At 53.1% G+C, this 115,343-nt stretch carries 75 protein-coding genes (2 of these 75 cut by a window edge); 31 read left to right on the top strand and 44 right to left on the bottom strand.

Features of this window, described 5'->3' with window-relative positions; translation table 11 throughout:
- The 9 genes from K7P01_RS30405 to K7P01_RS30445 form a co-directional block, all read right to left on the bottom strand.
- A protein-coding gene (locus K7P01_RS30405; RefSeq protein ID WP_267298373.1) for a LamG-like jellyroll fold domain-containing protein crosses the window boundary here: on the bottom strand, positions 1-6,032 show its 5' portion. Its footprint begins 2,716 nt before the window's first position; the window shows 6,032 of its 8,748 coding nt (coding positions 1-6,032); the start codon lies at positions 6,030-6,032; the stop codon falls past the left edge of the window.
- Between the two features lie 430 nt (positions 6,033-6,462).
- On the bottom strand, positions 6,463-8,367 hold the full coding sequence (locus tag K7P01_RS30410; protein WP_267298374.1) for a cytochrome-c peroxidase: 1,905 nt from the start codon (positions 8,365-8,367) through the stop codon (positions 6,463-6,465).
- Positions 8,354-10,198: a cytochrome-c peroxidase gene (locus K7P01_RS30415; RefSeq protein ID WP_267298375.1), complete on the bottom strand. Its 1,845-nt coding sequence runs from the start codon at positions 10,196-10,198 to the stop codon at positions 8,354-8,356. The genes K7P01_RS30410 and K7P01_RS30415 overlap by 14 nt, the downstream gene beginning before the upstream one ends.
- A 145-nt stretch (positions 10,199-10,343) precedes the next feature.
- Positions 10,344-10,742, bottom strand: a complete 399-nt coding sequence (locus tag K7P01_RS30420) for a response regulator (RefSeq protein ID WP_267298376.1) — start codon at positions 10,740-10,742, stop codon at positions 10,344-10,346.
- A gap of 1,082 nt (positions 10,743-11,824) precedes the next feature.
- The gene (locus K7P01_RS30425) at positions 11,825-12,610 is read right to left on the bottom strand and encodes a queuosine precursor transporter (RefSeq protein ID WP_267298377.1); all 786 of its coding nucleotides are present in this window, start codon (positions 12,608-12,610) and stop codon (positions 11,825-11,827) included.
- A 5-nt stretch (positions 12,611-12,615) separates the two neighbouring features.
- Positions 12,616-13,533 carry a ribonuclease Z gene (locus K7P01_RS30430; RefSeq protein ID WP_267298378.1) on the bottom strand — a complete coding sequence of 306 codons (918 nt, stop codon included), beginning with the start codon at positions 13,531-13,533 and terminating at the stop codon, positions 12,616-12,618.
- Positions 13,534-13,618: 85 nt separating this feature from the next.
- A complete protein-coding gene (locus tag K7P01_RS30435) occupies positions 13,619-13,999 on the bottom strand; it encodes an STAS domain-containing protein (RefSeq protein ID WP_254092993.1) in 381 nt (126 codons plus the stop codon).
- Between the two features lie 54 nt (positions 14,000-14,053).
- Positions 14,054-15,016, bottom strand: coding sequence for a phosphoribosylaminoimidazolesuccinocarboxamide synthase (locus tag K7P01_RS30440; RefSeq protein ID WP_267298379.1), 963 nt, complete (start codon positions 15,014-15,016; stop codon positions 14,054-14,056).
- A 32-nt stretch (positions 15,017-15,048) separates the two neighbouring features.
- Positions 15,049-16,383, bottom strand: coding sequence for a toxin-antitoxin system YwqK family antitoxin (locus K7P01_RS30445; protein ID WP_267298380.1), 1,335 nt, complete (start codon positions 16,381-16,383; stop codon positions 15,049-15,051).
- A 69-nt stretch (positions 16,384-16,452) separates the two neighbouring features.
- Between K7P01_RS30445 and mtgA the strand changes: the two genes are divergently transcribed.
- Positions 16,453-17,178 carry a monofunctional biosynthetic peptidoglycan transglycosylase gene (mtgA, locus tag K7P01_RS30450; RefSeq protein WP_267298381.1) on the top strand — a complete coding sequence of 242 codons (726 nt, stop codon included), beginning with the start codon at positions 16,453-16,455 and terminating at the stop codon, positions 17,176-17,178.
- Positions 17,179-17,203: 25 nt separating this feature from the next.
- On the opposite strand, the gene K7P01_RS30455 is transcribed toward mtgA, so the two are convergent.
- The 4 genes from K7P01_RS30455 to K7P01_RS30470 all read right to left on the bottom strand — a co-directional run bounded on the left by K7P01_RS30455 (position 17,204) and on the right by K7P01_RS30470 (position 23,317).
- On the bottom strand, positions 17,204-18,598 hold the full coding sequence (locus tag K7P01_RS30455) for a T9SS type A sorting domain-containing protein (protein WP_267298382.1): 1,395 nt from the start codon (positions 18,596-18,598) through the stop codon (positions 17,204-17,206).
- A 144-nt stretch (positions 18,599-18,742) separates the two neighbouring features.
- On the bottom strand, positions 18,743-20,158 hold the full coding sequence (locus tag K7P01_RS30460) for a T9SS type A sorting domain-containing protein (RefSeq protein WP_267298383.1): 1,416 nt from the start codon (positions 20,156-20,158) through the stop codon (positions 18,743-18,745).
- A 157-nt stretch (positions 20,159-20,315) separates the two neighbouring features.
- Entirely contained in the window at positions 20,316-21,716 is a 1,401-nt protein-coding gene (locus K7P01_RS30465; RefSeq protein WP_267298384.1) for a hypothetical protein, read from the bottom strand.
- Positions 21,717-21,937: 221 nt separating this feature from the next.
- On the bottom strand, positions 21,938-23,317 hold the full coding sequence (locus tag K7P01_RS30470; protein WP_267298385.1) for a carboxylesterase family protein: 1,380 nt from the start codon (positions 23,315-23,317) through the stop codon (positions 21,938-21,940).
- A gap of 979 nt (positions 23,318-24,296) precedes the next feature.
- Here K7P01_RS30470 and K7P01_RS30475 point away from each other — a divergent pair.
- Entirely contained in the window at positions 24,297-25,916 is a 1,620-nt protein-coding gene (locus K7P01_RS30475) for an ABC-F family ATP-binding cassette domain-containing protein (protein WP_267298386.1), read from the top strand.
- A gap of 73 nt (positions 25,917-25,989) precedes the next feature.
- Here the strand turns inward: K7P01_RS30475 and K7P01_RS30480 are convergent, their stop codons facing one another.
- A complete protein-coding gene (locus K7P01_RS30480; RefSeq protein ID WP_267298387.1) occupies positions 25,990-30,282 on the bottom strand; it encodes a hybrid sensor histidine kinase/response regulator transcription factor in 4,293 nt (1,430 codons plus the stop codon).
- A gap of 192 nt (positions 30,283-30,474) precedes the next feature.
- On the opposite strand from K7P01_RS30480, the gene K7P01_RS30485 reads away from it, so the two are divergent.
- Positions 30,475-32,388 (top strand): beta-N-acetylhexosaminidase, encoded by a 1,914-nt coding sequence (locus K7P01_RS30485; RefSeq protein WP_267298388.1) that lies wholly within the window; start codon positions 30,475-30,477, stop codon positions 32,386-32,388.
- Between the two features lie 112 nt (positions 32,389-32,500).
- Here the strand turns inward: K7P01_RS30485 and K7P01_RS30490 are convergent, their stop codons facing one another.
- The 5 genes from K7P01_RS30490 to K7P01_RS30510 form a co-directional block, all read right to left on the bottom strand.
- Entirely contained in the window at positions 32,501-33,271 is a 771-nt protein-coding gene (locus tag K7P01_RS30490; RefSeq protein ID WP_267298389.1) for a DUF6882 domain-containing protein, read from the bottom strand.
- Between the two features lie 476 nt (positions 33,272-33,747).
- Positions 33,748-34,167: a DoxX family protein gene (locus K7P01_RS30495; RefSeq protein WP_267298390.1), complete on the bottom strand. Its 420-nt coding sequence runs from the start codon at positions 34,165-34,167 to the stop codon at positions 33,748-33,750.
- 201 nt (positions 34,168-34,368) lie between these two features.
- Positions 34,369-35,487, bottom strand: a complete 1,119-nt coding sequence (locus K7P01_RS30500; RefSeq protein ID WP_267298391.1) for an acyltransferase family protein — start codon at positions 35,485-35,487, stop codon at positions 34,369-34,371.
- A gap of 62 nt (positions 35,488-35,549) precedes the next feature.
- Positions 35,550-37,343, bottom strand: a complete 1,794-nt coding sequence (locus K7P01_RS30505; protein WP_267298392.1) for a RagB/SusD family nutrient uptake outer membrane protein — start codon at positions 37,341-37,343, stop codon at positions 35,550-35,552.
- A gap of 27 nt (positions 37,344-37,370) precedes the next feature.
- Positions 37,371-40,601, bottom strand: coding sequence for a SusC/RagA family TonB-linked outer membrane protein (locus tag K7P01_RS30510; protein WP_267298393.1), 3,231 nt, complete (start codon positions 40,599-40,601; stop codon positions 37,371-37,373).
- 275 nt (positions 40,602-40,876) lie between these two features.
- Here K7P01_RS30510 and mgrA point away from each other — a divergent pair, with 275 nt between their 5' ends.
- A complete protein-coding gene (gene mgrA, locus K7P01_RS30515) occupies positions 40,877-41,866 on the top strand; it encodes an L-glyceraldehyde 3-phosphate reductase (protein WP_267298394.1) in 990 nt (329 codons plus the stop codon).
- Between the two features lie 533 nt (positions 41,867-42,399).
- A complete protein-coding gene (locus tag K7P01_RS30520) occupies positions 42,400-44,199 on the top strand; it encodes a L,D-transpeptidase family protein (protein WP_267298395.1) in 1,800 nt (599 codons plus the stop codon).
- On the opposite strand, the gene K7P01_RS30525 is transcribed toward K7P01_RS30520, so the two are convergent.
- The gene (locus tag K7P01_RS30525) at positions 44,111-45,004 is read right to left on the bottom strand and encodes a murein L,D-transpeptidase catalytic domain family protein (protein WP_267298396.1); all 894 of its coding nucleotides are present in this window, start codon (positions 45,002-45,004) and stop codon (positions 44,111-44,113) included. The two genes, K7P01_RS30520 and K7P01_RS30525, sit on opposite strands and share 89 nt — an antisense overlap.
- A gap of 309 nt (positions 45,005-45,313) precedes the next feature.
- Between K7P01_RS30525 and K7P01_RS30530 the strand changes: the two genes are divergently transcribed.
- Positions 45,314-47,941, top strand: a complete 2,628-nt coding sequence (locus tag K7P01_RS30530) for an ABC transporter permease (RefSeq protein ID WP_267298397.1) — start codon at positions 45,314-45,316, stop codon at positions 47,939-47,941.
- Positions 47,942-47,998: 57 nt separating this feature from the next.
- Positions 47,999-48,739, top strand: coding sequence for a hypothetical protein (locus K7P01_RS30535; RefSeq protein WP_267298398.1), 741 nt, complete (start codon positions 47,999-48,001; stop codon positions 48,737-48,739).
- Positions 48,740-48,830: 91 nt separating this feature from the next.
- Here K7P01_RS30535 and K7P01_RS30540 read toward each other — a convergent pair whose 3' ends face one another.
- On the bottom strand, positions 48,831-49,823 hold the full coding sequence (locus K7P01_RS30540; protein WP_267298399.1) for an ATP-grasp domain-containing protein: 993 nt from the start codon (positions 49,821-49,823) through the stop codon (positions 48,831-48,833).
- Positions 49,824-50,116: 293 nt separating this feature from the next.
- Here K7P01_RS30540 and K7P01_RS30545 point away from each other — a divergent pair, with 293 nt between their 5' ends.
- On the top strand, positions 50,117-50,554 hold the full coding sequence (locus tag K7P01_RS30545; protein WP_267298400.1) for an RrF2 family transcriptional regulator: 438 nt from the start codon (positions 50,117-50,119) through the stop codon (positions 50,552-50,554).
- Positions 50,555-50,744: 190 nt separating this feature from the next.
- Here the strand turns inward: K7P01_RS30545 and K7P01_RS30550 are convergent, their stop codons facing one another.
- From K7P01_RS30550 to K7P01_RS30575, 6 genes are all read right to left on the bottom strand, one after another.
- On the bottom strand, positions 50,745-51,959 hold the full coding sequence (locus tag K7P01_RS30550) for an MFS transporter (RefSeq protein WP_267298401.1): 1,215 nt from the start codon (positions 51,957-51,959) through the stop codon (positions 50,745-50,747).
- 69 nt (positions 51,960-52,028) lie between these two features.
- On the bottom strand, positions 52,029-53,888 hold the full coding sequence (locus K7P01_RS30555) for an FAD-dependent oxidoreductase (RefSeq protein WP_267298402.1): 1,860 nt from the start codon (positions 53,886-53,888) through the stop codon (positions 52,029-52,031).
- A gap of 34 nt (positions 53,889-53,922) precedes the next feature.
- Positions 53,923-55,935, bottom strand: a complete 2,013-nt coding sequence (locus K7P01_RS30560; protein WP_450091445.1) for an FAD-dependent oxidoreductase — start codon at positions 55,933-55,935, stop codon at positions 53,923-53,925.
- Positions 55,936-56,022: 87 nt separating this feature from the next.
- Entirely contained in the window at positions 56,023-57,516 is a 1,494-nt protein-coding gene (locus K7P01_RS30565; protein ID WP_267298403.1) for a RagB/SusD family nutrient uptake outer membrane protein, read from the bottom strand.
- 28 nt (positions 57,517-57,544) lie between these two features.
- Positions 57,545-60,865, bottom strand: a complete 3,321-nt coding sequence (locus tag K7P01_RS30570) for a TonB-dependent receptor (RefSeq protein WP_267298404.1) — start codon at positions 60,863-60,865, stop codon at positions 57,545-57,547.
- Positions 60,866-61,087: 222 nt separating this feature from the next.
- Positions 61,088-62,158, bottom strand: coding sequence for a FecR family protein (locus tag K7P01_RS30575; RefSeq protein ID WP_267298405.1), 1,071 nt, complete (start codon positions 62,156-62,158; stop codon positions 61,088-61,090).
- Between the two features lie 304 nt (positions 62,159-62,462).
- On the opposite strand from K7P01_RS30575, the gene K7P01_RS30580 reads away from it, so the two are divergent.
- The gene (locus tag K7P01_RS30580; protein WP_267298406.1) at positions 62,463-62,897 is read left to right on the top strand and encodes a nuclear transport factor 2 family protein; all 435 of its coding nucleotides are present in this window, start codon (positions 62,463-62,465) and stop codon (positions 62,895-62,897) included.
- A gap of 124 nt (positions 62,898-63,021) precedes the next feature.
- Positions 63,022-63,705: a hypothetical protein gene (locus K7P01_RS30585; RefSeq protein WP_267298407.1), complete on the top strand. Its 684-nt coding sequence runs from the start codon at positions 63,022-63,024 to the stop codon at positions 63,703-63,705.
- 13 nt (positions 63,706-63,718) lie between these two features.
- Here K7P01_RS30585 and K7P01_RS30590 read toward each other — a convergent pair whose 3' ends face one another.
- Positions 63,719-64,312, bottom strand: coding sequence for an RNA polymerase sigma factor (locus K7P01_RS30590; RefSeq protein ID WP_267298408.1), 594 nt, complete (start codon positions 64,310-64,312; stop codon positions 63,719-63,721).
- A 383-nt stretch (positions 64,313-64,695) separates the two neighbouring features.
- The gene (locus K7P01_RS30595; RefSeq protein WP_267298409.1) at positions 64,696-65,322 is read right to left on the bottom strand and encodes a 4'-phosphopantetheinyl transferase family protein; all 627 of its coding nucleotides are present in this window, start codon (positions 65,320-65,322) and stop codon (positions 64,696-64,698) included.
- Between the two features lie 142 nt (positions 65,323-65,464).
- On the opposite strand from K7P01_RS30595, the gene K7P01_RS30600 reads away from it, so the two are divergent.
- From K7P01_RS30600 to K7P01_RS30615, 4 genes are all read left to right on the top strand, one after another.
- A complete protein-coding gene (locus K7P01_RS30600) occupies positions 65,465-71,620 on the top strand; it encodes a type I polyketide synthase (protein WP_267298410.1) in 6,156 nt (2,051 codons plus the stop codon).
- A 5-nt stretch (positions 71,621-71,625) separates the two neighbouring features.
- Positions 71,626-72,069 carry a lipocalin-like domain-containing protein gene (locus tag K7P01_RS30605; protein ID WP_267298411.1) on the top strand — a complete coding sequence of 148 codons (444 nt, stop codon included), beginning with the start codon at positions 71,626-71,628 and terminating at the stop codon, positions 72,067-72,069.
- A 177-nt stretch (positions 72,070-72,246) separates the two neighbouring features.
- The gene (locus tag K7P01_RS30610; RefSeq protein WP_267298412.1) at positions 72,247-72,645 is read left to right on the top strand and encodes a hypothetical protein; all 399 of its coding nucleotides are present in this window, start codon (positions 72,247-72,249) and stop codon (positions 72,643-72,645) included.
- Positions 72,646-73,103: 458 nt separating this feature from the next.
- Positions 73,104-74,093, top strand: a complete 990-nt coding sequence (locus K7P01_RS30615; protein ID WP_267298413.1) for a helix-turn-helix transcriptional regulator — start codon at positions 73,104-73,106, stop codon at positions 74,091-74,093.
- Between the two features lie 102 nt (positions 74,094-74,195).
- Here the strand turns inward: K7P01_RS30615 and K7P01_RS30620 are convergent, their stop codons facing one another.
- Positions 74,196-75,596, bottom strand: a complete 1,401-nt coding sequence (locus K7P01_RS30620; RefSeq protein ID WP_267298414.1) for a TPR end-of-group domain-containing protein — start codon at positions 75,594-75,596, stop codon at positions 74,196-74,198.
- Between the two features lie 704 nt (positions 75,597-76,300).
- The gene (locus K7P01_RS30625; protein ID WP_267298415.1) at positions 76,301-78,466 is read right to left on the bottom strand and encodes a protein-disulfide reductase DsbD family protein; all 2,166 of its coding nucleotides are present in this window, start codon (positions 78,464-78,466) and stop codon (positions 76,301-76,303) included.
- Between the two features lie 275 nt (positions 78,467-78,741).
- Here K7P01_RS30625 and K7P01_RS30630 point away from each other — a divergent pair, with 275 nt between their 5' ends.
- The 5 genes from K7P01_RS30630 (at position 78,742) to K7P01_RS30650 (ending at position 86,003) form a co-directional block, all read left to right on the top strand.
- Entirely contained in the window at positions 78,742-79,755 is a 1,014-nt protein-coding gene (locus tag K7P01_RS30630) for a helix-turn-helix domain-containing protein (protein ID WP_267298416.1), read from the top strand.
- A gap of 38 nt (positions 79,756-79,793) precedes the next feature.
- Complete coding sequence (locus K7P01_RS30635) at positions 79,794-80,846, top strand: glycoside hydrolase family 43 protein (protein WP_267298417.1); 1,053 nt, start codon at positions 79,794-79,796, stop codon at positions 80,844-80,846.
- 209 nt (positions 80,847-81,055) lie between these two features.
- Entirely contained in the window at positions 81,056-81,427 is a 372-nt protein-coding gene (locus K7P01_RS30640) for a BlaI/MecI/CopY family transcriptional regulator (protein WP_267298446.1), read from the top strand.
- Positions 81,424-82,656, top strand: coding sequence for a M56 family metallopeptidase (locus tag K7P01_RS30645; protein ID WP_267298418.1), 1,233 nt, complete (start codon positions 81,424-81,426; stop codon positions 82,654-82,656). Before K7P01_RS30640 ends, K7P01_RS30645 begins: the two co-directional genes overlap by 4 nt.
- A 188-nt stretch (positions 82,657-82,844) precedes the next feature.
- Positions 82,845-86,003: an FG-GAP-like repeat-containing protein gene (locus tag K7P01_RS30650; RefSeq protein WP_267298419.1), complete on the top strand. Its 3,159-nt coding sequence runs from the start codon at positions 82,845-82,847 to the stop codon at positions 86,001-86,003.
- Positions 86,004-86,030: 27 nt separating this feature from the next.
- Here K7P01_RS30650 and K7P01_RS30655 read toward each other — a convergent pair whose 3' ends face one another.
- The gene (locus K7P01_RS30655; RefSeq protein WP_267298420.1) at positions 86,031-86,705 is read right to left on the bottom strand and encodes an SRPBCC family protein; all 675 of its coding nucleotides are present in this window, start codon (positions 86,703-86,705) and stop codon (positions 86,031-86,033) included.
- Between the two features lie 199 nt (positions 86,706-86,904).
- On the opposite strand from K7P01_RS30655, the gene K7P01_RS30660 reads away from it, so the two are divergent.
- Together K7P01_RS30660 and K7P01_RS30665 are read left to right on the top strand one after the other, a co-directional pair.
- Positions 86,905-87,534, top strand: coding sequence for an endonuclease III domain-containing protein (locus tag K7P01_RS30660; RefSeq protein WP_267298421.1), 630 nt, complete (start codon positions 86,905-86,907; stop codon positions 87,532-87,534).
- 59 nt (positions 87,535-87,593) lie between these two features.
- Positions 87,594-87,995, top strand: coding sequence for a DoxX family protein (locus K7P01_RS30665; RefSeq protein WP_267298422.1), 402 nt, complete (start codon positions 87,594-87,596; stop codon positions 87,993-87,995).
- A gap of 78 nt (positions 87,996-88,073) precedes the next feature.
- On the opposite strand, the gene K7P01_RS30670 is transcribed toward K7P01_RS30665, so the two are convergent.
- Positions 88,074-89,381 (bottom strand): hypothetical protein, encoded by a 1,308-nt coding sequence (locus K7P01_RS30670; protein ID WP_267298423.1) that lies wholly within the window; start codon positions 89,379-89,381, stop codon positions 88,074-88,076.
- Positions 89,382-89,684: 303 nt separating this feature from the next.
- Between K7P01_RS30670 and K7P01_RS30675 the strand changes: the two genes are divergently transcribed.
- A complete protein-coding gene (locus K7P01_RS30675; protein WP_267298424.1) occupies positions 89,685-90,245 on the top strand; it encodes an AraC family transcriptional regulator in 561 nt (186 codons plus the stop codon).
- A 44-nt stretch (positions 90,246-90,289) separates the two neighbouring features.
- On the opposite strand, the gene K7P01_RS30680 is transcribed toward K7P01_RS30675, so the two are convergent.
- From K7P01_RS30680 to K7P01_RS30695, 4 genes are all read right to left on the bottom strand, one after another.
- Positions 90,290-90,724, bottom strand: a complete 435-nt coding sequence (locus tag K7P01_RS30680) for a VOC family protein (RefSeq protein WP_267298425.1) — start codon at positions 90,722-90,724, stop codon at positions 90,290-90,292.
- Between the two features lie 50 nt (positions 90,725-90,774).
- A complete protein-coding gene (locus K7P01_RS30685) occupies positions 90,775-91,269 on the bottom strand; it encodes a chemotaxis protein CheW (RefSeq protein WP_267298426.1) in 495 nt (164 codons plus the stop codon).
- A 245-nt stretch (positions 91,270-91,514) separates the two neighbouring features.
- Positions 91,515-92,141 (bottom strand): NAD(P)-dependent oxidoreductase, encoded by a 627-nt coding sequence (locus K7P01_RS30690; protein ID WP_267298427.1) that lies wholly within the window; start codon positions 92,139-92,141, stop codon positions 91,515-91,517.
- A 39-nt stretch (positions 92,142-92,180) separates the two neighbouring features.
- The gene (locus K7P01_RS30695) at positions 92,181-92,654 is read right to left on the bottom strand and encodes a hypothetical protein (protein ID WP_267298428.1); all 474 of its coding nucleotides are present in this window, start codon (positions 92,652-92,654) and stop codon (positions 92,181-92,183) included.
- A 100-nt stretch (positions 92,655-92,754) separates the two neighbouring features.
- Here K7P01_RS30695 and K7P01_RS30700 point away from each other — a divergent pair, with 100 nt between their 5' ends.
- Complete coding sequence (locus K7P01_RS30700) at positions 92,755-93,411, top strand: MarR family winged helix-turn-helix transcriptional regulator (protein ID WP_267298429.1); 657 nt, start codon at positions 92,755-92,757, stop codon at positions 93,409-93,411.
- On the opposite strand, the gene K7P01_RS30705 is transcribed toward K7P01_RS30700, so the two are convergent.
- Positions 93,380-95,773, bottom strand: coding sequence for an ABC transporter permease (locus K7P01_RS30705; RefSeq protein ID WP_267298430.1), 2,394 nt, complete (start codon positions 95,771-95,773; stop codon positions 93,380-93,382). The two genes, K7P01_RS30700 and K7P01_RS30705, sit on opposite strands and share 32 nt — an antisense overlap.
- Positions 95,774-96,037: 264 nt before the next feature.
- On the opposite strand from K7P01_RS30705, the gene K7P01_RS30710 reads away from it, so the two are divergent.
- The gene (locus tag K7P01_RS30710) at positions 96,038-96,802 is read left to right on the top strand and encodes a hypothetical protein (RefSeq protein ID WP_267298431.1); all 765 of its coding nucleotides are present in this window, start codon (positions 96,038-96,040) and stop codon (positions 96,800-96,802) included.
- 84 nt (positions 96,803-96,886) lie between these two features.
- On the opposite strand, the gene K7P01_RS30715 is transcribed toward K7P01_RS30710, so the two are convergent.
- The 3 genes from K7P01_RS30715 to K7P01_RS30725 form a co-directional block, all read right to left on the bottom strand.
- On the bottom strand, positions 96,887-97,081 hold the full coding sequence (locus K7P01_RS30715; RefSeq protein WP_254088088.1) for a cold-shock protein: 195 nt from the start codon (positions 97,079-97,081) through the stop codon (positions 96,887-96,889).
- 365 nt (positions 97,082-97,446) lie between these two features.
- The gene (locus K7P01_RS30720; RefSeq protein ID WP_267298432.1) at positions 97,447-99,408 is read right to left on the bottom strand and encodes a T9SS type A sorting domain-containing protein; all 1,962 of its coding nucleotides are present in this window, start codon (positions 99,406-99,408) and stop codon (positions 97,447-97,449) included.
- Positions 99,409-99,946: 538 nt separating this feature from the next.
- On the bottom strand, positions 99,947-100,219 hold the full coding sequence (locus tag K7P01_RS30725; RefSeq protein ID WP_267298433.1) for a hypothetical protein: 273 nt from the start codon (positions 100,217-100,219) through the stop codon (positions 99,947-99,949).
- Between the two features lie 392 nt (positions 100,220-100,611).
- Between K7P01_RS30725 and K7P01_RS30730 the strand changes: the two genes are divergently transcribed.
- The 3 genes from K7P01_RS30730 (at position 100,612) to K7P01_RS30740 (ending at position 106,074) form a co-directional block, all read left to right on the top strand.
- Positions 100,612-101,805 carry a M57 family metalloprotease gene (locus tag K7P01_RS30730; protein ID WP_267298434.1) on the top strand — a complete coding sequence of 398 codons (1,194 nt, stop codon included), beginning with the start codon at positions 100,612-100,614 and terminating at the stop codon, positions 101,803-101,805.
- A gap of 184 nt (positions 101,806-101,989) precedes the next feature.
- A complete protein-coding gene (locus tag K7P01_RS30735; RefSeq protein WP_267298435.1) occupies positions 101,990-103,924 on the top strand; it encodes a transglutaminase-like domain-containing protein in 1,935 nt (644 codons plus the stop codon).
- 8 nt (positions 103,925-103,932) lie between these two features.
- Entirely contained in the window at positions 103,933-106,074 is a 2,142-nt protein-coding gene (locus K7P01_RS30740; protein ID WP_267298436.1) for a DUF3857 domain-containing protein, read from the top strand.
- Positions 106,075-106,997: 923 nt separating this feature from the next.
- Here K7P01_RS30740 and K7P01_RS30745 read toward each other — a convergent pair.
- A complete protein-coding gene (locus tag K7P01_RS30745; protein ID WP_267298437.1) occupies positions 106,998-108,011 on the bottom strand; it encodes a serine/threonine-protein kinase in 1,014 nt (337 codons plus the stop codon).
- Between the two features lies 1 nt (position 108,012).
- Positions 108,013-108,468: a hypothetical protein gene (locus K7P01_RS30750; RefSeq protein ID WP_267298438.1), complete on the bottom strand. Its 456-nt coding sequence runs from the start codon at positions 108,466-108,468 to the stop codon at positions 108,013-108,015.
- A 743-nt stretch (positions 108,469-109,211) separates the two neighbouring features.
- Between K7P01_RS30750 and K7P01_RS30755 the strand changes: the two genes are divergently transcribed.
- A complete protein-coding gene (locus tag K7P01_RS30755; protein ID WP_267298439.1) occupies positions 109,212-110,186 on the top strand; it encodes a DUF4917 family protein in 975 nt (324 codons plus the stop codon).
- 160 nt (positions 110,187-110,346) lie between these two features.
- A complete protein-coding gene (locus K7P01_RS30760) occupies positions 110,347-110,619 on the top strand; it encodes a hypothetical protein (protein ID WP_267298440.1) in 273 nt (90 codons plus the stop codon).
- Between the two features lie 91 nt (positions 110,620-110,710).
- Here the strand turns inward: K7P01_RS30760 and K7P01_RS30765 are convergent, their stop codons facing one another.
- A complete protein-coding gene (locus K7P01_RS30765) occupies positions 110,711-112,039 on the bottom strand; it encodes a TlpA family protein disulfide reductase (RefSeq protein ID WP_267298441.1) in 1,329 nt (442 codons plus the stop codon).
- Positions 112,040-112,340: 301 nt separating this feature from the next.
- Here K7P01_RS30765 and K7P01_RS30770 point away from each other — a divergent pair, with 301 nt between their 5' ends.
- Positions 112,341-114,992 carry a lanthionine synthetase LanC family protein gene (locus tag K7P01_RS30770; RefSeq protein WP_267298442.1) on the top strand — a complete coding sequence of 884 codons (2,652 nt, stop codon included), beginning with the start codon at positions 112,341-112,343 and terminating at the stop codon, positions 114,990-114,992.
- 16 nt (positions 114,993-115,008) lie between these two features.
- Positions 115,009-115,343, top strand: partial view of a MauE/DoxX family redox-associated membrane protein gene (locus K7P01_RS32240; RefSeq protein WP_397311154.1) — the 5' portion only. The gene runs 97 nt beyond the window's last position; only the first 335 of its 432 coding nucleotides appear in the window; the start codon lies at positions 115,009-115,011; its stop codon lies off the right edge, out of view.

Consider the following 115,343-nt stretch of genomic DNA (forward strand, 5'->3'; position numbering starts at 1 on the left):
TTCTGCGCATCGCTGCCAAAGTTCAGTGTGGTGCTTTCGTTGCCGTCGCCGTAGCCGAGGATGGCATTGCCATACCGCCAGGCAGCGTCGTTGTAGTCCAGTGACTTCCAGTCGGCGCTTGTCAGGTCGGCACCGCTGTCGTCATATTTCCACGAGGCGCTTCTGGCCACGGGGAATGTACCGTTGTAATAACGATCCGGAATGACGTAAGTCACGATCAGGCGCGGCGCGTTGGCCGGGTTGTTCTCATACGCCTGCGCTACACGCTTGTCGGTATTTGCCGTATAGCCTTTGATCGCGCGGGCAGCCGGGTCGATCAGGGTAAACAGTACCGAGTTACCTTCTTTCCAGTTCGGGCGGCTTACGATCTCGTTCAGCAGCTCCGCCAGGTCGGGGGTGCGCTGGTCTGCACCGGCATCGCCAACCTTGGCAAATGGACCGGGCCGCCAGACGATCGTGTCACCCAGGAATTGGATGCGGTGGTAGATGTCGAAGTCGAAACTGCTCATCTCGTTCGGGCTGTCGGTATCTTCGATGCCAATCAGGATATTCGGCTGACCGGTAGTATTTACCTCGTCTACCACAAACTGCAGATAGGCGTGCTCGATCACCGACCCTTGCGGAATGTTGATGCCGTTGAAGCGCACGCCGATCAGCTGATCGCTCGCGCCATCTTTCGTAAATTCAATGTCGCTGCTGGTGAGGTACATTTTACCCGAAGCAATGTCTTGCTCCGCATCGTCGTTGCCGGTATTTACCTGGTATTCTGCAGACACCGGTGCCGCCGTTCCCACTTTCCAGGCCAGGTGGTAGATTTCTTCCTGTAATGTCACGGATGCAAACTCTACTTCCTTGCCGTTGAAGGTGCCCTCGGCAGCGATGGTTGGTTTCGCGGCCATGTCACCCTGCAGGAGCAGAAACTTTGTCGCTTTCGCGGCGATCGTGTTGGGATTCGCAACCAGTTTGCTCAGGTCGATCTTTACCGTAGCGCGCGTCAGGTTCAGCGGCTTTACTTTCCAGCCGCCTTTCATGTATACTGTATCCGTTGTATTGGGCACCGGAATGATCTGGTTGTTGGCTTCGCGGCCCGCCACCAGGTTGCTATAGTAGTCGGTCACACGGTCTTTCAGTAAAAGGCCATTGGTGCCGGCATTCTTCAGGCTCCAGCTTGCGGACACTGCTTCGTTATAGGGAGCTGTGAACGTTCCTACCGGGGTCGTGGCCGGAACCAGGGAAGCCTTCGTATACGGAATGGAACCGCCTTGCGAACCGGTGTTGATGATGTTCTGACCGGTTGCCTGATCGAAGCTGAAGTGGTACACCAGGTTCTTCTCACCTGACGGCAAGGTCTGGTGCATTTGCTGGCGGATCTCCGCTTGTGTCTTCGCTTTGTTCCAGATGCGGAACTCGTCAATCGTTACCAGGCTCTCGTTGTTGTTGAACAGGTTTGTCGCAAACGCCATGTTGTAGGCATTGGGTTGGAACGTACCCGTGGCAACGCTGTCGATCAGCTCGCCGTTGATATAGAAACGGAAGTATTTGTTCGGTGTTACGGTCACCGCTGCGTGGTTCCACTCGCCAATATTCCAGGGAGTGGTCGAGCTGATGGTATTCCAGCCGCCGCTCTGACCTTTTCCGAGGATCGTCTGCAGCGCATTGTTGCCGCGGAACTCGAACTCAAACCCGGCAAAGTAGCCGTCGCGACTGCTGCTGAAGCCGATCAGTTTGCCGTACTCGGCAGGATCAGCGTTCAGCTTCGCCCATACCTCGATCGTGAACTCACCCGACAGGGCATTGTTGACATCTGCATAGGGAATCGAAACATTGTGACCGGCGGCCAGGTCCAGGGCACCACCCTGCTTGCCAATGATGCCGTCCATGTCGGTTTCATACCCCAGGTAGTACACGCCAAAGTCCAGCGCCAGGTCTGTAAACTCGACCAGGTTGCCCGTGCGTTTACCGGTCGCGACAATCTCGTGCTTGCCTTCGGGATCACCTTGTAACAAGTAGAACGATTTCGCCAGCGCCGTCACCGAGTCGGGACGGTGAAAGACAGACGCCAGGTCGATCAATGTCGTCGCACGCTCGATGTTCTGCGCGTTGAGCAACCAACCGCCTTTCACATAGTAGTGGTTCGCGTCGCTACCGATGGTGGCCAGGCCGTTGTTACGGTCTCTGCCGACGATCACGTTATTTGCCGGGCCTTTGATGGCTTCCTTCAGGTAAAGGCCGTTCGTGACGGTATTCTGACGGCTCCAGTTGCCCGTGATGTATTTGCTGTATAGCGGCGCCATGTCGTTAACGACCGGGCTGGTCGCATCGACGATGTTTGCTTTCGCATAGGCAATGCTGTCTTTCTTTACACCGCGGTTGATCAGGTAACCTTTGTCGGCCTGATCGGCCGTATAATTATAGATCAGTGTAGGATCTTCATCGGTCACGCTCAGGTGCATTTGGGCACGGATCTCGGCTTCGGTCTTCACCTTGTTCCATACCCGGACTTCGTCCATCATCGACACGGCTTCGCTCTTATAGTTGACGCTGTGCGAGATGCCGAAGTTCCAGTTTGTGTTGGTTGCAAATGTGTTGAACGCTTTCGTACCGACCAGCACGCCGTTGACGTACATCCTGGCGGTCTTGCCGGCCGGCGACACCGTCACAGCGAGGTGGTTCCACTCGTCGAGGTTCAGGGGTGTACCGGTATCGATCTTGTTCCAGTCGGCGGTATTCGTACCAAAGGAAGCCGAAACAATTTTATTGCTGTTGTACTCGATCACCATGCCGGAGGTATTGTTGTTGATCCGGCCGTGGTTGGAGACCAGCGGCACGTTGCCCCCGGCGGCAGGTGCCTTCATGACACGCGCCCACAGCTCGAGTGTAAACTCGCCTGCAAACACCGGGTTGATGTCCGCGAACGGAATCTGGGCCGAATGCCCCCCAAGGAACGACACGTTCCCCCCGCGGTCGAACAGCGCCGTGGTGTCGGCCTTCCAACCCAGGTAATACACGCCTTCTTCCAGCACGGTGTTACGGAATGTTACCGTGCGGCCGTCAAAGCTGCCTTCGTTCACAACGGAGAACGCTCCCGCTTCATCTTGCTGCATCCAGAAATATTCGCGGGCAATACGACGGATCGAGTCCGCCTTCGGCAAGCTCTCGTCCAGGTCGATTGTAAAATTGCCAAACGGATAGTTCTGCGGTTCGAGCTGCCAGCCACCGGCCAGGTAGTACGTCTGACTTTCTTTCGCCGTCGGCAGCATGCCCAGGTCAACTTGTTTCCCCACTACCAGGTTGCTGGTGTAGGACGTGATCGGCTCGGTCAGCGCAAAGCCTACGTTGGATTTAAGCGCGCCTTTGCTCCAATAGCCCGTAACAGACTGCCGGTAGGCCGGTGTCAACTCGGCGACAGGCGATGTGCCCGCCGTCAACGATGCGCCTGCGAGCGGAAGTGTGTACGCAATTTTTCCTTTGCTGGCAACGGTGGTACCGGTTGCCTCCGAGAAGTCATAGTAGATTTCAAGTCCTTGTTCTTTTCCGGTCAGGGTGTGGAACATGTATTTGCGAATGCTGTCTTGCGGCAGGGCGCGGCTCCAGATGCGGAACTCGTCCAGCTCGGACTGCGTACCGCCGCCGGTATACGACGGGCTGTGGCCAATGCCCATACCCTTGGGGTTGGGTGTATACGGCGAGATTACTTCGCCGGCCATTTCACCGTTGATATAGTAGGTCCATTTGCCACCGGCATACGACAGCGCGATGTGGTTCCATTCGCCGATGTTCCAGGCGGAACCTTTGTTTTGCAGGCCTGTCTGCCAGCTGCCGGTGTTGTTTCCCAGCGTCACGCTGAGCTTGTTCGAGCTGGGGTATTCAAAGCCGATGCCGGTTGTATTGTTGTTGGGCAGACGGCCGTTGCTGGCCACGATCTTTGTGTTGTCGCCCGGGTCGGCATTCAGCTTGCCCCAGAACTCCAGCGTGAAGTCGCCCTTCATGGCGGCGCCGATAACTTCTTCCGGTAATGTCGTGGTGGAAGAACCTCCGAGCTTCAAGACGTTCCCCCGGGTGCTGACAAAATCCGCCAGGTCTTTTACCGTGTTGTCGGAAACCAACTTGCCGTACACGCTCACTTCATCCAGTAAACCGATAAAGTGACGGTTGTTTGCATCGTTGCCCAGCATCCACGCTGTGGCCGATGCTACAGAAGGATCGACGTTAGACCATTGCTGTACCAACTGACCATTGTAATAAAGCGACAACTGGTGCCTTACGTTATCGTATTGCCACAGCATGTGTGCCCAGCGATTGACCAGCACTTTTTGCGTGCCGGTATATTGTTTCTTTGATGACAGGTCGGTGTACTGCGGGTAACCATCTTTGTCAAAGCCCAACGTCACACCGGTGTTGCCGCCGGTGGAGATCAGGGCCGATCCATTCGCACCAAACTGCGACGGGTTCACCCAATATCCTACGGTAAACGGACGATCGTGCAGATCGAGTACGCCCGTGTGCGTCAGTTGTAACGACGAACCACCGCTGAATTGCAGCGCGTGGCCGGCTACTCCATTTTTATCCGTGCCGTAAGAAACGCCTGTGCCCTGTACGTTGTGGTCATAGGTCGAAGAGTCTTTCAGCGCGCCGGCAAAGCTCAGGAACAGCTTACGGGTGTCGGCGTCCACACTCTTTAACATGTCGGCGTGAATGACGCTGGTGAAATACGGCTGCCCTTGCACGTTCACATACTCGATCTTCATGCGACGGTCGTTTGCTTCGCCATACACATTGACACGCAGGTAGGTTTGTTTCACGCCGCGCAGGATGCGGTCGCTCGTGTAATCAACCGTATGTTGACCGTTGCCGATGTCGGAGTTCAGGTTGCCGGAGATCATGTCGAACAGCGGATATTTTACATCGCCGTAGCGGCCGTAAAATTCCTGTTCGTGAATGTCCGCGCTGAAACACAACACACCGTCGATATTCTTCTCTTGAATATACGCGATGAGCTCGGTGGCTTGCCGGGTGACGGAGAAGTTACGACCGCCCCAATGCTTTGCAAAAGACGGGGTGCCGTTGATCAGCACCTTGAACGTTGCTTTCGAGTTCAACAGCGCTTGCTTCAGCCATGCCAGCTGTTCGGGGCCGAGGTGCTGCTCGACGCCGTCGCGGTAGCTGCGGTTGTCGAGCAGGAAATACTCGACGTCTTTATATACATACGACGAAAAAAGCCCCTGCCCTTCTTTGGTGCGTCCATAGTGCGGGTTGGGCCACCAGTCCATAAAGATCTCTTTCATCTCGCCCAGTGTGGGCAAGGTCTTGTTGAATTCGTTGGGGCCGGTATCGTGGTTGTCGGTAATGGCCAGCTGCGGCATGGCGCGCGTCAGCGAGTCGTGGTAGGTGCGGTAGAACGCATACCGTGCAAAGGCCATGTCTTTATTGGCCCAGTCGTCGATGCCGTCGGGGCATTGGCCCATGGCGTGTTGTAAGCCCAGCAGATACGTTGCGTCACCCGTCCAGATCATCAGGTCACTTCCTTCACCCGCCATTCGGTTATACATTCCCGGATCGCCGTTGACGTGGGTCTGTGCCTCCGGGCGGTCTATACAGCGGCGCAGGTCATAGATCCGTCCGCAGCCACCGGTCAGGAACTCGAAGTCGGAGAGCTGCTCGGCGGTGTTGCGAATAGTCGCGGTACGACCCTTCGCACGCGTACCGTTGCGCTTGATCACTGCGGTATACGTGGCGCCCGGCGTCAGCTTTGGATACACAAACGACCGGAGGTTATATCCCAACCGGTCATCACTGTTATATACTGTTCCTTCCAACGGGGCCCCCGGGGCCGTTCCGGTCACTTCCAGCGTGATCGCGTCGCCTAGACCCGTGTTCGACTTGGTGACCACCCAAACTCGTACAGAGTCGTGGTAGACCGGACTGAACATCGGGCCGAAGACGATGGAGTCGCCTGGCAGCACCTGACCCATTACCGTCATGGATGTCATCCAGGCAAACAGCAACAGCGTCCAGATCATCATTCTTTTCATACTTGGGGAGATGTGAGATGTGTGTAATTTTCGATGCGCAAAAATGAGATTCTCAGGGAGACGTAGTATAGGGAAGAGATTAAGGTATTTTTAACAATTCACTGAATTGACGGGAGAAACTTCATGTTGTGTTCATGCGGGGCGGAGCTGGTATAGATAAAGAGGGAAATTTGTTTATTGGGAGTAAACAGGGCGGTAATACGGATATATACTGCATCGTTTGCAGCAGGCGGTGAGTGGTAAAGATTTGTTGTAGGTGGGTTAGGGCGGATGCACCAGGTAATATTAAGTATAACGTTGTTTAAAACAACCTTGGCTTCGTCAGGGAAACGCCAGTCTGAGACTGGCTACAGTTTCAGGCACAAGTACCGCGCCTACGCTAACGCTCGGCGCTAATACTTGCGCCAGGTGCGCCTCGCATTTTAAGCTTTTATTCTTTACTCAAGCTCTCGTCCGAAAGCGATTGCAGAAACGCAATGATTTCGCTGATCTCGCCGCGTGATAGGTTCAAGGGTGTCGCGGGAAGCGTTTGATGTGGGACTTCGTCTGTCAGGCCTACGCCTTGCGCGCCGCCCAGATTATAGAATTCCAGTACTTCTTCGAGCGTTTTATAGCCGCCGTGATGGAAGTACGGGGCTGTGAGCGCTGCATTGCGAACCGATACTGTTTTAAACGAATGCTGGTATATATCGGCATCCTCGCTCGTGACGCCATTCGCGGCGCGTCCTGGGTCGCCATCCGGGATCTTCAGGCCTGGCTTTTCAAATACGCCCAGTACCTCGCTTTCGTTTTCGTGATAGAGCGGTGGCACCAGGCCTCCAAATGTAGGTGCAAAGTGACACGTGCCACAGGCTGCTTTGCCCATAAACAAATTGAATCCCGCCCGCACTTTGCGCGGCAACGCTGTCGCCTCACCACGCACAAACCGGTCAAAGGGACTGTTAAAAGATCTTAGCGACAACACGTACGACGCCAAGGCTGCCGAGAATTGGTACCGGGTGATCGGGCCTTCTGCGTTCTTCGGAAAGGCGCCGTGAAAGGCATCCCGGTATTCGGGCACTGCTTGCAGGCGGGCAAGCATGTCCGGGAACGTGGTGTTAAACTCCAGGTGATCTTCGATTACGTGCTCGGCCTGATCTTCCAGGTCAAATGCGCGCAGGTCATAAAAAAAACGGTCTGAGAAGACGGCGTTGATCAATGACGGCGCGTTGCGCCGCACTACGCGTCCCTCGGCGTTAGCATGCGAACGTACTTCGCCATCGGCAAAAGCCCGCTTCGGTTGATGGCAGCTGCCGCAGCTCATCGTGCCGCTGTCGCTCAGGCGGTTGTCGTAGAATAACTTCTTGCCGAGCACGCGCAGCGCTTCGCTGTCCTGCTCCTGTTTTAATAGCGTATAATAATAGGGATTGAGAAAGTCGGCCGAGAAGATATTGTCGCTGTAAAAATTCCAGGCGGACACTTCTTTCGTTACTTCCGCAGACGTACGGGCGCCGAGCTGACGGTGCAGCGCCAGCAGCTTTTTATAGAGTGGATTGATATAGTCGGTCAGGAATGTCAGCCGGTCAAATGTATCAAAGTTGTTATGGGTGTCCAGGTACGTGGCGGCGTTGCCAAAGAGCGTAACCACCCCGGCGCCATCGCCCGGCGCACTGGCGGCATAATAGCCGGTGGCTTGTTGCAACGCGCGACAGGTAACGGCGGTTTCGGATAATGCCTGCAGCGATCCCGGGGTATCAAACCCGGTGACACCCAACGCAAACATCCGGATCAGTTCCAGGCGCATGGCTTCAAATGCCTCGAAGCGCTGAATGTACCGTCGCTTTTCGAATTGCAGTAGCAGGATTTGATAGCGGGTTTTCAACTCGCTCACAAGGTTGGCGATCTCTTCGCGGTGCTCGTCTGCCTCCTCGGAGTATACTTGTTCGTCCAGTACTTGCAAACCCCGCGGTGTTACCACGGCCGGTAAGTCCCGGTGCGGGTACGGGTCGAGGTGATCCAGCGGTGGACCGTTGATATGTTCCTTTATATAGGTCGGATGATAATATTCGAGGATGTACTCGATCGTTTTATAGGCCTTGCGCGTAGCGGAGACTTGTGCCTGGAGGGACGTCAACGCACCTCTGCCCGCCCGGTAGTCCTGTGCCGCCTGGTATAACCGTTGGATCTCTGTTTCCAGCTGCTTCACACCCGCTTGTGTCTGCTTCAACATGCTCTCCTCCGGCGTTTCCGGGTGTAGAACAAAACGCAGGGACAGGAACAAAATTGCCACGCTCACGACAACCAGCGCCACGCGGCGCCCATAGCCCCCCGCTGCCAGAAGCTTACTGCGGACCATATACACCGGGGTCTGTGAGCGAACGGAGAAACACCACGAGCGCAGCTTTTTCGGATACCGACAGGTGCAGTGAATCCGGTGCCAACGTCTGATTCTTTACCTCCAGGCCATGGCCGGTTCCACCGCCGTTATTGTAAAAGTCGATTACTTCTTCTAAGGTCTTGTAGGCACCGTTGTGGAAGTACGGCGCGGTAAGCGCTACGTTCCGCACGGTAGTGGTCTTAAACGATTTCCCGAAGATCCACGATTCTTCACTGAACACCTGGTTGTCCAGGCGGCCGTTGTCAGGATCGAGCACCTTGCGACGCGCAGCGGGGTCTTGCAATACACCCAGGATCTCGCTTTCGTTCTTGCGATATTCGGGCGGAGACAACCCCGAGAACACGGGCGCAAAGTGACAGGTGCCACAATTGGCCTTTCCCATAAACAGGTTGAATCCTTTGCGTATAGCGGTGTCGGGCAGGGCCGCCTCGCCCCGTACATATCGATCGAAGATACTGTTAAAGGATTTCAGCGACAGCACGTACGACGTCAGTGCCTTTGCAAACCGCTCGCGCGTGACACCTGGCGAAGAAAATGTTTTTTGAAACTGCGCGCGATAGGCTTTGTCTTGCTCCAGCTTCCCGAGTATTTCTTCGTGGGCGGTATTAAACTCGCGCGGGTTGAAGATCACGTGCTCGGCTTGTTGCTCCAGCGTAAACGCGCGCAGGTCATAAAAGTAACGGTCGGCATAGACGGCGTTGAGCAACGTCGGCGCGTTGCGCTGTACGGTCATTCCCTGAACGTTGCTTTGCGAGCGCGGCTGGGCATCGGCGAACCCTTTTGCAGGATCGTGGCAGGACGCGCAGCTCATGGTGCCGGTGTGGCTGATGCAGGGATCGTAGAAGAGCTTCTTTCCCAGGGCGCGCAGCGCATCGCTGTCTTCCGCACGTTTTAATTCTGTATAGAAGTATGGATCGAGAAAGTCTGGAGCAAAGAGATCGTCACTGGATGGGTTCCAGGGCTGTGGATAGTTACTGCCATAGGTTTTTGCTGTTGCCTCCGGGTACAGGGCCTGTTGCAAGCGCAACGATGCTTTGTAAAGCGGATTGATATGATCTTTCAGGAACGTCAGCCGGTCGAAGTCGTCGAACGAGACCGGCTGCTGCAGGTTGTGAATCGCGCGGGCAAAGGCTTGTTGTAATGCGGCGCCCTGCTCGCCGGGAAATATCGCGGCGGCCATTTGCTGCAACGCTGTTAACGAGGTGGCGGCTTCGGGAAGCGCGTGTACCGAGCCGGGGGTGTCGAAGCCTGTTACGCCGAGCGTGAAGATGCGTACCAGTTGTAAGCGGAGCGCCCGTGCGGCGTCGGCTGCGGTTACCGGCTGATCGTGGAAGCCCGCGACAAGCGTCGTATAGCGTGTGTGGAAGCGTTGGGCCAACGTAGTGATGGCGAGGGTCTGCTCTTGTACATCGGGGGCATATACGAGCTCGTCCAGGGTCTGCAGTCCTTCGGGATTGCGTACCACCGGGCGGGTGTCGTAGCGCTCGAGGTGGAGTAGCGGCGCACCGTTGATATATTCTTCGACGTATTCGGGATAATAATAGGCAAGCAGGAATTCGACTTTTTTGTATTGCCGGCGGGTGCGCGCTACGGTGGATTGTAGAGAGTCGAGCTTGATTTTGCCGGTTTGGAATGCCCGCGCGGTTTGCTCGAGTGTCGATGCTGTCGTTTGCAAGGCTGCGATGTCCTTTCGTGCGATGGCATCGATAGGATCAGGGGCTTGCCTGAAGGCAAACATTACCAACGCTGCGATGGCGAGTAGTATCAGTGTTTTGTCGGCAGCATTCACGGGCGCCCAAATGTAGGATAGCTAACGCATCGAAATTTTATCTGCAGGTTAAGTTATTGTTACTGATGCAGCACAAAGAGCCACAAACGTGCATCTCGGGCAGTCCGCCCCGCTTCACGCTCTCGCTGTCACACGCACACTGCTCTTAGCTCCATCGCGTGGAGTTCATGATTTCCAGAAGATCTTTTTCCTGGATGGGCTTCGTCAAATAATGCGTGATACCGAGGCTTCGCGCGCGCGCGATGTCTTTTTCGTCCCGGGACGAACTCACGATGACGATCTTTACGCGTTCTTTATTTGGCATGCGGATGCGCTGGAACGCTTCGATGAACTCGAAGCCATCCATGACAGGCATGTTGAGATCGAGTAAGATGACGTCGGGTAGGCTCTGCGTTCCGGAGTAATAATCGTTGATTAACTTCAGCGCCTCGGCGCCGTTCATGGCCATGTGGATGCCTTCGTTAAAGCCGAGCTTTTCGAAGAGCCGGCTACTTAAAAAATTAAATATATGGTCGTCATCAACCAGCAACACATTTTTATTCATATCCCTCCCGGTTTAATCTTGCGTCTGTGAATAACAAAAATGCGGTATCCTAATTCCCCGAACGGACTGTTCGTTCGCAGCGTGGGTGTGAGTGTGAAGAAAAACAGCGTGAGTGTGAGAGTGAGAGTGAAGAAAAAACAAGTGAATGTGTTCGCTCTCGCTCCCACACTCACGCTGTTTTTAGCCGCCCCACCTGAAGAGACGACTCCACTGACCGAACATCCCTCACCGTATCTTTATGAGCATTAGCATGTGAGCATTGTGACATGTGCCCCGGATGGAAGGAGCCGCTCCCGACAAAGTCAGGAACGACTCCCCTACCGAACACCCATACCGAATTACCGATTCAGTATATCTTTTGCGGACGATGCCGCCGTTAGTCTGTTACATGGATGAGCGCATGCCGGATCTTGCTTCGCTTGCACGACAACATTGAGCAAGATGCTCAACAGCGCAACGATTGGAATTTTAACGCCCATATCCTTATCGTTTAATGATACTGTAATTGGTGATGTTTACGCCAATGTTTAGTTCGGCGGCATAGACAATAACCTTTCCGTTGTTCTTAACGATCCGCGTATTCACGCAGTCAAAAAATCATACCGCCGTTTTTTTTGTGTTAGTGAATATAACATGCAATGCCGGATTTAGAAAAATTTTACGATTTATTTTTTCTCACACAATACCATAACACGAACCTGCATCATACGTAGTAATACGTACGCTTTCACTCCATCAACAACCACTATGCACTTGTATAGATTCCAGTATAGACACACCACACGCCAACCCCTGGCTATATACACAGCATCAAAAAATTCCGGTACACTTTTCCGGGTTTCATACAAGATTTAATCAACCCATCTACACGAATTTATTCCTACTATCCGTCAAAATCTTTTAAACAAACCAGTGTTTTAAAAACACTTGATACAGCACGCCCCCTTACCGGCACGCTTTTTTACATACCCTGAAGGCCGGCGTAGAAAAAACACTTTCATCCCCGTATATATACGTAGACAGCACGAACCTTCGGCATGTGCCCGACGGTCCTACGTTCAAAAAAAATAATCGAGAATCGCCTAAAAGAATCCTTTGCTTTCGCCCGCAGCATTTTCAGACATTCGCTCGGCGTGCTCTTTGCCCAGGTAACGATCGATCATGCCATGCCCGATATATATCAACGGTGTGAGCAGTATGGCCACGCAGGCTTTATAAAGATAATTGGTGATGCCAATGGCGAGAATCTGCTTATTGGAGAAGATGCCGGAAAAAGCGATGTATAGCACCACAAAGCTATCGACAAACTGCGACACCAGCGTGGACCCGGTAGCCCGCAGCCACAGCATGCGGCTGCCCGTCATGTTGCGTAAGCGCTGAAACACAAACACATCGACCAACTGTCCCACGATGAACGCTACCAGCGAGGCGAAGATGATACGCTGCCCCTGGCCGAAGATCTTGCCAAAGGCAAAGTCGATGTTAAAGTTATTGCCTTCCGGGCCTTTGTTATTAGCCTCTATCCACCAGTCGGCCGGCGGCAGGTGAATCGCCACCAACAACATGACAAATGCATAGGCAATCAGGATCGCGGTGAGGTAGCTGATGCGTTTTACACCGGGCTTGCCGAAATATTCGTTGATCAGGTCGGTTGTGATAAAGACGACGGGCCAGATCACCACCCCGGCCGTTAGGTTAAAATCCATGGTGAACCCGAGGATATTCAGGTGCGCGGGTTGCGAGCCTACCGTCGCCTCGGCAGAAAAGATCTTTACGCCGATCATTTCGGCCAGCAAGGCGTTAGTGATAACAATTCCCGCCAGGACCATAAAGAGGCGGCTGTGTTTTTGTTCGACGGTGGGTTCCATGATGTTTATTCGGCAATACTAAATTCTACGCCTTCCAGCGCCAGGTATGATTCGGGAAAAATACGACGGGCTTCGTCCAGTATCGGTTCAAGCTCTTTGTAGCGCGCGGAGAAATGACCCAGCACCAGCTTGCCGGCGTCAGCCTTGAGGGCGATCGTGGCGGCCTGGGCGGCGGTGCTGTGCAACGTTTCGCGCGCGCGCGGCTCGTCATCCATTGTAAAGGTCGCCTCGTGGTAGAGAATGTCGACACCTTTTACCTGTTCTGCTATTCGCTCGACGTACGCTGTGTCGGAGCAGTACGCATAGCTGCGCGAACGACGCGGCGGCAGCGTCAGGTCGGCATTGCGATACAGGATATTGCCGGCGTCGTCCACGACATCATCGCCGCGCTTCAGCCCGGCCAATTGCCGGATCAGCAACCCTTGGGGCAGACGCGTTTTGTCGACGCGCCGGGGCTTGGGTTTCTCTTTGAACAGAAAACCCGAGCTGCGGATTTTGTGCACCAGTGGTATCGTCTCCACGGTGATCGCGTCGTCTTCATAGATTATGCCCTGCGCGTCTTTTTCCAACCGGTGAAAAACAATGCGGAAGGATGGCGCCGAGCGCGAATAGCGTAATTGCGTGGTGATGATCTCGTCCAGGCCGCGGTGACTATAGAGGTGCAGGTCCGCCGCCCGGCGCTGCAGGTGCATGGTAAAGATCAGGCCCATCAGGCCCAGGTAATGATCGCCGTGCAGGTGACTGATAAAGATGTGATTGATGCGGTGGTAGGATGCGCCAAAACGCATGAGCTGCATCTGCGCGGCTTCGCCACAGTCGACTAAAAAGAACCGGCTTTGGATCTCCACCAGCTGCGCGCTGGGGTGGCGCCCGTATACCGGCAAGGCGCCGCTCGATCCGAGAATAGTAATCTTAAAGCTCATAGTACCAGGCAGCGACAACAGGTAAAATAAAAAGACCAAAACTCCGCAGAGCTTTGGTCAGTATATCGGTCACCGGCATACTTCCTCAGTGGGTGTCGCCGGCTTTGAGGTCTTTTTCGATCTCGTGCATATAGACCGTATCGATGGCCTCTTCTACCGTCGGCAGAATGTTGAGCACGCTGTCAAGCTGTGAGATCTTGATCAGCTTCATCGAGTGGTCGGACAGGCTGGCCAGCACAAAAATGCCGCCGTCTTCCTGTACAATACGGTTTCCTACCAACAGGGCGCTCAGGCCGGAGGAGTCGGTATACTTCACATCGGAAAGGTCGAGAATGATGTTGCGCACACCTTCGGCGTGCAGCGTGATCAGCTCCGACTTAAGCCCCGGTGCCACACTGCTGTCCAGCTTTTCTTCGTGCAGCTTCAGCATGCAGTACTTCTCCTGCTTATCGATCGTATATTTCATCGGTTCGTATTTACAAAATGGTCTCTCTCTTGCCTGGCCGGTATCATACACCGGTTAGTGTTTCTGACCTTCTAAGGTAACGGATTTTATTGAATTGAGAATGCTTTGCTCGATTCTTTCCAGCATCTGCGTATACGCCACGGGTGCCAATGCCTCGCCGCGCACGGCCTCGTACAGCTCTTTGTAACGCGTAGAAATAGATTCCACCACGGCGTCCGTCATCTCCGGAACACGTTGGCCGTCCTTTCCCTGGAAGCCGTTCTCGATCAGCCACTGCCGCACAAATTCTTTTGAGAGCTGCTTCTGCGGCTCACCGGCCTGCTGCCGGGCAGCATATCCCTCGCGGTAAAAATACCGCGACGAGTCCGGTGTGTGTACTTCGTCAATGAGGTAGATGGTACCCTTGTGTTTACCAAACTCATATTTGGTATCTACCAGGATCAGGCCGCGGGCAGCCGCGAGCTCGGTACCTTTTTCAAACAAACGCAGGGTATAGTTTTCCAGCACGGCATAGTCTTCCGGACTCACCACGCCACGGGCCAGGATCTCCTCACGGGAAATGTCCTCATCGTGTCCGACGGCCGCTTTGGTCGTAGGTGTAATGATCGGATGGGGTAGCTTGTCGTTTTCGCGCAGGCCTTCCGGCAACGGCACACCGCACAATATGCGTTTGCCCGCGCGGTATTCGCGCCACGCGTGGCCGGCCAGGTAGCCGCGCACGACCATTTCCACCGCAAACGGCTGACAGCGGAAGCCCACGGTTACGTTCGGGTCGGGCGTCGCGATCACCCAGTTCGGCACCAGGCCTTTGGTGGCCTCCAGGTTAAACGCCGCAATCTGGTTTAGCACGCGGCCCTTGTCGGGAATGGCACGTGGCAAGATGACATCAAACGCGGAGATCCGGTCGGTGGCCACCATGGCCATATAATCGCCGAAATAGTAGACGTCGCGGACCTTGCCGCTGTAAAAACCTGTTTGGTTGGGAAATTTGAACTTGGTTTCGCTGATTGCCTGCATGAAAATGGTATTCCAGCCGGCAAGTTAATGGTTTACTTTAAAATAGTCACCACCGCACCGGCTTTGTAAGTGGTCGTGCGCGTCAGCTTGCCGTTTTCGTCGTACTCGCGCCAGTCGCGATTCTTTTTATCGCCTGCGTACTCGCCCTGCTCACGCACTTTTCGGGAAGGATAATACGCCGTGAACGGGCCATGACGGCGGTTGGAACGATACTCCCCTTGCGTGGCCAACGTACCCGTTTCGTAATATGTGCGCACCGGGCCTGTCAACAGATCGAATTTAAACGTTTCCTCCTGCTGCACTTTGCCCGACGGATAGTACGTGTACCGCACCCCCATACGCTTGCCGGCATCATATGTCTCTTTAATATGTGGCGTGCGCCCGCCGGGGTGGTAATATACCCACAGGCCCTGCGGCTTATCATTCCGGAATCGTTTTTCGTTTTGCAAGGCGCCGTTCTCATCCAGCGTCTCCTGGGTCATGTCGATGCCGTTTGCGGCGACCTGCTCCTTCACGTGGACGTTGCCCGACGGATAATATTCCACGTTGTGCCCCGTCTTCTTGCCATCTTTATAATTGAACCTGTGCTGCACCGAACCGTCCGCAAAGTAGGCCGTGTTGGGCCCCTGCAACTTGCCGTTTACAAAGCTGCCTTCCAACAACGGGCGGCCGGTGCTGTCATACCGTTTAAAGTCGCCATTGCGCGAGCCCTTCTTCATCTCCGAGATCGTCTCTACCTGGCCGTTGGGATAATAGCTTTTAAAGTAGCCAGTCAGAATGCCTTCTTTATAATTTCCCTCTGTCTCTACCTTGCCGTTCTCAAAGAACGTGCGCGTTATGCCGTTGGGCTTGCCACGATAATAGACGATCTCTTTGCGCACCGCGCCACTGGGGTAAAACTCTTTCACTTGCCCTTCCGGTTTGCCCCTGGCAAAATACGTCTGACTTTTAACGGCGCCGTTATCAAAAAACAGCTGGATGCTGTCGGCAAGCTTGTCGTTCTGATAATACGCGCGCTGCACCGGTTTTCCGTCGTCATTGTAAACGACCACCGGACCGTGGCGCAAGCCGTTGACAAACCCCAGCGTGCGTGCGGGGCGGCCGTTTGAATGGAACTCGCGAAACTCGCCGGACTTGACGCCATCGTCAAAATTGCCCTCCAACATCACCTGGCCGTTTTCGTAATAACGGCGATAAAGTCCCTCCATACTGCTGTTGTCGCTGGCCGACACGGTGTACACTTCCTGGAGATGTTTTCGGGCAGAGTCGTAGTAGGTGCGTACTTCCCGCTGTGCCCAGGCGACGCCGGGGAACATCGTCACTACCCATACAGCCACCGAAAACCAGGCTTTGATTTGATGTTTCATGCAAAAAGTGAATGCGTAAAGATAACGAAGAATGATAATGGTTATTTTTACCACCTGAAAAACCTGTCCATGAGTTTTAGTGCCAAGGCAAAGGAAGCGGGCGGCTGGCTCAAGAAGATCGTAGCCGTACTTTTTGTCGCCCAGTTAGTCTATATTTTTATCCTCAAATGGGTGGATCCGCCCATTACCGTCACGCAATTGGTGAGCTGGGCAACCGGCTACGGCCTGAAGCGCGACTATATATCCCTGCGCGACATGGGGCCGAACGCGCCGTTTGCGGTCCTCTGTTCCGAAGATCAGCTTTTTCCCGACCACAACGGCTTCGACATCAAGAGCATTCAAAAAGCGCTCGAGAACAACAGTAAAGCGAAGGCCCGCCTGCGCGGCGCTTCGACCCTCAGCCAGCAGGTGGCCAAGAATGTTTTTTTGTGGCAAGGCCGCAGCTGGGTCCGCAAAGGCCTGGAAGCGTACTTCACCTTTATGATCGAGCACGTGTGGGGCAAACAACGCATTCTGGAAGTATATATGAATGTGACGGAAATGGGCCGTGGGGTGTTCGGCATTGAAGCGGCGGCGCAGTATTATTTTAAGAAGCCTGCGAAGAAATTGCTGCCGGTGGAAGCAGCGCGCATTGCGGCGAATTTACCTAATCCGAAAAAGTATAAGGTTAATCCCGCTTCGGAGTATATCGCGAGAAGAGGGAATTGGGTGTTGCAGCAGATGGGGAATCTGCGGGGGGATGAGGATATACAGGCTATGCTTCGGGGAGAAAAGAAGAAGAAGTATGATAAGTAAGTAGATTGTCGACCTGCACGTAGATTCAATAACGAACCAGGCGATGTTGGAGTACTACCATGCCGCTCTTTAGGAGTCGTAGTATATAGGTGCCGGCGGGGATGTTGTCGAGGGCGATGGCTACTTCGTTTTTTGTGGGTGTGGATGTTATGGGCACGGTGCGACGTGCCCCGGTCATGCTAACCACTTCGGCGCCGTCGATGCGGAGTGGGTCTTGCGCGGTGGTGATATATAGTGTATTTCCCTGCAGTGGGTTGGGATGGACCCGGAGGCCTAAGCGCTCCCCTCCTTCTATGCCGACTACGCCGCCCGCGGCCAATACGATGGTAAATTCCTGGCGGAAATTGCCTACGCTATTCTTCGCTTCGATCGTAACGGTATAGGTGCCCGGCTCCAACGCCTGGCCTACAACCAGTTGATCGCCCTTAATGCTGAACTTCGCATTGTCGGATATACCCGCAGGCAAGCTAAACGTTGTAGGTCGTGCGCCATTGCTGACAATGCGACCAACCGCCGCGCCGACAGTGGATTTCGTAACGCCGGGCATAGCACTTAGACGGAGTACATTGGGCGCCGTGGCATTCAGTGGCTTCTTGCCACAGGCTTTCATCCATTCAAACCAGTCGCCATCCGGATCGTTTTTGGTCCATTGATAATAAGGAGCACCATTTATCGCGCCGGTTACTTGCGCCGTGTTCATGCCTTGCGCGTTATAGACGCATTCCCAGGCTTCGTGGCCCAGGTCCCGATAGACGGTCAGTCGCGTGCGGGTGGCATCCAGTTTGTAGAGGGCTGCGTGAAAATTGGCTACGTCTGTCACGAGATTGGGCATAACATCGTCCTCGCCCTGGTGGATCCAAACATATTGTTTGTTATCGACAATCTGCTGTACTTTCGGCACAGCGGCCGTGAGGTTAGTAGACATAAGGGTAAACGTCGAGAAGCCCTTGTATACATCGGAATTTGCCCAGATCATATCACGGATGGCATACCCGCCGGCGGAAAGCCCGGCCAGGTGTTGTTGTCCCGGTTCGATCACAGCTTTGTAGTGATCTGTCGCCCATGTGATAAAATTGGTAATGCTGGCATTGCCACTCCAATACCCGCTGGGATCTTGCGGCACCAGAACGATAAAATCGGTGTTGTGCGCCTTCAGCCACTGGCAGATCTGAACGTTCAGGATCTTGTCGAGTGAGCCCGATGTCCCCATGCCGGCATCGTTCAGCCCATGCAACCAATAGAGTACAGGATATTTTTTTGCGCCGCTGTCATCAAACCCCGGCGGCAGATATTCAATATACCCCTTCGGATTCGCGTCAACGGTCTTCTCGGGAACTTTCGAAAGCGTGCCTTTTTGTGCAAATCCCACCGTGACCAGCGACAACAGGCTGGCGGCAAGCATTAAATTACGTAACGTCAAGGGCGTAGGTCTTAAAGTTTTTTACTTATAACTGCGTGAGAAGGGTTCCGAAAAGTAACGAAAGCATGGAGACTTCTCTCCGCGCCTACCGGTATTTAATTTTTCAAACGTTTCCAAACTGCTATTCTGCGTGTCTATCGATCTTTAGTTGGTTTTTACAAGCCTGCTCTGTTGTACCGCGGCCTGCCGGTGAAACAAACGAACCACATAGATACCGGCCGGCAGATCGCCCAGGTCAACGGATACGATACCGTCCGACGACGATGACTGCTCCACTGTACGGTATAGCGTGACTCCCTGCGTGCTGACCAGCTCAATCGCATCGATTACGCTGCCTGTCCTGACCGAAAGCACCCGCCCTTGCAGGGGGTTGGGATATACCGCTACAGCACGCGCGCCTGCGCTGTGCTCATTACCGACAATCACTTCCTCTTTCTTGTTTACGGTAATTTCGAAGGTCTTCTCTGTCGCCCCAATGACGTTGGTTGCCTTCACCACCACCGTGTAGGTACCCGGCGGAAGGGACTCGCGCACGGTAAGAGCATTGCCCGCTAACGCAAAGGCATCATTGTCGCCTGTACCGGCCGGCAGCGCAAACGCCATTGGCTCAAGACCGTCGGCGGTAAGATCGCCTACCAACGTGTCGGCTTTAAAGCCTTCGTCCAGCACATGATTGCTCAGCGCCAACGCAAAAGGAGCCTTGGCATTTACCGGCGCCTTGCCGTGGCGGATCATCCAGGCATACCAGTCCGGATCAGGATCGGCTTCCGTCCAGGGATAGAATGTCGTACCGTCGATCGTACCCGTGAGCTGCTTTCTCTTTTTCCCCTCGTTGTTATACACGTAGATCCACGAGGCGTGCGCCACATCGACAAACGCCGTAAAGCGCGTACGTGTGGAGTCCAGCGCGTAGAGCTTATTGTGAAAACCTTCGGCTTCGCTCATTCTGTTTGGGTTAATATCCTTGTCGCCGTGGAAGATCCATACATACTGGTCGTTGTCCACGATGTTTTTCACATCGTTTACGGCCGCAGCCAGGTTCGTGGACATCAGTGTAAAAGTTGAGAAGGCCCGACACGCGGGTGTGTTGGCAATGATGTAATCTCTGATGCCGTAGCCGCCGGAAGAGAATCCGGCGAGGTGTTGTTGCGTCGGTTGAATGATGCCCTTATACTCCTGCGAGGCCCAGGCCACAAAAGCCTGCAGGTCATTGGTGCCATCGCCCGTCCAGTAACCGCTGTGGTCCTGTGGCGCCAATACCACAAAAGGCACGTCGTGGGTCTTAAGCCACTGGCAAAGATAGGTGTTCAGCACCTTGTCTATTTCTTCGTAAGAGCCCCACCCCTTCTCGCCAAGACCGTGTAGAAAGTATAATACGGGATATTGTGTTTTGCCACTATTGTCAAAGCCCGGCGGCAGGTATTCTACATACCCTTTGACATTGCCATTACGCGTGCGGATGGCATACTTGGTGAGCGTACCTTTTTGGGCCACGGCGGATTGCACTACCGTACAACAGAGCACGGCAGCCCAGAGCAGGAGTACTAGAGGTCTTAACATGTATGTACGAGCGGTTTGGGAGTATAAAAAAACAAAAAAACTGTGGGGGAACAGCTTTCTCTCCTGAAAAACACTAAAAGATTGTGCCCGGGGGGATGTGGGTAAAAAATACCGTGGTCACCCCGCTGGACTTGCGGGGTGATTCCGGTTCATATCGTTATTGCTTCGCGACCCGCATCGTTTCCATGGGGGCATTACGGCGCCAGATCTGCAGGGTATACATGCCCGGTGTCATGTCAAAGGGAAATGTTAGCGGTACCCCCTGCTGGCTCGGCACATTGATGTATCGCGCACGTACCACTCCGGCAGGATCAAGCACTAAAATGGCATTGAAGAATACATTGTCGACCTGGGGTGTGATATTCAGGCTGTTTCCGGCCACCGGATTAGGCGATACGGTATACGTCGTGCCGTTGCTTTGTCCAACGGTAATCGTAAAGGCCTGACGAATGCTGCCCGAGCTGTTAGCGGCCTGCAACTGAATTGTATAGGTTGTGCGCCCCGCCAGCGAGCTTGCTACGGTAAGCTGATTGTTCTGAAGAGAAAAGCGTGCATTGTCATACGCTCCCGACACCAACGTGGTCGTTACCGGCGCTGTGCCATTGGCAGCGGCGGTGCCCACGGCGGTGCCCGGGCCGGCACCACTGCCGACGCTCGTGTTGCTTAACGCAATTGCTGTGGGGGCAGTACCACTGGCCGGTGGCGGCGCGGCGCCCGTTTTGGGGTGCGACAGCAGCCAGCCAAACCAGGTGCCGTTCGGATCGCTGGTCGTCCAGTTGTAGTAGGTTGTCCCCGACACGGTGCCGGTCACTTGCGGCGACGTTCTGCCCGTGCCGTTATATACTTTGTCCCATGCGCTATGGCCCAGGTTCAGGTAGGCCGTGAGGCGCGAGCGACGCGAGTCAAGCTTGTATACGGCGTTGTGAAAGTTGGCCACCGATGCCAGTTGGTTAGGCGTAACATCGTCTTTTCCCTGATGGATCCATACATATTGGTTGTTCGAGACGATCTGCGAAGCACGGCTCACGGCGCCGTCCAGGTTGGTGGACATCGGCGTGAAGGTGGAGAACGCTTTATAAGTGGCCGAGTTGCCCACGATAAAATCACGAATACCATAACCGCCCGACGAAAGCCCTGCCATGTGTTGCTGGTTCAAGTCGATCGAGCTCTTGTAATATACCTTCGCCCACTCCACGAATCTGGCAATGCTATTGGAGCCGTTCCAATAACCGCTCGCATCCTGCGGCACTAGAATAATAAAATCTACATCGTTTGTTTTAAGCCAGTTCGATATCTGCTGGCTCATGAGCTTGTCGAGTGCAGCCGACGTACCACTGCCGACGCCTTCCAATCCATGCATCCAGTATAACACGGGATATTTCCGGGTGCTCACATAATTCGGTGGTAGATACTCGATATAACCTTTTGGGTTAGCGCTCCGGGTGTTGACGGGGATTTTGGTGAGCTTGCCCCGCTGCGCGTGGGCCTCGGTGTAGACGCCGGCGCTGATCGCGACAATCCACAAGAGCAGTAATAAGGGTCTTACCAATCGTTGCATATCTAATAAGGATAGTTGAAGTTGTATAGTGTCACCCGCGGGCGACACCTTACCCTGTACTTTTAAAAGATTATGCCGAGGGGATGCCTGACGACCAACCGCTTGCCAGCGCGACGAGCGGACATAGAATACAAAAAAAGCCGGCCCGTTGGGGCCGGCTTTTGTAGAAACCGTGGTCGGCGGGGGACATTGTTTGTATGCCGCAGTCCCGGAATATGTAGTTAGTTCTTTACGAGGCGTACAGTTTCCATGGACGCATAACGGCGCCAGATCTGCAAGGTATAGATGCCCGTGGGCAGATCGAAAGGAAACGTCAGTGCCTGGCCTTTCACACCCTGCACATTGACGAAACGGGTCCTTACGATACCGTTCCCATCGACCACCAGGATGGCGTTGAAGAATACGTTGTCTTGGTTCGGTGTAATTGTCAGCACGTTTCCGGTCATCGGGTTCGGGTATACCGAGTAGACGCCGCCCGCCGCAGTTGCCACTGTAATGGTGAACGACTGGCGGTAGGTGCCTGTACCGTTCGCCGCCTGCAGCTGTACGGTATAGGAGCTTTTTTCGGTCAGCGCGCTGGCCAGTACAAGCTGGTTGTTCACCACGCTGAACTTCGCGTTGTCGTAAGCGCCCGATACCAGGGTGATCGTTACCGGTGCTGTGCCGTTGGCCGCAACGTTGCCTACCAGCGTGCCGGCAGGAGCGCCCGAGGCTACACCTGTGCCGCTTAGGGTAATAGATGTAGGAGCGACGTTGTTATCAGGAGGAGGCACTGTGCCGTTCTTCGGGTGCGACTTCATCCAGCCGAACCAGTCTTTGTTCACATCGCTGTTCGTCCAGTTATAGTAGGTAGTACCGGATATGGTGCCCGTCCACTGTGCAAACGTTTTCCCCGTGCCGTTGTACACTTTGTCCCAGGCAGAGTGACCCAGATTTACGTAGGCCGTGAGGCGAGCGCGTTTCGAGTCAAGTTTATAGACCGCGTTGTGAAAGTTCTGAACAGCGGCGATCTGGTTAGGCGTATAGTCTGCCGTGCCCTGGTGAATCCATACATATTGATTGTTGGAAACAATCTGCGATGCCTTACTGATTGCACCGTCGAGGTTGGTCGACATGGGCGTGAAGGTCGAGAACCCTTGATACGTGCTGGTATTTCCGACGATAAAGTCACGGATACCGTAACCCCCCGAGGACAGACCCGCCATGTGTTGCTGGTTCAGGTCGATGGATGTCTTATAATAGGTCTTCGCCCATTCTACGAATTTAGCGATACCGTTCGTGCCATTCCAATATCCGCTGGCATCTTGCGGAACCAACACGATAAAGTCCACACTGTTTGTTTTCAGCCAGTTAGCGATCTGACGGTTCATCAGCGTCTCCAATGAGCTGCTGGTACCCGTACCGACTTCACCCAGGCCATGCAGCCAGAATAGCACCGGATACTTTTGGGTGGAAGAATAGTTGGGTGGCAGATACTCGATGTAACCCTTAGGGTTAGCGCTGCGAGTGTTGATGGGTACTTTGGTAAGTTTACCTTGCGCGAAAACGACAACTGCTGAGCAAAACAGCCAACAGATCAAAAACAAAGATCTGAGTTTCATTTTTTACCTTCTCCTCTTTTAACTTATGAGGGGGCCAGTGGCACAGTCTTTTACAGACCAAACTGTCACACTGTTCATAATGGTTGATATTTTTTTTGTGCACGAAAGCAACCCATCTGACATCCGAACCGTTATCCCTCTTACAGTTCGAGTATCCGACGAAAGGCTCTATTGCTTTCGCGATACAAACATACCACACGAAAGCCCTTGCTTCCTTCTCTTTATCGATGAGCTGAATAATTAGGCATGATACTATCAGAATAGCGCGATGAACTACATCACGCCTCACAACACCAACACCACTTGTGTAAAATGATTTTGTCGCTCACAACGCCGTCACAATACGACGGACATCAACACTTAACAATTTAATTACATCTGCTCAAACACCGCTATATTCATTGCTAAACAACTGACAGTACAGTGTTTACGAACGTGTTCTTAAAGCAATTTTCAACACCGTTTTTAGCGTTCTACAAATATACCTTGTGACGAGCGAGGGAAGCCAGACACAAGGTATAGATGTATGTTCACAAGCACTCCGTCGAGTATCTGATGAACATGTATACCTCCTCATCTTAAAACTCCATGCCAACCGGGGCAATCTGCACAGCAGCCGTCCCTTTTAACTGAGCAAGTGGTGAAATGGATGAATGTTGTGGAATTTTTCTACATGTATGGTGGAAAACCAGAATCAAAAAGTTAATAAATGACGCTTAAAAAATCAGGCCGAGCGTGTCTACTCCGAAATTTCCCGGAGGCCAGCCGTGGTAAGATCTAACCGCTGCTGGAAACGTGTGCGCTGCTTTTTGCGCCCGACGACACAAGAGCAAAAACATACAAAATCCGGTCATTCGTTTATAAAACAAAATTTACAACGGCAATTAACACTCGTTACAGAATTAATAAACACCGTTTGCCCCTCATTATCCGGTTGGCGACTTTTCTTTATCTTTGCAGCTTGATCTTCCCATAATACATGATCGCAGCAAACAACCTATCGCTCCAATTTGGAAAGCGCGTCCTTTTCGACGAAGTCAATATAAAATTTACGGCCGGCAACTGCTATGGCGTGATTGGCGCCAATGGCGCCGGCAAATCGACCTTCCTGAAGATTCTGGCAGGTGACATCGATCCTACTCGCGGCAAGGTGGTGATTGATCCGGGCAAGCGTATGGCGGTGCTCCGACAGGATCACCATGCCTACGACGAAGTGCCCGTGCTCGACGCCGTGATGATGGGGCACAGTCGCCTGTGGAAGATCATGCAGGAAAAAGACGCCATTTATGCCAAGCCTGACTTCTCTGAGGAAGACGGTGTACGTGCCTCGGAATTGGAAGCTGATTTCGCCGAGATGGATGGATGGAACGCGCAATCGGATGCAGCCTCTCTGCTCAGCGGTCTGGGCATTCCCGAAGAAGATCATTATAAGCTGCTGCAAGAGCTCAGCGGTAATCAAAAGGTACGAATCCTCCTGGCGCAGGCATTGTTTGGCAATCCCGACATCCTGATTCTCGATGAGCCTACCAACGACCTGGATATCAACACCATTACATGGCTGGAAGACTTCTTGCTGGAGTTTAAGAATACCGTGATCGTTGTATCGCACGACCGTCACTTCCTCGACACCGTCTGTACGCATATCGCCGACATCGACTTTAGCGCTATCAAGCTCTATACCGGCAGCTACACTTTCTGGTACCAGTCGAGCCAGCTGGCGTTGCAACAACGCTCGTCGGCCAACAAGAAAGCCGAAGAAAAGAAAAAGGAACTGCAGGAATTTATCCAGCGCTTTAGCGCCAACGCCTCCAAGTCACGCCAGGCAACCAGCCGCCGCAAGCTGTTGGATAAGATCAACGTGGACGATATCCAACCGTCCACCCGCCGCTACCCGGCCATCATCTTCCAGCAGAAGCGCACTGCCGGCGACCAGATACTTCAAATCGAGAACCTCAGCTATTCGCTCAACGGCTCCCCGCTCTTTAAGAACCTGGACGTGTACGTCAACAAAGGCGATAAGATCGCGTTCCTCAGCAAAGAAGGCCTGGCCATCACATCGCTGTTCCGCATTTTAGCCGGTGAGCTGAAGCCCGATACAGGCGAGTTTAAATTCGGCCAGACTATCACCCCGGCCTACCTGCCGGCGAACAACGAAGAATACTTTAACTCGAACGACAACCTCATCGACTGGCTGCGCCAATATGCCGAGGACGAAAACAAAGACGAGGTGTATGTCCGCGGCTTCCTGGGTAAAATGCTCTTCTCCGGGGAAGAGGTGTTCAAAAAATGCAACGTATTGTCTGGTGGTGAGAAAGTACGCTGCATGGTATCGCGGATGATGCTGGCCGGTGGCAACCTATTGATCCTGGACGAGCCCACCAACCACCTTGACCTGGAATCGATCACGGCGTTCAACAATGCGCTGAAAGACTTTCCCGGCGCCGTACTCTTCACGTCGCATGACCACGAGTTCACCAACACCGTGGCCAATCGGATCATCGAAATCTCGCCCAACGGCTTTATCGATAAGCTCATGTCGTACGACGAGTACATCGAGAACGACAAAGTAGCCGCGCAGAAACTAACACTCTACGCATAAAAACAGTGTGCGTGTGGCGTGTGAAAGCGTAGGAAAAATACAGAAAACTTGTATTCGCTCTCACACGCCACACTCACATTGTTTTTCCGGCACCTTTTTTCAGCGACGTCACATAGTCTTTTGGCGTCATGCCATAGTGTTTCACAAACGTCTTGGTGAAATACGACGGTGTGTTAAATCCTATCTCGTACGCGATCTGCGTGATATTAAGCTCCCCCCCCAACAACAAGGCCAGGCCTTTCTTCATGCGGATGGTGCGGATAAAGTCGTGTACTCCCTGACCGGTCAGTGCTTTGAACTTGGCGTACAATACCGTGCGGCTCATGTTCGTCAGCTCGCTGATGCGTGTGTGGTCGAGGGACTGATCCGACAGGTTGTCCTCCACAAAGGCTACCACTTTTTGCAAAAAGGCTTCGTCGAGGTGGTTTACCGTGTGGCCCTCGGGATATAACGACTCGCCTTGCTCGAACCACTGCCGGAGGTTCTCCTGGTGCAGCAGGAAATTGACGATGAGCTGAAACAATGCCTGCCGGCGTACGGGCTTGGTGAGATAGGCGTCGGCACCGGCCTCGTACCCCAGCAGCTCGCTCTGCTCGGTACCCTGGCTGGTCAGCATAATGACGGGTATATGACATGTGGCCAGGTTGTTTTTGATACGCGCGCAGAAGTCCGCGCCATTCATCACGGGCATGATCATGTCGCTGATGATGACAGCCGGTTGTTCTTCCATAGCTATTTTGATCGCGGCCGCGCCGTCTGCTGCCTCCACCACACCAAATGTATCGGACAACAACAACCGCAGGTAATTACGTACTTCAGCGTTGTCGTCTACGATCAGTACCCGTCGTCCCTGCAGGCGCCGGGTATTGACAGGCTTGTGCGGCGGCTGGGGTATTTCACGAAACGGCACCGCCGGTATGACAGCCGTTGCAACGGATGGCGCCAGACGTGCGGGCGGCAGGGTGATGGTAAAACATGTGCCTTGTGGGGCATTGTGCCGGGCGGCGACCGAGTGTACCGCCAACGTGCCCTGATTGGCGGCAATAAACTCGCGGCAGAGCAATAACCCTAATCCAGTACCCGTCTCGCCGTCCGTACCTGGTGTGCTTTGCTGTACGCCGCTGCACCATTGCTCTAATTGCTCCGGTAAAATACCCACCCCCGTATCGGTAATGCTGAGTGCTACCGCCTCTGCCTGTTGTGCTGCAGCGATGGCAATACATCCACCGGCTGGAGTGAACTTCACCGCGTTACTCAGCAGATTGCGCACCACGGTGTCGAGCATGCGGTAGTCTGCGTGCACGCCAAGTGAAGTATCAACGTCTACGGTAAGCGTCAGCGATTTCTGGCGCAGCTGTTCTTCCAACAGTGTGGTGTTGTCCAGTACGAGGTCGTGCAAACGTATATCCGACGGGGTGTGCGGCACATTACGGCTTTGCGTACGGCCCCAGTCCAGCAGGTCTACCAACAGCTGATGTACCGATGCCGCCGACCGGCTGATGTGCAAAATTTGCTCGTACAGCGCCGCCGGGCTCAGCGTCGTAAACCGCTCGCGCACCAACTCGGAAATACCCGCCAGCGCCTGCACCGGGTTCTTAAGATCGTGTGCCAGAATGGAAAAGAAACGATCCTTGGTACGGTTGGACTCTTCCAGCGCTTGCACGGTCTGTTCCAATGTATGATTCTGGTCGACGATCCGCTCCTGCTGCCGCAAGATCTTGTCTGACTGCCGCGTAATCTCACCGTTGAGCAGCTCGAGCGTTTCATTCTGTAAACGTACTTCTTCGTTTCGTTCCAATAGCGAGGCATTGCTTTCCGTCAGCTCTTGCGTACGACGTGCCACTTCCTCTTGCAGCAGGCGGTTGCGCGCGCGGATGCCGGCCAGGCGACGGTAAAAGATCCAGCAAACAACACTGCTCAGAAATACGAACAGCGCAACACGAAACCACCACGTTTTCCAGAAGGGTGGTGTCACGATGATCTCGAGCCGGGCCATTCGGGCCGACCACACGCCTTCGTTGTTTTGGCTGCGCACATAAAGGGTATACGTGCCCGGGTCCAGGTTTGTATAGGTAATGGTGTTGCGCGCGCCGATGTCGTTCCACCCGGCATCAAAGCCCTCCAGCCGGTAGGCATAACGTTTCTTTTCCGGGTGTGTATAATTCAATGACGCCACTTCAAACGACAACACCGATTGGTTGTAGGGCAAGCGAATGGTTTGGGTCTCGCCGATGGCCGCGTGGAGTATGCCTTCTTCGCCCGGCGCGGCGATCGCCGCAGACTGATTCATGACCCGGAAGGCTGTAAAAATGATCGGCGGATCGTAGGACACGTCTGCCATGGCGTCAGGATGAAATTCGTTGTAGCCATTCACGCCTCCAAAACACAACGTGCCGCTGCGCGTACGACAGGAGGCCCCCGGCCGGAACTCCGCCGATTGCAGGCCATCGGCCACCGTGTAATTCCGGAATACGCGGGTGGCCGGATCAAAGCGAGCAATGCCCTGATTGGTACTGATCCATAAATAACCTTTTGCATCTTCCTGGATGCCGGCTATACCTTCGTCGGGTAGACCTTGCGGAGTACTGTACTGCTGCCAGTGTGTGCGTGTAGCGTCCAGGCGATGCAAACCGTTCAGCGTACCGATCCACAGCGTGCAATCATCGCCCTCGTGTAAGCTCGTGATGTGATTGTTGGTAAGACCACTGCTTTCCCCGGCACGAAAGTGTTGTACGATCCGCCCCTGGCGACGGTCGAATTGCACCAGGCCCATGCCGTCAGAGCCCGCCCACAGGTAGCCCTGCCGGTCTTCTACTAAAACTGTAATATTAGGAATGTCGGCCACGCGCCGGAACGCTTGCTGCTGCGGCAAGTATAGGTCGAGACCACCCCAAAAAGATCCCACCCACATGTTGTCGTCCGAGTCGCGGCACAAGGCCCACGTGTTGTTGCTGCTGATCGTGTTGCTATCAGCCGCCTGGTGACGAAAATAGGTATAGCCGCCGGTGCGCGGATCAAGGCGCGTGATGCCCGCGCCCCACGTGCCCATCCACAAGGTGCCGTCGGGCGCCTCGCACAAGCTCAGGATGTAGTCGCTGCCAATGCTTCGCGTAGCCTCGGTGTGGCGAAAGTGCCGGAACGTGCCGCGCGCGCGGTCAAAGAGGTTCAGCCCGCCGCCATCGGTCCCCACCCACAAGTTGCTGCGGCTATCTTCATATACTACAGACACCGTGTTATGGCTGAGGCTGGACGCATCCGGATGATACTGATAATGGTTGAACTTGTGCGTAGCGTCGCTAAAGAAATTTACACCTCCCGCGTAGGTACCTACCCACATGTTACCCTTCGCATCGCGATACAGGCAGTCGATGGAGTTGTTACTCAGATTGGTATCGTGTCCTTCACCGCGCTTCACTTGCTGTACCGTGTTTGTCGCGCGGTCATAGATACAGATCCCCTCGTTCTCCGTGCCGATCCAGACATGACCGTCTGCATCTTCGGATATAGACAGTATATAGTCGTGTGCCAGCGCGGGCCCACGCCGTGTATTTTTGCGCAGCGCGCCCAGACGACGGGTAGTAAGATCCAGGTAGTTTACACCGCCTCCATAGGTACCGGCCCACAATACCTGACGGCTGTCTTCGAACAAGTACCACACCTCGTTGGACGTAAGCGTGCCGGGATCGTGAGGGTCATGCCGTAGTATTTCAAAGTCATCTGTTTCCGGTCGGTATAGATGCAGTCCGCCAATGACGGCAATCCACAGATTGCCCCGGCTGTCTTCCAGCACATGCCGGACCGAAATACCGGCGAGGCTATGCGTGTTGTTTGCGTCCGGCATATAGTGCCGGATCGCTCCGCTACGCGGATCAAGACGATCCAGGCCCTGATCTTCTGTGGCGATCCAAAGACGGCCGTGCACATCGAAGGTCAGCGCATTGATCACATTGCTCGCCAGGCTCTGCGGGTTGTTGACATCGTGCCCATACCGCGTAAAGGTTTCCCGCCGCCGGTCAAACCGGTTTACGCCGCCGCCTTCCGTGGCGATCCACAAATTGCCATCGGCATCTTCCACTATGTCACGGATAATATTATTGCTGATGCTCGCGGTGTCGGCGGGATCGTTTTTATAGATTGTAAAGGTATAGCCGTCGTAGCGGTTCAAGCCATTGCGTGTGCCAAACCACATCAGCCCGCGGCTGTCCTGGTAAATACGCGACACCGTACTTTGCGAGAGACCATCGGCCGTGCCCAACGGTCGAAATCGCCAGTCGGCCGGCTGTGCATATATACACACAGCCGTCATGCACAGTACTATACCTACCCGCAACGCGGTGAGCGCATATACAAGGAAGTTTCGGTTCACGTTGTTAAAGATAACCTGTATAGTGGCTCCTCAAAATCACACACGCGCACATGTTGCGATATTTACAGCAATGGTACTGGGAAACGATTGAGATTGCGGACGGATGTACCAAAAAATGGGACGCTCCTACACCGCTCGGGCCGTCGGAATGTGTAGCTTTGATCAAGATCATATCCTAACCCTTTTCGCAACATGACGCTCCACTTACACCGGCTGACGGCCATCATATTCTGGGCCTGCTGCAGCACGACTGCGCCGGCTCAACAACCACAGCTCCCCATTATTCCCACGCCGGTCGCGGTGAAAGCCGGCACCGGCACGCTGACGCTGACCGCACAAACAACGCTGTCGATACCCGCCTCACAACCCGCGGTAGCGGCTGTCGGCGCTTACCTCGCCAACGCCTTGCGTCCGGCCACAGGCATCGAAGTAAAGACAGTCACTACGGCGTCCGCCGCCGGCATCCAATTTCAGCTTCTGAATCCGCAAAATACCCAGCTCGGCAAAGAAGGCTACACCGTGGACATCACGACCACACAAGCCGTCATTCGCGCCAACACTGCCGCCGGGCTTTTCTACGGCGTGCAGACACTCCTCCAACTGCTACCCCCTGCTGTCGAAAGCAAGACGCGCGTCAACGGTGTCGCCTGGACGTTGCCCGTCGCAAGCATAACCGACTATCCACGCTTTGGCTGGCGCGGCATCATGCTCGACGTAAGCCGTCATTTCTTTACCAAAGAAGAAGTCAAAGCATTCATCGACCAGATCGCCCGCTATAAATACAACCGCCTGCACTGGCACCTTACCGACGACCAGGGCTGGCGCATGGAGATCAAAAGCCTGCCGCGCCTTACCAGCGTGGGCGCCTGGCGCGTGCCGCGCTACGGCCAGTGGGGCACGCACGAAGCGCCGAAGCCCGGCGAGGCGGCCACCGACGGCGGCTTTTATACCCAGGACGAAATACGCGAGGTGATCGCCTATGCACGCGAGCGTTTTATCGAGATCCTGCCCGAGATCGACGTGCCCGGCCATAGCATGGCTGCCCTGGCTGCATACCCGGAGCTGTCATGTACTCACGAGCCCGTGATGGTAAACCCCGGCAGCCACTTCTCGACCTGGCACGGCAACGGCAAGTTCACTATGCACATCGACAACACCCTGAACCCCTCCAACGAAAAGGTATACGAGTTTCTCGACAAGGTCTTTACCGAAGTCGCCGCGGTCTTTCCGTTCGAGTATATCCACATGGGGGGCGACGAATGTTATAAGGGCTATTGGGAAAAAGATCCCGGCTGCCAGGCGCTCATCAAAAAGCTTGGCATCAAAGACGCGCATGAGCTTCAATCCTACTTCAACAACCGCGTGAACAAGATCGTGACGGCGAAAAAGAAAAAGTTGATCGGCTGGGATGAGATCCTCGAAGGCGGGCTCGCACCCGGCGCCGCCGTCATGAGCTGGCGTGGCACAGCCGGTGGCGTTGCCGCCGCCAAACAAAAGCACCCGGTAGTCATGACCCCCAACGAAACGTGCTACCTCGACCTTTACCAGGGCGACCCCGCTATCGAGCCACCCACCTACAGCCACGTGCGCCTGCGCGACAGCTACCACTACAATCCCGTACCGGCGGGTATCGATTCAACATTGATCCTCGGTGGCCAGGGCAACTTGTGGACGGAGCAGATTCCCACAGTACCGCAGATCGAATACATGGTATATCCCCGCGCCTTTGCGCTGTCGGAAGTATTTTGGTCGCCACAACCGTCGCGCAACTGGACCGGGTTTGTTAGCCGGGTTGAGCAACACTTTGAGCGGTTTGATTTTGCGCGCCGTAATTATGCACGGAGTATGTACGACCCGATCATTGGCGTTACGAAGAATGCAGCGGGGCGTCTCGTGCTGAAGCTTGAAACGGAAGTTGCTGGATTGGATCTATATTATACCCTCGACAATACGTTGCCTAATCAATATTACCCGCTGTATAAAGGTCCGATTGAGTTGCCGGAGGGAACTGATCTATTTCGAGTGATTACGTATCGGAACGGGAAGCCCGTAGGGAAATTAATTTCGATTACTGCCGAGGTGTTGGAGAAGCGGGTTGGAAAATAACGGTGCTGAGACTGGCAGCATGCCAGTCTCAAGCCTCCGCCCCGACAAACCGGGAATAAACAGGCGGGTTTAAGGCTCGCACCAGTTACTTTACGCGCAACTGGTGCACGTCTTATTCTCTTGTGTTACTACGCTTTATTTCGAAAAAGCATTCGTCGCATACGATCCGTATTTGGGCGAACGCTTCGGACTTTTCATTCCACTCCCCTTCCTTGCGGCGCTCCAGCTCGCAGGCTTCGCACCACGCCTGGTAGTCGTCTTCCGGTTCTATCCCGGGATCAGATTCGAACGACTCATAAAATCCCACGTTCGTGTCCTTTCCTAAATGCTGGCAGACAAAGGCTACTCTCGTTCGCACACCGTGCTCATCGCATTTAACCTGTTGTTGCCGGCTCTTTTGTTCCACCAATGCAGTATGCTCTTCTTGTGTCAGCTCGTTGGTGAAGATGAAGTAAATATATTGATGCTCGTGGGGGATTCGGTAGACGCCGATGCCGCTTACCAACGTTGCGGCGATCGCCGTTAAGGCCCAGCCCATATACTCATCGCTCTGCTCGTGAAACCCTTCGGTCAGGGGCAGGAAGCCACGCGCACTTCCAAACGCCCGCACCTTCTCCAGGCCTTTCGTCACGTGGCGCGGAGTAGTCTTGTTGAACCAGGACCACATCCATGTATTCCGCCGCGACGAAAACGACCCCACATCGATGTATTTGAAATACAAATTCCGGTCGTCGTCCGAGTAAAAGTGAAACGCGCCGATGTCGTGATCGTAGAACCAGTTTTCGTAACTGTTCAGGTCATAGAGTTCGATAAAGGCCTTTTGAAGCGATGAAATCTCCTCCAGGCATTGATCCTTATAGGCGTCGAAGTCGTCTATGCTCATGGGTCGCGAAGTTGGAGTCTCAAATATAAGAAGCCCTTCCGAGCCGCGCCATGACGCCTTCTTCGCATGACCGATTTTAAATAATGATGCCTGGTTGCCGTGACATGACGTCACGGCAACCAGGCATCGTAAAACGACCATCATTATGCGTGTAATGACGCGTTCTCAGGTTTGATTAGCTGTTGGTAAGCTTGTAAAACGAGGCTGTGATTGAATCAAATTTTTCTATCAAAACATTCATTAACCTGGAAAGAGGAGTGGTTTGAATTTTCACATTCAGGCCTTTCCAGTATTTAGGATCTTTGAGAATTATGCTTCTTTCTGTCATGTGGGATGTTGTTAACTGTTTGAGAAGGTAAGCAACCGGATATGCTGTTACATTACCACCGATAAAGATCGCTAGTTACAATCCAGTATGTTTACATCTCAAAAAAGAATTGTTACATCCATCACACTTTTGAGGAGCTGATTTTCCTCTAACCTCTGAAAAAACGCGTTACCGTGGGCCACGCCCCTGTCGACCACAAGGCCCAGGCAACGAGCACCGGCTGGAAAAAGAGGCGGGCAAAACGCTTTTCTTCCGTATCGAGACCAAAAGCGTTGGTATCATTGACGTACTGCGCGATGTTGCCTGGAAATACAAGGATGTAAAAAACGGCCAGTGTGATGCCTACCGTTACGCGGCGTTGGCGCCAGAAGATCATGGCTGCGCCCAGCATGATCTCCACAATGCCCGATAGCACTACCACCAGGTCCTTTCCCAACGGCACCCAATCCGGTACCTGGGCCTGGAATTCCTGGCGCTGGAAGGTTAGGTGGCCGATGCCGGCCAGGAGCATGAAGGCGCCGAGGATGATGCGGAAGATGGTTTGGGTTCGGGTTGTCGGTGTTTGCATGGCGTTGTATTTTGGGGAAGTTACCAAAAACTATACCTGTGGCCATGTCAGGTGCCGCACCTTCGCTTCGCTCGGTGCTTAGTGAGCATTCAGAACGACTTTACCTCCTCAGGAGTCTGAAGACTCCCCCCATGCTGGGCACGAGTCGCCCTCCCTTCGGTCGGAAGACTCGCGCCAGCAAGCGCCAGATGCCTTGTTATATTACACTCTTATGTAAATTCTGTTACGGTCTAATATATATCCGATGGACCAATTCAGCAGCATGAATGAAATGGCGAATAGTAGTGAAGCCAGCTTCTCGGGGGTGAAACTGGCGAAGAACAGATAGATGGCATGCAGCAGGCTGTGATCGCCGACGGGGACGGTGTATAGAATCGTGATCAGCACGCCCGCCGAGGCGTAGATAAACAATGGGTTCTTTCCGAACACCTCGAAGAAATATGTCCACCCGCGACGTGCCTGTAGCTCGATGATGTATACCAATGCTGCCAGCACCACCAGCGCGATGCCGGTTGTGACCAATGTGAACGAGCTTGTCCATATCTTTTTGTTGATCGGAAATACCTGGTGCCATGCCAGTGCTACTGCAATCAATGCGGTGCCTGCCAGCAGGAGCCTGGCAACAGTCTCATAGCTATTGCCGCGGCGGCGGATGAAGTCGCCGGCCAGGAAACCAATGATGACATTGACGATTGCCGGTAGCGTGCTTAGAATGCCTTCCGGATCAAAGGCGACGCCTTCGCCGTGGTACAGGCGCGGGTCGCCGATCAACCATTTGTCCAACGCGTTCCCTGCATAGCCGGCCAGGCTGTAGGGATCACCGGGCGTGCCCGCCACGTATAGGATCAGCCAATAGGCCAGCAGCAGTATGGCACCGACGATGACGGTCGTGCGGCGCGATGTATAATAAAGGATGATGGAGGCGATGCCATAACACAAAGCAATGCGCTGCAATACGCCGGGAATACGGGCGTCAACAGGACTGATAAAGGCACCTTGGTCAAAATCGTAGAACGGAAACCACGACAATAAGTAGCCGATCAAGAAGATCAGGGCCGTGCGTGTGAGCGTCTTTTTCCAGAAGACGGTACTGCCTTGCCCGGTATACTTGTGCATAGCAAAGGCCATGGCATTGCCGACGGCAAAGAGAAAGGATGGAAAGACCAGGTCGGTCGGCGTCAGGCCGTGCCACGGAGCATGCAGGAACGGGCCGTATACATGGCCCCAGTTTCCGGGCGAGTTGACGATGATCATGAGGCAAACCGTCATTCCCCGGAATACATCCAGGGCGAGGTAGCGTGCAGATGGTTGGTTGGTCATGGTTGTTTAGCGTAAAGGAACCGGCCGGCACCGGGAGTGGCGCCGACCGGTGATAGCGCACGTTAGTTGTAGTCGTCGTTTTGTTCCAGCTTGGGTTTGCCAGCCTCCACACTGAGGTCGATCTGGAATTGTGGTATAGGATAGTAATTATTTCTCGGTGCCACAAATTTACCGCCGGCCAGGTCGGTTGTAATAGCCGACTCATAGGCAAAATAGTTGTTCAGCACTGTCTCGGCCACTTCCCAACGCACCAGGTCAAAGAAGCGGTGGCCTTCCATAGCCAGCTCGATGTTGCGCTCGTAGTAAATCGCCTTCTGTGCAAAGGCCCTGCCCCCGGCGGCAAACGTGCCTGTCGGGTACGGGCTGATGACATAGTTCGCGGCGGGCTCCTCAGAGAATCCGGCCAGGGGGTCGCTGTCATCTTCGTATGCGTGCAGCCAGCCTTCCGGATCGGCAGCCCGCAGGCGCACGCGGTTGACATACTCCTCGGCTTTGTCGAGGCTACCAGCCGCCGCCTCAACCTCCGCCGCCATCAGCAGCACATCAGCAAAGCGTATAATCAATACGTTGATGGCGTTGCCCGGTGCCCACGAGCTATAGTCGGCATAGATGTCCTGGCCCTCCTGGCGGTGTACATTTTTCTTCGGGGCATAGGGACCTGCATATGCCTGATCGCGCACCCAGTCGTTGCCCGGGAATAATCCCCAATCGTGATACGGCAAGCCGCGACGCCCTACCGTCCAGTCGAGGCGAGGATCGAGTGGATCTTCGTCGGGCGTAAACGCTGCGTCCGAAGTTTTGCCCATATCGCTTACTACTGCATGGTCATTGAAGTTGTCAAGGTATGGCAGACCATCGCCATCCGTACGGAACGCGTTGACCAGCATCTGCGAAGGCTGGAAGAAGCCACAGCACGAAAACGGCGCCCCTGTGCCGTACGGGAAGTTGAGCATCCCCCCCTGGTTGGCATTGGCCAGGCTTAGCGTTCCGTCGTTGGCCATCATTTGAATGGCAAACACCGACTCCGCATTGTTCTTGGTGGCAGCATTGAAGTTATCGGCAAAAGCCACCAGGTCATACTTCTCACCGTTCGAAGTCACACCATTATCGATTACGTCCGTAAAGACTGGGAGTGCTTCGGGGTATTTCTTCTCGTATAGATACGTCTTCGCGAGGTACGCACCGGCAGCCCATTTGTTCACGCGCCCTATGTTTGGCTGTGTCGGCGGCAGGTTTTGATAGGCAAAGGTAAAGTCGGCTTCGATCATCGGCCAGATATCAGTCTTATTGGACTGATTGAAGTCCGTCGTCTTCTCGTCGATCCACGGCACATTGCCCCACAGCTTTCTCAACTCAAAGTAGTAATGGGCCCGCAGAAAACGTGCTTGCGCTTCGATGTTGGTTTTATCTTCCTCCGGCACATCCGTTACATCCGGCAACATGGCCAGTACCGCGTTCGTACGCGCTACGCCTTCGTACACCGCTTTCCATTTACTGTTAAAGAAGCCATTGTCGGCACCGGCGGTAAAGGTGGCGATGTTGGCAATGGGGGTTTGGTCACCACCGTCGCTGCCTTTGTGCGCGTCGCCGCCGGCTATAGAGCCATAGGTCCAATCGTCGGGCGGCGCTTCCCAGGGGCCGCTATACGTGCCCCCGTGGGCCAGTGATGTTTCTTCGTCGCCCTGACCATCGAGCGCGGCATAGGCGCCCGTGAGCAGCGCTTCGATACCTTTGGCGTTCGCCAGTACGTCGCCACCGAGAGCGCCTTTCACAGGCTTGTCCAGGAAGCTGTCGCTGCACGCCTGTAACAATACAAGACCGGCCAGCGCCACGGTTATAGAGTGAATTCGTTTCATACTTGTTGCGGGTTAAAGACTACACACTTAAAAGGTCAGGTTCAAGCCGACAGTATATTGGCGGGAGGCGGGATACGCCCCTTCGTCGATACCAAACACCGTGGTGCTACCGCCAACTTCGGGGTCGAGGCCGGAGTAGTTCGTAATGGTAAACAGGTTCGTGGCTTGCAGGTAGATGCGCAGTTGCTCCGCGCCGACTTTCTGCAGCAGCGACGGTGGCAGCGTGTAGCCCAGCTGGATGTTCTTGGCACGCAGGTACGAACCGTCTTCTACAAAGTACGAGTTCGGTACGTTGATGGTGCTGAACGAGCTGGTAGTCTCCTGAATCGGCGCCTTGGCATTGTGACGCTCCGGCGTCCACGAATCGTACAGGGCAGTCTTGCTCTTCGCCCCGGTGCGCGATGAATAGAAGTCTGTCCACCAACGCACGTTGTTCCACAGGTCGTTGCCTTGTGTGCCGTACAGGAAGAGGCTCAGGTCAAAAGCTTTGTAGCTAAAGGCCAGGTTGATGCCATAGCTAAAGTCCGGGTTGGGGTTGCCCAGCATCACGCGGTCTTCCGACGTGATCTGACCATCGTGGTTGGTATCGTCATACTGGAAGCGGCCCAGGCTGGCGCCATCCTGGTATACGGCATCTTCTCTGCCCGTCGAAAGCACGGCGCCTTCGTTGGCATCGTCAATGTCTTGCTGATCATTCCAAAAACCGACGATCTTATAACCAAAGAACTGGCCGATGGAGTTACCCTCGCGGTTGCGCACGATAGACGAGCCATCGAACGTACGCGAGTCCAGGTCGAAGTACGAGGCCCCGTTGGATACTTTCTGAATCTTGTTGCTATAAGTCGTGAAGGTAAGCGTGGCATTCAGCTTCAGATCGGTGGTGATATTGGTCACCGTATTCAGTTGCAGGTCGATGCCGTGGTTCCGCATGCGGGCAATATTTACATATGGCGCGTCTCCCCCACCCGACGTCGCCGGCAACGATGGATTGTACAACAGGTCTTTTACATCTTTGCGATAGTAGTCTGCTTCCAACGAAACTTTGCCGTTGAACAGGCTCACATCGACACCTATGTTGGTACTAATGTTTTTCTCCCACTTCGCATCCGGGTTGCCGATCTGTGTTTTTTCAAAACCTTCGGTGCCCGTGTTGCCGGTGCCGTTGATGTCGTAGTACGAGCTGTTGCGGTTGGCGCCGAAGGTTGTATAACCGTTCGCTGCGCCGACGTTGATCTGGTTGCCCATCACACCGTAGTTACCGCGGATCTTTAGTTCTTGTAACCAGGTAATGCCTTTCATAAACGACTCTTCCGAGATACGCCACCCGGCGCTCACCGCAGGGAACACACCGTAGCGGTCGTTGATAAACTTTGACGAGCCGTCGCGACGGATCACTGCACCGAACAGGTAGCGGTCGTTATAGATATAGTCCAGGCGTCCGAGCAGTGAAAAGAGCGCCTCGGTGGTACGCAAGCTATAGTTGGTGCGTGTACCGGAGCCGGTACCCAGGTTGACATAATCGGGATCGAACGAGAAGTAGCCTTGCGTGCTACCGCCCAGCTCGCGTCCTTCGGCGTTGTACGCTTCTGTACCCGCCACCACGGTCAGCTCGTGTTTCTCCAGCGTTTTGTGGTACGTCAGCAAATTGCTCCATGTCCAGTTGAAGCCGCTGGCAGCACCTTCGGTATACTGGTTCGTATTGGTGTTCTCTTTGTTTTCATACTGCGGGAAGGTAAAGTTGTTCCAGGCATTGGAGTATACTTCACCACCGAAGCTCGTGCGGAAAGTAAACCCGCGCAGGAAGTCCACTTCGGCAAACACATTGCCGAACAGGCGATGGTCCAGGCCTTCGTCGTTGCGCGTACGGTCGCGCATGGCCACGGGGTTAAACGCATCGCCCATGTTGGCGGCGCGGCTGCCCGCATAGTTACCCATAATGTCGCGTACCGGAATGATCGGCTGCAAGCGGAACGAGTGCGCAATGGCCGTGCCTCCGGCCAGGATCTCGCTTTGCGGGTTGTCTGTAATAGAGTACGCCAGGTTCTCACCGATGCGCACATGCTTACTGACATTATACTGGCTGTTCGAGCGCAGCGTATAGCGCTTCAGATACGTGTTGATCAAAGCCCCCTGTTGATTGTAGTAGTTCAGCGAGAACAGGTAATTGCCTTGCTCGCCGCCGCCGCTCAACGACAGGTTGTGACTCGTGGACGGCGCCGGGTCAAAGATCTCGTCAAACCAGTCGGTGCCGCGTTTATTCGCACGCACAATCTGGTTAAAGGTGTTAAAGTCATCGACCGAGGTATAATTCGGGTTTACATAATACTCGGCCGGCGATGTGCCCGGATCGCCTTCCATCGCACCGGTAGGCAGGATATAGTCGGGCAGAACCGGCGTGGTGCCATAACCATACTGCTCATCGCCTACGGCCTGGCCCATGTTGCGCTGCACCTGAAACTTCAGCGCGGCTTGCTCCTGCGGCGACAGCGTGTTCCAGACGTTGCCCTTCGGCGGCGTCTGCACACCGTACCAGCCCGAATACGTAACCTTTACTTTATCTTTACCTTTTTTAGTTGTGATAATGATTACCCCGTTGGCCGCGCGCGATCCATAGATCGACGCTGATCCTGCGTCTTTCAACACCTGCATCGATGCCACATCGTTGGGGTTCAAGTCGTTGATGCTGGTCGTGGGCACGCCGTCCACCACGAACAGCGGCGAGTTATTGCCAAAGGTGTTGAGCCCGCGAATGCGGATTTGCGGGGTAGCACCCGGCTGTCCTGAACCGAGAATTGTTACACCCGAAGCGCGGCCTTGCAACTGGTTTGTCACCTGCGCGTCGGGCACCTGCGTCATCTGTGCTACGTCCACCACCGATACAGCGCCTGTCAGATCTTTCTTGCGCTGAGAACTGTAACCCGTCACCACCACTTCGGAAAGGTTGGTCATATCTTGCTGCAGCGGCACGTCGACTACCGACCGGCCCGCAACAGGTATTTCCTGGACGGCATATCCTACAAAGGTAAATACCAGCACGGCGTCGTCGCCGGGCACCAGGAGCTGGAACTTGCCGTTCACATCGGTGACGGTACCGGCGGCCGTTCCTTTTATTAATACATTCACACCGGGCATTGTACTACCCGTTTCGTCCGTCACAGTACCAGAAACGGTCCGCTCCTGGGCATGGGCCACCGCAGCGGCTAGCAGCAGCAGCAGCACAGTCAGGCGGATCGCCCGCGCATAGACTTTCTTCATCATATTGGATTAGGTTAGGTATATTATTTGGAGAATGACATTCAGCACGAAATACTATCCTGTCATTTGCCTTCAACCAAAATTACTTTTGGACCCCACCATACGCTTTCCAATAGTCCCAAATTCTGGTAAAGCCGTCCTGGCCCGCGTTGCAACCGTTTTCCCGGCTGTATTTTATCCGCTGCAACAACCGCTGCTGTAGCGTGTGTGGGGAAAATTGTAAAAGGAATTCTACCTTTCGGCTCTAACAAACCCAACCAACCGACAACAATCTGACTATGGCCACCACCTTTAACCCAGCCCGCTACAGCCACATGGAATACCGCCGCTGTGGCAAAAGCGGAATCAAACTGCCGGCAGTATCGCTGGGCCTCTGGCACAACTTCGGCTATGTCGATACCCTCGAAAACGGTCGCGACATTCTGCGCCTGGCATTTGACGCCGGCATAACTCATTTCGACCTGGCCAACAACTATGGGCCGCCACCCGGCTCCGCCGAAGAGAACTTCGGTCGCATCCTCCACCGGGACTTTACCGACCATCGCGACGAGCTGATTATCTCCACCAAAGCAGGCTATACCATGTGGGAAGGCCCTTACGGAGACTGGGGATCTAAGAAATACCTGGTGTCGAGCCTCGACCAAAGCCTGCGACGCATGAAGCTGGAGTACGTCGACATCTTCTACCATCACCGTCCCGATCCGGAAACACCGCTGGAAGAGACAATGCATGCACTCGCTCTGATCGTACGCCAGGGAAAAGCCTTATACGCGGGCATTTCCAACTATCCTGCGGCCGAGGCAGCACGCGCTATCCGCATTCTGCGCGAGCTGGGCACACCCTGTTTAATACACCAACCCAAGTACTCTATGTTCGAGCGCTGGGTGGAAGACGGCTTGCTGAGCTTGCTCGATGCCGAAGGTGTAGGCTGCATTCCCTTCTCGCCGTTGGCGCAAGGCATGCTGACCGACAAATACCTCCACGGTATTCCTTCCGACTCGCGTGCCGCCAAGCCGCATGGGTTCTTAAAAGAGAGCCAGATCACCGACGCACGCCTGCAGCAAATCCGCCTGCTGAACGACGTTGCCACCAACCGCGGGCAGAAGCTTGCGCACATGGCCCTGGCCTGGCTGCTCAAGGACAAGCGTGTTACCTCGGTGCTGGTAGGCGCCAGCCGTCCCGAGCAACTCGCGGACTCGCTGCGTTGCCTGGAAAACACCCGCTTCAGCACCGACGAGCTTGCCGCCATCGAGCGCATCCTGGGATAAACAAATTCCAATCTGGGAGAAATATATTGGCAGCGGTCAACGTTCTAGGAACCGAGGTGCAGGGGAAAAGAAAGTTTTTACCCTGCACCCAGCTGCACAGTACGTATTTTCTGTAAAAAAAATAGCGGCATTTCAATCAAAAGAAATCCTGATCCTACGTGGGCTTTCGGTCCTGCGCAACGCGGGGGCAGGGCGTTTTCGGACGCTTTGGCACGATACTGCCAAAAAAGCCTGTGTCGGTGACTTAACCCCTGTTCAGGGTTCGCTTTCATTTTCCGTGCTTTCCACGTTAACCCTACATGCCAATTTTACTGCCGTTATTACCGACTGTTACGAATTGGCGCAAAGGTTGTATACCTTGGGGTGTCAGCAATATTGGTAAAGCCTGACATCCTTTGAAGACCTATCTGAAATGTGCTGGTAAATCCACAAATGTCGTGGCAGCACACCGGTTATTCCTCACTTCGGTGGCGCAAACCGTCCGCTTTCTACGGGAATTCTTTTTGTCTGTGGATTGGAAAGATTCACGGAGAATGAAACAGCCTTCTTTACTGCCGGTTTACAAGCACACGACGTGGGCCCTCCTGCTGCTCATGCTGGCGTCCTGTCACAAAGATTTGACCCAGGTCCAGCAGTCGCCTAAAACCGTCCTGCCGGTGGTCACTGATACAACCGCTCTGCCGTCGCCCGTGCTCCTGGCCGGAAAAAGCGTGCTCATCGACTCGTTTAAGTACCCCCTGGACAAACGCAAGCTATTGCTTCCGGTAAAAGACGCTTACCAAAACCGGAAGGTGCAACAGAAGATCCAGGGCTTTTATATCGCCAATGGCTATAAAACCAAATGGTTGGACGACGTCGGCCCGAACGCGCTGTATACAGCCCTTGCCGAAGAGCTCAGTCATGCCGACCGCTATGGCCTGTCGCCGGAAGAATACGACATTCGCGAGTTAGACCACCTGCTCCAATCGGTGTACCGGGTGCAGCCGCCAACTGCAGACCTGATCGTCGAGCTCGACATGCAGATTACCGAGGCATTTTTCCTCTTTACGACGCACCTCACGGAGGGTAAACTTACCCGCGCCGCCGGGAGTAACATCTGGATCCGGAACAACAATAATAATATTGCCCGTAAAACGCCCGACCTCGATGTACAAATGCTGGCTGGCATCGCGACTCCCGGTCAGCTGGCGGAAATGATCCGCCGTGTACAACCCGCCAGCGAACGGTACGGCCGTCTGCAGCGAGCATTGGAAGAATACCGCGCGCTGGAGAAAACCAACACCGCAGCTTTCCCGGTCATTCCGGTAACGGAAAAGATCAAACCTGACGAACGTCACGCGGCGATTCCCGTCCTGCGCCGTAAGCTGTCGCTTACAGACCTGAAAATATATACCATGCCGGTGGACACCACCACGGGCATGGTCGACTCTTTATTATACGACGCTGAGCTGGTATCGGCGGTGAAATGGTTCCAGTTGCGCCACGGCCTCACCCCCGATGGCATCGTAGGCGAGCGCACCCTGCGTTTCCTCAACCAGCCGCTGAAAGAAAAGGCCGACATCCTGGCCCTGAACCTCGAGCGCATACGCTGGATTCCTGAACGGAACGAAAACAGCTATATCCGCGTGAACGTGCCCGAGTATATGCTGCGCATTTACGAGAACCAAAAGCCCGAGCTTGAAATGAAGGTGATCGTCGGCGCGCCCAACAAGGCCACCCCAATCTTTGACGACGTACTGAAGAACATTGTCTTTAGCCCGACCTGGACCGTGCCGACCAGCATTATCCGCGAAGAGATCATTCCGCATCTGAAAAAAGACCCGCAATATTATGCGGAGAAGAACTACACATTCTACCGCGGCGATGTGGCGATCGACCCTTCTACGGAAGTATGGGAAGGTGAGAATGCCAATCCGTACCAAATACGCGTAGTACAACAACCCGGCGCTGACAATTCGCTCGGACGCGTGAAGTTTTTGCTTACCAATGACATGAGCATCTACCTGCACGACACACCCAACCACCGGTTGTTTAACAAAGACTATCGTGCCTTAAGTCACGGTTGTGTGCGGTTGGATGAGCCTGCGCGCTTTGCAGCGTATCTGCTGCGTAACCAACCAGGCTGGAGCATGGCCTCCGTTCAGAAGGCCATGGACGGAAACGCTCCAGCTGGTATACCATTGAAAAAACAATACCCCGTTCACCTGGAATATTTCACAGCGTGGGTGGATGACAATGGTTTAATTAATTTCCGCGAAGATATCTACGGTTTTGATAAGCAACAGCTTCGGGAGCTGTATACGGTAGGAGGCTCTTCTGTAGTTGGCCTGTAAACGTCTCGGCCAGTGGTTCTTGCTGGCGTGCCATCATTTCTTCCGGTTGTATGAGTGCGTCGTAAGTTCTCAGGTAACGCGACGATGTCAGATAGTTGATGTCGTCGTAATACGCAAAGATGGCTGTATGTCCCTTGATCGCATCGATCACTTCTTTCGAAATTACTTTTGGCAATGCAGGACAGCCCTGGCTGCGACCTAAACGGCCGTATCGGCGTATCCACGACTCGCTTACATAGTCAGCGTCATGCATGACTACAGCACGCTCGCGCATGTTATCGTTATAGCCGGCGTCCATACCATCGAGTTTCAGGCTATATCCTTTGCTTCCGATATAGGTCTCTGCGGTAACATAAAAACCCAGGCTGCTTTGATTAGAATGCACGGTATTAGAAAATGACTGCGCAACATTCTCACCGGTGTTGCGACCATGGCTCACGTAGGTATAAAATTTCACCGTCAGCGTGTTCATGTCTAATGTATAAAAACGCTTCTGCGTGCTGGGCTTTGTAAAGTCTATGATCGTAAACAGATTTTTGTCGTTGAGCTTTCCTTCGTGGCGAAGGGCGGCATAGCCAATCATACCATACCGGAAGGCTTCATATGAAAGGTCATAGTTAGCAAGGCCAATGGTGCTGTACAGACTGTGCAGGGAATCTTCCAGGTTAAACCGTTTGGTCGCCGTGGCGTCAATGTCGACGGCAGGAACCGAGTCAGGCGCGGCCATAACCGGCGTTGCGTGTGTGTAGAAAATGTTCCCTAAAGAGAGGAAGCCGAGAATAAAGTACAGCACGGTATGTTTCATTCAGAGAGGGGGTTATGAACTAAAAAATCGATGATGCGAAGAAAGGCCCCGAACCGGCTAAAAAAAAGCCAATGAACGATCAAACAGTACATTGGAAGAAAATGAGGCCATTTTGCATGGGCATTGACATCTACACTTTCAGAAACAGAGCACAAAATTCTACATATCAAACAGTTATGTAGATCAAAATACCCCTCTCAAGCATCCCTTCCCGGGTTGAGGTGCACAAGCCCCGGGCATAAAAAATTACGAAGGTCGCAGCTTTTACGCAAGTATTTAATTACTTTTACTTTTGTTAAGTATATTATCATGAAGCTTCCTCCTCCTGAAAAGCCGCTAAAATTCCTGCGTTGGTTTTGCCGGGAGGATTACCTGGAAGAGATCGAAGGCGACCTGGTCGAGCTCTTTGAACAGGATTTAGACCGATCGCCGCGCCTGGCCCGACGCGCATTTGCCTGGCGTGTACTAAAGTATTTGCGTCCAGGTTTTATTCGTTCGTTTCATTCTCGTCCCCTCGCCCCCACTGCCATGCTGAAACACAACCTCCTCGTTACGCTGCGAAGCTTTCAACGTTATAAGGCTTCCTTTCTCATTAACCTCATCGGCCTGACGGCAGGCCTCGCTTGCGCCCTTGTCCTCTACCTGTGGATACAGGACGAACTACACATCGATCGCTTCCACGCCAACGACGCGCGCCTGTACCAGGTGCTGCAGCACTCGGACGAGCAAGGTAACATCACTACCGGCACGGGTACCGCCGGTATCCTGGCCCGGGCTATCACGGCGGAGCTACCGGAAGTCGAGCAAGCCATTACGGTGGTGCCCGCCCAATGGTTTTCCGAAAAAGGCATCTTAACCGTTGGCGACACGCGCCTGCGCCTGGGCGGGCAATACGCAGCGCCCAACTACTTCCAGGTATTCACATGCCCCCTCGTTGCCGGCGACCCCACCAAGGCACTGACAGACAAGTATAGCATACTACTTTCCGAAACTACCGCCCAACGACTTTTCGGCACCACGGAAGACCTACTGGGCAAAGCGGTGGAATGGAAGGTTGGTTTAAGCACAGGACTCTTTCACATCACCGGCATTTTCGAGGATGTCCCCCCGGCCTCCTCCAATCCCTTTGACGTCATGCTGAGCGTTGACGTATTTCTTGACGACCATCCCTGGTTACGCGAATGGGGCAACAGCGATCCCAATACCTTCGTTGTCGTACGGCCCGGCGCCGACATCGACGCCTTGAACAGTAAACTCACCCAACTGCTGCAACGCAACCTGAAGGACTCACGACACGCCCTTTCCTTGCAGCGTTATGCTGACCGGTATCTTCACGGCCGGTATGAGAACGGTGTGCCGGCCGGTGGGCGTATTCTCTACGTACAGCTCTTCTCCGTCATTGCTGTATTTCTGGTCGGCATCGCTTGCATCAACTTCATGAATCTGTCTACGGCGCGCGCATCGCGGCGCATGAAGGAAGTCGGTATCAAGAAGGCCATTGGCGCCGCGCGTAGTGCGTTGGTGGTGCAATACCTGCAGGAGTCCCTCCTCATGGCGTTCTTGTCGCTGAGCATCGCGGTGGTAGCCGTCTGGGTACTTCTTCCCTCCGTGAATGACCTGACGGGTAAAACACTCTTATTGACGTGGGACATGGACCTGGTACTGCCGGCAGTCGGCATCACGTTGCTCACCGGCCTGTTGGCGGGCAGCTACCCGGCGCTTTACCTGTCGGGCTTCCGGCCCGCGCTGGTGCTCAAAGGCAAGCCTGTTGCGCCCACCGGGGGGCTGTTGGCGCGTCGCGGCCTGGTGGTGTTTCAGTTCGTCATATCGATGATCCTGATCGTGACCGTGCTGGTGGTATACCGGCAGATGGATTATATCCAGTCGCGCAACCTCGGTTACAACCGCGACCACGTTGTGATGTTCGAGCTGGAAATAACAAACCAACCCACGGAAGAATTCCTGGCGGAAGGCGGCACCTTCGAGCATAATGTCGAGGCATTCCTGCAAGAGATCCGGCAGATACCGGGTGTTATACAGGTGGCCAATTCCGCGCATAATATCACGGGGTACCACGGCCGCCTGGGCGGCATTGACTGGCGCGAGGGTGAAGACGACAACGAAATGATGTTCTCCAACCTCGAGGTGGGATACGATTTTATTCAGACACTGGACATCCCTGTAGTCGAAGGCAAGCCCTTCCTGCGCGACTCCGGCGCGGGGCGCCGCGGCGTGATCCTTAACCAGGCGGCTATTGACCGCATGGGCCTGACCGATCCTGTAGGCAAAACGTTGCGCTTGTGGGGGCAGGAAAAAGAGATCGTCGGCGTAGTCGAGAACTTCCACTTCACCTCGCTGTATGAAAAGGTAGAGCCGCTCGTGATGCAGTTAGAGCCGCGCGGTACGACGATGATGATACGCCTCCGCGCGGGCGAAGAACGCGAAACGCTCGCCCGCCTGGAAACACTCTACCATCGCCACATGGCCGGCCTGACCTTTGATTACCGATTCCTCGACGACACGTACCAGGCCTTGTATGCCGCCGAGCAACGTATCGCTACATTGTCACGCTACTTTGCCGGCATCGCTATTCTCATCTCCTGCCTGGGCTTGTTCGGGTTGGCGGCCTTTACGGCCGAGCGCCGCGAGAAAGAGATTGGCATTCGCAAGATCCTGGGCTCCGGCGACGCCCGCATCGTATGGTTACTCTCTGCAGACTTCGCACAAATGGTATTGATCGCGGTCATCGTGGCCATTCCTGTCAGCTATGTCGCGGCCCGGCAATGGCTCAGTGGCTTTGCGTACAGCACGTCCCTGGATTGGTGGCTCTTCGCCGGTGCCGGCGTTCTGGCCTTGTTGGTAGCCTTGCTCACGGTAGCCCTGCAAACCATCCGCGCCGCACGTGTCAACCCGGTACAGTCACTTACGAAGGAATAGGGCCACCGGCACAACACTGTGCCGGGCATTGCCTATATTCGCTGGTAACAAAACGGCATGTACGCCATCCTTCTTTATACAACACTGGTCTGGGGGCCTATAGGCAATGCCTTGTATGCTCCTGACTCCGTACTACCATTAACCCCGGCAGCGTATCAAGCAATACGCCATACCTTACGGGCAAAAGATCAGCCGTTTGTGGTACTCGATGCGCATGGCCGGGTCGATCGTCCTGCAATCAATCGCCAAACGTCCAGAAGCCCGACCTTCCAGGCATTAAAAACGCTGGTCAACGACACGCTCGTTGTCGAAGTGACGATAAGTAATGACTATCTATACCGCAACACCCATGATTCGATACGGCACGGAAGCCTCGTCGCCGTATATACTAACGAACTAACCGATGCGACGCAGTACATGCTACAATACACCGCCGCGCAACTGAAGAACATGGGCTTTCGCGACGAGATACGCGCCAGTGGACCGTCGGGTATCACATTGCTTCCCGGTGGTGAGCGTGATGTAAAGGGTGATGGTAAGGGATCTGTCAATGGCCACATCGTCGTAGTATTATCCAGCGACCTGATCGAGCGTGACGCCGCGCGCAAGCTGGCACACGAGGCATACGGCCATGCCTTATTTTTTATACTTCGCAAAAATCCCAATCACGCCGAAGACAAAGCCCGCGGCGGAAATCAGGAACTGGAAGATCAGATCCGAAGTAGTATAGAAGAGACCGAAAGGAATTACGACCGCGCTAAATCTTCCTGTTCAAAAACGACAAAACGTAATCATTAAAAGCACCGGCATGTACCGCTCCGGCAACTCGTACAGCGGCAACCGCGGCACGATGATGACAGGACCGCGGCCACGGTCAATATACGCCTGATTATAGAAGGGTTGGCGGGGTCCTGTCATAAACGTCAGATAAAGCGGTGGTGACGGGCGCGGTATACGGCGATAACACGGGCGGATAAACCTGCTGCAAGCGCCGCTCTATATAGTCGACCAGGCTCTTCTCCGGTGCCGTGCCGCCGCCGGCAAACGTCCGCAAGCGCGTATCGATGCCAAGATAGTAGTGGTCGCCCGAAGCATCGATCAGATATTCCACGGCACCGTGGTCCAGGCTCGCGGCTTGTACCAACTGTTCTACCTCGCGAATTATATCGTCGGAAGGCCGGTACCCTTCGCCTGCGTCGGTATAACCCTGGCGGTATACATCACCTTTATCGTGCGCATACCGATGCGCGTCTTCCCGGATGCGTTGTGCTGACAATACTTTACCCCCCAGCGTTTCCACCCGGTAAATAAAATGGTCCTCCGGATATATATACTCCCGTATCACGGCACTGTGATCCGTGCCCAGGTTGATCCGGTAACAGGATACTGCTTCCTCCACGCTGCGCAGCGATTCAAAGCGCAATGCCTGGCCACCGCAGTTGGCCTCGATCACGATCGGAAATCGCAACGACAACGCCGCCGGCACGACTTGCGACAGGTCGTTGACAATACGCGCTTTGGGAAACGGCAGGTTGAGCTGCGCCAATAAGGCTAGCTGCCGTGCCTTGCCACTGCCCGCGCGTTGCGCACGCACGTTGTTGATTACCGGTACGCCGGTATGCTCCAGGTGTGCCAGATAACTGGAAGTGTACGATAGACGCTGTGCCGGTATACCCGGTGCCTCCGCTAAACCCGTCAGGTTTACCACCAAACTATAGGGAGTCTGCCGTTCCGCCGGGTTAAATTGGTGATGCGCCACGTTGATCCGCACGAAGGGAATGCGACGCTGTTCGAGCTCAGAAAAGAACGGTTTTAACACCGGGGCGTGGGCCTGCTCATACACAATGCCCAGGGGTTTCTTGTAGGAAGCAAATGAAGTCATACCGTTACTGTTTTGGTTGCATTTCTCACGATTCTTTACCGCAACTAACCGGGTGGGAAGCTAATTGTCTACCATAATGATAGACAAAATAGTCTATTCTACTTTTCTTATGCAACTTTTCGGCGGAGTTTTCTGCGAAAGGCGGGTATTTTAAAGGTAAGTAACTAAAAATTAGTGCCTTAGTGTAAAGACCCCTAAATTTGGGAGATTTATTTTGCTTATCTCTACTTCCCTATGGGTATTATAGATAACTTTGTAAAGCAGTCAAAAGTCATCTCTCAAAATCCTATCCTATGCTTTCGAAAAAATGTCAGTATGCCCTGCACGCTCTGACCTATTTATCCACGGTCAAAGATGGCGGCTCGGTTACGATCGGCGAAATTGCCGAAGAAAAGAACATCCCCAAGAAGTTCCTGGAAACCATTCTGCTCGACATGAAAAATGCCGGTATTCTGGGAAGTAAAAAAGGTAAAAGTGGCGGTTATTACCTGCGCAAAAAGACCGACCAGATCTCGATCCTCGAAGTTATCCGACTCATCGATGGCGCCGTCGCCATGTTGCCTTGCGTCTCTTTACACTTTTACAACTCCTGCGGTATGTGTGCCAACGAGCAGGAGTGTTCCATCAATCGCATTTTTGGTCAGGTGCGCGACGAGACACTGAAAATCCTCTCGTCTAATACCGTGTCAGACCTGGCCATCAAGACAGAATTGGCCGGCAAAGTATTCTAGACCGCTAACAACAGATAGGTCCGTTGGCTACCGGTATACCGGCAATCAACGGACCTTTGCATTAACCCCTATTTCTCAAGAACAACGTTACCGATAGACTGCTGCATCGCAGACGTTACAAGGACGCCAATAACGCATACGAGGAAACAGTGTGCGTGTGGAGTGTACGAGCGGTAAGAAAAGCGCGTTATTACTCTACAAAGTGTAAATCCTTGCCGAACGTCTCCTTCATCTTCCACAACGCCAGCGCAGCGATCAGCAGACTGGCTCCCCCTACCACCCAGGCGCTGAAGATCATGGAGTGGCTGATGCGCAGCCATTCAAACGCCAGCGTCAGGGGCACCACCGTGCCACGCACAAAATTCGGCACTGTTGTGGCGACCGTCGCGCGAATGTTCGTACCAAATTGTTCGGCCGCAATCGTTACAAACAGTGCCCAGTAACCAATCGCAAAGCCCAGGAAAAAACACCGGGTATAAAACGCGGTCGCGGAAAGCGCTGTGGATGTTAAGTATATAGCCATGGCGGTAGCCGTCAGAAAGAGAAAAACGAGCACCACCTTCTTACGGCTTTTTAACGCCTGGCTCAGCAGGCCCGAAGACAAATCGCCCAGCGACAACCCGATATAGCAACACATCACGGCCTTGCCCGCATCAATGGCCTCCGGCAGATTCATGCTCACGGCAAACTCCGGCGAGAACGTCACCAGGATACCGATCACAAACCAGATGGGCAAACCGATCAGAATACAGCGCAGATAACTGGCCAATAGTGGCCCGCGCGAAAAGAGTATAAAGAAATTGCCGCGTTCAACCTTCTTATCACGCACCTCGGCAAACATACCCGACTCCGACACGCTATACCGCAACAGTAACAGGCATAGTCCCAAGCCGCCGCCAATCCAGTAGGCCACCTGCCAGTCGGTAAGCTCCGCTACAAAATAAGCCAATACGGCTCCAAAAAGTCCTACCGCCGCTACCAGTGTGGTACCATAGCCCCGGATTTGCCTGGGCAGGATCTCGGCCACGAGCGTAATGCCCGCGCCCAACTCGCCCGCCAACCCCACGCCGGCGATAAATCGCAGAATAGCGTATTGCGGCACCGTGGTAACAAAACCGTTGGCCAGGTTGGCCAGCGAGTATAGCAAAATGGAGCCGAAGAGCACCGATAAACGACCGCGCTTGTCACCCAGTATACCCCAGAGTATGCCGCCGGTCAACAGACCAGCCATCTGAATGTTTATTAAAAAAATGCCGTCGCGCAGCAGCGCATCGCCGGTCCTGCCGAGGGCCCGGAGGCTCGGTACACGCACAATGCTAAAGAGCAGCAGATCGTATATATCGACAAAGTACCCCAGTGCCGCGATAATCACCGGCGGCCGCAGGATTTGTTTGAGTGTATTCATAGGTAGAAAAGAAAAACCGGCCCACCACGCCTTACCCAACATGGCGAGCACGGTATACTGAAAAAGAAATTACGGATGGGTATACAGCTGTTGCAACACCTCCCGACGGGTAGTCCGCCCGGGCGTAAAGGTTAGTTTCTTACCGGAGGTTTTCTCCCACAAGGCTACCGTCTCGCCGTCTGCTACGTCTGATAGCCGGGCTTTCCACTCCGGCAAGTAGCCTTGTAACCCGAGTGTCTGTACCATCGCAAAGTCGGCATCGGCGGGCTTCACATCCTGGAAATAGACAAGCGTCGCTTGCTGCATGATCAGCGTCTTCTGTAATTCTTCTACGGGCACATGGCGTACCTTTACCTGCCGGTCGATGGCAAGTGCCGCCGCAACGCCTGCAGCCTGGCCAATGGCCATCCAGCACGGCTCCATGCGCAGCGTAGAGAAACCAATGTGGCTACCGGACACCGGCACCGGCAACAACAAGTTGTCGACTTCTTTCGGCACCATTACGCCATAGGGCACTGTATATACCTGTGAGGGATAGCTTAAAAATCCGTCGAGGTGTACGCGCCCCGGCTCGCGCTTGCGCACAGCGTGCGAGTCAAGCGCATAGTGGCTCGCGGTGATACTGCTGTTGTGAATGACGGGGCGTTGACCCGGTATGCGGGCCGTGGCGTCCTGCGCCGTGAAAAAGTATACACCTTCAAAGCGCCTGCCTTCGCGCACATAGACCTGGCGCGGAAAGTTTCCGTTGTCGGTGTATTCGTCCTTCGAAAAACCCCATTCTTTGGCGGCTTTGCGGAAGTGCTCCGGCAGCTCTTTGTCATTCTGGGCAAAATATAGCAAGCCTTCGATATAGGAACGCAAGCGCTGGGCGAAGGCATCCCGCCACACCCACCCGGACGTAGGCCAGGGCCAGTTTTCTTCCGGCAGGTCGGTGGAGATAAACGCCATGTGCTGGTTGTTGGCATCGGTCTTGTCGTTGGGCAGCTTCACCATGTTGCTGACGCGGGCAATGCCCCACACGTCACCCGGAATCTGCGAAGGGTTTCCGCGGGCGATATGCTTACGGTTTTCTTCCAGCATGGCCGTCGTTACTTTTTCCATCTGCACACCCGTGTGGCGGCCGGTCCAGACGTCGTCGATCATGGAGGTATACTCATTCCGGTTATAAGCAGCCGGTTTTTGCACGGGGACGCGGTTGGCCGGGTTATTGGTCAGGCACAAGCGATAGTTGTACGACTGTACGGCGTTGTCGCCGATGAACGTCGTCCCCGCTCCTTCCGGGCCACCCCAGGATTTATACACCACGCCGGCACCTGGCTCGTTAAATTCCTCTTTCCCTTCCCGGCCGGTGCGAAACGGGATACGGGCTGCCGCACCGAGGTCGCCTTCGTAAGTGGCGTCGGCGAAAATTTTGCCGCGGTAGGTCTCGGGCTTACCACTTTCGCGGTTCAGCACTGTAATTTGTTCGATACGGTCATTGCGCAGCACGATGTTCTCCTCCAGCACATCGAACTGCCGCATCTTCAGCACAGTTATTTTACCGGCTTGCGCGGCCAACATCTGCTCCAGGATCCTCTCCGCCACGGAGGGTTCGAAGTGAAAACCGTCGGAGCAATCTTTCACTTGTTGAGAAGCTTCGCCGTAGCGGTCTACATAGTATTGGCGGATGTGGCCGATGAACTCAGCAAACAGACCTGTGGTCGCACCGCGGGTGGCGATGTCGGTCGCCCCAAGGCCGTTGGCGGGCAGGCCGCCGATGTGGCGGGTGCGTTCGAGGATGACAGAGGTTTTGCCGGCGCGGGCGGCTCCCAGGGCGGTCATGATGCCACCGGGGGTGCCCCCGACAATGACCAGGTCATATTGCTGCGCATAGGCGCCCGTGATAAGAAAAGCGATCAGGATCGAAAGTATTATCGGTCGTATCTTCATGGTGTTTCGGTTCGTGCGTTTGTACGCGGTTCATTTAGTCGGCTTGTCCAGCCGGCACCCATAGCACGGCATCGGCCACAACGGTGCCTGTAGCAGCGCCGGCAGCAGACACTTCTATATATCCTTTGTTACCGGTCGCGAAGGTATACTTGCCCAGCGATACCCACTCACCTGAGGTCTGGCCCTCGACTACAAGGTCTGCCGGCTTGATGGTAACTTCTTTTTTCTTCTTGCCATCATGCACGGTCACGCTGACGTTGGCGGGGGCATCCGCCACCTTGGGCAAATACACGTATACAGTATAGGTTTGCTGCTTCGGCACCACGGGTGTGAAGCGCACGGTTGCCGCGCTGCCGGCAGCAGTCGTCAGGAACGACGGCCCGTAACCACCTTTGGCCTGCGGCTGCCAGGTGCCTGTACGGGTAATGGCTCCAACCTCTTCGTTGTCTACCAAAATATCTCCCGGCCGGCCGTCGGCCAGGGGGTTCGTTTTCAGCATGGACTGGAGGGTCGCAATATCCAGCGCCTGAATATCTTTCTTCCCGTCGATGGCCAGGACAGCAGCCGTAGCCGCCGACTGCGCCAGGACCATAAATACGGGCTCCATCCGAATCGAGCCGTACGCAATATGCGTCGCCGATAAACATACCGGCACAAAAAGGTTGGTACACTCGGCAGCCTTTGGCACCAGGGAGCCATAGGCAATGGGATATGGACCGAAGCCGCCGATTTCCACATTGCCCTCATTTTTCACCAACCCGTTTACGACCAGGCGCTGACAGTTGTGCGAGTCCATAGTATAGGCGGCCATGCCTACTCCGTCTTTCACGACTTCCTTTCCTTCGCAGTTCGCCTGGTGCATAACATACTGGCCTACAAGGCGTCGGGCCTCGCGTACATAAAGCTGCGGCGACCAGTTACCGGTGTCGGTATATTCATCCTTCGGGTAGCCGTAGGTAAGCATCTCGTCACGCAGCGCCTTCGGCACGCGGGGATCGTGTCCATAAAAATACAGCAGTCCTTTGGTATAGACCTCGTGGTCCGCCACAATGCGGGCGCGTTGCGCATACCCGGCATCGGGATAATCGTGGTTCATACCAATCATGTCGGTCGAAAATCCGCCGCGATTGTTGATGTCTGTTTTATTGTTCGGCATGCGGCTGATGATGAAATAGTCATTCAGCCTGCGCCTGTCCGGCGTTGCCGCGAAGATGCGGAGCAAGAGCTCGTACTTCGTGGAGTCGTAGCCGGCGGGCCGGGTGATCGGCACCTGGTTCCGGGGATCGGTGGAGAGGCAGATGCGGTAATTATAGGCCTGCACGCTGCGGTCGCCTGTACCGTTCGGCGCCAGCACGGCAGGACTTATCCCCCACAGCATTCCGCTGGCAGGGTTACCAGGTGTTTTATAGGGATCGATACTTCCGGGGATTTGGTGGCCTTCCATGACCTGCACGCCGTTGATCGTTTCTCCGTACGCTTTATTATCTTCCCGCCCCACGGCATACGACACGCCGGCTTTGGCCATGAGGTCACCCTCATAGCCACAGTCGATGAACATAGCGGCCTTGACGGTGATGTTGGCGGCTCTCGGGTTGAAGCTGTTTTCAAGGACGATTTCGGTAATACGTCCGTTGTATTTTTTTACTTCCTTCAGGCGATATTCATATACCACGCGGAAGCCTCCGCGCTGTACATAGCCCTGAAATGTTTCCTCGGCCACATGTGGCTCAAACGTCCATTGCTCAAATTTTCCATAGTGCTGGCCGATGCGCCGATAAAAATCGCGGGCCAGGCCGGTGATGGCATATTTGTTTCCGATGTCGGTATATCCCAGGCCGCCGGAGCTCATGCCGCCCAGATGCCGGCCGGGCTCAATCAGAATGGCCTTCTTGCCGAGCTTCTGCGCCGTGTACGCACCAATCACGCCGGCCGAGGTTCCGCCATACAAACACACATCCGTCTCCAATACGGTTTGGGCAAATGCCGGTGACCCCATCTGGAGAATAATAAATGCTATCGTTCCGAATATCTTTTTTGTGCAGATCATAAATTCCGTTTCAAAATGAGGATGAGAAAAAAGGCACCTGTAAAAAACAGTCAGGTGCCTTCGTTTTTTTTACTCTTCAGGGATCGATCAATAGCCGGTGTTCTGGTCGGTCAACGGGTCCAGTGCTTCGTTGTAGAGCATCTCTGAGTCCGGTATAGGCCAGAAGAGATGTTTCTCTGCCACGTCAATATTTTTTACCTGCTTGATCCGCTGCACCGCGATGCCGAGGCGTTTCAGGTCCAGCCAGCGTTTGCCTTCGTACATGGTCTCGAAGCCGCGCTCTTCGACCACCTGGGCGATAAATCCCGACAGATCGTAGTCCGCGATGTCGAAGTCCACGGGCGAAGGGGCATTGGAAGGATAGCCATACGCACGACGGTGTACCTGGTTGAGGCTTTCCAGTGCCTCGGCAGTAGGCGTGCCTGCCGCGCGGGCCGCGGCTTCAGCATGAAACAACAGCAGGTCTGCATAGCGATACCAGGGGTAGTCGTTTCCGGCGCCGCCCACACCACCGGTGGGCGCAACAGCCAGCGGGTCGCGGTACTTGCGATATAATACTGTGGTCGGCCCTTTATCAAACACGTCGGGATATAGTATATGCTTACGGCGCAGGTCTGCACGATCCCAATTGGCGATGATCGGATTAGCCACGGTGTCGGTATATTGCGCATATACGCCACCCGGCCCGTAATATAGTTTTGTACGGTGTGCGTAGCTTACCAGTCCGAAGCCTTGTTGATGGGAGTACTTCAGGTAAAAAATTTCCTCCGGCGTAGAGACCACATCCGGGCCAAAAATATTCTGAAAATCTTCCGACGTCTGCACCTGCACCAACGCATACTTGCCCGAGTTGATCACTTCCTGCGCTTTGTCACGCGCCAGCGCCCATTCGTCTCCGACATCTTCGCTAAAGTCCTGCGGCGTGCTGGCGCGCGTCATATAAATTTCCGCCAACAACGTCTTGGCGGCCCACTTGTTCGGCCGGCCGGCCGCCAGGTCGGGCGATGTCTTGTCGGTTAACCCCGCCTCCGCCACCAACACGTCCGCCAGGATCAGGTTATATACTTCTTCAATCGATGCCCGTGGCAGCGCCAATTCTTCCATATTGGTTTCCGTACGCAGCGGCACACCTTTCCAATTGCGAACCAACACGAAGTAGAGCATGGCGCGCAGATATTTTGCTTCCGCCATCAGCGCGGTAGCATCTGCTTCTGACACCTGCGTGGCGTTGGGAAGGTTGGCGATGACCAGGTTGGCGTTGCGAATCGATTGGTAGATATTTTCCCACACGGCTTGTACACGCGAGACGTTTTGCGGCAACAAGCCCTGATACCCGCTGACATCGGTCTGGCTGCCGCGGGAATAACCGTAGTCTGCCATACCTTCCTGTTGCGCGGGGTAATTAATCCCAAAACCACCGTCCGTCCGCATCGGCACGTAAATGGCATTTACCGCCGCGACAAGCTCGTCCTTCGTTTGGTAGAAGTTCTCTACCACCAGCGACTTCGGTTTTTCTTCCAGCATGTCGCTGCATCCCGCCAGGGTTGCCAGCATCAATATCGCTAAGAATGTTTGTTTCATAGTCGTAATACGTTTAATCATGTGACGATCAGAATCCGAGGTTTACGCCGACGGTAAATGTCTTTGCCGTGGGATAGCTATAGTGATCTATTCCCTGGCGATAAGAGTTTGCGCTTCCGTAGGAGCTTATTTCCGGGTCATACCAGGAGTAATCGGTAATTGTAATTAAGTTTTGCGCACTGACATAGACCTTGGCGCGCGACAGCCAGGTAATATTTAACGCAGACACCGGCACGTTGTATCCCAGTTGAATGTTCTTAAAGCGCATGTACGAGCCATCCTCCACAAAGCGATCTGACATTTGCACTTTTACATCCTTATCCATCTTTGGATAGGCTGCCGTTGGATTTTGCTCCGTCCAGGTATTCTGGTATACATCGCGCGGCATATTCAGCCCCTGACCATAGTCATACGCCTGGTTGATGCGACTGAGGTTGAGAATATCGTTACCCTGCGAACCCTGAATAAAAATTCCCAGCTCGAAATTCCGGAAGGCCATCGTTGAATTAAACCCGTAGATAAAATCAGGATTGGGGTCGCCGGTGATCCGTTTGTCGCCGATATCGTAGTTTTTACTATCATTATAGTCGTAGTATGTAGGGTTACCGTTGGCATCGTAGCCACTTTCAACGTAGCCAAAGAAAACGCCCATGGGCTCGCCCTCCCGTAAAATATTGGTGACATCGTTCACCACGGCAATACCGATGACCTCGCCGTTTATATCTTTACCGCCGTACAGGCTCACAACCTTGTTGCGGTTAAAGGAAATGTTACCGGATACATCCCATTTGAAATTTCCCTCCAACACAACAGCGTTGGCACCAATTTCAACGCCTTTGTTCTGCACTTTACCAATATTCTGAATGGTATTGGAGTATCCTGTCGATGCCGGACGGGACACCGGATTGAGCAGGTCGCGGGTATTTTTGACATAGTAGTCGAGCGTAATGCCAATACGGTTCTGCAACAAGCCCAGGTCAATACCGATATTCGTCTGCGCTGTCGTTTCCCACTTGAGTGGTCCTGCCTGGCGTGTGCCCGGCGCGTAGCTGGTAACAATAGCATCGTTGAATACGGTACGGCCAGACGTCAGCACGTTAAGCGTTTGGTAGGGCTCGATGGCCGTACTGCCGGTCTCACCATAGCCGGCGCGCAGCTTCAGGTCAGAGACCACGGCTACATCCTGCATAAACGGCTCTTCGCTGATGCGCCAGGCCAGGGATGCTGACGGGAAGTTACCCCACTTCTCGCCTTTGCTATAGCGCGACGAACCGTCTGTACGGAAACTGGCTGTGGCCAGATATTTACCCCGGAAGGAATAGTTTACACGTGCCAGGTACGAGGCCAATGTCCACTCCTGATAGGACGAGTTACTATTACCCTGTGCAGCAGACTGAATATCGTACGTTTCGGGCGTGTCACTGATGAAACCCGCACCGTTGGCGTTCAGCGATGTGGCCTGGTAGTTCTGGTAGGTAATGCCCGCCACGGCAGAAATGTTGTGGGGCCCGAACTCCCTGGTATAGGTGACTGTGTTTTCATTCAATACAGTCGTTGTTTGCGCTGTCTGGATTTGTGCCGAGCCTGTCGAGTTCAAGAACTTTTTATTGCGGTAGATATCGGTACGGTCGTTTGTATTTTCGATGCCGCCCGAAATCTTAATGGCCAGGCCGGGAATCGGTGTATAGGTAACGGCACCGTTGGCCAATACTTTGTTGGAGCGGATGTGATCGTTTTCGTTTTCAATGAAATCCAGTGGGTTAACAATCACATTGGAAGCCCAGCTATATTGGCGCAAGTCGGTGAGGGCACCGGTTTCCGTACGCGCGGGCAATGTTGGATACGCCGTAAGGATCGATGAAATAAGGGAGGCGCCGCGATTGCCTCCGCCGGAGTTCTTGCGGTCAGAATCGATGCGACTTAGAATAGCATTCAGATCGAACTTAAACTTTGAACTGACATCCGTCGTAACGTTGGCCCGGACGGAATTTCGCACGTAATTGCTTCCGCGGATGATTCCTTCCTGGTCAAAGTTGCTACCCGACAGCAGAAAGCGAGTCTTATCCGTCCCACCCTTTACACTGATCGCATGGTTTTGAATCGGCGCGGTACGAAAGACCTCGTCTTGCCAGTCCGTTCCTTTACCAAAGGCGTCTACTTCCTCCTGCGTAAATTTCGGCGTAATGCCGTCGTTCAGGTCGCGCTGGCGAATCGTCGCCGCGTATTCATGCGCGTCCATCAAATCGAGCTTGTTACGGATCGATTGAAAACCATAGTAACCGTCATATTCCACGACGGTTTTACCCGCCTTACCGCGTTTCGTCGTGATGAGCACCACACCGTTGGCACCACGTGATCCGTAGATTGCAGTAGCAGAAGCATCTTTCAGGATATCGATCGATTCAATGTCGGCGTTGTTGAGCAGCGTCGGGTTGCCCGAATACGGAAATCCATCTACTACATACAACGGCTCATTAGAACCGAATATCGAGTTCGCCCCCCGGACACGCACACTGATGGCGCCGCCGGGCGCACCGGTGTTCGGCGAAATCTGCACTCCCGCCGCACGGCCGGAAAGCGACTGCATAACGTTGGTTGTCGGAAAGGCATTCAGTTCTTCGGATTTAACAGAAGCCACGGACCCTGTCAGGTCTGATTTCTTAACCTCACCATATCCCACCACCACGATTTCGTTTAGCGATGTAATATCCGATTGCAGCGTCACGTCGATGCGCGTTTGTGTGCCTACGCTGATCTCTTGTTGCGTAAAACCGATAAAAGAGAAGATCAATACGGCCGTCTCGTCGGGCACTGTCAGGGAATATTTCCCCTCCGCGTCCGTCGTCGTCCCGGTGGCGGTTCCTTTCAGGAGTACGTTCACACCAGGCAGGGCTGTACCGACGTCATCCATGACCACACCCGTCACGGTCACTGCCCCGACTGGCCGCGCCATTTTTTCAGGCAACGCTTCCACGGGAATCGCATTGATGCGGCTGCGCGTCAGAATGATTTGGTTTCCGTCGGCCTCATAGGCAATGTGGCGCGGCGCCAGGATCTTTTCCAGAACATCGGCCAGCCTTTCATCCGTTACGTGCAGCGAGATGCGCTCAGAAGATGCAATGAGGTTAGATTGATAGAGGAATTTTGCCTGGGTGGCCTCCTCCAGCGTTTCGAGGGCTTTGCGAAGCGTGACCTCCTTCAATTCCACGCTGATCTTCGTGTCCAGCACTTGGGCAACCGTTTCGTGCGCCTGCGCTACACTAATAAAAAGAAGGGTGGCAAAGAGATGAACGAGGGAGACCTTCATAATGAACAATACATGTCCACGAACCTGTAGTTCTTTTTTCATACTTTTGAAATGTTTTGTCTTGATGTGTTGAAGCGGATAGACAAACGCCTCTTTTCGTCCTTGGCGGGACGAGAGGGCATTCCAGACCGGCGGTGTTGGCGCACTGCCGGTCTCTGTATTTTAGGGGTTATGGCGTATTTCTCTGCATAGTCGTTAGTCTTTAGGGTTGGGGTATGTTTTGTGTTGTCAAGATTTCGCTCTCACACTCGCTCACGCACTGTCTCACGGGGTGCAGCCTTTACTCGTGATGACAATATGGGAGTCGATCACTTCGTATGTACCCTGAATGCCCTTGCAAATCAGCTTCAGCTTATCGTAGAGCGGCACGTCGGTCAGCGTAGCGTGGATCGAACAGTCGGCCAGAACCTCCTCGTCATATACTATCTGGATACCATAGGCCTTTTCCAACGTTTCGAACACCTCGCGCACCGGCACATCGTTAAACTCAAAGCTATAGCTGGCAAAGGGCTGCAACACGGCAGGCTGCTCCACCAGGGATTTCGTCAACTTCTTCCCGGCGCGTTCATATACTACTTGTTGGTTGGGCATCAGCACGACCGCCTCTTGTTCAGCAGCGGTAGCCACTTTCGACACCGACACACGTCCGGTCTTTACCTGCACGGTAGTACGCCCCTCACGCTCAAAGCTCCGCACGCGGAAGCTCGTACCCAGCACGCGGGTCACCAGCTCCCGCGCATGCACCAGGAATGGCCGGCGAGCGTCCTTCTTTACTTCAAAAAAGGCTTCCCCCGTCAGGTATACATGGCGGGTATGCGGCTCAAAATGCGCCGGGTATTGCAATACGCTGTGCGGCTGCAGCACCACCGAGCTGCCGTCCTCCAGCACAATCGTCTTGGCCAGGTCGCCGTCATTGCTGCGTCGCTCCAACCCCGCCGGTACTTGTACGACCACCTCGCCGGGCGCAGCGTCAAACGGCGCCCGCCACAACAACCACAGTCCACCAAACAGCACCAGCAGGATCGCGGCCTTGCTATACCAGTGTTGCCAGGGTCGTAGCGGCACCGGCTGCTCATCGGGCAGCACCAGCGTCGTCTTAATTTTCTGCCACACGTCCTGCTGCCTGGCGGCATCCGGAATGTGCTGCGGCTCTTCGACCACCGCCAGGATCATCATGCGCGCCTCTTCAATCTCCTCTACCCTCGATGGATTGGCCCGGATCCAGCTCTTCCAGAAAATGTCCCGCGAAGAGCCCGGATGCGGATGGCGTACCCACCTTATAAAATCATCGTCGGCAGCAAAGTCTTCCGCCGCAAAGTCAACATAGTTCTTCATATCGGATACAAGAGGGTTTTCGCTACTTCAAACGTTATACTAGCTTAAAGCAACGTTTTCGGGATTTAACTCACTTTTCGAAAAGAAAATTTCGAAGACATGCCAACGAACTTGAAATGACCAGCATTTTCGAGGTCTTTTCAGAGATCAACGTTCGGGTCCCGGCGGCTCGCCCGGGCTTGAGTAAGGGTCGCGACAAAGTCGGAGTCGGTTGTTAATCCTGCACAGCACCCCGTTTGTCCGCCACACAAATCCTTGTCGCGTCCAAACCGGTACATATTGAAAATGACTTTACAAATTTACTATGACCAAAACACTCCTTTCACTGGTTCTATTGGCCTTCGCCATCACCACCTTCGCACAGTCTGCCGACGAGACTGCCATTAAAAGCGTGATTACCAGCGCCTATATCGAAGGCATCCAAAATCGCGGCAGCATAGAGAACATTCGCAAGGGCTTTCACCCGTCGTTTACGATGCTACGGGTGGTTGATAACAACGTCAAGCCCCTACTCCTCGAAGAGTGGATCACAAACCTGGAAAAAGCCAAAAAAGACAACCCGGCCGCGCCGCCTCGTACGGAAGGTAAGTTTATCAGCGTTGACGTTACCGGCACAGCCGCCGTGGCGAAACTTGAGCTTACGCGGGAGGGCAAAAAGACCTTTACAGACTACCTGGTTCTGGCAAAATTTACAGAAGGCTGGCGGATCATCAGCAAAAGCTTCTATCGCTATCCGTAAGCCGAACGACTTCCATCAGTGACTAAAAAAATTCCCTTTTTTAGTCGCCCTTCACCGGTAATTGTATAGAATGGGGTCGTCCTTGCACAGATGAGGATGGCCCGTTCTTTTTAGGAGGAATGGTATGACGCATGCTTTTAACTATCTTACCGCGATACTCTTGTGCCTTACGGGTATCCTCGGCGTACAAGCCCAAAGCACGTACCTGCTGCGCTATGAACACCAGGAATCGCGCCGCGCGGATAAGTCAACCTTGTTCTTCTACCTGGAGGAGCTTCCAGTGGGTACGACACACAACCAGCCCAGCCTGGTAACATTAGAAGATGCTCAATACAGGCTATATTACATTCGGCTACGCGAACCATCTGCCTCTTCCTATTTTGGGTGTGACAAATACCACGACCAGGCCGCGGGCGAAGAGCTTAGCGTCCGTGGCCTTCTCTCTGATTCGGTCCTGTTGACCTATGAACAAAAACAACAAGCTATTGAAGCACAATCCCTCGGCCTGCTGAGCAACCGCAGCCGGGCCAACACCGTCCTCACCGTAGACATAGATGAACAGACCCAGGTAAAAATGGTCAAGATCAACTTCGACCTCTGCACCTGCAAAGTAAGCCACGCGTCATTCTCAAGTGTATCCGATACATTGGCTATGCCACGCAAGATTTTGCAGACCGGAATATTCTCAGAAGCAGAAAAAACTTATTGGAAGAATCACGTATACTACGTGCTGGACAATGCGCTTGTTCAACATTGCCTGCCCCTGCCCGACAAATTCGTGAAAGCTTATCAGGTGGACCGGAACTAGAAGGCAATACTTGTCAAAACCAACATAACACGAAAAACGACAACACGTACTTCACATACTGCCGCAACTGCGTTAGTCCGCGTTGCACCAGGTTGCGTGCCGATTGCTCGTTCACATTCAGCACCGCGGCAATCTCTTCAAAATCCATTTCATCGTAGAACCGCAGTACCATGGCTTCGTATTGCCGGGGAGAGAGATCGTTCAATAACTTGCGAAGCCGGTGTACGCGCTGATGACCGCTCTCTTCCTCAATCAGCTTTTGCTCCGACGAAGGTGTAGGTGTCAACCATACATCTTCAATCACAAAATCATCGAGGGTAAAGAAAGCTTTGCGCGATTCATTGCGCAATAGCTTGCGCCGCAACGAGCGGTATAAATAAAACCGCACCGATGTCGTGGGGGACAGCTTTTCCCGGAAGCGCCACAGGTCTACGAATAAATCGTGAATGGCATCTTCCAATACCGCGTTCACGCCGCCGATCTTGCGCCCATAGTTGTACAACAATTTAAAATAACGGTCGTACAGTGCTGCAAAAGCTTGCTGGTCACTTTGCCGTAGGGCTTCCCATAGCTGCAGCTCGGTCTGGATATCGGCTTGTTTCTGCATGTGCGGGGTTAATGCGGTCAAGTAACATAATAATTTACAAAAGGCAAAATTCGTGCACTAAATCGATTGAATTGCCGCTGCAACGAGCGGATCGGCCATTCGTCGTTGCGCTGAGCCGGGTGCGTTTTTGACGTTGGTAAACCGATTTTCCACACGTATTTCCGCGCATCTGTGCCGGCCGGCAAGCGCATAAACTTTATCCGCCTGCCTTCAACCTTTACCCCCCACGACGCATGGCCACCTCCCAAAAGGATGTATCGCCCGGGCGCCCATCGCCGGGTGTCTAAGAAGAATACTTCCGAAAACGTAAATTTTTATCCGTTAAACGTAAACGCGCACATCGCCGTTTCCCGAACTTTCTTATCTATATACTGCACCTGCTGCTATACCACGAGATCCTTGAAGCGTACCGTTTGTACGGGTACACGGGTACTGACACACACCGTATAACCTTGCCACGCCAGTGGCAAAAGGTGCCAGGGTTGTGGCTCTTCGCCGATTGTAGCTTGCAGGCCGTGCAACGCAACGGACGATAAGGGTAATTGCAAGCCGCGACCATCGGCCTTTAGCACACTCTCCTTTTGCGTCCATCGGTGCAACAAGGCTTCCGAAGGACAGGCGGCGGTAACTACCGCACCCCACTCCTGCTGCGAGAAGGCTTGCTGATAGGCCGGCCAGGCAAGCGGGCGCAGGTGCTCGATGTCGATGCCCACGGGACCGTGCCGCAATGCAGCGCATATAATCAGATCGTGGCTGTGCGATAAGCTGAAGGCAGGTGCCGCGGGTATATAAGGCCTCCCATAAAGACTGGTGCGAATATCGGCTACTGTGACGGGCACCTGCAGGTCTTGCAAGACCTGCAGGATCAACCATCGGCCGAGCACGTGGCGCGCATAGTGCGAAGGCTCAACGGCCGGCTGTAACGGCCCGGGCAAACCCAAACGCTGCGCCAGCGTTTGAATGGCTTCGGGTGACGTCGAAGTGCGGTTTACGCAAGCCACGGTAAGCATGATCCGTAACGATATATAGTGTATTTCTTATGACAGTAAGGTATATCCAATGGCACTAGAATGGTGATTTAGTTTAACGATCAGAGCGCAACGCAGTTGTTAATAAAGGCCCCCTCAACACCCATTAACAAACTTCGTCTGTATGAAAGATGCGTCCGAAAATCTTGTACCACGTCAACCCGTGGCCATTGTGGGCATGTCCTGCCGTTTTCCGGGAGCCCCCACCCCTGAAGCATTTTGGGAGATGCTCCGCCACGGCCGCGATGCCGTTCGGGAGATACCGGCCGACCGGTGGGCCGTAGACGATTATTACGACGCCGATCCTGCTACGCCCGACAAGACGCATCAGCGCCACGCCGCGTTGCTTGACGACATCCACGCATTCGATCCGCTGTTCTTTTCCATATCACCGGCCGAAGCCGCCGAAATGAATCCATCGCAAAAGCTTGCGCTCGAGTTGGTATGGGAAGCGGTCGAACGCTCGGCCATGCCCCACAAGCAAGTACAGGGCACGCATACGGGTGTCTACATTGGTAACATCTGGAGCGACTTTGAGCATTATCGCAAGCACCAGCACGCACGCGTCACTCCGCATTCGGCCGTGGGCCAGTCCGCCAACATCATTGCCAATCGTATTTCGTTTTCCTTCGGCTTTACCGGCCCGAGCATGGTCATCGACACAGGCTGCTCTTCGTCACTGGTCGCCTTGCACCTGGCATGCCAGGCACTGTGGGACGGCAGCATTTCGCTAGGCGTCGTCGCCGGTGTCAACCACCTGCTCGACCCCGATCAATATATACTCTTGTCAAAGTTTGGCGGGCTGTCTGTAAAAGGCCGCTGCAGTACCTTCGACGCCGACGCCGACGGCTTTGTGCGCGGCGAAGGCGGCGGTGTGCTACTCGTCAAGACACTCGCCCAGGCGGAGCGCGACGGCGATCGCATCTATGCCGTCATTCGCGGCACGGCGATGAATAACAATGGCTATAATGAAACCCTGCCCGCCACCAGCGTGGCCGGCCAGCGACAGTTGTTAACCGAAGCCTACGCGCACAGCGGCCTGTTGCCCAACATGATCCACTACGTGGAAGCGCACGGCACCGGCACCCGCCGGGGCGACCCTACCGAGGCACAGGCACTCGGCGAATTCTTCCGCACAGGCCGCACGCGGCCACTCCACATCGGCTCGGTAAAAACCAACATCGGTCACCTCGAAGCCGCCGCAGGCATGGCCGGACTCATCAAGGTGATTCTCGCCATGCAGCATCGTCAACTGCCGCCGAGCCTGCACTTCCGCCGGCCGAATCCCAACATACCGTTCGATACGCTTAAACTACACGTACAACAGGCCGCCGGCCCGTGGCCCGCCGGCACAGGCGAGCTCCTGCGGGCAGGTATAAATTCGTTTGGCTGGGGCGGCACCAACGCGCACACTGTGCTCGAAGAATATCGCCCGGTCGTCCCACCGCGCGCCACCCGCACAGCCCCGGCACGTTACTGCCTGCCGCTGTCCGCTGCTTCCAACAGCGCTTTGCATGCGTATGTTGCCGCCTACCGCCAACACCTCGGGCATGCGTCACCCGACGCGCTGGCCGACAGTTGCATGGCCACGGCCCTGCGTAAACCGGCCCTGGCCCACCGCGCACTCTTCACCGCCCCCGACTGCGCCGGCATGCTGCAGGCGCTCGACCGCTTTCTACAAGAGGGAACCACTACCACACCACAAACGCCCGGCACGGCGCGCGTGGTCATGGTCTTTTCCGGACAGGGCGGACAATGGCTCGGTATGGGCACTGTGCTATACCGCCAAGAACCAGTCTTTCGCCGCGCCATCGATGCGTGTGCCGCCGCCTATACACCCTATGTAGACTGGTCCCTAACGGACCAGCTAGGGGCTACACCCGACACCAGCCGTCTCGCCGAGATCCAGGTAGTACAGCCCGTACTTTGCGCGATACAGATCGCGCTGGCGCGGCTGTGGATTTCGTGGGGCATTGCTGTACAGGGTGTCGTCGGCCACAGCATGGGCGAAGTCGCCGCCGCCCACATCGCCGGCAGCCTGACGCTTGAAGACGCCGCACGCATCATCTGTACCCGCAGCCGCCTCCTGAAGATTATCAGCGGCCAGGGGGCCATGGCCGTCACAGACCTCTCCCTGGCCGAAGCCGAAACGTGGTTAAAACAATACCCCGACCTGACCGTTGCCGTCAGCAACAGCCCCACCTCCACCGTATTGGCCGGCGACCGGCTTACCATGAACACATTCGTGCAAGCCCTGGAGCAAGCACAACGTTTTGTGCGTCCGGTCAATGTCGACGTCGCCTCGCACAGCCGCCAGGTAGACCCGCTGCAAGAGCCGCTGCGGCACGCGCTGCGCGCCTTAAAACCCGCAAAAGCCGCCATCGCATTTTACTCCACGGTACACGGCCGCAAAGTAGATGGCACCACGCTCGACGCCCGCTACTGGGCCGATAACCTGCGCAACACCGTGCAGTTCGCTACGGTTGTGCGCAGCCTGTTGGTCGAAGCGCCTACACTCTTTCTGGAGGTGGGACCACACCCCGTGCTGATCAACGCCCTGCATGAATGCGCCGCCACCTGCCCGGGGTCGATCTATAGCACCCTGGCATCGGGCCACCGCGACACGAACGAACACGACACACTCTATCAATCGCTGGCCGCCTTATACCAGCAAGGGTACGACATACCGTGGCATCGATTCTACCAGGGCCACCAGGGGGCGCCCATCCTGCTGCCCGCCTATCCATTCCAACGCGACCGCTATACCGTACACGCACGCACTGCACCGCGCGCTATACGCACCGCCGCGACTGCAGCCCCCCTGCTGGGCCAGCGCATACCCCTGGCCGGCTTCGACTCACTTTTCTATTGGGACACCACCCTAAGCCTGGACACGTTCCCGTACCTGCAGGACCACCGTGCCCAGGGCGAAGTTGTCCTACCCGGCGCAACCTACATAGAGCTGGTGCTCGAAGCCATCACATCGCTGGCACTCAACGGCACGCCCGTCTTGTCTGCCATACGGTTTTTACAACCGGTCACAATTGCGCCGGGCGATCACGTGCGCCTGCAGCTGCGCCTCCAACGCGACGGCGAACGCTATACCTTTGGCTGCTTCTGCGCACGCGAAGCGGCAGACGGTACCACGTGGCACGTGGTCGCCGAAGGATTAATGCAGCTACCGGCCCGGCCGGAGACCCCACCGCCGCCACTGTCAGTCTATCCGTTCCACCTGCAAAGCGGCCCCGCCTACTATGAAGCCCTCACTACGCTGGGACTACCGTATGGCCCGGCGTTCCGCCAGCTGCAGGAGCTGCAAAGCAACGAGGTACACAGCACCGTACACTTTAGTCTGCGGGCCTCTGACGTCGTACACCGGGCCGCCGGCCGTTACCGCGTGCACCCCGCATTGCTCGATGCCTGCTTCCAGCCGCTTTTCTACCGCGTACTGGCGGAACCGGGGCGAGGCTTTCACGGCGCCGCGACCTATCTCACAGGCGTCGGGCTGCTGCAAGTGCTGGCGCCCACACCGGCGCCCGATCAACTACTCGAAGGCACGGCCGTACTGCACACGCCCGAAATCGACGAAGCCCAGGGACGCATCGTCGTCACCGCCGACATTTTTGTACGCACCGGCGACGGCACGTTGTTTCTATACCTGCGCGGCCTCGAAGGCGTCGTGCTCGACACCGGCCGTGAGACACGCCGGCGCGAAGCTCTGCGCCAATGGTTTTACACCGTGCAGTGGGAAAAAGTACAGGCGCCCGCTCCCCCCGTCACCGCACTGCAAGGCACGTGGCTGGTACTCGGCGATCCTTGCGGACTGAGCGACCTGGTCGTCGAGAAGATGGAGCACGCGGGCCTGCACTGTATACACGTCGCGCCCGACAATGCTTTCACCCGGGTCGGCCTTCACCAATATACCCTCGACTATACTTCACCCGACGGCTATCACCAATTACTGCACGCCGTCGACGCAGGCACGGGCGAATCCCTCACCGGCATTCTGCTCATGTCCAGTCTGAGCTATACCTGGAAAGACCCCTCCCTTACCGCCGACAGCCTGGAAGAATACCAGGTATACGGCAGCCTCAGCTTGCTATACCTTGTACAAGCGCTGGTGCGCCGGCAGGCAACCGCGCATCCGCAGGTTGTGGTCGTCACAAACGGTATTCATGCCGTCGGCCGCGCCGACGATGTCGCACAACCCTTGCACAGCCCCCTGGCAGGCCTCACACGCGTGTTGGGCAACGAGTTGCCACACTACCGGGCACGCTGCATCGACCTGAGCGCAAACCCCTCTTACGACGAGCTCTATCGCGTGGTGGACGCCCTGCATCCCACCGCCGAGCAGGTCCTCGCGTTCCGCGGTGGCGACCGCTATGTACCGCGGCTTCGTCAGCCTGTCATCAGTCCACCGCCCATTGCCGAAACCGTATTCCGTCAGAACGCCACCTATCTGGTTACGGGCTTTCGCGGCATCGCTTTCGCGTTTGTAGAATGGATGGTGCGGCGCGGTGCGCGAAACATCGCGCTCGTCAGCCGCAGCGCCGACGTACCGCCCGCCCTGGAAGCCCGGTTCGCCGCGCTCGAAGCCCAGGGCTGCCGCCTGCGGTTGTTTGCGGCCGACGCTGGTGATTACGAGTCGTTGCACGCCGTCATGACACACATCGACACGACCATGGCACCCTTGCGCGGCGTGGTGCACGCCGCCGGTATCATTCACGCCCAACCGCTGGCCGATATCACCACCGATGACCTGCGCGACACCTTGCATCCCAAAATGAAAGGTGCGTGGAACCTGCACCTGCTGACACAGCACCGTACACTGGATTGTTTTATACTTTTCTCATCGGCATCAGCGCTCATCGGCCTCAGCGGCCAGGGTGGTTACGTAGCCGCCAACACCTTTCTCGATGCGCTGGCACACAGCCGCCGTTGCATGGGGCTGCCGGGCATGAGTATCAACTGGGGCGTCATGCTCGACAGCGGCATGGTCGCCGACACCGAAGGGCTCGAAGCCTATGCCCGCGCGGAAGGATTTATACCAGCCACCATGAACGAAGCACTCCATGCATTCGAGGCCCTCTATCCCGACAATCCCGTGCAAGCCGGCTTGCTGCGCCTCGACGCTGCAGTCATGGCGCAATACTATACTACGCTCGCCCAGACCCCCTATTTCCGGGGCTTGCTTACAACACACTCCACCACCACTGCCACCACCCAGGCATTCACCATACCAGCCGACCCCGAAGCCCGCACGGCCTATTTGCTACAACGCGTCATCCTCCACACCGCCGCCATCGTCCACATGCCGGCGGTGCAGATCTCTCCTTCCATGACCTTCCGCAGTCTCGGCCTCGACTCCATCATGGCGGTACAACTGCGCAACCTGCTGGAGGCCGAAACGGGTGTTACCTTGTCGGTCGCCATGTTCTGGTCACATCCCTCTTTACAAACCTTCGCGGCGTTTCTGAGTCATTCCGTCGAAGGTACTGCTGCCGTCCCCACGATGCCACCTGCCGCCGACCCGGCCCGCTGGTTTACGATACCCCGGCCGGCTCCTACGGCCGCATTGCGTTTGGTATGCCTGCACGATGCCGGTGGCGACGGAGCCCTGTTCCAGGGATGGGAGATGTTGCTTGGCGCCAACATCGAGCTCATATTGGTCGAACTTCCAGGACGAGGCCGCCACCTCGAAGACCCTGCCTATGATGATGTAGATTCTTTACTGCGCGACCTGGTGCCGGCGCTCCTGCCCAGCCTCGACCGGCCCTTCATCATCTTCGGTCACAGCCTCGGCGGATTGTTAGCCTTCGAGCTCGTGCGTGCGCTGCGCCGTGGCAAACACCCGCTGCCGCAGCGGCTTTTCGTGTCGTCCACACCGGCCTTGATGACGTACAAGGCGCACGAATACGATCCCGCCATGCCGGATGCCGCGCTGATAACAGCATTTCCACACCTGGCCCAAACTCCCGGTGACGTCGCCTGGCAACAGTATAAACGCCGGCTCTTGCGGCAAGATCTGCAGTTGGTCTACCGCTACAGTCATCATCGCGAGGCGCCAATAGACATTCCCGTCACCGTACTCTTTGGCGATGACGATCCACGGGTCAGCGCGCTGCAAGCCGCGGCATGGGAGCGCGAGACTACATCCGGTTGTACAGTCGTGTCCCGCCCGGGCGGGCACCGGTTTATAGACCAGGACACAGCCTATATCACCTCGCTGATGCTGGCCGAAGTGCCCGCCGTACCGGCCGGTATCACGCCCAACCGCTGACGTCTATGGAAGCTATCGGCCCCCGCATCATCGGCACATGGAAACTGGTCTCGTGGACCTACACCGACGACCAGGGCAACACCGTACCCTACCTGGGCGAAGGGGCGCAAGGTATATTGATGTACGACCAACATGGGTATATGAATGCGCAGCTCATGCGCGCCGGGCGGGCGCCCTTCGCCAAACCCGGATTTGCCGACGGCACGGCGGAAGAAACCTGGCTTGCCTTCAATTCATACATTGCATACTATGGTCGCTATTATGAATCACAACCGGGCGAGATCATACATGAGGTAGAAGGCAGCCTCTTTCCTAACTGGGTTGGTCACAGACAAGTAAGGTATGCTACCGTAATAGGCGACCAGTTAACCCTTCACACCTTGCCAATCGCTGCTCAAGAGCGTAAAATTGTGTTTTATATAACTTGGCAACGCCTGAAACTATCCTGAATCGGATGTAAGTTATTATGCGTTTTTCAGCTGGATTTTAGGGATAATCGGTCTAACTTGATTGGCATTCTTTCATAACCAGAACCGAATGACATGTTTTAGCTAGCGCTGAATGTTTAGCCGTAAAACCGATTTTACCCTTATCAGAACCCAAGACCCAACCCAAACCAAACAGTTATGGAGATGCTTTTCAGTGCTAAGAATATCGAGATAAGCTTTGATACGACGCACCGTTTTTTGTATTGCAATTGGATCGGCTTTCAGAACAAAGAATCAATCTTTAACTCGGGAGCGCGCATGATCGAGCTCTTACACAAACTGCAGATCCACAAAGTGCTGAACGATAACACACTCGTCACGGGGCCGTGGCAGGAGTCGGCCGATTGGACCAACAGCATCTGGTTTCCGCAAATGGTGGAAGCCGGGCTTACACACTTTGCATGGATCTCATCGGGCAATATTTTCGCCAATCTTTCGGCACGGCGCGCGATGCCCACGACCAATGTAACCGTGCGGATCTTCGCATCGTATCCCGAGGCATACACGTGGCTGACTAACCAGCCGGAAAAAACTTAAAACGCATACGAACCGGCATGCTTTGTGCGTTTAATGAGAGAACACCTCTACCGAACCTGAGCGCACATAAATGTCAATCATACATGATTTATCCGGTATAAATGTTGGTATGATTTTTCTAAACAGTATATAACAATCTACATTCGGCAGCCGTTGCAACAGAAAACAGCGCACGGGGAGCGAATTCCCCACACAACCGACAGATCGTTTTAAAATGCTTTTGATTGCATCATTCATATTGGTTAGAATTTATTCTTTTTCTATTTTCAACCTTTAACAAAGTGCTTTCATAGGCATCTACTGTCGCTGTTCTGGAAACAGACAGACTTTTTAAAGCGACGTACACTTGCGTGTTAATCGTTGTACAGCCCTGGGGGCTGCGAATTGTAACAAGAATGTACTACATAGAAATACAAGACCTTCTCAACGATAAATGCAATTTTGTGAATATGTAAAGTATGAACTCAAAAAACAGGGATTATTTCTACAGTCAGTTGAAGGTATCTGTGCAAGGCCATGGCCGGGCACTCCTTCAGCCGTTACAATGTGACGAAGACGGTCTCACCGTCGTTGCCGCGGGGCCCTATGGCAATCTGGTCTTCCGCGAGATCCTTTGCGAGGATTATACGTTGTTGCACAACACGTATAGTTGTCACGAGGATATGACCGTATCGTATTCCGTACCGAGTCCGTTCCTCGGATTCCACTTCGCCGTGCGGAACGATATGAACTACACCACCCCGGGCCTGCCCGGCGGCATCATCTACCGCAACCAGTATAATATGTTTTACCTGCCGGAGATGGAGTCGACGCGTACCTTCCGCGGCGAGCAGGAGTACGAGTCTTTTATCATTCACTTTACGCCCGCGTACCTCAAGCGTTGGGAAGAGCCTTTTCCGCTGCTCTCCGCATTCCTCGACAGCCTGAGTTCGACACCGGCACAGATCAACCGCGCCAACATGTCGGGAACGCCCGAAATGATGGCCATCATCCAGCACATCCTCCAATGCACTTACACCGGCAAGATCCGCCGCATGTTCCTGCAAGCGAAAGTACTGGAGCTGCTCATGCTGGCACTGCAAAACATCACGCCCGAAGGTAACCTCGTGCGCCCACTGCGTCGTCATTCCGACATCCAGCGCATAGAAGAAGCACGCCAGTACCTGGTGGCCAACCTGGAAGAGCCGTGCACGCTCGACGAGCTCGCACAAAAGGTTGGCATCAATGTATTTAAACTGAAGGTCGGCTTCAAGCAAGTATACGGTACTACCGTATTTGCCCTGCTTACCGAAGAACGCATGCAGCGTGCCATCCATCTGCTGCGCGACACCGACAAACTCGTGGTCGAAGTATCCGAAGCCGTAGGCTACAAAAATTTGCCAAACTTCACTTCTGCCTTCAAGCGCCGGTTCGGCTTTACGCCCAGTGCCGTCAAACAAGGGCAATGATGCCCAACCTTACCGACACCTGTACGAACAACCAACTCCCTAAAAATTTAAAAGCCATGCTCACGCATGGCTTTCTTTATTTAACAAAGGGGGGAAGTGTGTTCAGCGAAAATACTTATTCAAGATCTCCGCAAACTCCTTCTGGTCGCGGATGTTGCGCAGATCCTCGTCGTTGCGGATCTTCTCTTCGTCGTTAAACCCCTTTCGCAGGGCCTGTTCGAAATAATACAAAGCGTCTTGATAATGCCGGATGATCGAATAAAAACAAGCGAGGTTAAAATGCAGCGCCGGATCGTTCGGCGCGACGTCAAGCGCCTGGTGCGTAATGCGTATAGCCTCTTCGTACGATTCAGCCGTCACTGTTTCCAACGCCTTCCAGTACGACTCCATCGCCTTTTCATACAGCGCGCGCGACCGCTCGATCGAATCGCGGATCTGCTCGCAGGCGTCCTGCGACGTGGGGTCGTAGCGCTGGTACAGGTTGATATACAACAGCGACAGATCGAAACGTGACATTTCCAGGTAACAGAAGCTAAGTTGCAGAAAGATATCGGCAAATACACGGATCTGCGAGGGCGTCAATTGATGCACAATCAGCAAGCTGCGCTCAAACCATTTCACAGCCTTATAATAATCCGCATCCTCTTCGTACCACTGTCCGATCAGGTGATAGAGTGTGACCAGCGCGTTGTACGCATCCTCCATGTACTCCGTGGCCGGGTGGCGCAGCAGTCGCATCTCATATTGCTTCATAAACTCCTCCGCCCGCTCGCGCCGGTTCTCAGCGGGCGTGTTGATGATTTCGTTTATGCGCTCAGGCAGATTGTAAGGCTTAAAATCGAAGTAGTCCCAAATAGCGTAGCTGCATTCAATGTTGTGATGCCGCCCCGGATCACCCGGGGCCGGGTCGAGGTAGCCGGCAATATCTTGTTCTATGTCGCTCCACGTCCGGTCGGGATAAATGTATATTTGTTTTTGGACGGCGTCCCAGCGGGCGTAGAGCTCCAGCAGGGGGAGCCAGATCAGCCGGCGGTCTATTGTGTCGTCGCGCAGCATGGCCAGCTCGTAGGCCGTCGTGCAATAGACACCGTGTAGGTGGCCGTAGGGATCCTGGCCCACAGCGCTCCCTGGACAGATCAGGTCGTGCTGATGCTCCACCAGCACGCTGATCAGGCGGATGTCGGGCGCCGGTGGCAATGCGACCTTTTGGTCGCGTATGATAAACGTACGTTCGGTTAGCAGGCTTTCTTTCAGCAGCCGCGGCAGCTCATACCGCTTGATAAATCCCTCCTGCCCCTCGAAATATCCCTCCCGCTGCTTTTCGTAGGCCATCATCACCGCCTCTTTCAAGGCCTCTTTCTCGCTGGCACAGACGCGGTTGGTCACCTTGCCAAACGTTCCTACGCGTCCTTCCGTGATGGTGATCGTACATGAGCTGGTGAGCACTTCTATCTGCCAGAACCGATTAAACTCGTTGCTTAAATACAAAAAGAACTTTCTCATTATGCGGGTTCTTTGATAGACGCTGATCCATTTACAAACATATCTATCAGGCAGTCAGATTCGGCACCTTTAGTATAATATAGCTTCCGGCGGAACGTGACAGCGGTCGGCAGGGGCATAACTATGAGTATTAATTTCGGAAGTATGTTCGAACTCATGAAATTTTAACGGGAAATATTTTTATTATTACCAAAAGTATTTTTAAGGCTATCGTCACCCTGGTCGAAAAAAGGAAAAGATCGGAAGGGTGTTGTACCACATTTTAGCAGGTTTTTACATATTCTCGATACTGCAGGATTGTTCATTCGCATCATCATACGGTTTTCCGTTTAGTGCCGTGTGAGTGTGGGCGTAGGGTTGACCGAGAGGAAACCTATCGTACCCCCTACCCTCACAAGGGTACCGGCGAAGTAAAGGTAAATAAAAAAGCCCGCAGCGCCGTAACCATTGCGCCTTGGGCTTTCTTTCCTGAACCTGTTCTATCAACAACAACATGACCAGTTCTGTACGAATCGGTGACCTCAGGTGCCGGTAGCGTTGCATAACTCTTTTTCAACCTAAATCGTATGATGAATCCTAAAATAAAACAAGAATCCGCATACCGGCCCCTGAATGTCACCTGAGAGAGGGTTTTTAACCACAACGGAAATTTTCTTTATTGTATAACGTGTTTCTTTCTATACCTGCCACGGGCAGGATTTTCGTCAGTTGCCCGACGCTAGCTTTCCGTCCACACCACGCGGTTGCCCGGCCATCTGCTGGAAGCGACGCAAGCCTGCTTCCAAAAATTGTCCGAAGCTCGTGGCATCATAATCAGCACCCCGGGCGTTGACCAACGGCGTGCCGCGACCATCCGCTAAAACATAGTAGGGCTGTGCATTCGTCTTAAACACCGACGCCTGCAAATCGCTCCATTTGTTTCCCAGGGTCCCCAGCGTGCGACCACTGTAGGGCGAAACCGTCTGTTCGGTTTGTAACGCCGTGCGATCATCCACATATAACTGAATCAGTACATATTCCTCCCGCAGCTTTTGCAGTACATCCGGCGCTGTCCACACCGTCATCTCCATCTTACGGCAGTTTACACACGCATGACCGGTAAAGTCGATCATCACAGGTTTATTCACCCGCCGCGCATAGGCCAGTCCCTCTTCGTAGTCAAAGTAGGCGTTCAGGTTATGCGGCGCGTGAAAGATATCATCATACTTCTTGCGGGCAGCGTCGCCGGGGGTGGCGGTCGCCACTAACTGGCTGGTATACAGATCAAAATCTTGCGTCTGCTGGGGCGGCAGAAAGGCCGCAATAGAGTTGAGCGGCGCACCCCACAGACCCGGCACCATGTACAGGGCAAACGCCAGTGATAACAGCGCCAGGAACAACCGCCCCGGGTCCAGACCCTCTACCGCTGCATCGTGCAGCAGGCGCAACTTGCCCAGCAGATAAAAGCCCAGCGCCCCAAACAAGACGATCCAAAGCACCAGAAAAACTTCGCGGTCGAACCAGTTCCAGTGATAGGCCAGGTCGACGTTCGAGAGAAACTTCAGCGCCAGGGCCAGCTCCAGAAAGCCCAGCACCACCTTCACGCTGTTCAGCCAGCCACCCGACCGGGGCAGCGCCTGCAGCCACGAAGGAAACATAGCAAACAGGGTAAATGGCAAGGCAAGCGCCAGCGAGAACCCCGTCATGCCGAGGATCGGACCGAGCGTCAGGCCACCGCCAACAGAGACGGCCTCCACCAGCAGCGTACCAATGATCGGCCCGGTACACGAGAAGGAAACCAATGCCAGCGTGGCGGCCATAAAAAATATACCCGTCACGCCGCCGCGATCGGCTTGTGCATCCGCACGGTCTATCCAGGCATGCGGCAACCGTATCTCGAAGGCGCCGAGGAAAGATGCGCCGAAAACTGCCAGCAGCACGAAGAAGACAATGTTAAAGATGCCATTCGTCGACAGGTTGTTTAAGGCGTCGCTGCCAAAGGCCAGCGTAATGCCCAGGCCCGCCGCGACGTAAATAACAATGATGGAAATACCATAGAGGATCGCGGTGTGCACAGCGCCCTTCCGGCTGGCGCTGCGCTTGGTAAAATACCCCACCGTAAAGGGCAGCATCGGAAAGATGCACGGCATGAAGATGGCAGCCAGGCCGCCCAGGAAGCCCGCGATGAAGATGCCCCAAAGAGAGGATGATGAAGCATCGTCCGGTGTTGTAAGGTCTTTTGTATTTTCCGCTTCGACGAGCGATGGGAATACCGGCTCCTGCCGCAAGTCCGGCGCAGCAACGTAGGCGGTCGCCACCGGAGTCTCGGCAGGAGGTTCTGTGTCGTCGTGGCGGACCGGTGCCGCGACCGGCACAACCTGTCCTATTTCACGGACGGCTCCACGCTTTTCAGGCTTGTCTGCTTTTGTCTCGAGGTTAAAGCTTATCACTTCCGGCGGCAGGCACATCTCCTCGGTACACACCATAAACTCCACCTTGCCCTGAATGATTGTCAGCGGAGTGTGCAGCTTTACTTTCTGCGAAAACACCACGCTGCGGGCATACCAGACAATGTCCATCATAAAGGTTTTGTCATAGCTTTTAACCGCCATGCCTTCTTCCTTTACTTTGTCGACAAGCGTATAATCTTGTGAGGCGCTAAAAGAGATCGTCGTGGGAAGTGGACCGCCTTCTTCAATATACTGGGAGTATATATGCCAGCCGTCCTCCAGCGTAGCCGTAATCATCAGCGTGGCTTCGCTGCCCTTTCCAGGAACAGAGACAAAGCTCCACTTCACAGGCTTATGCACTTGCGCACTGGCAAACGCCAGCGGTATCAATACAAACATCAGCGAGACCATACCTCGCACCGCAGATATCAATCGACTCATAGGCTCTGGTTTGTTCGGCAAAAGACATTAAGGTTGATGATAACTTTCCTCAATTGACCCCGGCCGTTACTAAGCATAAGACACGGCGTCTCCGGCGTGGTATAAGAAGAATGAGTGTTTTTTTTGGGGATCTGCGGGGCTTTTAGGACATCCAAAAGTGTGCGTTTTGGGGAAAGATTTTCAAAAAACGTAAAAAATGCTCCCGAATACGTAAACAGTCTCTATCAAGTTATCACAAAATTTATGCTAACCATAACACTTAACCCCAAAACCGTATGTGGTTCAACCGTTTAGATTATCCCGTTCTGCTCCCCAGTGATGAGAACCCGAATCCCCACCGGGAAGATTTTGTATTCGAAGACCCGGAAGGCAATTTTGTCCTGAAAGGCCTGATCGAGCACCGCATCGAACATTGCACGATCACCTATTCATGCGAGCAACCCGAACAGCCCGCCAACCTGGTGATGAGCGAAAACCGCCCGTGCCTGGTGCTATACTTCAACATCGACGACCATCTGCAGTATAACATCACCGGCTTCGCGCCCGGCACCCTGCGGCGCAATCAGTATAACATGGTCTATGTACCATCGCTGCGCTGCTCCTACTTCATGCCGCCTGGTAAATACCGCTCGCTGAGCTTTCAATTTACGCCCAATTACCTGCACCAGTTCGAAGACATCTTCCCACCGCTCAAGTTGTTTATGCACCATGTCGCCAAAGGCATTCCCTGCTCGCTCAGCACACGCCACTTGCACACGCTGCCCGAAATGCACAAGATTCTGTGGGACATCCTCACCAATATGCTCACCGGCGACACGCGTGAAGAATTCCTGCGTGGCAAAATCCTCACGTTGCTGCTGCTCTGCCTCCAACACAGCAACACGACCAATCAAAACCCCCGCAATCTCAGCCTGCGCCAAAGCGAAATAGAAAAGCTGCACAAAGCGCATGAATATATACTCGACCACGTCAACAACAGCTTCACCATCGGGCTCATCGCCACGCAAGTGGATATGGACCCCATCAAGCTGGCGCGCGGCTTTAAGACATTGTTTGGCATTCCGCTATATTCGTTCGTAATCGAAGAGCGGCTCAAGAAAGCGCTGGAGCTGTTACGCACGACCGAACAAACCATGCAGGAAATCGCACATGGCATCGGCTATAAAAAGCTGGCCAATTTCTCCGAGGCATTCAAAGATCGCTATGGCTACCCGCCTACGCAGGTGCGCAAGATGAAGCTCACCGACGCCGACCTGCAAGACAGCCGGCACCGAAAGCGGACCATATAAAGGAAATATGTATTTTGGTCATTCGTAATGACGATCGTATGACCATATTCGCATTGTATACCGGGCGCCTTGTGCGCCCGCTCCTGGTAACAACCCTGTCGCTGTTGGCCACCATCACGCTGGCGCAACATACCACGTTCACCAACCCCCTCCTTCCCGCCGCCGCCGACCCCTGGGTCGTGCAGCATAACGGCTGGTACTATGTTACGCACACCACCGGCAGCAACATCCGCCTGTACCGCACGCGCAGCATGAGCGCCCTGGCCAAGGCTGAGTGGAAAACCATCTGGACACCCCCGGCCACCGGCGGCAACGCAAAAGAGTTGTGGGCGCCCGAGGTACACCGTGTCAACGGCCGCTGGTACTGCTACTATGCCGCCGACGATGGCGACAATAAAAATCACCGCATGTGGGTGTTGGAAAATACGTCCGACGATCCCTTTACTGGCACCTGGAACGACAAAGGCAAACTCGCTCTCGCCGACGACAAGTGGGCAATCGACGGCACCTTGCTGCAGCATCGTGGCAAGCTATACTTTGCCTGGGCCGGCTGGGAAGGCGACGAAAACGTACGCCAGGGCATCTATATCGTACACATGCGTGACCCCATTACACCCGAAGGCCCGCGTATCCGCATCTCGCGTCCCGAGCTACCCTGGGAAGTACACGGCTTTGCTGCGGGCAACACGCCCACCGTGAACGAAGGGCCACAGTTTCTCACCCACGGCAACCAGGTACATATGGTCTACTCCGCCAGCGGCTGCTGGACGGACCACTACGCGCTCGGCCTGCTGACAGCTCCGGCAAAAGCAGACCTGCTCGATCCTGCTTCCTGGAAAAAAACACCTGAGCCCGTGTTTACGACAAATGCCGACGCGCAAGCCTTTGGCCCCGGCCACTGCAGCTTCTTTACCTCACCCGACGGCAACGAACACTGGCTCTTTTACCACGCCAACCCCGGCGCCGGCCAGGGCTGCGGCCGCCGCCGTTCCGCCCGCATACAACCTTTTACATGGGCCAACGATATACCTGTCTTTGGAAAGCCCGCCGCACTGAGCACACCGCTGCCAAAGCCTTCCGGCGAGCAGTAGCAAAAAACAGTGTGAGCGTGATAGCGAAAGCGGACACGCTCACACTACATTTTACCGCCACTACTCGTCATCAACTAAAAATTTAGTTAAACCCCCTTGCACCTAATCAACTAAATCATTAGTTTTATAACTAATTACTTAGTAACCAAAAGTACTGCCCCAAACAGCGCAGCCTGTTCAACGATTGCCCACCACGCATCATGAAAGACATAAAAGAATTAACAAAAGCCGAAGGCCAAATCATGCAGATCCTCTGGACACTGGAAAAAGCTTTTGTAAAAGACATTGTGGAAGCCATGCCCGACCCCAAGCCGGCCTATAACACCGTCTCTACCATTGTGCGCATCCTGGAAACAAAAGGCTTTATCGACCATACCGCCTACGGCAAAACACACGAGTATTATCCGCTCATCAGTAAAGAGAAGTACACCCGGTTCTACCTTAATAATTTATTAAAAGGATACTTTGACGGCTCGTTTCAAAACCTGGTCTCCTTCTTCGCGCGCGAAAACAAACTGAGCACCACCGACGTGCAAAAACTACTGGCAGAAGTGAAAAACGCTAAAAAAGGAAAATCATGACTCCCTGGCTGAACTACTTCCTGGAGGCTAATCTCTGCCTCTGCTTCTTGCTGCTGTTATACCGGTTGCTCCTGTGGCGGCAGACTGCCTTCACCGCGCAACGGTGGATCTTGCTGGGGGCCACCGGGGTATCCATCGTTGTTCCGCTTGGGCACACCGCGTCAGCAGGCATTAACCTCGCGGTAGAAAACGTCATCCCAACGACCTGGCTGGAAGTCGTGACCGTCACCGACCAGACCGCGCCTGCCCGCACAGGGTCGGATGTGTGGTATTATATACAATGGTTCTATGCCGCCGGCATAATATTCTTCGTCATACGGTTTCTCTTCCGGTTGTGGCAGCTGTGGCGCCTGACGCGAACGTACCGTCCCTCCGGGCACTATCACGGCACACCCGTCGTGGTCCTCCCCGCCCCTTATAGTACATTCTCATTCTTCGGTCGCATCTTCCTCGGAAGCGAGGGAGCAATGCCCGGTGCACGCGCGTGGGTGCTACGGCACGAACAGGTGCACGTGCGGCAATACCATTCTATCGACATTCTGTGGATCTATATACTCCAGGCGATCTTTTGGGTCAACCCCGTCCTGGCGATCTATAAAAGACTATTGACGGAACTTCACGAGTTCGAAGCCGATGCGCGCGCGGCGGCGGACAGTGAGGTACGTGAATACTGCAGCCTGCTGGCGAAGGTTGCTTTAGCGTCGGCCGACGTCCCCATCGCCCATTCATTTTCTCATTCATTCATCTTAAAACGTATCAACATGATCAAAACACATAAGACCGGCATCTCCACCCCGCGGGTGGCCATGCTAACCCTCTGTGCCACGGCCTTCTGCTACTTTATTGTCAGCAGCGAGCAGGTGGTTGCCCAGCAACAGAAACCCGCACAGCAGGAAGTGTCCCCCAGCCAGGAGGTAATGGAGGTTGTAGACGATATGCCAACCTACTATAACAACGGCATGCAAGGATTATATTCCTTCCTGGGCGAGAATATCAAGTATCCTGCCGACGACCGTAAGCGCAACGTGGAGGGTACGGTGTTCGTCACCTTTGTCGTAGAAAAAGATGGCACCGTGTCGGGCGCCAGCGTAGAGAAAGGTGTATCGCCAGGGCTGGACAACGAAGCCCTGCGCGTAGCGAAGCTCACCCGCTGGACACCCGGCAAAGCAGGTGGAAAGATCGTCCGCGCCCGCATGGTGCTGCCCATCAAGTATAAGCTCGGGGCGTAAGTCGCCCGATAGCTTCCCCTAGGGAGAGGGCGGGATGGATATAAAATCCACCCCGCCCTTAAAAACCGGCAGCCACCGGTATAGAATTCAGCGCTTCTTGATTCTTTTCCAGCAACGCACGCCAACTTTTTCCGTTATTTGGGTGTCTCACATGGTGTGATCAACTATCCAACTTTTAAAGCGTTGCTATGATTCGGATTTTTACGTACATCTCTCTTTTTATTTGCTCATGTTTTCTGGTCTGTCGCCCGGCGGCCGCCCAGGGCTTTTTTGAGCGCCCCATTCCCAAGAGCTACCAGGGAATAGAAGTATTGCAATCCCCGGCAAACGATTATTATGTTTTGTCAGGCAGTCCCTATCATGTCACCCGCCTGAATAGCGCCGGCTACCGATTGGGCCAACTGCCACTGGACGTATTCCCCGCTACGGTGTACCCTTTTACCGGCATCGGTGTGACCGCCGACCGTGTGCTGGTCGTGGGTGGTGAGGCGAAGGGCGGATTGACACTGGTCTCTGTCAACCATGACCTAACCGACAGCAAATCGGCCACGTTATATACTGCGGCGTTCAAAGGCGCCAAAGTCGCCGGGCTAAGCAACAACGGTGCCGCCATCCTCGTCAGTACGCCCAACGACAATGGCTACCGCAACCCGCACCTCTTTTTAACAGACGCCAACCTTACCATACAAAGCGACCGTGTATATACCCTGCCGGCAAACATAGACATCGTCCACATAGGCGAATTGGCTAACCACGACCTGGTACTCGTAGGCCGCGATGCCGAAACCGGCGCCGGTTCCATCATCCTCACGCAGGCCAATGGAACGCCCCGCGCGGCAGCCCCCGGACTTCCGCCCCTCCTGGATGTAAAAGTATACGGCAATAAACTATACGCGCTCAGTACTACTAACAACGGCCGCACGGCCACGCTATACGTGTACGGCGACAACCTCAACGTCACCCAACAGGCAGACCTCTTCACCCACGCGGCAGCCATCCCCACCACGACATACCTGTCGCAAAGCAACAACGGCGACATTGCCGTGGCCACACCCGCGGAAAACAAGCCGGGCATGGACCTGCATGTATTTACCGGCAGCTCGTTTACCGAAACGGCCACCGTATACCACAGCCTGGCCCAGGTCGGCGGCAGAACGGTACCATCAGCAGCGTCGACAGCCAACATCGGCTTTGCCATCCTGACCGTCCTGCCTATACGGGACTATCCCGACCTGTCCGACCTGCCCGTGCTGGTGAAAACAAATGCCGCCGGCCAGGGCCCCGAACATTTACCCCTCGAGGCCGTCTCCCCAACCGGCATGGAGGAAGTTGACAGCCTCACGTTCCAACATTGGGCCGACCTCGATGGCGATGGCCAACGCGAGCTTTTTCTGACAAATGACAAGATCAATGTCTTCCGCTACAATGCCACCACCGGGCAGTTTGCGCGCATCAATACCCCCTTTCCCGGCGAGCGCAAGGGCTTCCAGAGCCTTAGCACCGCCGATGTAGACAACGACGGCGACCTCGACTTTTATATCAACCGCCACCGTGCGCGGGAGACGCATGTTCTTTCTCCTATACCGAATATACTGTATCGCAACAATGGCGACGGGAGCTTTACAGCAGAAACCGGCGCGATCTGCCCCGAAGGTATCGCCACCCGCCAAAGCTTTTGGATCGACCTGAACAACGACCATTGGCTGGATCTATACCTCTCGGGCTCTACCCATGACCGTGCCTATCTCAACAACGGCGACGGTAACCATTTTACCGAGCTTGACCTGACGTTCCTTCCCCGCAAAAATAATGTGGAGGCTGTGCCCATCGGCATGCTGTGGGAAGACCTGAATGGCGACGGTTACGTGGATGCCATCAACCAGCCCGAGCAGGGCGACGCCTACATCTTGCTCAACCAGCAAGGTACAGGCTTTACGAAAGTACCGCTGCAACAATATATCTCCCTGGCAGGGCCGCCCTACGTAGTGCCTACCCGCATACAGAATCTCTCCACCAGCTATGTAAACGGCAAGCGCTGCCTGCTCATAGGCCAGTACGACCAGCTACGGTATTTTGAGCATGATGGTACACGCTACGTAGAAAAGCCGCGTCCGGAAACGCTGGAATATTATCGAAACTACAGCGCCAAATTCTATGACTTTGACAATGACGGCGACCAGGATGTGATCTCGTATCAGAACGAGCGCGCGTGGCTAAACCGCAACGACGGCGAAGCAGGCTTTTCTATTCCCGCGTTCGATGCATTCGGCCTATCCGCATTTACGTGGTACGACTACGACAACAACGGCTCGAAGGATCTGATCGCGGGTCGCGCGACCGTAAAAAATAACTGCACCAACAACTGGCTAAAAATCCGCCTCCGGGGCAACATATCTCCCGCTGCCGGGACCGGCGCCGTGGTATCCGTGAACGTCAATGGTGTCTGGCAACATCGCACCATCACCACCGATGCCGGCCCCGTCAGCGGCGAAGTCGGCGACGAAGCGTTCTTCGGCCTGGGCGATGCCACCACCATAGACGCGCTTACCATCGCCTGGCCATCCGGTTGTACCAGCCAGTATACGAATGTTACCGCCAATCAGCGGCTTACCTGCGAAGAAACCTGCGCCGGCTCAGCCCCCACCGTCGACATCCTCGGCAACGGCTGCCTCGGTGCGCCTCAAAGGGTAAATCTCGGCGGGGGCGGTACACAATTCGCCTGGTACCGCACGAAAGACCAGGAAGAGGCTTTCCTCGTCAGCGGCAGCGAATCCGTAACGTTCGATACGCTAACCAGGTCGCAGACGCTGTATGTCGCCAACATCAGCGGCGACAGCCCTTCCCGGCGTATGCCCGTCGCGCTCTCCGCCGGCGTACGTCCGGTCTTCCTCGTAGCCATGACGCAAACAGGCTCCGGCTACCAGTTCACGGCAACCTCTGCAGACCCAACCATCACAACCTATCAGTGGTACCTCGCCGACAACCAGCTTGCCGGCACGGGCAGCAGTTATACCCCGCCTCCCCTCGCTACAGGTGCACAAAGGGTCTGCGCCCGCGTGGTCAGCAACGGTTGTGACGCCTGGAACTGCGTCGAGTTTATCGTAACAGGAGTGGAAGAATCGATCCTCACAGAGTATACCGTGCACCCGAACCCCGTAAAAGGCAAGCTGCATATCGCGCACAAAAGCGACAGACCCTTTACCCTGGAGTTGATACACATCACGGGCGCACACGCCTACCACGCGAGCGGCAGCGCGTCCTATGAAATAAATACAGAAGGATACGCCCCCGGCCTGTACGTCCTGCGGATCAACGGCCAGGGAGCGATCAAAATTGTTAAGCAATAATATATATACCAGCAGTGTGCCGGTGGCTTAGTCCACCGGCATCATTTTGCTGCTTTCGATGTAGTGCTTAAAGTTATTTAAGTCGTCCGCGACGATCTTTTCCAGCAGCGGGTTCAGCAAACGGGCTGCTCCCTCCCCTACCAGGCCCATGGGAGCACGATATGTGATCACCGCGCGGATCTGCGTACGCCCTGCGCCCGCATCGCGGAACTCTACCTTACCGGCATTGTCGATCTGTGACCCCGGCAACGCCGCCCAGCTCAACAGCTCACCGGGCTCATCCAGAATGATCGACGCATACCACTGCACCGGCTCCGGCACACCCGGCAACTTGGCCGTCCACCGCGACTGCCCGTCTTCCGCCTGCTCTACCGATACCAGGTGCTTCATAAACAACGGCAGCTGCTCCAGCTTGCGCCAGAACGCATATACATCGGCACGCGGCCTATCCACCGTGACAGATGTGCGGACGTTGATGTTGCGCGCATGCAGCTCCGGGTCGCGCGTCAGCGCATTCGCCACCGGGCAGTGCCCTGAAATAGCGCGATACAACAGATACGCGCCCGCAGCACCTTTTAACAGGCCACCGTTCGCAAAAGCCGAACGCACCATCCACGCGCCGGCAATGCCCGAAAGCACACGCTCCGGCGTGCTGACATTGCTGTCCGGGCTATACGATTGAAGATTTTCGAGAAGGTTCATAGTATGATCTTGTTTGCATAAACAGCCGTAATTAATTGTGCCATCACACAACCCCGCGTGGGACTGCCCGGCCTGTCATCGTTGGGGACGCAATTTCCCCACAAGCGCTTCCCCGAAACCCAGCCCCGCGCCGCGGCCCTGAAACCGCTGCCATACGTGTTAAAAATTTGTATCTTTCCCACCTTAAATCACAGACACCATGGCAGCGCGCGACTGGCAAAAAGAAATTCAGCCGTTACTGAAAAAGTACAAAGGCAAAAAGTTTCCCCTCGACTATGGCAACACCTATGAGCTCGTGATCATGGTGATCCTCGCCGCGCAAGACTCCGACGCACACATCAACAAAGTCGCACCCGATCTCTTCAAAGCCTTCCCCAACATGAAGGCCCTCGCCAAAGCAACCGAAGACACCCTGCACCCGCTCATCGGCAAAGTGCGCAACTTCGGCAATAAGACGAAGTGGCTCATGAGCCTGGCCCAAACGGTGAAGGACGACAAAAACATCCCCCTCACCATGGACGAGCTCACCGCGCTGCCCGGCATCGGCCGCAAGTCCGCCAACGTCATCATGCGCGAGTCTGGCGTCGCCGCCGAAGGCATCATCGTCGACCTCCACGTCGTACGCGTAGCCCCCCGGTTAGGCATCGCCACCGGTACCGACCCCAAGAAAATCGAAAAACAAATCATGGAAGTAATCGCGCCCAAAGACTGGGGGGAAGTCGGCATGGCCATCTCCTTCCTCGGCCGCGAAACCTGCCGCCCGACCAATCCGAAACACGCCGAGTGCGTCATGAAGACTTCCTGCGCGTACTATAAGGCGTTGCAGTAAAAAAAATCTGCGCATACTGTCCAATCGTCGGTTCGCGAAGCATTGTGACAGAAAAACGCATGACAACAATCAGCACTTCCGAAAAACCGCGTCAAATCGCTTACTGGATCATTACCATCCTCCTCTGCACCGGCATGTTCGCCGGCGGCGTCGCGCAGGCCGTCCACGCGCCCTGGAACACGCAGGGCTTCATCCACCTCGGCTATCCCCTATACGTCATGACACTCATCGGCCTCTGGAAGATCGCCGGCGTAGTAGTGCTCCTGGCCCCGGGCTGGCCGCTTGTAAAGGAATGGGCCTATGCCGGTTTCTTCTTTGTCATGACCGGCGCGGTTGTATCACACCTGGCCAGCGGCGACGGAGTCAGCGGCGTCATCTGGCAAAGCATCTTTGTTGTGTTGATTGTGCTATCGTGGCACCTGCGGCCGGCATTACGCAGACTCCCCGTGCAGGCCCGGTAGTCAGTCACACACGCTCGCAACTCCAGAGTATGGCAACAGACATCATCCAGCACCAGGCCACGACCTGGTGCTTTTACATTATGGCTTCCGTTTCGGCACAGCAGGCAATCCTTTCTCCTTCCGCAGCCGGGCCATCGCCCAACACCACCACGCGCACTGTTCACCGTTGCCGGCATCCTTGCTTTTCCATACAGCCTCTTTCATGGACGCCAGGTCTTTATCGGTCAACTTCTGCGAAGGCTTGATACCCGCAGCATCCAGCCAACCGCCTTCCATATAGATGCTGCTGCCGGCGTTTACAATTCCGATCAATTTTAGGATCTGTGCCACCCGTGTATAGTCTTTCTCCTGGCGACAGAATTCCATCTCCCAACCGAGGCCCTTACCAATGATCTCGTTCGATACGGTGCCGTCGGGATAGCCGTCTGTCGGCATCCACGCCAGGCCACGGGTGGTCTTGAGCAATGTGCGCTGCATCTCCGCTACTGTATTTACCATCACCCCATGCTCGAGCGCCTCCCATCCGGCGGCCACGGGCGCCAAACATACCCACCCCATTCCCAAAAACGGCACGCCGCCGTTCGAATCCGGCAACCGCATTTCAAGATAGGTAGTCTTACCGTTGCGCTGCACCGTCAGATGCTTCGCGATGCCTTGCCTCAGCAGGCCGAGCTTTTTGCTCCAATTGTCACCGAGTGCTCCCGCGCCTCTTCGTTTTGCCACGGTGATCATATCCGTCAGCGCTGCGCCGACAAAGCTTTGCGTCAGAAGGTCCCACGTATCCCAGCGTCGGCCTTCGCGCGAATGCTCAAACGACAGGTTACGCACCAGGCCCGGCTCGATCGACCACCAACCCACCTGCAGATACGTGCGGTCACACGTCCGCTCCATGAGCTTACTAACCAGGGGCCACGTCTTATCTTCAAAGGCGGTATGCCCACGCTGCACTGCCAGCCGCGCCCACGCAAGCAGTACATGCGCCTGTCCGTCGATCTGGTTCTCATTGCTGGTGACCGGATAACGACCATCGACCGCTTGTCCGATTACATGCGGGATCCGCTCCATATCGTTTTCCGCCACGGCATTCAGCACAAAGCTGATCATGCGCTCGGCCTCTTGATAGCGGCCCGTCTCGAGCAGCAATAGTACCATCGGCCCGGTTGTACGGCAGTACATGCCGTCATAGGCACCACTGAGTGACTCCTCCAGGTATCCATCCGGGTTTAGACGGTCCAGCAAGCTATAGTAAGTATTGGCATATAGTTTTTCGAAGAAAGGAGTTTGTAGTACGTCTGCGACCGAGTCCCGAATAGCGGCAGCACATGGCTGCGTAGAAAAGATGAAAGAGACTGGAAGCAGGATGGAGCAAAGAAAAAATACACGCATGGACATATCTGTTTTGAGATGCTACGGTCCAATATGCAAAAAAATCCAGTACAATCGGCGCCTGTCATCCCATCCACCCGGTGGCGCACGATTACGTACACATTACCAAAAACCGTTTCGCATACGCCATCACTACAATTTCGTAACATTCTATACTTCTAACGTAAACTTTTGTCAACATCAGGGAAACTATAATCAGTAAATTCGATAAATGATCACGCCCCGCCCAGGCAATGCCCCGTCACTTGTCAACAAGTAAGTAGTCGTTTTTAGGAAATTGTTGTGGATACAAAGATGGTAAAAATGGTAACAAACGTAACAAAGATAGAGGGAACACCCTATACTTCTGCCGACAAGCGGTTGGAAGAGGTCGCCGCGTCCCTCGCAAGGACCCTCGCACTCATACGCCGCAAAGCGCCCGAAAGCGACGAATATCCCCTGCGCGTGTATGCCCTCATCCGCAAGCTGTATGCGCTGGCCCAGGACCGATGGAACGACCAGCAGCAAGGCATCCGCTACTTGTCAGCCGACTTATCCAACATCGACAAGGCACGCCTCGTCAAGATCGCGCAATATATTCTCGAGCACATCGACGAGCCTCCTACGCTCAGCGACCTGGCCTACGAGGCGGGCGTCAGTCTCTCCAAGCTCAAACAGGATTTTAAGAAAGCCTTTGGCATCACCGTACACCAATTCTACGCGCGTGAGTTCGTCAAACAAGCACAGCATATCTTACTCGACGAAGCGCGGCTGCCCATCAAGACTGTAGCCTATAAATTCGGGTATAGCGTGACCGGCTTTATAAAGATCTTCAAGAAAGAGTCGGGCATGACCCCGAAACAATTCCGGCAAATGTATAGGTAGAGTTTAAGAAGCTACCTGCAGCACGATAGCAGTGTGCCGTTCGGTCAGGCCGGCGTCTTGATGCTGATCATCCATTGCACACCATACTGGTCCTCCACCATACCGAAGGTATCGCCCCAAAACTGTTTACCCAGTGTCGCCAATACGCGTCCACCGTCGCTCAGGCTGTGAAAGTAACCCGTCAGCAATGCTTCGTCCGTTCCTTCCAGCGACAACGCAAACTGGCCGTCGCTCCGGGCGTGGATCAGCCCCGGATTGTCGCTGGCCAGGATCTTTACCGGCCCCTCCAGACTGGCGTGCATGATCTTGTCCTTCATGGCCTCCGAATTTGCCCCCGGGTTGCTGTGGGCATCCGCAGGCCCGTCGCCAAAGGTGGACAGCGTCAGCTCGCCGCCAAAAATGCTCTTATAAAATTGCATCGCTTCCCGGCAGCTGCCGCCGAAAAACAAATAAGGATGGAGGTGAAGAGATGACGCCATAGGAGTTTTTTGGATAGGCTATAAATTATTATGCCTGCTATACCCCATAACTAGGCCCGCACCTCGGCTAACGTGGCCTGGAAGCTCGTTAGTTCTTCTGTGGCAAAAACGTTAACAACGTCCAGGAGATAAATAAAGGCATCGCCCGACTTCACCGTACCCCGGATAAAGTCTAACGGATAGCGCGCGCCGATCGAGGACAGTGGCATGATGTCTTCAACGTCAATTTGTATCACTTCGCTCACCGCATCGACCATTACACCCACGCGAAGTTTTTTGCCAGCCACTACCATGTTTATTACCAGGATACTGGTATCGTCTGTTACCATCGTGGCGGACAAGCCAAACATCGTGCGGCTGTCAACCACCGGCAACGTCGTGCCGCGTAACGTCATTGTACCTTTCAGAAAAACGGGCGCCTGCGGTATCGCCGTAATCATACCCACCTCCACGATGTCATGGATGTAATTGACACCGGCCGCCAGCAGGTCCTCGCCAATCTTAAACGATATGCAGGACTCGGTAATAGGATCGTTTGTCATCATACAGAATCCTAAATGTACACCCGCCCCGCCCGTTGTGTCGTCTCAACACGAACATGTTCGGCACGCCCGTAAGGTTGTCGGGCGTTTCTTAAAAAAAAGCGGCCTGAAAACCGGGAATTCCAGGAGACCGCCGCACTGCAAACGCGCGATCACGCGATTTCTGTCAACTGGATTCGAAAAATGGCGATTCGGATTGCCCTCACAAAACACGTAAGGTTCCGGAAGCATTTCGCCGGGTATCCAACTCAATAGGCCACTTCCACCGTGTTTCGAAACAAATCCGGGTTGTTTATAGTGTCCAACATAAAGTTGGCCACATCCGCGCGGGAAATCCTGGTACCGTTGTCGAGGAACTTCCCGATCGCATAGCGGTATTTCCCCGTCACCCCGCCATTCGTGAGCTGCGGCGGCCGCATGATCGTCCAATCCACCGCGCTCGCCTTCACAATGCTCTCCATACGCACCAGGTCTGCATACATCTGCCGGAGGATCCGCTGCAGAATGTTTTTCGTCGCCCACCGGATCAGCCAGCTGTGCGTGGGGTTCACGTCTATGCCCGAAGCAGAAATAACAAACAACCGCGACGCACCACCATCAACCATCGCCTCCAGGATGTGCCTATCGCCCGCGGAGTATAACGTCGTTTCGCGGGTGGAGTTCTTACCGATCGCCGAGATTACAACGTCCCCTGGCGAAAAGAGACCCCGGAGTGTCTCGGGCATCATCACATCCGCCTTTCGGACCACCAGGTTCGGATGACGCAGCGTCAGACTTTCCGGATTGCGAACGACCGCCACCACAGCATGACCACGCTGCAACGCCTGCTCCACTGTCGCTTTACCAATGCCGCCATTGGCCCCGAGGATTACCATACGGGGTAATGATATTTTTTCTGTATTCACGGATATAGTTTAATTGAATCGAAACACACTCAGTACGAAAATCACCAGGAAAAAAACCAGCTGCATAAGCTGCACCACCGTCACCCCCGACCGCAGGGATCCCTGCTGTGTCCAGCGCACAGTGGACTCCTGCATAACACGCGCATGAATCCGCTTCCCCAGGACCCTCCGGAATGACAACCCGTTTATAATAATTAGCAGCAGCACGCCCATCTTAATGCGAAACCAGAGCTGCGGCCCCCATACCGTATGCAGGTAGAACATCATCGTCACACCGGAAAGGACGATCAGCATCAGGCCCACAGCCGCCACACGTTGCAGGCGCCCCACCAGGCGTTCGATCACTACCCCCTCCTGTATCCGGAACCTGTATATATTCCAGAAGTATTGAAGCAGGATCAGGTCGATTAAGCTTGTCCCCGCCGCCACCGAGATTCCTACTATGTGCAATGTCTTGGCGATATCATAAACCTGTTGATTCATTATCGTGTCGTTATGTTGACGTAAATGTATTAGGTTTACAAGGGTGTCCCGCCAAAACCGGAACAGGTAATGAATAATTTAGTACGAAACCGAAGTAATTATGGCTGCTAACAAAACGGTCGCGCTGGTGAACGCGTGGGCCAGCTATGAAACAAAATTTCCCGACGGCGACATCGCCGACTTTTGCCGGTACTACCTCGCCCATCAGGAGGTGAAGGAAGTTAAAGGCGCCCTGGTCGGTGGCGTGATCCCGAATGTCACCGACGGCCTGCTACTAAAAATTATGGGAAGAATCAGTAAACTGAATATGCAATACGCCGCAAAAGCACTCAGCGGCACGGGATTGACGCAGATAGAAGAATTCGGTATACTCGTCAACATCCGGCAAAGTATCAATCCCCGAAAAACAGATGTGATCTATACCAACCTCTTCGAGCTCAGCAGCGGCTCCGACACCTTAAAGCGTCTTCAAAAACGTGGCCTTATCCGCGAATACGTAGACGACAACGATCGCCGCTCAAAACGCCTCGAGCTCACGCCGAAAGGCCACGCCACCCTCGGGCAATGCCACGAACGCATCGTAAAAAATGCCCGCATGCTCCTGCACGACCTCGAAGACGACGATAAGAAACTGTGCATCCAGATCCTCAGAAATGTAGAAGTGAAATTCTCCCGGCTCTGGCCGGAACATAAAAGCAAACAATTTTCAGAAGTATATAGCAGCATTATTCCGTCCGCAAAGAAGTCACCGGATTAGCCGACGACGCCCGGAACGCCCGATACCCTACAGTCACAAACGCCACAACAACCGTAATCCCCAAACTAGTCAAAAATAACAGTGGACTCAACGTAATCCGATACGCGAACTCTTTCAACATCTCGTGCATCCCAAATCCCGCCAACGGCGCCGCCAGCAAAAATCCAAACAAAATCAACCGCGCAAACTCTTTCGAGAACAACAGCATGATCCCCATCACCGACGCGCCTAATACCTTCCGTATCCCCACCTCTTTCGTACGCTGGTTCGCCATATAGGTCACCAGGCCCAGCAGCCCCAGGCAGCTGATCACAATCACAATACCCGAAAACACATTCAGCATCATGGCCGTTTTGCGTTCGCCACCATACATCTCGGCGATCTGCTGATCCATAAACGTATAGTGAAAAGTATATTCAGGATACGTCGCCTCCCATTTCCGTTGAACATGCTCCAGCGTCGTCTGCATATTCACCGTGCTGATCTTCATCGATAGGTTTTTATAGGAGCCTTTGTCATTGTACAATACCACGGGTTCAATCGCGTGGTCCAGCGCCTGGGTGTGAAAATCTTTTACCACGCCCTTCACCGGATAGCGTTTACCCCACAGCACCAGATCTTCACCGACAATCTTCCCAACATCGGAGAAGCCGGCAAGCCGCGCCAGGCGTTCGTTCACCACAAATCCGGTCAGCGTGTCGCCATCGGTTAGATCCTCGCCGGCAAGAAGCGAGAGGTTGAACAAGTCGAGGTATCCACCGTCTACCGGCTTCAGCTGTACGCTGATCTCATTATCCTGGTCGGCCATCCGCACGCTTGTAGAATGCACACTGTTTGCCGAGGGCGGCGCCAGGCTGAGACTCGCCTGCTGAATACCGGAGTAATGCAGCAACTCATCTTTCAGGGTTTGCATATTGCCCCCGCTGCTGCTGTTAGTATGCTGCACCGGAATCGGCACCGTAATGATGGCCTCCGGAGAAAAACCCAAATCTTGCTGTTGCATAAAATCCAGCTGCCGCGCCATCACGATCGTACCGAAAATAAACACCTGCGCAATAAAGAATTGAAACACCACCAGCGACCGCCGCAATGTATACCCCGACGACGCCCCGCCGCCCGTTTGACTTTTCAGCGCCAGCACCGGCCGGAACCCCGATACCATGAACGCCGGGTATAACCCCGCCAGGAGTGTCACCACCAGCACAAGCACCGCCAACGCAAGCGGAATCGCCGGAATGCTCCAGTCCAACGAAAGCGACATGCCCAGGAACGGATTCGTGAATGTCAGGACGACCGGCACCAGCGCCATCGAAAGCAGCGTGGACACCAGCGTCACCAGGAACGCTTCGCCCACCAGCTGCAGCACCAGTTGTACCCGCGAGCTCCCCAATACCTTGCGGATTCCCACCTCTTTCGTGCGACGAATCGCTTGCGCCGTAGCCAGGTTGATAAAATTGATACACGCCGTCAGCAGCATAAACACCGCCACCGCCGTAAACGTCACTTGCGCGATCAGCGGCATCTTTTTATTGTAGTTACCAAACCGCCGGTCGGTATGTACCTCCTTCATTGGCTGCACGATAAAGCTACCTTCTCGCCCGTGATCATCACCCTTGTGTTTCTTCACAAACGCCGGCAGCTGCGCCTCGATCCGCTCCCGCGATTCACCTTCCCGCAGCAATACATAACAGTTATTATGATCGGCCAGATTCCCCCACCCTTGTGCAAGCATCTCCTGACGGATCGTATTGTACGAAAGCATCAGGTCAAAAGGCAAGTCCGTCGTACTCGGATAATCCTCCATCACCGCCGTGATGCTGTATTCCACGCTGTCATACACCACCGACTGCCCCACCACGTCTTCCCGCCCGAAATACCGCCGTGCCCACTTCTGCGAGATAACAGCCTCCTGCGGAGCATCCAGGCTTGCCGCCGCGGTGCCCGACACCAACGGCCGGTCGAAGATCCGGAAAAACGAAGGCTCCGTAAAAACAACACCCTGCGGCTCCTCGTATTTCTTTACACTACCGTCCGGCTGGGGCACAACGATCAGGCTCCCGCGTCTATACGACGTGAACGCCACCGCTTCCACCCCCGCAATATCCGCCTGAATCGCCTCCGGCAAAACCGGCGGCACAGCCTGTGTATAGGTTATTCCCGCATTGCCCACACCGCTCGATACAATCCGGAAAATGCGGTCGATATGTGTGTGGTACGTATCGTAGCTTTTGCCGTTGTGCACAATCAGGAAGAGAATCAGGGTAGTCGTAATGCCCAACGTCAGCCCGACAACGTTGATAAACGTGTTGCCTTTTTCCCGGAGCAGGGTACGGAGCGTGGCGTTCAGATAATTTCGGATCATAGCAAGGGGATAAATCTACGGGTTCCGTTTGCAAACGCCGGGCCATCGCGCAAAAACCAGCTATAGCCACATTTGACTTCTCAACCAGTCCGAATCTGTAAAAATCTGCCCGCAAATGGACGGCGGGAATGTAGCGGTTTTAAGACCGTACCCGAATGGGTTATTGCCAGGCGCATGGCAGACCCCTAATTTTCCGTTGAGAATGCCTGTTGCCCGCACCGGGCACCATTGTCTTCGTCTCTTAACACTTTAGAACAATACACTATGCTCGTAACGACAATTTTGGCCGGCTTTCGGAAACACCTGGCTACTTCCTTCCGGTTCATGATCGCCGGTGTACTCCTGGCGGCCTGCAGCGACAGTGACGACAATTCACCGACAGTGTGCAAGCTCAGCAAGATGAAATTGGGTGGAGCGGATCAGGAATTTGTGTACGACGGGCAGGGACAGCTCAGCGAAATGATAAACCTCACGTCGAACAGCAAGTCGACGCTCGTGTACGATGGTGAAGGAAAAATAATAAAGAGGCTCAATTTTGATGAAAAAAACGAGGCTAATGGACATGCCGCATTTCTGTACGACGACGACGACAACATCATTACGGCCACCTTCTACCTGCCAACAGGCGAAACGAATTCTATCGCATCCTATGAATATGATGATAAGCACCGGATAACTGGGTATAAAGTAAAGTTCGCAGGGGAAGTAAATTTTATAACGGATTTAAAATTAAGCTATTATGCGAACGGAAATCTGCAAAAGGTCGTATCCTATGAAGATGGCGTTGAAATCTATTCAATCAGTTGCCTGGACTACGACGCCAACATCAATCCAACAACGCTGCACCCATTCTTTCAGTTTCTGACCCTCAATTACAGTCCAAACAATATGGGAAAAGAGATCGGGCCCAACGACGAAACCGTCTATACGTATGAATACAACGATCGGAAGTTGCCCACCTCCATCACCTACGAAACAAGCTCTTCCGCCATGGGTGAAACTAAAAGCGTGGAGTATAGCTGCCGCTAGCCCCGCCGCAGGATGAGTTAACCAACGAACAAAAAAAAGATCGGCTGTAGGCCGATCTTTTCAATGGTATAATGAGGTGAGTTCTTAATCCATTATTCTGGTAACATTCACGGCATTCATGCCTTTTTTGCCACGCTCTTCGTCATAGGTAACTTCGTCGTTCTCACGGATCTCATCAACGAGACCTGAAGTGTGAACGAAGATGTCAGTCGACGAATTTGAGGGCTTAATGAATCCAAATCCTTTGGCTTCATTAAAAAACTTTACGATTCCTTGCATTGTATTAAAAATTAAAATAAAAATTCATCTGTACCCTTGTCAGGGGCACCGTAGGTAGTAATAACGATCCGGATTGCTACAGAGAAATCTTACAGAAAGTAATTATTGAAGAAGGGTGAAGACAACAAATCTTGTTTTAAGGAAGCTTGCTGAAAGGCACTATTTCTTAACGGTCCTCAAAGATACAACCATTATTCGGCCTTTCCTAATTTAATGTAAAACACGTACAGGGTGCCGCAATGATGTCCCTACTGCCAATCGCCAGGCCGCATAGAGTCTGTTAACCAACGGACAAAAAAAAGATCGGCTTTCGACCGATCTTTTTACCACGCTCTTCGTCACGCTCACAAATCTCAACAACAAGCTTATTCTATCACCACGCGTACGGCAGAAGACTTCTGCGCGGTTGTCAGACGGAGTAGGTAGATGCCGCGCTTGTTAGCCGTAGACATTTCAAAATCTGCCGTAACGTTTGATTCTGCGGTATACTTCCGTTGAGAAACGACCGTACCCTGGCTATTTAACAGTGTAAGGGTGAAGTCGCCTGCATCACGCAGCGATACCCGTGCCGCAAAACGGCCGCTGGCCGGGTTCGGCGTGACATAAAAATAGTCAACATTACCAGCGACTTGCTCATCGGCGAGGTCATTGACCGAAGCAACACGTCCCCCCATTGCCGGGACAACCTGCACCGCTACTGCCTGACAGCCGGCGGTATTCTGCTCGTTTTGCGGATCGACGAACGGATACTCCGAATCGCGTACCACAACCTGGTATTCGCCGGCGGGAATGCCTGAAAGACGGTTCCGCACCCCATTACCGTCTGCCACGGGCGGCTCCGCGGTAAAGATCGCACCGGTATTGATCTCAATCCACACGAAGGAATAAATACCGCTGCCCCCGGTGGCCCGGACTGTAATGGCGCCGGTAGACTGGCCTGGTTGGGAGGGCGTTACGCTCACCACCGTGACGGATACGGGCGGTGATGTCGGCTGGGTTATTGTCGCCGTACGTTCTACAATGTTACCATTGGCGTCGCGCGGGGTACAGGCTCTGCTATCGACCAGTCGAACAACGTACGTGCCGGCTGCAAGATCCGGAAAACTCCCCGTAGTTCCGGAGAAAAGCGTTTGCTGCGTTTCGCCATCGGGTTGCTCCAGGAGCGCTATATAGGGTTGCCGGCCTCCCTGTGTAGTGATATTGATCTTGCCATCCAACCCACCCGGACAATGTATGTTTGATGACGTTATCGTGAATGAAAAAGATGTTACAGGAATTGTAACCGTCCAGGTTTGGCCGTTTGTAAACGACGGCCGTCCATTGTATGCGCCCAGGAAGGATATGATCCGCGTGCCGGATGGCAAGCCGGTCAGTGTATACGAATTGTCGGCAGCGAACTGAGCTCTGGTTAAATTTGAAGCGTACACGACACCATTCAACACAATCGAGAGGGTTTCACCGGTGTACAGCGCGCGGTTAAGCGTTATCTTGATCTTTCCATCGCTCACTCCCGAGCACGACGGCGCCGTGACTACCGGTTGCCCCAATATCCCGGGAGCAGTAAGCACGGGGACAAGCTGCATGACATTGGAGATGCTTCCACAGGCGCCTACTGAACGCACCCGAACCGTTTGATTGGACGCCAGTACAGTGTTGAAATAATCGCTACTGATGTCGTTCCCCGAAAAAGAGAGCGTATTATCGGAATATAAGGATGAGGAAAAAGCAACCCACGCGCCATTGCCGATCTGGTACTGCCAGCCGTAAATATTGCTGGCGTAACCTTGTGTGGCCTTTATGGTAACGCGGTTTGATTGCGGCAGATACCAGGTTGACGGATTGGATTGACTGCTGCCACCGGTGCCAAAATAGAAAAGATTATAGAGGTTCGGTATGACTCTCACCGTCACGGTACTGCCCCAATACGGAATGATATCCGTATACGTCTGCGTGGGCAAGCATCCGAAATACGAGGTCGTCTGGGTGTCCCCCGTGCCGCTATAGCCATTACAGTCAAAAGCGTTTTTCCAATGCCGGGTTCCCCAGAAATAGAAATTGCTCAGCGACTGACCTGCGGACAGCCAAAAGACCCGCGTAAATGTTGTCGGGGTAGTATTGACGCCGCCGACATTTTCCGACCACCATAGCTGGTTGCTTCCGCCGGAGACCGACGCCCACAGCTCAAATCTGTTGTCACAGGAGCCGGAGTGGTTATCCACACCATCATAAATGGAAACCGAAACCTCCACCTGATAGGAGCCTACATCCTGAGCATCGACACGTGCCCAAAAAAACACAATGATTAATAAGGTAATGATTCTTTTCATAACTTTTTGGTTAACGAATTATTAGTATAACTGATTTAAGAAAATGCTATCGCTGATGATAATGACCTATAATTACCTTAAAAATCACACCCAACATCCAACCGGTCAATAAAATACACCTGGCCCGCAGACAACTTAACCATCACGACAACCGACAGAGTCTATTTTTTGCGTGCCGAAATAAAAGTATTAACAAATACTATCTTTTCAAAAAACTTATACATCAAAACAAAAATATATTATAAGGAAACATAAAACATCCACTGGTATTTTTCAGGTATATAGAATTAAATAAAAATATACCTAAGTATAACATCCCCGCTGATAAAACCTCTACCCCATCTTCGTGGCGGCGGGTTCGTGCTAATTCAATATCTCCCCTAACGGACCAGCGATCATGTCTGGCATTAAATACTATTATTGGCTTAATACAACAGCTTAAAACTTAATATCCGCTGACATCAGGAACAGCATAAAGCTCGATACCATCGGCATATTCTGATTATAAAAGGATTTCCAACGCCGCAGGCGTTACTCCTCATTTCTTCAACACGTCTTTCAGAAACTTGTCAAATACGGCATTTACCACATACGAAAGAATGTCGGCGCTGGGCAGCTCCCCCTCAAGGTATTGATCGGGATGCTCCAGGATGCTTTTTCGCGCCCGATGGACGAGGTCCGTCCATTCGGCTTCCGGTAGGTCCTGACGCTTGTGTTCCAGCATTTCTTTCAGGTCGTCAAGCTGGCCGTCAATTTTTTGCTTGAGTCTGTAAATGTCCTCGGGTTCGATGGAAATAAAATATTTGTTCATAATTGCCTGTTTGTTGGTAAAGCTAACGAAAATATGCGGGTACAGCGTTGCCGGCACGAAGCAATCCATAATGACTGTTCCCACATTGTCCCAATTGTTCCCATACGTTCCTATATATTCCCAACAGTTCCCACAATCGCAGCACCTTGAGACAAGAAAAAGCAAGGCCAGGATACTCCCTACTAAAGCCCTACTAAAGCCGTACTAAAGCCCTATCAAAGCCCTATGAAAATTAAGCTAACGAAACCTCTACCTGCACCGGAAAAATAAGGTACTATCCATACTATATACCGATCCATGCATAAAGAAAAATATCAGCTGATCAAGACATCCTCCGAACAACATAACCTATATTGAAACGTTATTCATATCACAAACAAAAAACACACATTATGTACAATTTAAAATTTCCCCTCGGGAAGATTCTTTCCCTGCTTGTTATCGTGTCAATGCTTTTCGGATCTTGTCAAAACGAAAACGATGTACAGCCGGTTGAAACACAGCCACTATCAAACGACATCGCTGTGCTGAAATCGTTTTTATCAGAAACAACAGGTACACCGTTAAGTAACATTACCTTCACAGACGACACCTTCACCATCGATGGCGACGTTGTCATGCCGCTAAAAAATGCCCGTGACCACTACGCGAAATTCCAAACAGAAAAAAGTACAACCGGCCGTACCGAGCAACGGCAGTATATGTACCTGTTAACGCCCGCCGTAGCCGCCGGCATCACCATCTATATCGGTGCTGACGTGCCCAGCGTATGGGTAACGTCCATTAACCAGGCCATATCCAACTGGAACAATGGCGCAGACTCGAAGATCCACGCCGCCGTAACGACTACCGCGGCAGGTGCGAGTATCGCCATTTCCATGAATGCAGGGCTTCCCTCCAACGTCATTGCCCAGGCTTCATTCCCCGATGCCGCCGGCAACGCCGGTCCTACCGTTCACATAAACCCCGCGTTTAACAGCACGCTTACGGTAAGCCAGAAACAATTCGCCATTACCCACGAGTTTGGCCACTGCTTCGGCTTTATGCACACCAACCAAACCAACGGCGCCCTCATTGCCGACACGCCCGTTACGGATGCCAACTCGGTCATGAACTCCGTGGTGCTCAACTGGAATGGCTTCACATTCTACGACTTCATCGCGTTCGGCAAGCTATACCCCCATACTGCCGGCACACGCCGTTTGCTTCGGTATTTCAGCAGCGCGAATACCGATCATTTCTACACCATCAACACAAATGAGATTGGCCCAACCGGCAACGGCTGGGCGTTCGAAGGTGGCTCCGGATACGTCTACGGAACCCCTACGCCCGGCACCGTGCCGCTCTACCGTTACTACGATGCCGTCACCACAGACCATTTTTACACCCTGAATTTCGGTGAAGTCTCCTGGACCTACGAAGGCGTCGCCTGCTACGTCTCCGCCACCCAGGTGCCCGGCACCAGACCGCTCTACCGCTATTTCTCCGACGACACCAAAGACCACTTCTACACACTCAACTTCGGCGAAGTATCCGGACCGTCATGGACGTATGAAGGCATTGCCTGTTACGTTTGGCAACCGTAACCTGTAGCACAAAAGCCCGTCTATCTGTTCTGGCGAGAGAGAATAGATAGACGGGCTCTTAATGCACGTTTCAACGCCCTTTTTTTATTCAAAAGCCCCTCACATCTTACAACAGTTTTATAAACCCGGGTAATGCATTTTTAGAGTAAAAACAACGCTGTATACTTGTTGTGTAAACGCTCCAATGCACCTCTCCATCAACCGCTTACACATCGCCGGCAAAAACGCCGCCCTGCTGGTTGCCATGCTGCTGCTACTGCCGGCCCTGGCAACCGCCCAGAAGAACACCAATGCCGAACGGGCCGCCGCCCTGCGCGCCAAATTCAAAGACGCCAAATTGGCCCTGTACGGCTATCAGTCGGAGTATACCTTCGACATCCGCAACAGTACCCTGCAGGCCACACTCCGCGAGCAGCTCGACATCATCGCCCTCGACGGCAGCGTCGACTATAACCGCCCCGTGTTCTACAACGACAACATCACCGTCGGCGAAACCGAGCTGCGCTACACGTCCGGCAAAAGCCTGCCCGTTTCGAAAACCTGTGGCAACTACGAGGTAGAGGATATCTTCTATTCCGACGCCAAAGTCTGCGCCTACAAGTTTTTTTTACTCTCGCCCGGCACCGAGGTCACGTTCACCTCACGCCAGACCTATACCGACACACGATACCTCACCAAAATCTTCTTTCACGACGACCTTCCCGTCGAAGAACGCACCATAACCTTCAGCATCCCCGCCAGCGCCACCGTGGAATTCATCGAGAAGAATTTCGATGGCCACAACATCACCCGCACCGTCACGCCCGACGGCTCCCGCAAAATATACCGCTACACGGCTAAAAACCTGAAAGCCTTGAAAAGTGAGTCTCACTCGCTGGGCCCGCTGCATAATTACCCCCACCTGGTGGTCATCAGCAAAGACTTCACCGCCAGCAACGTAAAAACCAACGTCATCGCCTCCGTAGACGACTTGTATAAATGGTACGCCAGCCTCGTCAAAGAGGTGAAGAACGATCAGGCGCCCATGAAAGCGGAAGTGGCCCGCCTCACCGCCACCGCCAAAACCCCCGAAGACAAAATCAAAGCCATCTACTATTGGGTTCAGGATAACATCAAATACATCGCCTTTGAAGACGGCATCGCCGGCCTCAAACCCGACGCCGCCCAGAATGTATACAACAACCGCTACGGCGACTGCAAAGGCATGGCCAACCTCACCAAGGAAATGCTGAAAATCGCCGGGTTCGATGCACGCATCACCTGGATCGGCACCAACCGCATTCCCTATAGTTACGAAGTGCCCTCGCTGGCCGTCGACAACCACATGATCTGCACCGTCACCGTCGGCGACAAACAATACATTCTCGACGCCACCGAAAAATACATAGCCCTCGGCATGCACGGCGAGCGCATCCAGGGCAAGGAAATGCTCATTGAAAACGGCGACAAGTTCATCGTTAAAAAAGTGCCCGTGTCCGGCGCCGACCAAAACCTGATCTTGCAGGAAGAGAGTCTCCTGCTGGAAGGCGACCTCCTCCGGGGCCAGGGAGCCATGACCATCCACGGCGAATCAAAAAAGAATATCCTGTACATGTCTACCAACATCCGCCAGGAGGACAAACACAAGCTGTTCGACAACCTGGTCGTACCCGACTATACCAATGTGGACCAGGTAAAGGTCACCAATACACCGCCCATCGACCGCGAAAAGGCCATGGAGATAAAATATACCTACGGGCTCACCAACAAGGTAACGCGATTCGACAACGAGCTGTACATCGACGTGGACTGGAACAAAGCCTTCAAAAACCTCAAAATGGAAGACGAGCGTCTGTCCGATTATTACTTCAACCGCAAGATTAACACCAAAGTCACCAAAAAACTGAAGGTGCCCGACGGCTACACCGTCACACATCTTCCCAAAGGCCTGCGGAAAAGCAACGACGACTTCTCCATCCTGGTAAGTTTTGAGCAAAAAGGGTCCGAGCTGATGTATACCAACCAGATCATCATCAACCACGGCCGCATTAAAAAATCCGACTTCGCCACCTGGAATGCCGCCATCCAGGAGCTGAATGAAGTCTACAACGACCAGGTTGTATTAACCAAAAAGAACTAATCTCCTTTATGAACAATATCGTACGCGTGGCAACCTGCCTGTTGCTCTGCCTCGTCACCACCACCGGCCCCCTGCTGGCCGCCGACCGCACCGATGAACTGAAACAGGAAATGTGGAGCTCTTCCGACAAAGATTTCAAAGTCGTGGTGATCCCCGACAAATGGAAAGACAAATCGGCCGTCATCATCGCCCGGTTGAACCGGTTTGAGTACCGCAAGCAAGCCATGGCCGCGCTCCTCAACATCAATCAATACAACCACTACCGCATCCGGCTGAACGACAAAAACGCCGTCAATGAGTACGCCGAGATCAGCTTTAAATCCGGCGACAAGGGCCGCGCCCGTGTCTACGTGGGCTTTAAAGTCATCAAGCCCAATGGCCGGGAAATTATAGTAGACCCCGCCACCGCCGTAACGATGGAGCGGAAAGGTTCGGATGGATACGCCTATAAAAAGATTGCCATCCCCAACCTGGAGCCCGGCGACATCCTGGATTACTATATCTGCGAGGAAGAGGAAAGGCTGATCACGTCGTTGATTGAATTCTTCGATCCCATCATCCACAACCTGCGGCAGGAGTATCCGGTCATGAAACAAAAGCTGCAATTCAAAGTACAGCGCCGCTGCTACATCAACCTGCGCTCGATCAACGGCGCGCCCGAGCTGAAGCTCGTGACGGACGAAGAAAAAGATGAACAGTATTACAGCCTGGAAGACGGCGACCGCGACGGCATAGCCGAAATGAAATGGCTCTATCCCAACCGCGACGTGCCCACCGTTAAATTCCGCGCAGCCTATGCCTCCAACAAGGGTATAAACAGCTACGACGTATTGCTGGGTGAGCAGGGCGAAGTAAAAAGCAAGGTAACGGCCGACGAGCTGGCCGAGGTTTCCAATACCATGCTGAAAATGTCGGCGCTCTATGCCTACAACACGGCCAACAAGTATCTTAAAAAGAACTATAAAGGCCCTACCGATAATTTCTCGGTGGCGAAGGCCGGCTACTACTACAACCGCCATGAATTGCTGGGCAAAAGCGAAACGCTCACGCTACAAAACGAGAACCTTCCCACCGAGCGTGAGATGAATTTTATCGCATCGTTTTCCACCTTTCTGAAAGACGAGGACATCCCCCACGACATCGTCGTGGCCGTAGCCCGACGCATCTCCAGCGTCGACGATGTGATCTTTGAAAGCGAGCTGGACTACCTCATCCGCGTACGCCAGGGCAAAGACTTCCTGTATTTCTCCCCGTACTCCATCTACACCGTGCCGGGCGCCATACCTTCCTCGCTGCAGGGAGCCGACGCCTACGCGTTCGACGGCCTGACCAAAGCCTCGCGCTGGGTGCCCCAGCGCACCACGCTGCCCGCCTTCACCAAAGACGACAACGTCAACGGCACAACCATGACTGTAAAATTGTCGCCCGACCTGCAGCACGCCACCCTCAACGTCCGGCGAAGTGTCATGGGCGTGGAAAAGCCCTACGATCAATACCGCTTGCTCGACGTCTATGATGCCATTGAAGAGGACAACAAATCGTACGCAGCCTACGAATACGAATATCCGTCCAAGAAAAAGAAAGAGTACATGGCCCTGCAGCAGGCCTACCAGCAAAATCGCAGCAAGACCAAGACCGACGCGCTGAAAGACATGATCGCGGACGACTACGAGTTTAAGGCAGACGATCCGACCGACCTCACCATCCTACAGACCGGCCGCAGCGACAAAGACCCGGCCATGATCTACTCATTCACCTTCGGCACCGACGAACTGGTAAAAAAGACGGGGCCGAACTACCTGGTCGACATCGGCAAGCTCATCGAAGGACAGGTCAGTATCGAGAAAGCCGAGTTGACCCGCGACCAAAACATCTATTTCGACAACGCCCGCTCATTTCGCTACACCATCACCCTGGAAATACCCGAGGGCTACCAGGTGCAGGGCCTCGATAAGCTCAACAGCCGCGTAGAAAACGCCGTGGGTGGATTCACCAGCACCGCCAAAGAAGAAAACGGCAAGGTGGTGATCGAAACCTATAAACACTACGACGTTACCTATGCCTCCAAAAACGAATGGCCCAACATCGTGGCGTTTGTCAACGCAGCGCATAATTTCACCGGCCAGAAAATTCTGTTGAAGAAGAAATAGGTCTTTCGAGTTTTTGAAGTTTAGGAAGGCCGCCTGAAAGGGCGGCTTTTTTTATTATCTTCCGCCTATATGCCCAGGATCAAGCGCGGTAGTGCCGATCTTAAGCCGCACATAAAGCATAGATAAAGCATGGATAAGGCAGCGTACTATATAGTGGCTTATCAGTGCTTTAATGATGCTTTAATGATGCTTTATCTATGCTTTATCCTTGCTATATACGTGGCTTTGACCCGGAGTATCCTGGGCCCTCGGCCGGAGCAAGACGCCACGCCGGAGGATCAAGCGCAGTGGAGGCATCCTTAGACCATCCTCGCCCCTACAGTTGAAGCATAGATAAGGCAACGCCCCTATAGGGTGCTTCAACTATACTGCAGCTATGCTGCAGATATGCTCCACCCCTGACGTTGACCTGGCGTGTCCAGGGAAATGCTGACGATTTCTATGCCTTATGCAAGGGCGTTTAGATAAGTCCAGCCAGCCTTGAAGGGGCGTAATACAATAACCCAGGCCAGAGCGGCAGCGGAGGCCTGGGCAGACAACAGACTATACATAAGCCCTGAAGGGGCGTAACAATTCGAGGCACGCACCGATGCCTGTATCTTGTTCAAGGCCTTCCACCGAAACCAACCCACCCCGCCGTCGGTCCATCACTACAGACCTGTAAGTCGTGACTATTTCAAAGATCAGACGTTTTAGCCCGCAACAAAAACATAAAAACTCTATCTTGTTACGAACACGATCCTATTCAAACGTAATCGAATGACAATTTTAACCTACCCCCAAGTACTGGAGGAAATCGAAAAAACAGTTTGAGTGCAAATGTCAATCTGCTGTTGGGGATCGGATTCACTAGGGCGACCAAATATTCGATTAAGTCATTGTATCAGAAAGCCGGGAATACAGGTATAATGTTTAGGTAGGTATTATGCAATGGTGGTATCCCTAATCACTTTAAAAAATTCGATCTCAACTTGGTCATCCGGGAGATTGACATAGCAATAACTATTTTTCCGGACGCCGTTCTTCTTATAGTCAATTGCCCAACCGCCTCTTTTCTTATATTTACTTAGAGAAAAGGTATCTCCATTATTATTACCCGTCCAATTGTCACTATCAATGAAAACCCAGTCAATATTGAACTTAAGCTTTTCCAAAGCCTGCCTAAATGTCGTACAAGTCTGGAAACGAGTAGCTTTACCTTTGTGAATAGACTTATTTAGAATCCTTAAAACATTAGCGGGAATATGAAGCAAATGCTGCCGAGGTGGGAATAAGTCTTTTTTTACTGCCGTTAACCATTCTTCCTTTGTCTTGAAATTGAAAGGAAGATCGTTCGTATTGTTTAGGAGTCTGTAAAATGTAACACCTGTGGCATAAATGTCGCTTAACTTGTCCATAGGATTCCCTTCGATTACTTCCAATGGCTGGTGTGGTTTGTAGCCTAACACATCACTTGGATCCAAATGATAATTAATTGCCAATCCAAAATCCGAAAGTTTCGCCTCACCGTTGTCTCCGAACATAATGTTTCCCGGCTTTACATCGCGATGTAACACATTGCTGTTATGGGCGTGCTCAAGCCCCAATAGACTTTGTTGTATAATCTTACATGCCTCTTTCACCGAAATAAATCGCTTCTCGATATGCTTTTGAATTGAGCCCTTGGCCAAGTACTCCATTCCAATGATTACGACGGGTTCGGAATTGAAGAGCGTTGCCCTAACATCTTTAACATCAACAATATGCTTATGTCTACATAAATCCAAAGTCTGACCCTCCTTAACTGCGGTTACAAACCTATCAGGGTCAGGAACTTTAATAACCTTCACTGCTATTTCCCTTTGCAAGAATGGGTCATAACACAAAAAAACGTGTCCAAAAAAGCCACTTCCTAAATGGCCAATGATTTGAAATTTATCGATAGAAGTTCCTGTCATTTTACAATAAGTTAAACCAAGCCACTAATACCGCCTCTTTTGTTGGCTTATCCCAATATGGAGGATGTGTACCGATTATTGGGTCAATGTATGCAAATACATCCGTCTTCTTCGGTTGACCAAACTTAGTCGCATTGATGGCTGGCGAGGAATAGCTCTTTATTGGACGATTCTTCTTCTTAGCAAGTAGGTTCAAGATTGCTTGCGGATAACAGGATGTCTTAATTTGGTCTAATGATGTTAGATTCAACGATATTTTATGCGCAAGCTGATCCGGTTGATGTTTGTCAATAATTAGAGAGAGTTGAGTTTCAAACCACTCCATCAAATCCGCAGTGTCCATACTATTTGGATAAACTATTTTGTTCTTCTCAAGAATTTTCGGTGGAGTGGCTAGTCCGTCAAGAACACAATATCTGAAATCATTTTTTGTAAAGTTAAAGCCAATTATTCTCATATTATCATTCGATGTTAGTCAAGGCCCATACACTATGAGGTATTATATAGAGGCAAAAATCAAACCTTGGTATAAGAAAAAAGGCTATTATCTTATTTTTTTTAGATCGACTTAATCGAATGCATTATTACATAGTTAACGATAAACTGATCAAAATCAGCAGCCCCACTGTCACCTGTAAGAGCAATTCTTTATATCTCTGTGGATCCTAGAGCGTATCATCATGCTTCACAATACTCCAAACATTTACCCGCCTTTTAAGAATGAATCGTTCGCTCATTACTAAGTCAAGCTAGTGCCTGAATACTTGGAAGAGGGTCGTACGCAAGCTTCGAGGATCGGAAGCGGAGAAATTCGGGTTGATCGGCATCATGGACGACACCTATGCATCGCTCTTTCTGCTACAATCCTATCAAATCGTCGCGCGGAAATGCTGGGCCACTTCCTACTGACCACATCTGGTTCGAGTCTTAGCCCGGGCGGAGACTCGGACCCTGCTGCATGGCGGGGGTCTCATGCCCCCCTCCTTATTGTCGTCCAGCAACGGCTGAAACAACTAGCATGTCCAAGCGCCTTAGCACGATCTCCAACACATCCACCGAAACCAACACACCCCCGCCGTCGGTCCATTACTACGGACCTGTAAGTCGTGACTATTTCACAGATCAGACGTCTTAGCCCGTAACAAAAACATCCAAAAACTCTATCTTGTCACAAACACAATCCTACTCAAGAGTAATCGAATGACAATTTTAACCTACCCCCAAGTACTGGAGGAAATCGAAGAGAACGGTCTAAGCGCAACCACCAACCTGCTAGTAGGAAATGGCTTCAGCAGGGCGTTTGCCGACCAAATATTCGACTATAAATCACTGTATCAAAAAGCCCGCGAAAAAGGCCTAACCCCCGAAGCAATCTCTGTTTTTGAAAAGCTAGGCCAAACAAACTTCGAAAGAGTACTAAAAGCGTACGACGAGTGCCTTTGGATCACAGAGAATTACAAACAAAAACTAGATGAAACGATCCAGGCCGATCGGGACGCCATTCGTAAAATCCTCGTCGGCGTGATCTCTGAGAACCATCCGGAAAACCAAAGTTTCATGGACGATTCGACAAAGAAAAACGCGCACGCCTTCATCGAAAAGTTCACCAATCTATTCACCACAAATTACGATCTCATTTTATACTGGCTTGTCATGAGCGGCAAAGAAAAATGGGATGACGGTTTCCGAAGAATAGAGGGTGACTTGTGCTTTAACGGTTTTCAGGGTCCGTCCAGGATCTATTTTCTCCATGGCGCCTTGCACATTGTGCGCCTGGGCAAATCGCTGATAAAGCTCTCCTGGGATGGCAAAAAAGGCAAGCTAAAACAGCTTATTAAAGCATCGATCGAAAAGGGGCACTACCCCATTTTCGTGGCCGAAGGCGATTCCAGTAAAAAGAAGTATCAGATCGATAACAATCGCTATTTACGAAAGTGTATACAAGCCCTCCAAAACGTCGAAGGCGCGTTGGTCATTTTCGGCCTTTCCCTGGATCCCGCGTTTGACAAGCATATCATCGATGCTATTCACGCGGCGAAGGGCCTACAGCGAATTTACTTTGGCGTTTATGGCGATGATCATGAAATGAACAATGCAGAATTCCTAAAGTATGCACGGTCCATCGGCTTGTATGAAAAGTTAGTATTATTTCAGTCCAAGTCAGTCGCATTGTAGTTTACCTATCTCTGCTTCTCTTCTTCGTCTCTGGTGCGTGTCTTACGCCCACTTCGGGATCCGAAATCCTATGAGTTCGAGTCGTATTAGTTCATTCAGACCGACTTAATGTGCGTTTGACGGCCTCACCCGCGCCTCGCGCTGGGTGCCGCAGCGTACCATGCTGCCCGCATTCACCAAAGACGACAATATCACGTCCACAACCATGACCGTAAAACTGTCGCCCTACGCGCAGCACGCTACCTTCAACGTCCAACGAAGTGTCAGCGACGCGGAAAAGCCCTACAATCAATATCGGTTGCTCGACGTCTACGATGCTATTGAAAAGGACAACAAAAAACGTACGAGGCCTACAAAATCAAATATGTGTCCAGAACAAATTACAAACGCAACTATCTGCCCCATTACCGCGTCTGCGAAAACAGTTCAATAATTAAACTTCCTAGTCAACCTAGACACATGCCTATCCAATAGTATATATATAACCGATGTGCCTATCGAATATAACCATTTATAAGAGACGACTATTTACTCTTTATAGGATCTCGAATTATCAAAGTCCACATCTTCATTTTTCCTTTCACTAGATCTAAACCATTTCTATTGAGTTCACGTCGAATTTGTTCTCTATCCGTCATATCCGCATCAATCGCAATATCAATATTACCCTTCATACCAGTGAAATCAATATACGGAGGCTCTTCGTCACTAATGTATCTTGATATAATATCAATCAATTCATTCGCTGGGTAATTCCTCAGCTTAAATCCACCGGCAAAACTTGGCGGATATGACAGTTTTCCTCCCTTAGATAAAAGTTTATTTTTAAGTCTTTCAGATACTACGATTAGTTTCCAAACAGAAACGTCGCGAAATTCAATTAAAGTTTCATACCCAAAAGCCCTTTTCAAATCGTTTTGCATAGCACACATGATATCACTGCGATTTATACGATCCGGTGGCAAAATCAATGAATAGTTATATATTCCTTTCCCAATATTGACATTGTAATCGTAATCAAATAAAGAAGAATCGCTTACCTCGAGTATTGGTTTGGGGTAAAACTTATCATACAATGAATCTCTTCGAATCCATGTAAATTGACCAACATATGCTTCATTGTATAATCCATAAAGCGGGATCATTATGGCCTTATAATTACGCTGCGTAGTCTTTTTAAATAACCTTACGTATGAATCTACATCGTAAATAGCCTGAGTCTCGCCCTGCCATTTAGTCAGGCTAGATCTAAAAATAACCAAACCATTTTCTGCGTCACCTTCTTTGCTATTATTAAAATCATCCTTTTTGTAAAATTTTACATCGGCGCCGCCGATTAAACTATCAACTTTACTAACTGTCAAATCCCTTCCATCGGTGACAAATTTAACCACACCATCTGGATTCACAACAACTATATGAGGCATTGACTTAATCCCCCATCTCTTTATTAAAGCAGTATCAAAGACATGAGGTATGTTTAGATTCTGTCTGTCCTTAAACTTGCCATACAATGCTTTTATACTTCTATTATCACCCCCCTCCATTAAACCCACTAGCATAAATACAGCACGATCCCGAAAATGTTCCTGTAACTGATTGATCTTAGGCATGCTCTTTATACAACTTGTACACCCCTTAAACCAGAAATCCAAAAATAGCCATCTTCCTTTAAAATCAGCAGACTTAGCTGCCTTCGTCTCAAAATCAAAAATATCCTCCAGTTGAAACTCTGGGACTGGCCGTCCCACCACTGGCGCCGAGGGAATTGACTGCGAATACAAAAAAGGGCAAACAAAATAAAGGCAAATACAGAAATAAAATTTTAACGCGCCCATAGGCTCTAATATCATTTAAATAAAATTTAACTCGAGACAAACAAAGCCACCTTTCAGTCTTGCTAAAGAAACCATTATACATTTAATAGACACTTTTAGCCCCAAATAGTATAAGAATTTTAGTAGAAAAAAAATAAAAGTATGGCATTCCTCATAAAGAACTTAAAAAACAATCCAGATAATCCCAGACCACCTACCACTAAATGTTCCACAAATGTCTTTATGTCAAAGATATCTGGCCTTTTTTCCACTTGTGCAAGCTTATGTTTGATAGACTGCCGCTGTGCCGATAAAACCAGCATTAACCCCAATTAACATGCAAGTTATCAAGAGTAAATCCGTTCCAAGGGCAATTTCAACAGATTATCGATCCATGTTAAGATTGCAAAACACTAAGTTCAGGGAGGCCGACTTATATTATCTCACAATTGGAACACCAAAACATCAAAAAGGGTGGATAATCCACATCTCCGTCACCAGCTCGCAAATACCAGATGCATTACGAGTAATTATTCCATACCTACTGAAAGAAAAGACCGCTTTCAAAGTTATACGTGACCTCGATAGCGCCCAACACCTGTTGGACGGAAAGTTAGGCTATGAGAAAATAGGAAAAGTAGTTTGTGTTTACCCAGAAACTGATAGCATTGCCAACAAACTAGCAAAACATCTAATTCTATTAACCTCGCCGTTCAAAGGTCCGGCAGTGCCTACTGACACGTATCTCGGTGGAACTGTCTATACATCCTATGGCAATCTCCTCGACGAGATGCCCCAAGAACAAACTATCGCTTTACAAAAAAAAGCGGCTAAACTTACTGAATTTTCGCAAAAAAAATTTCCAACATTTAATTATCCAGCTGGGATTCCTTGGCCATTCATCGGCACACCCATGCCTGAGAACAAATCACTCCGAATATTAAACAACACGTACTTAATAATATCCGACATTAAAAACGCGGTGAAGGGTTCAGTGTATAAAACAATACAAGTAAAAAAATGGTCAATAAAACTAACAGTTGTCAAAGAAGCAAGGCACGAAATAAGCATCGACAAATACAACCGCGACGTAGCTGATCGACTAAAATGGCAATACGATCTCTTGACGAAGTTACATGGTAGGATCTCAGTACCTGAACCTTACGAACTATTCCAGGAATCGGGAAACAGTTATCTAGCGATGCAATACATTAAAGGTCGTTCATTAGACAAGGTTATCAAAGATACATTTGATGGAGGAAATTGGTCAACTTTAAAAACCAGCCAAAAAAAATACTTACTCAGAATTTTATTAGATGTATTCGAAGTCGTAAACAAACTGCACAATCTAGGGTATGTCCACCGAGACATCACGCCTGTCAATTTTATGATTAACAAGAAAGGACAAATAATACTGATCGATCTCGAAGGTACACATCCAACGTCCAATAACCACCCATCCTCGCCGTTCAGTCTCGGCACACCGGGCTATACAGCGCCCGAGCAACTGGAATCAGAAGTTGTCTCAAAATCGCAAGATATATACAGCATCGGCGCATTAATGTTTGTTTTTTTTTCAAGTCTTAAACCAATTAAGTTCTTACATCCCGTAACAATAATAAAAACCAAACTAGATAATCTAGATATACCTGAACCAATAGAACTGATAATTCAAAAATGCTTGGATACAAATCCCATCTATCGCCCAAATTTGTCGGACATAACTAACATTATCCAAAAATATTTAGATGATCTATCACCTATTTCGCACAACGCGCCTTCTGTTGCGTCAAAAAATATACACAAAGACGAAATTAAAGAAATAATAACAAAAGGACTCAATTTCTTCGACAGCGACCTATCTACTAATTTACAACGCCTATGGACAACTGACGGTTCAAATGAAACAACACGCGTGATCAACAAAACAAACAACATAAACACACATCCATCGCTATTCAACGGAGTCGGTGGCGGGTTATACATAATTTCTGATGCCCTGTCTGCAGGGTTTGAAATTCCCCATTTAAACAAAACTTTTAAGGCAAATTATTCATTCCTTAAAAACCAAATCGGCCAGACGAAAACTAAGTACGGATCGGGTCTATACTATGGAACGTCGGGAATAGGATTATGCTTAACAAAATGTGTCAAACTAAATATCTTATCAAACACTCCTGACATTCAAAAGACCATCGCGAATTGTTTCAACAATAATAATGAAAGCGATCTAAGCCTTAGCACCGGGATTTCCGGGCAGTGTCTAGCCATAAGTCATTACCTATCTATATTCCAGGATAATGAAATGGAGAACATGCTAGTGAATAAAATAGAAAGAGTTTTCGACTTGCAGAAAAAAGATGGATCATGGAACCTCAACGGCCACACAACTTATACAGGTATAGAGGGAGGCATTTCCGGAATAATATTATCAATACTATCCTCCATAAAATATATCTCCACCACCCGCGCGATAGATTCAATTAAAAGAGCTTTATCGTGGATAGATAGCCAAACCGCAAAGAAAGATGGCATACGGCTATGGACCATAAATGACAAGACAAACGACGTAGATCCATGGTTCAACATAGGAATATCAGGCATAGCATTGTGTTATATATATTGTTATAGACTGATAAAAGATGATGACATTCTTAAATCTGCTAATTCTGTACTAACATATTTATCTCGTCATCTGCAACAAAACAGCCTATCTCTTTCGAACGGAATTTGCGGATTAGGAGAAGTCTATTTGGAGGCTCAGCGCCTGTTAGGAAATAACATTTATAAAGAAGAAATAGAATCAATAACAAAATTGGTTTTAGCCGCAAGGCAAGAACACAAAAGCGCCGCCTACTGGATATCAAGCGATGAAAATAACCCCCATATAAGCCTGATGTCGGGAACAGGAGGAGTGCTACATTATCTCCTAAAATATTACAAACCCGATAGCATACCGTTTCCCTTGTTAAACACAATGCCAATATAACTGTATTACAACACTTATGAAAAAAATACAAATACCAGAAAGCATCGCTATAGCTCTAGCTATGCTATTCATATATGCCGCCACTTCAAAACTAATGGACTACAGCACGTTTAAAGCGCAGCTCGGCGGCTCCCCTTTTATAATGCATCACCACGAAACACTGGCATGGCTCGTCCCTGGGTCCGAAATTCTAATATCTATTCTACTACTTATACCGAGAACGATCGTAGTCGGTCTCTATCTATCATTTACCATAATGCTGTCATTTACCGTATACATTGCCTTAATGTTGACTCTAAGTCCATACGTACCTTGCTCCTGTGGGGGCATATTGAGCAATATGGGATGGTC

The sequence above is a fragment of the Parachryseolinea silvisoli genome (assembly GCF_021190955.1).
Taxonomy (GTDB): Bacteria; Bacteroidota; Bacteroidia; order Cytophagales; family Cyclobacteriaceae; genus Ohtaekwangia; species Ohtaekwangia silvisoli.

What these genes read in the sequence shown, in the direction of transcription:
- K7P01_RS30410 (WP_267298374.1), bottom strand. Translation starts at nt 8,367, where the DNA reads ATGGTCCGCAGTAAGCTTCTGGCAGCGGGGGGCTATGGGCGCCGCGTG.
- K7P01_RS30420 (WP_267298376.1), bottom strand. Translation starts at nt 10,742, where the DNA reads ATGAATAAAAATGTGTTGCTGGTTGATGACGACCATATATTTAATTTT.
- K7P01_RS30425 (WP_267298377.1), bottom strand. Translation starts at nt 12,610, where the DNA reads ATGGAACCCACCGTCGAACAAAAACACAGCCGCCTCTTTATGGTCCTG.
- K7P01_RS30430 (WP_267298378.1), bottom strand. Translation starts at nt 13,533, where the DNA reads ATGAGCTTTAAGATTACTATTCTCGGATCGAGCGGCGCCTTGCCGGTA.
- K7P01_RS30435 (WP_254092993.1), bottom strand. Translation starts at nt 13,999, where the DNA reads ATGAAATATACGATCGATAAGCAGGAGAAGTACTGCATGCTGAAGCTG.
- K7P01_RS30440 (WP_267298379.1), bottom strand. Translation starts at nt 15,016, where the DNA reads ATGCAGGCAATCAGCGAAACCAAGTTCAAATTTCCCAACCAAACAGGT.
- K7P01_RS30445 (WP_267298380.1), bottom strand. Translation starts at nt 16,383, where the DNA reads ATGAAACATCAAATCAAAGCCTGGTTTTCGGTGGCTGTATGGGTAGTG.
- mtgA (WP_267298381.1), top strand. Translation starts at nt 16,453, where the DNA reads ATGAGTTTTAGTGCCAAGGCAAAGGAAGCGGGCGGCTGGCTCAAGAAG.
- K7P01_RS30460 (WP_267298383.1), bottom strand. Translation starts at nt 20,158, where the DNA reads ATGTTAAGACCTCTAGTACTCCTGCTCTGGGCTGCCGTGCTCTGTTGT.
- K7P01_RS30465 (WP_267298384.1), bottom strand. Translation starts at nt 21,716, where the DNA reads ATGCAACGATTGGTAAGACCCTTATTACTGCTCTTGTGGATTGTCGCG.
- K7P01_RS30470 (WP_267298385.1), bottom strand. Translation starts at nt 23,317, where the DNA reads ATGAAACTCAGATCTTTGTTTTTGATCTGTTGGCTGTTTTGCTCAGCA.
- K7P01_RS30475 (WP_267298386.1), top strand. Translation starts at nt 24,297, where the DNA reads ATGATCGCAGCAAACAACCTATCGCTCCAATTTGGAAAGCGCGTCCTT.
- K7P01_RS30485 (WP_267298388.1), top strand. Translation starts at nt 30,475, where the DNA reads ATGACGCTCCACTTACACCGGCTGACGGCCATCATATTCTGGGCCTGC.
- K7P01_RS30490 (WP_267298389.1), bottom strand. Translation starts at nt 33,271, where the DNA reads ATGAGCATAGACGACTTCGACGCCTATAAGGATCAATGCCTGGAGGAG.
- K7P01_RS30495 (WP_267298390.1), bottom strand. Translation starts at nt 34,167, where the DNA reads ATGCAAACACCGACAACCCGAACCCAAACCATCTTCCGCATCATCCTC.
- K7P01_RS30500 (WP_267298391.1), bottom strand. Translation starts at nt 35,487, where the DNA reads ATGACCAACCAACCATCTGCACGCTACCTCGCCCTGGATGTATTCCGG.
- K7P01_RS30505 (WP_267298392.1), bottom strand. Translation starts at nt 37,343, where the DNA reads ATGAAACGAATTCACTCTATAACCGTGGCGCTGGCCGGTCTTGTATTG.
- K7P01_RS30510 (WP_267298393.1), bottom strand. Translation starts at nt 40,601, where the DNA reads ATGATGAAGAAAGTCTATGCGCGGGCGATCCGCCTGACTGTGCTGCTG.
- mgrA (WP_267298394.1), top strand. Translation starts at nt 40,877, where the DNA reads ATGGCCACCACCTTTAACCCAGCCCGCTACAGCCACATGGAATACCGC.
- K7P01_RS30520 (WP_267298395.1), top strand. Translation starts at nt 42,400, where the DNA reads ATGAAACAGCCTTCTTTACTGCCGGTTTACAAGCACACGACGTGGGCC.
- K7P01_RS30525 (WP_267298396.1), bottom strand. Translation starts at nt 45,004, where the DNA reads ATGAAACATACCGTGCTGTACTTTATTCTCGGCTTCCTCTCTTTAGGG.
- K7P01_RS30530 (WP_267298397.1), top strand. Translation starts at nt 45,314, where the DNA reads ATGAAGCTTCCTCCTCCTGAAAAGCCGCTAAAATTCCTGCGTTGGTTT.
- K7P01_RS30535 (WP_267298398.1), top strand. Translation starts at nt 47,999, where the DNA reads ATGTACGCCATCCTTCTTTATACAACACTGGTCTGGGGGCCTATAGGC.
- K7P01_RS30540 (WP_267298399.1), bottom strand. Translation starts at nt 49,823, where the DNA reads ATGACTTCATTTGCTTCCTACAAGAAACCCCTGGGCATTGTGTATGAG.
- K7P01_RS30545 (WP_267298400.1), top strand. Translation starts at nt 50,117, where the DNA reads ATGCTTTCGAAAAAATGTCAGTATGCCCTGCACGCTCTGACCTATTTA.
- K7P01_RS30550 (WP_267298401.1), bottom strand. Translation starts at nt 51,959, where the DNA reads ATGAATACACTCAAACAAATCCTGCGGCCGCCGGTGATTATCGCGGCA.
- K7P01_RS30555 (WP_267298402.1), bottom strand. Translation starts at nt 53,888, where the DNA reads ATGAAGATACGACCGATAATACTTTCGATCCTGATCGCTTTTCTTATC.
- K7P01_RS30560 (WP_450091445.1), bottom strand. Translation starts at nt 55,935, where the DNA reads ATGATCTGCACAAAAAAGATATTCGGAACGATAGCATTTATTATTCTC.
- K7P01_RS30565 (WP_267298403.1), bottom strand. Translation starts at nt 57,516, where the DNA reads ATGAAACAAACATTCTTAGCGATATTGATGCTGGCAACCCTGGCGGGA.
- K7P01_RS30570 (WP_267298404.1), bottom strand. Translation starts at nt 60,865, where the DNA reads ATGAAAAAAGAACTACAGGTTCGTGGACATGTATTGTTCATTATGAAG.
- K7P01_RS30575 (WP_267298405.1), bottom strand. Translation starts at nt 62,158, where the DNA reads ATGAAGAACTATGTTGACTTTGCGGCGGAAGACTTTGCTGCCGACGAT.
- K7P01_RS30580 (WP_267298406.1), top strand. Translation starts at nt 62,463, where the DNA reads ATGACCAAAACACTCCTTTCACTGGTTCTATTGGCCTTCGCCATCACC.
- K7P01_RS30585 (WP_267298407.1), top strand. Translation starts at nt 63,022, where the DNA reads ATGACGCATGCTTTTAACTATCTTACCGCGATACTCTTGTGCCTTACG.
- K7P01_RS30590 (WP_267298408.1), bottom strand. Translation starts at nt 64,312, where the DNA reads ATGCAGAAACAAGCCGATATCCAGACCGAGCTGCAGCTATGGGAAGCC.
- K7P01_RS30595 (WP_267298409.1), bottom strand. Translation starts at nt 65,322, where the DNA reads ATGCTTACCGTGGCTTGCGTAAACCGCACTTCGACGTCACCCGAAGCC.
- K7P01_RS30600 (WP_267298410.1), top strand. Translation starts at nt 65,465, where the DNA reads ATGAAAGATGCGTCCGAAAATCTTGTACCACGTCAACCCGTGGCCATT.
- K7P01_RS30605 (WP_267298411.1), top strand. Translation starts at nt 71,626, where the DNA reads ATGGAAGCTATCGGCCCCCGCATCATCGGCACATGGAAACTGGTCTCG.
- K7P01_RS30610 (WP_267298412.1), top strand. Translation starts at nt 72,247, where the DNA reads ATGGAGATGCTTTTCAGTGCTAAGAATATCGAGATAAGCTTTGATACG.
- K7P01_RS30615 (WP_267298413.1), top strand. Translation starts at nt 73,104, where the DNA reads ATGAACTCAAAAAACAGGGATTATTTCTACAGTCAGTTGAAGGTATCT.
- K7P01_RS30620 (WP_267298414.1), bottom strand. Translation starts at nt 75,596, where the DNA reads ATGAGAAAGTTCTTTTTGTATTTAAGCAACGAGTTTAATCGGTTCTGG.
- K7P01_RS30625 (WP_267298415.1), bottom strand. Translation starts at nt 78,466, where the DNA reads ATGAGTCGATTGATATCTGCGGTGCGAGGTATGGTCTCGCTGATGTTT.
- K7P01_RS30630 (WP_267298416.1), top strand. Translation starts at nt 78,742, where the DNA reads ATGTGGTTCAACCGTTTAGATTATCCCGTTCTGCTCCCCAGTGATGAG.
- K7P01_RS30635 (WP_267298417.1), top strand. Translation starts at nt 79,794, where the DNA reads ATGACCATATTCGCATTGTATACCGGGCGCCTTGTGCGCCCGCTCCTG.
- K7P01_RS30645 (WP_267298418.1), top strand. Translation starts at nt 81,424, where the DNA reads ATGACTCCCTGGCTGAACTACTTCCTGGAGGCTAATCTCTGCCTCTGC.
- K7P01_RS30650 (WP_267298419.1), top strand. Translation starts at nt 82,845, where the DNA reads ATGATTCGGATTTTTACGTACATCTCTCTTTTTATTTGCTCATGTTTT.
- K7P01_RS30655 (WP_267298420.1), bottom strand. Translation starts at nt 86,705, where the DNA reads ATGAACCTTCTCGAAAATCTTCAATCGTATAGCCCGGACAGCAATGTC.
- K7P01_RS30660 (WP_267298421.1), top strand. Translation starts at nt 86,905, where the DNA reads ATGGCAGCGCGCGACTGGCAAAAAGAAATTCAGCCGTTACTGAAAAAG.
- K7P01_RS30665 (WP_267298422.1), top strand. Translation starts at nt 87,594, where the DNA reads ATGACAACAATCAGCACTTCCGAAAAACCGCGTCAAATCGCTTACTGG.
- K7P01_RS30670 (WP_267298423.1), bottom strand. Translation starts at nt 89,381, where the DNA reads ATGCGTGTATTTTTTCTTTGCTCCATCCTGCTTCCAGTCTCTTTCATC.
- K7P01_RS30675 (WP_267298424.1), top strand. Translation starts at nt 89,685, where the DNA reads ATGGTAACAAACGTAACAAAGATAGAGGGAACACCCTATACTTCTGCC.
- K7P01_RS30680 (WP_267298425.1), bottom strand. Translation starts at nt 90,724, where the DNA reads ATGGCGTCATCTCTTCACCTCCATCCTTATTTGTTTTTCGGCGGCAGC.
- K7P01_RS30685 (WP_267298426.1), bottom strand. Translation starts at nt 91,269, where the DNA reads ATGATGACAAACGATCCTATTACCGAGTCCTGCATATCGTTTAAGATT.
- K7P01_RS30690 (WP_267298427.1), bottom strand. Translation starts at nt 92,141, where the DNA reads ATGGTAATCCTCGGGGCCAATGGCGGCATTGGTAAAGCGACAGTGGAG.
- K7P01_RS30695 (WP_267298428.1), bottom strand. Translation starts at nt 92,654, where the DNA reads ATGAATCAACAGGTTTATGATATCGCCAAGACATTGCACATAGTAGGA.
- K7P01_RS30700 (WP_267298429.1), top strand. Translation starts at nt 92,755, where the DNA reads ATGGCTGCTAACAAAACGGTCGCGCTGGTGAACGCGTGGGCCAGCTAT.
- K7P01_RS30705 (WP_267298430.1), bottom strand. Translation starts at nt 95,773, where the DNA reads ATGATCCGAAATTATCTGAACGCCACGCTCCGTACCCTGCTCCGGGAA.
- K7P01_RS30710 (WP_267298431.1), top strand. Translation starts at nt 96,038, where the DNA reads ATGCTCGTAACGACAATTTTGGCCGGCTTTCGGAAACACCTGGCTACT.
- K7P01_RS30715 (WP_254088088.1), bottom strand. Translation starts at nt 97,081, where the DNA reads ATGCAAGGAATCGTAAAGTTTTTTAATGAAGCCAAAGGATTTGGATTC.
- K7P01_RS30720 (WP_267298432.1), bottom strand. Translation starts at nt 99,408, where the DNA reads ATGAAAAGAATCATTACCTTATTAATCATTGTGTTTTTTTGGGCACGT.
- K7P01_RS30725 (WP_267298433.1), bottom strand. Translation starts at nt 100,219, where the DNA reads ATGAACAAATATTTTATTTCCATCGAACCCGAGGACATTTACAGACTC.
- K7P01_RS30730 (WP_267298434.1), top strand. Translation starts at nt 100,612, where the DNA reads ATGTACAATTTAAAATTTCCCCTCGGGAAGATTCTTTCCCTGCTTGTT.
- K7P01_RS30735 (WP_267298435.1), top strand. Translation starts at nt 101,990, where the DNA reads ATGCACCTCTCCATCAACCGCTTACACATCGCCGGCAAAAACGCCGCC.
- K7P01_RS30740 (WP_267298436.1), top strand. Translation starts at nt 103,933, where the DNA reads ATGAACAATATCGTACGCGTGGCAACCTGCCTGTTGCTCTGCCTCGTC.
- K7P01_RS30745 (WP_267298437.1), bottom strand. Translation starts at nt 108,011, where the DNA reads ATGACAGGAACTTCTATCGATAAATTTCAAATCATTGGCCATTTAGGA.
- K7P01_RS30750 (WP_267298438.1), bottom strand. Translation starts at nt 108,468, where the DNA reads ATGAGAATAATTGGCTTTAACTTTACAAAAAATGATTTCAGATATTGT.
- K7P01_RS30755 (WP_267298439.1), top strand. Translation starts at nt 109,212, where the DNA reads ATGACAATTTTAACCTACCCCCAAGTACTGGAGGAAATCGAAGAGAAC.
- K7P01_RS30760 (WP_267298440.1), top strand. Translation starts at nt 110,347, where the DNA reads ATGCTGCCCGCATTCACCAAAGACGACAATATCACGTCCACAACCATG.
- K7P01_RS30765 (WP_267298441.1), bottom strand. Translation starts at nt 112,039, where the DNA reads ATGATATTAGAGCCTATGGGCGCGTTAAAATTTTATTTCTGTATTTGC.
- K7P01_RS30770 (WP_267298442.1), top strand. Translation starts at nt 112,341, where the DNA reads ATGCAAGTTATCAAGAGTAAATCCGTTCCAAGGGCAATTTCAACAGAT.